Below are 114735 nucleotides of genomic sequence, written 5' to 3' on the forward strand. Positions count from 1 at the left end.
ACGGTCGATCTCTCCGCGATCATGTGGGGTGAGGTGCGCGGTCTCGCGGACCAGGATCGTCGCTCGCCACTCGGTGAGCGCGCCGGACGCCAACGCGACACGCGTGTGCGGCATCTCGCGCATCAACGCACGCGCAAACCCGAGATACCGACCACCAGCAGAGCCGGACGCTTTGCGTGCGAGTGCGACCTCGGCAGCCAACCCACGACCCTGGCGCGCCTTCGGTACGCCGGCGGCGGACTCGGATTCGACGCGGAGTTCCTCCAGTCGCATCGTCTCCACAGCCTGCGCCGCAGCGCATCCCGCCTTGATCGCCTCGAGAAGCGAGATACGTTCGACTGCTTCGGCCTCGGTGGTGGCCCTGCACAGGTCCCGCAACGACGACACCATGCGCTGCAGAGCAGCGACGTCGTTCTCGTCGAGCGCGATCATCAATCCCCCCGGATCTCGAATACATGTTCGAGGCTACCGAACATCTGCCACCATGTCCAGTAAATGGTTGCCATACAACATGTTTGAGTGGACATACGCGATTGCGCACATCACGGTGATGACGAACCGGGCCGTACCGAGCAGCTCAGTAGCCGTGTCCGGACCGCTCCCCGTCATGCTCGACGCGGATGCCGGGTAGGTAACCGAATCGGTATCCGGCGCGAAGTAGCTTGCGGCGCTTCTTGTCCTCGGACCAGCGGCGGCGGGGCCAGCCGGCGGCGAACACCGATCCCCGCCACACGGACGGGTTGCCGGTGAATGTCGCCGCGTGTTCGACGACGCCGTCGATCTGTGCATCGAGGCCGAGCCTCGACGTGTGTACGACTGGCGGCCAGGGAAACAGAGCCCACTTCGGGGCTGCCGCGTGACCGTGGATTGTCGTCCGCGACGATCGAGGGAAGCCCCGATCCGACCGGGTCGAGGACCGCGCGGGCTCGCGTCTCCCACCGTTCTTGCGCCGACTGACGACTCATCCCGGTCGCCCGACCGATGGCCGCCCACGGCGCGCCCTGCACCCGGAGCACCACCGCCGTCTCGATCCCGTCGCAAGTCTCTGTCAAGCATTCCCTGACAGTCAGATGGCGCGTTCGGCGCGCTCCCAGTACGGGTCGCGGAGCTTGCGCTTGTACAGCTTGCCGTTGTCGTCGCGGGGCATCTCGTCGACGTAGTCGATGGAGCGCGGGAGTTTGAACTTCGCCAGGCGTGCGCGGGCGTAGTCCATCAGCTCCTCGCTCAGCGCGTCGCCACCGGCCACGCCGTCGGCCGGCAACACGACGGCCTTGATCTCCTCACCCCAATCGGAGTGCGGGACACCGAAGACCGCGACATCGGCGACCTTCGGGTGCACCACCAGCTCACCCTCGATCTCGGCCGGATAGATGTTGACCCCGCCCGAGATGATCATGTCGTTCTTGCGGTCGAGCAGATAGAGGAAGCCCTCGTCGTCCATGTACCCGATGTCGCCGGTGGTGAACATGTTTCCCACCCTTGCCTTCTGGGTCTTCTCCTTGTCCTTGTAGTACTCGAACGAGGAGCCCTTCATCTCCATGTAGACCTGTCCGCTCTCGCCGCGCGGCACCTCGTTGCCGTCGTCGTCGAGAACCTTGACGATCGAGTACGACCACGCCTTGCCCACCGAACCGGGATGGGTGAGCCACTCGTCGCCGAAGATGGTGGTCCCGCCGCCCTCGGTGGCCGCGTAGTACTCGGTGACCACCGGGCCCCACCACTCGAGCATCTGTTGCTTCACCTCACGCGGACACGGCGCGGCCCCGTGGATCATGTTGCGCAGCGACGAGACATCGTATGTCGCACGTACCTCCTCGGGCAGCGCGAGCAGGCGGCGGAACTGGGTGGGCACCATGTGACTGTGGGTCACGCGGTGCTCCTGGATCAGGCGGAGCATCTCCTCGGGATCCCACTTGTCCATCAGAACGACGGTGTGGCCCAACTGGATCGAGATCATCACGAAGTTGACGACAGCGGTGTGGTAGAGCGGTGATCCACAGATGTGCACGTGGTCGTCGTGGGGCACGAGTCCCATCACGCCGAAGAAGCCGATGCCGCCCATCGCCGCCTGCTCGGGTGCGACACCGGGCAGAGGTCGCCGGACACCCTTCGGTTTGCCGGTGGTGCCCGAGGTGTACAGCATGGGCGCACCGGTGGTCCGGTCGGAGGGTTCGGAGTCGTCGACGTCGGCGACCAACTCGTCGAGACCACGGAACCCGTCGATGGACCCGTTCGCGAAGAGGTCGGCGGCAGCCATGCCGGCCTCCCGGGCCGCGATGACCGCCGACTCGGCGAAGCGCTCGTCGGCGACGAAGATCTTGGCCTCGCTGTCGCCGAGGATGTAGGCGATCTCGGGTCCGGTGAGGTGCCAGTTGACCGGCGCGAGATAGAGCCCGATCTGCAGAGCGGCGAACTGCAGGCACACCGTCTCGATGCAGTTGGGCATCGCGATGACGAGGGTGTCGCCGGTCGACAGTCCGTGCGCACGCATCCCGTTGGCGAGCCGGTTGGCCCGCGAGACGAGCTCGCCGTAGGAGATCTGCGAGCCCGACGGATCGATCAGCGCGACCGCGTCGGGCGTTGCGCGAGCGATGTTCCACAGACCGATCGGAGCTTCGTTGTCCGCCATCTGCGACCTCCAAAATGAGAACGTGTTCTACCTGTCGGGGTCAGAGTAGACCAGAGCACCCAACTCGCGAACAAGGTCGACCGAGCGGGCGGTCACCATGAGCATCGAGACCCCCGCCGATTCCCACCGACCGATCTCCGCGCGCACCTCCTCGGCGGTGCCGACGATCATGGTCTCGCGCACCATCTCGTCGGGGACCGCGGCGACGGCGGCCTCCTTCCGACCGGCCCGGAAATGCGCCCCGATCTCGTCGACGGCGTCGCCGTACCCCATCCGCCGATAGACCTCGGCGTGGAAGTTGAGCTCCTCGGCGCCCATGCCGCCGACGTACAGCGCGGTGCTGGGCTTGTAGCGCGCGATCGCGGCCGGCACGTCGTCGGTGATCTCGACCTGCACCGTTGCGGACACCTCGAACTCGTCGCGGGTGCGTCGCGCCCCCGGGCGTGCCATGCCCTCGGCGAGGCATTCCTCGTAGTGGTCGGCCAGTCGCGGGGTGTAGTAGATCGCGAGCCACCCGTCGGCGATCTCGCCGGTCAGAGCGATGTTCTTCGGGCCCTCGGCCCCCAGCCAGATGGGGATGTCGCTGCGCAACGGGTGCGTGATCGGCTTCAGGGATTTGCCGAGACCCGTCGACCCGGGCGCATCGGCCGGGTACGGCAGCCGGTAGTGCGGGCCGTCGTTGACGACCTTGCCCTCACGTGCCAGGACATCGCGGATGACCTGCACGTATTCGCGCGTGCGGGCCAGCGGCTTCGCGAACGGCTGGCCGTACCACCCCTCCACCACCTGCGGACCGGACACACCCAGACCGAGGATGTGCCGGCCACCGCTGAGGTGGTCGACGGTGAGCGCGTGCATGGCGACCGATGTCGGCGGCCGGGCCGCGATCTGCGCGACGGCGGTCCCGAGCCGCACCCTCGACGTGGCGCTCCCCCACCACGCGAGCGGGGTGAAGGCGTCCGACCCCCACGACTCGGCGGTGAACACCGCGTCGAACCCCGATTCCTCGGCCGCGGCGATGAGCTCGGGGGCGTTGTCGATCGGGCCCGCGCCCCAGTAGCCGAGTTGGAGTCCGAGCTTCATGACCGACCGTCTTTCCGTCGAGGCGAGGGCGCTTCCTTGCGCCCAATTCTAGAACCTGTTCTACTCCCATGGTGACCATCAGTGAGACCACGCCCGGGTACGTCGCCGCGGCGAGAGCAGAGGTGCCCCCACCGGCGACACCGGTGCTCTCCGCGCCGTTGAGGAACAGCTTCGACTACACCCGCTCGCTCGGCCCGGTGTTGACGAGATTCGCCGAGGGACTGCTCGCCGGCGAGATCGTCGGCGGTCGGTCCGCGGACGGCCGCGTGATCGTCCCGCCGAGCGAGTTCGATCCGGCGAGCGGCGCCCCGACGACAGATTTCGTCACCGTCGGCCCCGCCGGGGTGGTCACGACGTGGTCGTGGCAACCCGAACCGCTGCCCGGGCAGCCCCTCTCCGAGCCGTTCGCATGGGCGCTGATCCGCCTCGACGGCGCCGACACCGACGTCCTGCACGCGGTGCGGGTGTCCACACCCGACGAGATCACCTCCGGCGCGCGGGTCGTCCCCGTGTGGTCGGAGCAACGCACCGGACGCATCGACGACATCTCGTGGTTCGTTCCCGGCGACACGGCCACCGACGCCCCGGCGAACGCCGGCGAGGGACCGGCCACACCGGGCATGATCACCACCCCGATCGGCCTCGCGATCGACCACACCGCCACCGTCGAGGAGAGCTGGTACCTCGAGGGCCTCAAGAACGGCAAGTTGTACGGCAACCGCACCGCCGACGGCGTGTACTTCCCTCCGCGACAGGCGAGTCCGGCCACCGGCGAGCCGGCGGGTGAGCGGGTGGAGTTGCCGGACCACGGCATCATCACCACGTTCTGCATCGTCAACGTGCCGTTCCTCGGCCAGCAGATCAAGCCGCCCTACGTCGCCGCGTATGTGCTCCTCGACGGCGCCGACATCGGCTTCCTGCACCTCATCCTCGAGGTCGAGGCGAGCGAGGTGCGGATGGGGATGCGTGTGCAGGCGGTGTGGCGTGACGAATCCGAATGGGACCACACGCTGCGCAACATCAGTCATTTCCGTCCGACCGGGGAACCCGATGCGGACTACGACTCCTACAAGAGCCATCTGTGAGGACGCGACCGTGACCATGCCCCGTATCGCGATCATCGGTTTCGCGCACAGCCCCCACGTCGAGCAGACGTTCGGCACCACCAACGGCGTCGAGATGTTGATGCCCTGCTTCGCGAAGCTCTACGCCGAGCTCGGCATCAGTCGTACCGACATCGACTTCTGGTGCAGCGGATCGTCGGATTATCTGGCGGGGCGGGCGTTCTCGTTCATCTCGGCCATCGACTCGATCGGCGCGGTGCCGCCGATCAACGAATCACACGTCGAGATGGACGCCGCGTGGGCCGCGTACGAGGCCTGGGTGAAGATCGCCACCGGCGAGGTCGACCTCGCCCTGGCCTACGGTTTCGGCAAGACCTCCGCCGGCACCATGGATCTCACCCTCGCGCTGCAGACCGACCCGTACACCGTCGCGCCGCTGTGGCCCGACGCGCGGTCGTTGGCCGCATTGCAGGCCCGCACCGGACTGGAGTCGGGGGCCTGGACCGAGGCCGACATGGCCGCGGTCGCCGCGCGCACCATCGGCGCCTCGGTCGAGGAGCTGCTCGCCGCTCCCCTGGTCGCCGATCCGCTTCGTGCGCACGACCTCTCGCGCTACACCGACGGCGCGGCCGCGGTGATTCTCGCCTCCGAGGACCGTGCACGCGAACTGGTCGCGAACCCGGCGTGGATCACCGGGTGGGACCACCGCATCGACTCGCCCAACTTCGGCGCGCGCGACCTCACCGACTCCCCGTCGACGAGGCTGGCCGCCGACACCGCGCTGGGTGACCACCGTGCGGTCGACGTCGCGGAGATCTACGCGCCGTTCACCCACTCCGAGCTCATCCTGCGCACGGCGATGAAGCTGCCCGACTCGGTGCGGATCAACCCGTCCGGCGGCGCCCTGGCCGCCAACCCGATGTTCGCCGCAGGAGTCGAGCGGGTCGGTTTCGCGGCCTCGTCCATCCTCGCCGGCGAGGCGAACACCGCGGTGGCCCACGCCACCAGCGGTCCACTGCTGCAACAGAACATGGTGGTGGCGCTCTCGAGCGACGCTGCTGCCGGAGATGAGAACTGATGGGGCGCAATCGCGCGGCGGTCATCGGGACCGGCCAGACCAAGTACGTGGCCAAGCGGCACGACGTGACCATGGCCGGGATGTGCCGCGAGGCCATCGACGCCGCGCTCGCCGACTCCGGCTACACGATGGACGACATCGACGCCGTGGTGGTCGGCAAGGCACCCGACCTCTTCGAGGGCGCCATGATGCCGGAGCTCGCGATGGCCGAGCACCTCGGTGCCGTCGGCAAGCGACTCATCCGCGTCCACACCGCGGGGTCGGTGGGTGCGTCGACCGCGGTGGTGGCGTCGTCGCTGATCAGCAGCGGCGTGCACCGCCGGGTGTTGGCGGTGGCGTGGGAGAAGCAGTCGGAGTCGAACGCCATGTGGGCGTTGTCGATCCCCGTCCCGTTCACCATGCCGGTCGGCGCGGGTGCCGGCGGGTTCTTCGCCCCGCACGTGCGCTCCTACATCCGACAGTCCGGTGCGCCCGAGCACATCGGGGCGATGGTGGCGGCGAAGGATCGCCGCAACGGCGCCAAGAACCCCCTCGCACATCTGCACCAGCCCGACATCAGCGTCGAGTCGGTGATGGCCTCGCAGATGCTGTGGGACCCGATCCGCTACGACGAGACCTGTCCCTCGTCGGACGGCGCGTGCGCGGTGATCATCGGCGACGGGAAGGCCGCCGACGACGCCGTGGCGGCGGGGACCCCGGTCGCGTGGATCCACGCCACGGCGATGCGCACCGAACCGTTGTCGTACGCCCACCGCAACCAGGTGAGCCCGCAGGCCGGTCGGGACGCCTCGGCAGCTCTGTGGAAGGCCGCCGGTATCACCGACCCCCTCGAGGAGGTCGATACCGCCGAGATCTACGTCCCCTTCTCGTGGTTCGAGCCGATGTGGTTGGAGAACCTCGGTTTCGCCGCACAGAACGAGGGGTGGAAGCTCACCGAGAAGGGCGAGACCGACTTCGGCGGACGCATGCCGGTCAACACCTCCGGCGGCGTCCTGTCGTCCAACCCCATCGGGGCGTCGGGCATGATCCGCGTCGCCGAGGCGGCGATCCAGGTGCAGGGCAAGGCGGGCGATCACCAGGTCCCCGACGTCCGAAAGGCCTTCGGCCACGCCTACGGTGGTGGGTCGCAGTACTTCTCCATGTGGCTCGTGGGTGCGGAGAAGCCGTGATGATGTTGACGACGGAGTTTCGGAGCAGCCCACGACTCGATGTCACAGCGGGTGCGGAGAAGCCGTGAGCAAGCCTGCCTATCTCGACATCGATCGCGAGAACAACCCGGCCGTGGTGGCGGGCAGGATTTCGCGGGAGATGGTCGCCGTCCGCGACAAGCAGGGGTGGCTGGACAACTTCGCCGACGACGCCGTGGTGGAGGATCCCGTCGGCCCGTCGATGTTCGACGAACACGGGAACGGCCACCGTGGCCGCGACGCCATCTCGGCGTTCTGGGACATGACGATCGCGACCACCGAGCGGCTCGATTTCGAGTTCGACGAGGAGATCATCTGCGGCAACGAGGTCGCCTACATCGGGCGCATCGTCAGCCACATCGGCGGCCATGTCACCACCTCGCGCGGTGTGTTCACCTATCGCGCCGATGCGAGCGGCAAGCTCGTCGCCCTGCGCGCCTTCTGGGAGGTCCAGAAGACGATGGAGTCCCTCCGGCCCGAGTGAGAGCGTTCAGGCGGCGCGCGCGACGAGCGACGCCACCCGGGCGATCACCGCGTCGGCGGCCGTGGCGTCGGGGACGTCGCGGGCGTTGCGGGTCTGCACGACCAGCAGGATGCGTCGGCCGCCGGGTCCGATGAGGAGCCCGGCGTCGTCGGCGCTGCCGTAGTCGCCGGTCCCCGTCTTGTCCGCCGTGGTCCACCCTGCGGGCAGATCGGCCCGGAACCTCTTGTCCGACGTGCGGGTTCCGCGCATCCACCCGACGAGCGTGGTGCGATCCCGCGGGTCGAGACGGGTGCCCACCATGATCGCCCGCAGGCCCGCGGCCCACGCCTGCGGGACGGTGGTGTCGCGGACGTCGCCGGGGAACGCGGTGTTCAGTGCCGTCTCCTGTCGCACCATCAGCGTGGCCGGTTCGCCGGTACTGCGGGCGAACGCGGTCAGCGCACGTGGGCCGCCGATCGCGGCGAACATGAGGTTCGCCGCGGTGTTGTCGCTGAGCTGCAGTGCGGCGACGGCGATCTCGGGATAGGTCATGGTCCCGCCGACGTGCTTCCCGGTCTCCGGCGAGTTGGCGACGATGTCGCTCGCGCGCACCGGCACCGGCCTGGTCAGCGAGAGGCGTCCGTGGCGTGCGGCGTCGAGGACGGCCGCGGCGAGGTACACCTTCGACATCGACAGGACCGGGAACCGCTCACCGGCGTTCACCGCCGCGATCACCCGACCCGTCCGCAGGTCACGAGCCCACACCCCGATGGTCGTTTCGGCCTGTTTCGCCGACGCCACGATCTGCGCGTCGATCGAGATGGGTTGCGGCGCCGCGCTCGCCGACGCGGCGAGCACCCCCGAGGTCACCGACACCGAGACGAGGACGACGGCGAGACGACCGAACATGCGCATGGCGAACAATCTGCCATCGCACCGGCGCGGTGTCGAGGCTCAGGTGTAACGGACCTGCATCTCCTTGATGCCGTTGATCCATCCGTGGCGCAGGTATCGCGGATCGGCGACCTTGGTGATGTCGGGCATGTGGTCGGCGATGGCGTTGAAGATGAGGTTGATCTCCATACGGGCCAGGTTCGCGCCCACGCAGTAGTGGGCGCCGTGGCCGCCGAACCCCACGTGCGGGTTGGGGTCTCGGGTGATGTCGAAGGTGAACGGATCGGTGAACACCGCCTCGTCGTAATTGGCGGAGCCGTAGAACATCCCGACCCGCTCGCCCTTGCGGATCTGCACACCCCCGAGTTCGAGATCGCGGCGCGCGGTGCGTTGGAAGCAGTTGACCGGCGTGGCCCAGCGGACGATCTCGTCGGCGGTCGTCGCGGGCCGCTCGCGCTTGAACAGTTCCCACTGATCGGGGTGGTCGAGGAACGCGTCCATGCCGCGCGAGATCGCGTTGCGGGTCGTCTCGTTGCCGGCGACGGTCAGCATGATGAAGAAGTAGCCGAACTCGATCTCGTCGAGGGCGAGACCGTCCATGTCGGCGTGCACGAGCTCGGTGACGATGTCGTGCATCGGGCAGGCCTTGCGCGCCTCGGCCATCTGATAGGCGTAGCCGAGGATCTCCGCGGCCGCGATCTGACCGTCGTCGGCGAACTCGGGATCGTCGTAGTTCATCATCGCGTTCGACCACGCGAACAACTTCTGCCGATCCTCCTGCGGCACGCCGAGCAGATCGGCGATCGCCTGCAGGGGGAGCTCGACGGCGACGTCGTGGACGAAGTCGCCGACCCCGCCCTTGGCCGCGGCCTCGGTGACGATCTGACGCGCGCGGTCGGCGAGGCCCTCCTCGAGCGCGTGCACCGCCTTGGGCGTGAACGTCTTCGACACCAGCTTGCGCAGACGCGTGTGCTCGGGCGGGTCGTGGTTGATGACCAGCGCCTTGGTGATCTCGAGTTGTTCGGGATCCAGGTCGTCGTCGTAGCGGATGATCACGCCGTTGTCGTTGGCCGACCACAGTTCGTTGTTCTTCGAGATGGCACGGATGTGTTCGTGCTTGGTGACCACCCAGTAGCCGCCGTCGTGGAAGCCGCCGCCCTTGCCGTCGGCCTGGGCGTTCCACCAGATCGGCGCGGTCTGGCGCAGCTGCGCGAAGAGCTCGGCGGGGATGCCCTGCTGCAGCAGGTCGGGATCGGTGAAGTCGAACCCGTCGCCGAACACCGGACAGGAATTCTGTGTGCTGGTCACTGCGACCACCTCTTCAGATCTGGGTGAACGTGTTGCAGTTTCGATTGAAACACTGTTTGCCCAGCTTGACCATGGGTTGGCGGTGCCGAGATGGACTCGAATGGAAACTTGTTCTAGTTTTGTCAGACAACCGAGACAGAGATGATCGAGAAGAGGATTCACGATGGGCGTGCCGGTGATCGTCGAGGCAGTACGGACCCCGATCGGGAAACGGGCCGGGTGGCTGTCGGGGCTGCACGCCGCCGAGATCCTGGGAGCGGCCCAGCGCGGCGTCATCGAGCGTGCGGAGATCGACCCGGCTCTCGTCGAGCAGGTGATCGGCGGGTGCGTCATGCAGGTCGGCGCGCAGGGGAACAACATCACCCGCACGGCCTGGCTGCACGCCGGACTCCCGTGGCAGACCGGCGCCACCACCGTCGACTGCCAGTGCGGATCGGCACAGCAGGCCAACCACCTCGTGGCCGGCCTCATCGCCACCGACACCATCGACGTCGGGATCGCCTGCGGCATCGAGGCGATGTCGCAGGTCCCGTTGGGCGCCAACGTGATGCTCGAGGGCGCAGGGGAACGCCGTCCCGCGTCGTGGGACATCGACATGCCCGACCAGTTCACCGCCGCCGAGCGGATCGCGGCCCGCCGCGGCATCAGCCGCGCCGACACCGACGCCCTCGGCGAGCGCAGCCAACGGCTGGCCAAGCAGGCCTGGGACGAGGGGCGGTTCGACCGCGAGGTCATCGCGATGAAGGCACCCGAACGCGCGAAGTCGGGCGAGCTGACCGGCGAGATGCTCGACGTGACGCGCGATCAGGGCCTGCGCGACACCACCCTGGAATCGCTCGCGAACCTCAAGCCCGTCATCGACGGCGGGATCCACACCGCGGGTACGTCGTCGCAGGTGTCCGACGGTGCCGCGGCGGTGCTGCTGATGGACGAGAGCAAGGCCCGGGCCCTGGGTCTCACACCGCGCGCCCGCCTGCGGGCGCAGGTTCTCGTCGGCGCCGAGCCGTACTACCACCTCGACGGCCCGGTGCAGGCGACCGAGAAGGTGCTCGCGAAGGCGGGGATGTCGATCTCCGACATCGACCGCTTCGAGGTGAACGAGGCGTTCGCCTCGGTGCTCCTGAGCTGGGCGTCGGTGCACAAGCCCGACATGGACCGCGTCAACGTGAACGGCGGGGCGATCGCACTCGGACACCCGGTCGGCAGCACGGGATCGCGGCTGCTCACCACCGCGCTGCACGAACTCGAGCGCAGCGATTCGCAGACCGCACTCATCACCATGTGCGCCGGCGGGGCCCTGTCGACCGGGACCATCTTGGAACGAATCTGAGAGACTGTTCCAATGAGTGCCGACAACCGCAGCAGAGACACCCCCCGCGCGAAGCCCGATGCCCTCGACTCGGCGGCGGTCGGGGCGATCCTCAAATGGGGATCGAGGGCCAACACCGCCCTCTACAAGGCGACCGGCGGTCGGCTCGGCGCGAAGTGGCGCATCGGCGGCGGCTTCCGGAAACCGGTACCGGTGTGCCTGCTGACGACGACCGGCCGCAAGAGCGGCGAGAAGCGCACGGTGCCGCTGCTGTGTCTGCGCGACGGTGACGCGGTGGTGCTGATCGCCTCGCAGGGCGGCCGGAAGAACAACCCGCTCTGGTACCTCAACCTCGTCGCCGACCCGGACGTGACGATCCAGATCAAGAACGACACCCGGCGATACGTCGCACGCACCGCCGACCCAGCCGAACGCGAGCGACTGTGGCCGCGATACGCCGAGATCTACGCCGACGTCGACCAGTACCAGGAGTGGGCCGACCGCACGATCCCGCTGGTGATCTGCGAACCGGCGGGCTGAATCCGACAATGGTTCGTCGTGGCCGAACGTTTCGGTCACACGTTGCGGAAACCACGTCGGGGCCGTCGGGGAACGGCCACAATGGCACGGGTGAACTACATGCCACCGACAGACGCCATGTTCCTGCTGGCCGAATCACGCGAGCACCCGATGCATGTCGGTGGACTGCAGCTGTTCACCCCGCCCGAGGGTGCCGGGCCCGACTACGTGATGAACATGATCAGCGAGATCCGATCACAGACCGAGGTCTCCTCCCGCTTCGCGATGCGTCCGGCCGACCCGGTGAGTTCGGTGGGCAACCTGTGGTGGGCGCAGAACGAGACGATCGATTTCGACTACCACATCCGCCACTCGGCGGTCCCCCGCCCGGGCCGCATCCGTGAGCTGTTCCAGCTGACCTCGCGCTGGCACGGAACCCTTCTCGACCGGCACCGCCCCATGTGGGAGATGCACGTGGTCGAAGGCATCGAGGACGGCCGGTTCGCGGTCTACACCAAGGTGCACCACTCGTTGTTCGACGGCGTCTCGGCGCTGCGCAACATGCAGAACACCCTGACCGAGGACCCGAACGACACCGAGCTGCGCGTGCCGTGGACCCCGAAAGAACGTCGCCCCAAGCCCTCCGGCGGCGGTTCGCGGAACCCGCTCGCGCTCGTCGGCGATGCGTTCTCCCTCGGCACCACCGCCGCCGGTCTCGTACCCGCCGGCCTGAAGATGCTGCGACAGGCCCTCGGCGACCACAACTTCACCACCCCGCTCGACGCCCCGCGCACGATCTTCAACACCCCCATCGGCGGCGCCCGGCGCTTCGTCGCGCAGTCGTGGGAGATCGAACGGGTCAAGGCCGTCGGCGACGCCGTGGGCGCGACCCTCAACGACGTCGTGCTCGCGATGTGCAGCGGCGCGCTCCGCCGCTACCTCACCGAACTCGGTGAGCTGCCGGAGAAGTCGCTCACCTCCATGGTCCCGGTGTCGTTGCGCCCGGGCGAGTCCGCCGACGGCGGCGGCAACGCGGTCGGCGCCGTCATCGCCTCGTTGGCGACCGACGTCGACGACCCGGTCGATCGCCTGATGGCGATCCGCGAGTCGGTGCAGGCCTCGAAGAACCTGATGAAGGAACTGAGCCCCACGCAGATCCTGCTGTTGAGCGCGGTGAACATGTCGGCGCTGGCGCTCTCGCCCGTGCCGGGGTTCGTGAGCCTCACCAAGCCGCCGTTCAACGTCATCATCTCCAACGTGCCCGGTCCGCAGAAACGCATGTACTGGAACGGTTCTCGTCTCGACGGCGTCTACCCGGCGTCGATCGTCCTCGACGGACAGGCCCTGAACATCACGTTGACGAGCAACGACGACCAGCTCGACTTCGGGATCATCGGATGCCGCCAGACGCTACCCAGCCTGCAGCGCCTCATCCATCACATCGAGGACTCGTTGACCGAACTGGAGAAGGCCGTCTCCGCCTGACGCGACACCCCTCGGCGGCCGGCGCGGCTGATCTACGATGACGCCATGACCGATCATGATCGTGCCGCGACCCGTCGCGAGATCACCACTGCCCTGTCGTCCGCATTCGAGCGTCGCCACGAGGTGCTCGACGCCATCGTCGACGCGCCCGACCGCGCCGCGTCGGTGACCGCCATCGCCGCCCTGTTGTCGGTGTCGCCCCTCGGCGCCGAGGCCGTGATGGGAATGTCGTTCGAGCAGTTGACCGTCGAGGCCCGGCGCGCCAACCAGGCGGAGCTCGAGGACCTCGACAGCCGGCTCACCTTCACCCTCGCCGAGCGTCCCGCGGCGACCGGCGACTCGGTCACGCTGCGGCAGTTCGACACCTCGGCCGACGCAGATCTGTTCTCTGCGCGCACCGCCGAGATCGGTGCCGCCGGCGACGGGTCGGGCAAGCCCGCGGCCGGCCTCGACGACGAGATCGCCTCCGCCTCGGATCGCATGTTCGCCGAGGAGGCGGCGTGGTTCGTCGCGCACGAGGGCTCGGAGAAGATCGGCCTGGTGTTCGGTGAGCTGGTCGACGGCGAGGTCAACGTCCGCATCTGGATCCGCCCCGAACATCGCAAGAAGGGTTACGGCACAGCCGCTCTGCGCGCGTCGCGGTCGGAGATGGCGTCGCAGTTCCCCGGCGTCCCGATGGTGGTCCGCGCACCGGGCGCCCAGGCCTGACGTGCCCGTCGCCGCCGCGGTCTTCGCGGCGCTGGCCGCGGTCCTGCACGTCGCCATCTTCGTGATGGAGTCCGTGCTGTGGACGCGACCGGCCGTCTACCGTCGGTTCGGCCTCGCCTCCGCCGACGAAGCCGCGGCCACCCAGTCGATGGCCTACAACCAGGGCTTCTACAACCTCTTCCTCGCCCTGGGCATCGTCATCGGCATCGCGGTGGGCGGCAGCGTCGGCACCGCACTCGTGGTCTTCTGCTGCGCGTGCATCGTCGCGGCGGCGGCAGTACTGCTCACGACAGGACTGTCGTATCTGCGCGCCGCCGCGACGCAGGCGGTGTTCGCCGTCGTCGCACTGGTGCTGTTCGCGGTCCTGTAGACCCGTTCAGCCCTTCACGACGTCGTAGCGGTCGGACATCATCACCTTGTCCCACACCGCGACGAAGTCGTGCACGAAGCGCTCCTGGCCGTCGCTGCCGGCGTAGACCTCGGCGACCGCGCGCAGTTGCGAGTTCGACCCGAACAGCAGGTCGTTGCGTGAGGCCTGGAACCGGGTCTCACCGGTGTCGCGGTCGTCGACGGTGAACGCCGTCGGACCCGACGCACCGTCGGATCCCGCGACCGGGTTCCACACGTAGTCCATGCTCGTCACCGCGTCGAAGAAGTCGGTGCTCAACGTCCCGACGCGGTCGGTGAAGACACCCGTCGACGAGCCGTCGTGGTTGCAGCCGAGCACCCGGAGGCCTCCGGTGAGTGCCACCCACTGCGGCGCCGAGAGGTCCAGGAGGGCGGCCCGGTCGAGGAACATGCGCTCGGGCGCCACCGACGACACCGAGTGGTAGTCGGGCAGCACGTAGTTGCGGAACCCGTCGACGACCGGTGCGAGCCACGCGAATTGCTGGGGATCGGTCTGTTCCTGGGAGGCGTCGACACGACCCGGCGTGAACGGCACCGTGACGGTCACACCCGCGTCGGCGGCAGCCTTCTCCACGGCTACACAGCCCGCGAGCACGATGAGATCGGCCAGACTGACCGACGTACCGCTCGACCCCTTGATCTCCCGGAGCTTCGCGACAACGTCGACGGTGCGGGCGTTGACGGCCCAGTCCTTCTGCGGCGCCAACGCCAGGCGGGCGCCGTTCGCGCCGCCGCGCTTGTCGGAGATGCGGAAGGTGACCGCCGACGAGAACGCCGTGTACGCGAGGTCGGACACCGACAGCCCCGACGCCCCGATGGCCTGCTTGAGGGCGGCGATGTCGGAGTCGCCGAGCGCCGGGCCGTCGGCGGCGGGCAGCGGGTCCTGCCAGGAGAAGTCGTCGGCGGGCACCTCGGGGCCGAGGTAGCGCGCCTTCGGTCCCATGTCGCGGTGGGTCAGCTTGAACCACGCCTTCGAGAACTGCTCGGTGAAGTAGTCGAAATCGGACAGGAACCGTTGGCAGATCTCGCGATACACCGGGTCGACCTTGAGGGCGATGTCGCTCGTCATCATCATGAGCGGTTCACTGCGGCCTTCGATGTGGGCGTCGGGGGTCTTCGGCGCGTCCGGGTCGACCGGCGTCCACTGCAGCGCGCCGGCGGGACTCTGCGTCTTCTCCCACTCGAAGCCGAAGAGGTTCTCCAGGTACGTGTTGTCCCACTGCGTCGGGTTCTGGGTCCACGAGCCCTCGATGCCGTTGGTCATCGTGTTCTCGCCGTTGCCCGCACCGCGCGGGTTGTGCCAGCCGAGGCCCATGGCCTCGATGGGGGCGATGTCCGGCGGCGCGCCGATCTCCTCGGACGGCACCTTCCCGTGGCTCTTGCCGAACGCGTGTCCGCCGGCGATCAGCGCGACCGTCTCCTCGTCGTTCATCGCCATGCGGCCGAAGGTGATCCGGATGTCGACGGCCGAGGCGGCGGGATCACCCTCCTGATTCGGACCCTCGGGGTTCACGTAGATCAGGGCCTGGTGCGACGCGGCGAGCGGCTGCTCGAGCTCGTAGTCGGCATCGCCGGGCTGACCGGTCCAGCGCTTGCTGCGGTCGACCATGGCGTCGTACGACTCGGGACTGGTGTTGTCGATCCACTCCGCACCCCAGTAGGTGGCGTCGTCGGCCTCCCACGCGTCGCGGCGACCGCCGCCGAATCCGTAGGTGGGGAAACCCATGATCTCCAGCGAACAGTTGCCGGCGAGGATCATGAGGTCGGCCCACGACAGCGCGTTGCCGTACTTCTTCTTGATCGGCCACAGCAGGCGACGGGACTTGTCGGTGTTGCCGTTGTCCCACCAGCTGCTGATCGGCGCGAAGCGTTGCAGCGCCTGCCCGGCACCACCGCGACCGTCGGCGATGCGATAGGTGCCCGCGGAGTGCCAGGCCATGCGGATCATCTGCGGGCCGTAGTTGCCGTAGTCCGACGGCCACCACGACACCGAGGTCGTCAGGAATGCCTTGATCTCGGACTTGAGCGCCTCGAGGTCGATGGCGGTGAAGGCGGCCTCGTAATCGAAGTCACGCAACGGGTTCGCGGCCGGGCCGTCGGCGTGGAGCTGCTCGACGCGCAGACGGTCGGGGTACCAGTCCGACAACGTGGGCTTCGAGGTCTCCGCCCCGCCGATCGTGTTGCCACCGAAGGGACACTTCCCCTCGAGGACCTCGGAGTATTCGGAGTAGGTGGTCATGGCGCGAACCTCTCGTGGAGCGATGGAAGTCGGGGGGCTTGCTTCCATTCATACTCATCCGCGCGCGGCTGGGTGAGGAAAGTTGCGACCCTGTGCCCGAGGTATCGGTTCGGACACAGCGCCTAGCGGCGGCGCGGCATCGAGATGCGTGCGGTGATCCGGGTGATCGCGCCGTCGGCGTCGAGATCGAATCGTTCACGCACCCGCGCGGCGAGTCCGAGTGCCACGACCACCTGGAAGTCGGCGTGCACCGCACGATCGCGCTCCGCGATCTCGGCGATCTCGACTCGTTTGATTACCCGATACTTCCGGCTGCGGTCGAGATCGCGGATGATCGCGGGCCCGCTCGATCCGGTGGGTATGCCGTTCTCGACGCGACGACACCCGTCGGCGAGACGGACCGCCGACACATCGTGACTGGCCAGCGCCTCGATGTAGGCGCGCGCCGCATCGACCGCCGGCGTGGTCGAGGGCGGGGTCACCGGGCTCCGTACACCGGGAACGGTGCCGGCGCCTCGGCGAGGATCTCCGCGACCACGGGACCGAGCTCGGCGGGATCCCACCGGGAACCCTTGTCACGCAGCGCACTGCGTTGCCACCCGTCGCTGACCGACACCGTGCCGCCCTCCACCTCGAACACGCGACCGGTGACGTCGCGCGATTCCGGCGAGCCGAGCCACACGACGAGCGGAGAGACGTTGGCCGGGTCCATCGTGTCGAACGAGCCGTCGGTCGGCGGGGCCATCTGGGCGGCCATCGCCTCCCCGGCACTGGTGGTCATACGGGTGCGGGCCGACGGCGCGATCGCGTTGACCGTGATCCCGTAGCCACCGAGTTCGGCGGCGGCCTGAATGGTCATCTGCGCGATCGCGGCCTTCGCCGCGGCGTAGTTGCCCTGTCCCACCGAGCCGTACAGGCCGGCCCCCGACGAGGTGTTGACGATGCGTGCCTCGCGCTGCGCGCCGGCCTTCGACTGTTCGCGCCAGTAGGCCGCGGCGTGACGCAGCATCGCGAAGTGTCCCTTGAGATGGACGCGGATGACGTCGTCGAAGTCGTTCTCGCTCATCGACACCAGCATCTTGTCGCGCAGGAAACCGGCGTTGTTCACGAGGATGTCGAGCGCCCCGAACTCCTCGACCGCCTGGGCCACGAGGTGGGCGGCGCCCTCCCAGCTCGCGACGTCGTCGCCGTTCACCACGGCCTCACCACCGGCCGCGACGATCTCCGCGACGACCTGCTCTGCGGGGGACTCCCCTGTCCTGCTGCCGTCGAGGCCGGCGCCGATGTCGTTGACGACCACCTTCGCGCCGCTCGCGGCGAAGGCGAGTGCGTGCTCGCGGCCGATACCGCGGCCGGCGCCGGTGACGATCGCGACGCGTCCGGAATTGATCGTGCTCATGGTCTGGTCTGTTCCCATCGGTTGTCGGTGGTGGCGGCGTCGAGGAACGCTGGGCGCTCCCCTCCGCCGTGCACGGTGAGGGTCGATCCGGTGATGTAGTCGGCCATGGGTGAGAGCAGGAACGCCACGGCGCGGCCCACGTCGGCGCCGGTCGCCATCCGACCCATGGGGATGGTGGCGCCGACCGCGGCGATGCCGGCCTCGTCGCCGTAGTGCAGCGCGGACTGTTCGGTGCGGACGGGACCGGCGATCACCGAGTTGATCCGCACCCGCGGCGCCCACTCGACGGCCAAGGACCCGGTGAGGCTGTCGAGACCGGCCTTCGCCGCGCCGTAGCCGGCGGTGCCGGGTGACGGTCGGTGGCCGCTCACGCTGGACACGTTGACGATCGACCCGCCGTCGTCCTGGTAGCGCATCACGCTGTAGGCGGCCTGCGCGACCACCAACGGCGCCAACATGTTCAGTTCCACGATCTTGCGGTGGAAGTTCGGCGAGGCGTCGGCGGCCGGGGCGAACGGTGAGCCACCCGCGTTGTTCACGACACCGTCGAGTCGGCCGTGGCGTTCGGTGATGCGGTCGATCATCGCGTCGACCGCGTCGGGGTCACGCACGTCGCACGAGACGAACTCGACCGCGCTGTCCGCATCGTCGGCCGGGCGGCGGGCGCAGGCGATCGGGATCGCCCCCAGCGACGTGAGCACCTCGCAGATCCCGGCGCCCACACCACGGACACCACCGGTCACGACGACCACCTTGCCGGCCAGTCCGATGTCCACGCAGTCTCCGATCGTCGCTCTCACCGCCTGCTACGCTACCAAGCAAGTGTTTGGTTGGTAACCACCGGCCGAGCCACCACTTGCGAGAGAGGACGTGGGAGCGCACATGCCGATCACGACATCGACGATCGAGCCGGGCGTCGTGGCCGTCACGGTCGATTTCCCGCCGGTCAACGCCCTGCCCAGCGCCGCGTGGTTCGAACTCGGCGACGCGATCATCGCCGCGGGCGCCGACCCGACGACCCACGTGGTGATCCTGCGGGCCGAGGGCCGGGGCTTCAACGCCGGCGTGGACATCAAGGAGATGCAGGCCACCGAGGGGTTCGGCGCCCTCATCGGCGCCAACCGCGGGTGCGCGCACGCCTTCGGTGCGGTGTACGACTGCGCGGTGCCGGTGATCGTGGCGGTCAACGGGTTCTGTGTGGGCGGTGGCGTCGGCCTCGTCGGCAACGCCGACGTGGTGATCGCCTCCGACGACGCCGTCTTCGGACTCCCCGAGGTCGACCGCGGCGCACTCGGCGCGGCCACGCATCTCGCACGGTTGGTACCGCAACACCTCATGCGGACGCTGTACTTCACCGCCCAGAACGTGACCGCGCAGCAACTCGAGCACTTCGGGTCGGTGTACCGGGTGGTGCCGCGCGAGGGGCTGCTCGATGCCGCACTCGAGGTCGCCCGGCTCATCGCCGCGAAGGACACCCGGGTGATCCGCGCCGCGAAGGAGGCCATCAACGGCATCGACCCGGTCGACGTGAAGACGAGCTACCGCCTCGAGCAGGGCTACACCTTCGAACTCAACCTCGCCGGTGTCGCAGACGAACATCGCGACGCCTTCGTCACCACCGGAAAGGCCCGCGCATGACAGCGGCCGTGCGGACGCAGACCGACAAGAGTTACTCGCTCGAGGAGGCTGTCGCCGAGATCTCGAGCGGCATGACGATCGGGATCGGTGGATGGGGATCGCGGCGCAAGCCGATGGCCCTGGTGCGGGCGCTGGCCCGGTCGGAGGCCACCGACCTCACCGTGGTCACCTACGGCGGGCCCGATCTCGGGTTGCTGTGCGCCGCAGGCAAGGTCAGCAAGGCCTACTACGGGTTCGTGTCGCTGGACTCGCCGCCCTTCTACGATCCGTGGTTCGCCCATGCGCGCACCACGGGTACCATCGAGGTCCGCGAGATGGACGAGGGCATGGTGAAGTGCGGGCTCGAGGCGGCCGCGTCGCGACTGCCGTTCCTACCGATCCGGGCCGGCCTGGGGTCGTCGGTGCTCGACTTCTGGGGCGGCGAGTTGCGCACGGTCGCCTCGCCCTATCCCGACGCCGACGGTCGCGTGCAGACGCTGATCGCCATGCCCGCTCTCGACCTCGACGTCGCGCTGGTGCATCTCGACATCGCCGACGTGCACGGCAACGCGGCCTACACCGGTGTCGACCCGTATTTCGACGACCTGTTCTGCGGGGCCGCGCGGCGACGCCTCCTCGAGGTCGACCGTGTGGTCGAGACCGCCGAACTCGTCGACGAGGTTCCCCTGCAACGCATGCTGCTCAACCGCATGAACGTCGACCGGGTGATCCACGCGCCGGGCGGCGCGCATTTCACCTTCGCCGGCGACTACGGCCGCGACGAGGCCTTCCAGCGTTTCTACGCCGAATCGGCGGCCGACCCGGCGTCGTGGGAGGCCTTCTCCGACCGTTTCCTGCAGGTCGACGAGGCGACATATCAGGAACGGATCGTCGAATGGGCGGCCCGGCGAGACGCCGAGCAAGCGGGAGGGAAAGCATGAGTGACGTGACCCGCGCGGAGATCTGCGTGATCGCCTGCGCCGAGATCTTCAGCGGCGCAGGGGAGATCATGGCGTCGCCCATGGCGACGACCCCGCTCATCGGTGCACGCCTGGCGCGGCTGACCACCGAACCCGACCTGCTGATCACCGACGGTGAGGCGTTGATCTTCGCCGACACCCCGGCCGTGGGACGTTCGGCGCCCATCGAGGGGTGGATGCCGTTCCGCAAGGTGTTCGACGTCGTCGCGTCGGGCCGGCGTCATGTGGTGATGGGCGCCAACCAGATCGACCGCCACGGCAACCAGAACCTGTCGGCGTTCGGGCCGCTACAACACCCGACCCGCCAGATGTTCGGCGTGCGTGGCGCTCCCGGCAACACCCTCAATCATCCGACGAGTTACTGGGTGGCCAAGCACTCGTCGCGGGTGTTCGGAGGTCAGGTCGACGTGGTGTCCGGGGTGGGGTACGACCAGATCGACCCGAACAACCCGGCTTTCGGCTACCTCGACATCCATCGTGTGGTCACCAACCTCGGTGTGTTCGATTTCGGCGGGCCCGACCACACGATGCGGGCGCGCTCGCTGCATCCGGGGGTCACCGCCGACGAGGTCGCCGCGAACACCGGCTTCGAGATCGCCGATCTCGACTCGGTGGGCGTGACGCGCGAACCCGACGCCACCGAACTGGAACTGATCCGCACGGTGATCGACCCGAAGGGCCTGCGCGAGCGTGAGGTCAAGCCGGTGGAGGTGAGCCGATGACCGGTCGCGCGGCGCCGATGCGGACCGCCTTCACCGATCTGGTCGGGTGCGACTACCCCATCGTGCAGACCGGCATGGGATGGGTGTCGGGGGCGTCGTTGACCTCGGCGACTTCGAACGCGGGTGGCCTGGGGATCCTCGCCTCGGCGACGATGACCTTCGACGAGCTCGAGATGGCCGTGAAGAAGACGAAGTCGTTGACCGACAAGCCCTTCGGGGTGAACATCCGTGCCGACGCCACCGATGCGGGCGAGCGGATCGACCTGCTGATCCGCGAGGAGGTGCGGGTCGCCTCGTTCGCGCTGGCGCCGAAGAAGGAGCTCATCGCGAAGCTGAAAGACCACGGCATCGTGGTGATCCCGTCGATCGGCGCGGCCAAGCACGCCGTCAAGGTCGCCTCCTGGGGAGCCGACGCGGTGATCGTGCAGGGCGGCGAGGGCGGCGGTCACACCGGTCCGGTCGCCACCACGTTGCTGCTGCCGTCCGTGCTCGATGCACTGGGGCCCGACGGGATACCGGTCGTCGCGGCCGGTGGCTTCTTCGACGGCCGCGGTCTCGCGGCAGCACTGTCGTACGGCGCGGCCGGCGTGGCGATGGGCACCCGTTTCCTGCTCACCTCCGACAGCACCGTGCCGGATTCGGTGAAGCAGGAGTACCTGGGCCGCAGCCTCAACGACACCGTCGTGTCGACGAAGGTCGACGGCATGCCACACCGGGTGCTGCGCACCTCGCTGGTGGAGAAGCTCGAGGGCGGCAACCCGGTCAGCGCGCTCGTCGCCGCCGCGCGCAACGCCAACGAGTTCAAGCAGATGACCGGCATGAAGTGGACCACGATGCTCACCGACGGCCGCAGCATGCGGAAGTCCGGGGAGCGCAGCTGGCAGCAGATCATCATGGCCGGCAACACCCCGATGCTCCTCAAGGCGGGTCTGGTCGACGGAAGCACCGACGCCGGCGTCCTCGCCTCCGGGCAGGTGGTCGGCATGATCGACGACCTCCCCAGCTGCGAGGCACTGATCCAGTCGATCGTCGGCGACGCCCGTGACCGGATCGCCGCACTCGCCCGAATCGACTGATCGAGCGCGGCGGCACCCTCTTTCGGCTGGCTACGCTGGACGCCGTGGCCGACTCCGATCCCCTGTACGCACAACGTGATCGCGCGGATTCGTTCGGTGCGGTGGCGCGCGCCTACGACGCCCATCGTCCCCGGTATCCGGATGAGGTGATCGACGACATCGCGGCCGCAGCCGGTGGTGGGCTCGTACTCGACGTCGGGGCGGGCACCGGCATCGCCTCGGCACAGCTCGCCGATCGCGGACTCGAGGTCCTCGCGCTCGAGCCGGATGCGGCGATGGCGGAGGTGGCCGCGGCCAAGGGGATCTCCGTCGAACAGGGCACCTTCGAACGGTGGGATGCCGCGGGACGGACATTTGATCTCATCCTGTTCGCACAGTCGTGGCACTGGGTCGACACCGCCGTCGCCATTCCCACGGCGATGTCGCTGCTGAACCCGGGCGGTCGGCTCGTGTTGTTGTGGCACATGACGAATCCCGAGTCGCCGTCGGCCGAGGAGTTCGACGCGGTCTATCGCCGGTACACGCCCGCCACCGCACCGCGCGGTTCGAGCGACGACGTCTCGCTGGCCGATGCGCTGACCGCGGGCGGCTTCACCGTGACCGAGAAGACGTACCCGGTGCGCGCGGACTACACGACCGACGACTGGCTCGACATGGTGTTCACGTTCTCCGCGCAGATCGTGCTCCCCGAGGCCGACAAGGTCTCGCTGCGCAGCGATCTCGCCGCGCTCGTCGGCCCCGACGGGGTAACCGTCGCCGGCGTCGCCTACGTCGCGACCGCCACCGCACCGACTCGTCCGGTGCACACCGATCGCAGGCTCGCCCTGAGTTTCGGGGCCGAGGCCGACAACTACGAGCGGCATCGACCGGACTTCCCGGCCGAGATGATGGACGCGGTCGCCGAACTGGGGTCGCGGGTGCTCGACGTCGGGACCGGCACCGGTAAGGCCGCGGCCGCACTCGTCGCGCGGGGATGCGAGGTGCTCGGCGTCGAACCCGATCCGCAGATGGCCGCGATCGCCCGCGCGAAAGGTGTTGTGGTCGAGGAGGGGACGTTCGAGCAGTGGGATCCCGACGGTCGGCAGTTCGACCTCGTGGTGTTCGCGCGGTCCTGGCACTGGGTCGATCCCGAGGTGGCGTTGCCACGGCTCGCCACGATCGTGCCGGTGGGCGGCCACGTCGCCCTGCTCGCGCACGAGGCGAGTTGGCGCACGTTCGACGATCCGCGGATCCGTGCGGTGATCGAGCGTGTGGTGCCCCTCGGCGACACCGCCGCACGCCGTGCGACCGACGAGGTGGTGGCGCGGTTCACCGCGGCCGGATTCGACGTGCGTACCGAGGAGTTCCCGATGACGCAGTCGGTGTCGACCCAGGAGTGGCTCGACTCGGTGTTCACCTACTCGCGATTCCTCGTGCTCGACGAGGCCACGAGAACCGATCTGCGCCACGAGCTGATCGACGCGATCGGCACGAGCGAGATCACCGTCTCCGGCACCCCCCGCGCCATGATCGCGCGTCGACGCTGACTCAGTCGACGTCGTCGGCGCGGTGCGCGAGCCCGATGGTGATCTCCTGCAGCACCGGCAGGGCGTCGGCGACCGCGGTCAGTTGCGCGGTGGTGAGGCCGGACAACACCGTGTCGATGAGCGCCGAACTCGCGCGGTCGTAGCGCTCCAACAGATCGCGCGCATGGTCGGTGGGCGCGATCCAGGCCTGGCGCAGGTCGTCGGCGCCCGGCAACCGGGTGACCAGGCGGGCGGTGGTCATCACGCGGAGCACGTTGCTGATCGTGGGGCGGGCCAGGTTGAGGCCGGCCGCGAGCTCCCCCGAGGTCTGCGGTGATCGTTCGGCGAGGGCACGCAGCACCTGGATGTGGGCGTCGGGCAGGTCGGGAAGACCCTCCGCCGACCGTGCGGATCGCAGGATCGCGCGCCGCAGCGGGCCGATGACCCGACCGAGATCGGTCGCGATCTGCGACGTCGAGGGTGCCGATGCGTTGCCGTTCACCGCTGCTCCACTGCCGGACACGTCAGACCTCCCTGGTGAGGAGACAGTAGCCACCGAAAGGGACTATTGCCACAGGTAATGGTTTTGTGACAAAATTACTCGCATGACCACCACTTCCGTTGCGAATCCCATCCCCACCCAGGACCTGTCCGCCATCGTCGGCCACCGGTTCATCTACACCTACGCGAACTCGTGGCAGTACGAGATGTACGTGAAGAACGCGACGACGATCGACTACCGCATCCACACCGGCATAGTCGGCGGTCGCTGGGTGAAGGACCAGGAGGTCGACCTCGTCGCCCTCGACGACGACGTCTTCAAGATCTCCTGGAACGAGCCGACCGGCACCTCGGTCGTCGTCAACGTGCTGCCCGGCAAGCGGCGACTGCACGGCACGATCTTCTTCCCGAAGTGGGTCGAGGACGCCGGTTCCAAGACCGTCGTGTTCCAGAACGACCACCTCGACGAGATGCGGACGTTCCGTGACGCCGGGCCCACCTACCCGATCTACGTCGTCCCCGAATTCGCCTACATCACGCTGTTCGAGTTCGTCGGCGCGGACGACGAATCGGTGATCTCCGTCGGTCCGTCGGAGCTGCCCGAGGGATTCGCCGACCGCACCAACTGATGGTCACCCGCTCCGCACCGCGCCTGGAGTTCGTGGCCCACCTCGCGATCGATGTGGGGCCGGCGATCGACCTCGGCGACCTCCCCGACGGCCATCGGCGCATCGTGCCGATCCTCGGTGGATCCGTCACCGGCCCGCGACTGTGCGGGCGGGTGCTGCCGGTCGGGGCGGATCACCAGTATCTGCGCTCGGAGCGGGTCACCGAACTCGATGCGCGGTATGCCCTCGAGACCGACGACGGCGCACGTATCGCGGTCGAGAACGTCGGTCTCCGGGTGGGCAGTGCGGCCGACGTCGCCGCGCTGCTCCGCGACGAGCCGGTGGATCCGGACCGCATCTATTTCCGCACCCAGCCGCGCCTGTCGAGCGCCCATCCGGAGTACTCCTGGCTCGCGGACACCCTGTTCGTCGCCACGGGGGAACGGACACCGAGCACGGTCGAACTGGACGTGTTCGCCGTCGGATGACCGGTGCTCAGTGCAGGACCTTCAGTCCCACAACACCTCCCACGATGACCGCGAGGAGTACGACCGTCGTCCACGAGGCCGACTCGTCACCCGAGTGCCGTTGTGACTGCCGTCCACGGTGGCAAATCCGGGGTCGGAGCCGGTCTCAGCGATCCAGCCAGTGATCGACGGTCAGATCGGTCCCGGCGGCGAGAGCCTGGGCCTGCGCGCCGAACCCCACGATGTCGGACCCGTCGGCGAGCTCGATCGATCCCAGCAGCATCGGCGCCGGCAGCTCCGCGAGGAAGCCACCCAGCGCGGCCGACGACAGGACCCACTTCTCGCCGCGGATCGCCCGCCCGCCGACATCGTCGCGGACCAATCCGGGTTTCGGCGGCGTCGTGTCGAGTGCGACGAGACGATAGGCCGGTGCGGTGAGCACCTCACCCGCCCACCGGGCACCGCGGTCGACGAGCTGGTGATCGAGCGGTTGCCCCCGCAGGTGTGCGCCGAACACGGCGAGTTCGACCGTGTCGCTGACCTTCTCGGCCCAGCTCGGCCGGGAGTCAACTCCGGCAATACGGCGCGCGAGATCGACGAGCACCGCGTCGCGATGGGATCCCGAGAGCAGCGTGACACCGAACTGCGCGGGCCCGGCCATACCGGCGGGGACGGCGAGAGCGCACATGTCGAACAGGTTGCAGAAGTTCGTGAACGTGCCCATGCGCGAGTTCACGCCGACAGGGTCGGCGGCCACCTCGGCAAGCGTCGGATGCGCCGGGGCGGTCGGGACCACGAGCGCGTCGACACCGTCGAGGAGGGCGAGAGCGGACGCGGCGAGATCGGCGACCCGTCTGCGGTCGGCGAGCAGGTCGGTTGCCGAGAACCGTGACGCCGCACCGATGATGCGCGCCACGGTGGGATCGAGATCCGGCGCCCCCGTCCCCACGAACCCACCGACGGCATCGTGGCGTTCGGCGACCAGCGCGCCGTCGTAGAGCAGCGCGGCCGCGGCCAGGAAGTCGGTCATGTCGATCTCGCGGACCGAACAGCCTGTCGCAGCCGCGGTCTCGACGTAGCGGCTGAACGCCGCCCGCCACTCCGAGTCGAGCATCGACAGGTCGGCGGGAACGGCGATCACCGGGTCCCGGGTCGCGGCGAGCGCCGTGTCGGAGGGGAACGGCCGCGGGCCGGCCGCCGTCGCCATCACACCCATCGCCCGGTCGGCGGTGTCGAGGTCGGCGGCGAACACCGTGACGCAGTCGTAACTGGCACACGCCGGCACGACACCCTCGGTGGAGACGACCCCCACCGTCGGCTTGATCCCGACGATGCCCTGCAGACCCGCGGGCACCCGACCCGAGCCGGCCGTGTCGGTCCCGATCGCGATGTCGGCGAACCCGAGGGCCACGGCCACCGCCGACCCCGAACTCGAGCCTCCGGAGATGTGATCGGGTCGGCGCGAATCCCGGACCGCGCCATAGGGGCTGCGCGTCCCGACCAGGCCGGTCGCGAACTGGTCGAGGTTGGTCTTGCCGATCACGACCGCACCCGCGGCACGCAGTGCGGCCACGGCCGGCGCGTCGGAGTGGGCGATGCGCGCGAACGACGGGCACCCGGCCGTGGTCGGCAGCCCGGCCACGTCGACGTTGTCCTTGACGGCGAGCACCACGCCAGCGAGCGGCCCGGCGGCGGCCACCGATGCGGCCAGCTCGGCCTCGACCTCACGTTCGGGGCGCAGGTGGATGAACACCTCACCGCGCCCGGTGCGTGCGATCTCGGAGTGGATCCCGGCGATGCGGCCGGTCGCGACGGTCGCGGTCACGCAACACGCTCCCGGGCGACGGAGACCTCGCCGCCGTCGGACCAGCGGCGACGTTCGAGCGCGCGTGCGGCCTCCATCGCCGCCCGCGATGCCGTGATGTCCTCGGCGTTCGCGTCGAGGAACGCCTGGTGCTCGGCGATGGAGAACCGCCCCTCGTCGATCCGGATGTGGCCGCGACCGGCGGCGGTGTCGGCGCGCATGTCGAGCAGTTCCTCCGCGCTCACCGGGTACCAGCGGATGCGGTCGAAGAACCGCAGCAGCCAGGGGTTCTCGGGGTCGAAGCCGACGGTGGCCTGCGGGTGACGGTGGTTCCAGACCTGCGTGGTGCGTCCCACGAACTGGTAGCCACCCGGGCCCTCCATCCCGTAGACACACAGGTACGCGCCGCCGATGCCGACGGCGTTCTCCGGCGTCCACGTGCGGGCGGGGTTGTACTTGGTGGTGACCAGCCGGTGTCGCGGATCGGTCGGGACCGCGACCGGCGCACCGAGATACACATCTCCCAGTCCGAGGACGAGGTACTCGGCGTCGAACACCACGCGGTGCACGTCGTCGACCGACGGCAGTCCGTTCATGCGTCGGATGAACTCGATGTTCCACGGGCACCACGGCGCATCGGCGCGGACGCCGTGGATGTAGCGCTCGGTGGCCTCGCGTGTCGCCGGGTCGTCCCACGACAGGGGCAGATGCACGGTGCGGCTCTCGACGACGAGATCGGTGACCGACGGGAGTTCGGCCTCGCACTCACGCAACCACGCGAGCACGGTCTGCTGACCGATGCACGACGGATCGAACTTGACCTGCAGCGAGCGGATGCCGGGTGTGAGATCGACGAGGCCGGCGGGACGGTCGTGCTCGATCCGTTCGGCCAGCGCGTGTACACGTGCCCGTGATGCGAGATCGAGTGCCATGTCGCCGTATTCGACGAGCACGTTGTCGTCACCGCTGCGGCGGTAGGTGACGGTGGATCCGCCGTCGACGGTGTCGGCGGTCGCGAGCACGCCGTGGTCGTCGTCGCCGCCGGTGGAGACCACCGGGATGTACTGCGACCGTCGCGATCCGCCGATCGCCCGCGGATCGGCGGCCTCCGACGCGCGCACGGGGACGAACCGCACGCGGTTGCCCGGAGCGATCTGGCCCAGCTTCCATCGGTCGGCGGTGGTGACGGTCACCGGGCAGACGAAGCCGCCCAGGCTGGGGCCGTCGGGGCCGAGCAGGATCGGGGTGTCGCCGGTGAAGTCGAGGGCGCCCACCGAGTAGGCGGTGTCGTGGATGTTCGACGGGTGCAGGCCTGCCTCTCCCCCGTCGTCGCGCGCCCATCGCGGCTTGGGCCCGATCAGCCGGATGCCGGTGCGGTCGGAGTTGAAGTGCGCCTCGTAGTCGGTCGCGTACAGGGTCGCGATGTCGTCGTCGGTGAAGAACTCCGGTGCACTGTGCGGACCGACGGTGACCGCGAGCTCCCAGCGCGACCCGATGGCGGGTTCCTCCTCGTACTGGATGCGTCGCGCGGCACCCGCCGGGGCGTGATCGGCGACGGTGAGCTGATCGCCGTCGCGCAGAGAACGTCCGTCCTTACCGCCGAAGCGGCCGAGGGTGAACGTCGCTGCGCTGCCGAGGAACTCCTGTGCGGAGACCCCTCCGGCGACGGCGATGTACGCCCGCATGCCGAGGGTGACCGCGCCGACCGCCAGCACCGATCCCGCCGTGACGGCGATGGGGGCGCACTGCGCGACCGGCTCGCCGTCGAGGGTGACCGGCGCCGGGGCCCCGGTCACGGCCACGACGGCGTCGCCGGTGAAACGCAGGGCCGGGCCGATCATGGTGGCCTCCAGGGCCGGCACGCCCTCGGGGTTGCCGACGGCGATGTTGGCGAGCCGGAACGACAGGTCGTCCATCGGCCCCGACGGCGGCACGCCGACGCCCCAGTACCCGATCCGACCCGGCCAGTCCTGCACGGTGGTCATCGGTCCGGCCCGCTCGACGACGATCGTCGACATCAGCCGGCCTCGGGGCGGGTGACGATCACACGCACGGCGGTCGGGTCGAATCCGTTGCAGGGATTGTTGATCTGCGGACAGTTCGAGATCAGGACGAGGGTGTCGACCTCGGCGCGCAGGGCCAGTCGTTTGCCGGGCGCCGAGAGACCGTCGACGATGCCCAGCGCGCCGTCGGGATCGACCGGGACGTTCATGAAGAAGTTCACGTTGCCGACCATGTCGCGCTTGCCCAGGCCGTGCCGTGCGCCCTCGATCAGGAAGTTCTCGACGCACGCGTGCTGATGCTTCGTGTGGTGGCCGTACCGCAACGTGTTCGACTCCTGCGAGCACGCGCCGCCGAGGGTGTCGTGATTGCCGACCTCATCGGCGACGATGGTCATCAGCGGGTTCGACTCCTGGTCGCGGATCACCGAACCGGTCGTCAGGAACACGTTGCCCTGGGCGCTGATCGTCGCCTGCGCCGAGTAGCGGGCCGCGGGATCGACCGTTCCGCCGGCGGTCACGCCGTAGAACAGGGTGTCGACGGCCTGGTTGCCGTACAGATCGACGATCGTGAGGACGTCACCGGCCGCGACGACCTGCGACCACGGGCCGCGGGGGTCGACCTCGGAGTCGGTGATGACGGTGCCTGGGACCAGCGCCTGATCGGCGGCGGTCGCTACAGCGGGGGCAGACATGGTGAGCTCCTCTGGTCAGGACGCGGCGAGGACCGCGTCCTCGGAATTGGCCACGGCGCGTCGGTATTCGGGATCGGCGTCGTCGGCGCGGGCGATCAGGTCGGCGAGGTCGGCGTGGGCACGCCAGGCCAGCACCTCGAGCGGACCGGTGTCGAACTCCGGCGCCGGGTCGACCGGGTGTGCGGTGTTGGCGATCGCGACGATGCACGGCATGTGCAGGACGAGGTCGACGCACTTGTCGAGTCCGGCCGACCCCTTCGAGGTGAGGTTCCCGTCGGATTCGACGACGACCCCGTGGAAGAACGACACCGACGGCGCGACGTCTGCTGGGGTGAGTCCGTGTTTCGCGGCGGCGACGGTGAACAGCTCGCGCCCGGCCGGGCTCTGCGAATGGAGTTGTCCCGAACCGTACTTCGCCGCGTTGCCGGCGAGGGTGGTGGTGCCGCAGAGGGCGTCGTGGTGGCCGGAGTCGTCGGCGACCACGGTCGCGAGCACTCGACCCTGGTCGCTCAGCAGGGGGTGCCCCGCGCCGAGGTAGGCCTGCCACGGCACCTTCACGGTGTCGGCGACGTTGAGTCGCTCCCACGGGGCGTCGGCGCGCCACAACAGGAGGTGCGCGCACGCGCTGCCGGTGACGTCGCGCAGACGCAGTCGGGTCCCACGGGCGAGGACCTTGGTGGCGTAGCGACCGCCGGGAACGGTCTCGGCCCACGTCATGGCGTCGGGCGCGACACCGCTCGGAGGCTGCGGCCAGCGCGACGCCGGCACCACCGGCATCGAGTCGGTGATCGCACCCTCCTGCGCGCGTGCGTGCGCCTTGGCCCCGGCGGTGGAGGCGGTCGGCGCGCTCATCGCGACCGCTTCGCGCCGACGAGGGCGTCGGTCGGGACCGGTGCGCCGGGGAGGTTGCGGACCCGGAGGTAGGCCGCGGCCCCGACGACGAGGGTGAGCGCCACGAAGATGATCGCGAAATAGTGCAGGAACCACGATGTGCCGTCGGGGTCGTACACCTCGGCGCGCGGCCAGGCGATGTTGATCATCAGCAGCGTGCCCATCACGACGGCGATGACGTTGACGAGGATCCCCCATCGACCGAGATCGAAGACCGGGCGACCGAAGCTCAGGCTGGTGCCGCGCAGCCGGTGGATCAGCGCGGGGATCGTGACCATGAGGTAGGCGATGTAGACGATGACCACCGAGACGCTGGTGATGGCGGCGAACACGCCGGCCTGACCAAGGTTGACCAGCAGGACCGCGATCGCCAGTGCGCTCACCACGATGCCGGTGTTGACCGGGGTCCCGGTGCGGGAGTTGACCTTCGCCAGGAACGATCCGAACGGGAGTCGGTTGTCACGGGCCATGGAGAACATGACGCGTGACGCCGAGGCCTGGATGGCGAGGGTGGCCGAGAAGATGGCGATCGCGACGATCGTCAGCAGGGTCTTTCCCATCCAGGTGTCGAGCTGGCTCGTGATCACCCAGGCGATGCCGTCGGCGGACAGCTCCGGGGCACCCAGCGAGGGGGCCGCCATCAGCGCGCCGAGGATCATCAGGCCGCCGCCGATGAACGAGACGAGCAACGCGTTCACGATCGCCTTGGGCGCGGTGCGGCGCGGGTCGCGGGTCTCCTCGGACAGCTCTGCAGCAGAGTCGAATCCGTACATCACGTAGGCGGCCATCAGCATCGAGGCGAGGAACCCCGGCAGGTAGCCCAGACCCGTAGTGTGACCTCCGGTGTCGAGGACGGCCTGCGCGGGCGTGCGCTCGGAGTGGACGAACATGAGCACCACGAGCAGGACCACACCGATGATCTCGATGGTGACGCCGATGATGGTGATGCGGCCCATGAACGACACACCCACGGCGCTGATGACGGTGCACAGCGCAATCGTGATGCTGCCCAGGATGATCGCGTTCGTTGCGCCCGAGACCGACGCGAGCGCGGTGTCGCTGCCGACGAGTTGGAAGCCCGACCAGATCGACGGGAGCACACTCTGCATCGCGATCGCCAGCGCCGAGACGCTCACGATGTAACCGATCAGCATGAACCACCCGGCGAACCAGCCGACCCCGTCGCCGGCCAGGCGCCGCGACCACTGATAGATGGCACCGGCGACCGGGAACTTGCCCGACAGTTCGGCGAACACCAGGCAGACGCAGAACTGGCACACGAACACGATCGGCCAGGTGAAGAAGAAGCTCGGCCCACCGAGCCCGAATCCTAGTGCGAACAGGGCGAACACGGTGGTGAGGATGGACACGAAGGAGAACCCGGAGGCGAAGGCGGCGTATCCGCCGATGCCTCGGTGCAGTTCCTGGGTGTAGCCGAGCTGCGAAAGAGCCTCGGCGTCGGCGGCCGAGGAGTACTGCTGCCCGCCGTCGTCTCGTGCGGCGGCGGTGGTGGGTGGTTCGAGGGCGGTCATGTCAGCACTCCTGTGTCTCGTGCCCGCTGCATCACCGGAGCGGTTTTCTATCGGATGATCGAAATGTAACGACCTCCGGGTTTCCGGCGGTTTCGCGTCTGTGAACACCGTGTCAACGAGTGCTCACCGCCGAGGCGACCGCTGTTCGGCAGTAACCTCGGGCGGGTGAGCATCCGTCAGCCCGCCACGACGGGACCCGGTCGACCGCGCCTGGTGGCGCAGCGCCGCGTCGGCGGCAACCCGCGCGAGGAGATCCTCGACGCGGCCGGGGAACTGTTCACCACACAGGGTTTCGCGGGTACGTCGACCCGCGCGATCGCCGAGGCGGTGGGACTACGCCAGGCGTCGCTCTACCACCACTTCGGGACCAAGGAGGACATCCTCGCGGCACTCCTACAGGAGACCGTCTCCCCCACCATGGACTTCGCGCTCGCGCTGGATCCCGAGGCCGACGCGTGGGACCGGATGACCGACCTGGTCCGCTTCGACGTCGACCAGCTCGTCACGTCGCGATGGAACCTCGGCGCCCTGTACCTGTTGCCCGACGTGCGCGGTGAGCGGTTCGAGGACTTCCGGTCGGCACGCCTCGCCCTGCGCGACGTCTACGCGGCGATCGCCGGCGAGATCGTGGGCCACGACGACCCGCGCACCGCCGTGCCGTTCCGCCTGGTGGAGTCGGTGATCGCCCTGCGGTCCGACGGCGAGCTTGGCGCCAACGAGGCGGCCGGTCGTGCCGCCGTCACCGATCTCGTCGTCGACGCGGTGCTGCGGATCCTGCGCTGAGCCACTCGCGCCCCACGCATCCGCGCGACCGGTACGTTCGAGGCGAAGGTGCGGCGTCCGCCGAGACCTCGAGCGCGAAGGAGCGTTGTCGATGAGCGATCTGCATGTGGTGGCGACCATCCCGGCCAAGCCCGGATTCGAGAAGGAGGTCGGAGACGCACTCGCCGAGCTCGCCGCCGCGACCCGCGACGAGCCTGGCTGCATCTCCTACGACCTCTACGAATCACAGGCCGAGCCGGGCACTTTCGTCACCGTCGAGCTGTGGAAGGCGCAGTCCGATCTCGACGCCCACATGGCCTCGCCGCACCTGACCGCGGCCATGGGCAAGGTCGGCGAGCATCTCGGCGCACTCAAGATCCACCCACTCACCGCGAAGTAGCGGCGCGGCCCGCTGATCGGGCGACCAGTGATCGATCAGCGCGGGACGAGTCCGTGCAGGACGACGCCGAGATACTGATCGGCCACCGTCTGCGCGGGCATCGTCCCGCCCGGCCGGTACCACCGCACGGCCACCCACACGGTGTCGCGGAGAAAGCGGTAGACCAGCTCGACGTCGAGATCGGCGCGAAAAGTGCCGTCGCGCACGCCCTTGGCCAGGATCGTCTCCCACAGTCCGCGGAACTCGCGATTGCGTTCGGCGATGTAGCCGAACCGTTCCAGCGACGACAGGCGCTTGGCCTCGTCCTGATAGATGGCCACCGCGTGGTGGTCGCGATCGATCGACTCGAACGACGCGACCACCAACTGGGTCAGGGCATCGTCGGCGGGCGGATCGGCGTCCACGATCTCGTGATAGCGCGCGAACAGGTCGTCGAGGAACTGCCGCAGGATCTCGTCGACCATCGACTCCTTGGAGTCGAAGTGGTGATACAGACTGCCCGACAGGATGCCCGCCGCGTCGGCGATGTCGCGGACGGTGGTGGTGCGCAGACCCTGCTCGGCGAACATGCGCCCGGCGAGGGCGAGCAGCTCGTCGCGTCGTGACGAGGCCACGGGCGGCCACCTTCCCGATCGAGGGTCGATCGCATCGACCCTAGCAAGCGCTCGGTTTGGTGACCTGCCCGTCGGCGGTCAGCGGTTCTTGCGCGTCGCCCGTCGCGTGATCCACTTCCACATCGACAGCTGCAGATTCGTCGAACGGCTGTCCATGGAGGTGAACGGCGCCGACATCAACTGCCCGAAGCTGATCGGCATCCGCGAGTGGGTGACCGCGCGGGCGTGCGAGAACGTCGCGAAGCCGAATTTCCCGTGATAGCTGCCCATTCCGCTGCCGCCGACACCGCCGAACGGGAGTTCGGCGCTGAGCAGGTTGAGCGCGAAGTCGTTGCCGTTCACCGATCCCGAGCGCGTGGACCGCTGCAGCGCCTCGTACCGCTCGTTGTCGGGGCCGAACCAGTAGATGGTCAGCGGGTGTCCGTGGCCGTTGATGTGGTCGACGGCCTCGGAGAGGTCACGGTAGGGATAGAGCGTCAGCACGGGGCCGAAGACCTCGTCCTCCTCGATCTTCATCCCCGCCTTCACACCGGTCAGCACTGTCGGCGGGATCTTGCGCGCGTCGGCGTCGGGCAGCTTCTCACCCGGCGGGACCACCTGCCGCTTGGTGGCGCCGAGGCTGACGGCGTCGTCGATGAGATCGACGATGCGCGTGTAGTTCTTCTCGTTGACCGTCGAGGTGAACTGCTCGTTGTGCAGGATCGAGGGGTAGTTCTGTCGCCACCGCGCGACGATGAGATCGGTGAAGCGCTGCAGGTGGGCCTCGGGCACGAAGGCGTAGTCGGGGCAGAGGCAGACCTGGCCGCTGTTGACCATACGGGCGTCGGCGAGACGCTTGGCCGCGTCGGCGATATCGGCGGCGACGTCGATCACGACCGGGTTCTTGCCACCGAGCTCGAGGGTGACCGGCACCAGGTTGCGGCCGGCCTCGGTGGCGACCGAGGCGCCCACCCCGGGCGAACCGGTGAAGAACATGTGGTCGACCTTGAGCTTCGCGAAGTCCGAGCCCGAACCGTGTGCGCCGGTGAGGACCGCGAACTCCTCCAGCGAGAAGTAGTCAGGCGCGTGCTTCGCCAGCACCGCGGTGGTGCGGGCGGTCACCGACGAGGGCCGCATCATCACCCGGTTGCCGGCCGCGAACGCCGAGCCGGCCGGGACCACGGTCAGCTGCAACGGGAAGTTCCAGGGGCCCATGATGCCGACGACGCCGAGCGGGTCGTGCCGGATGCGCTGCGAGAACCCGGCGACGGCCATCGACTTCGCGACCTTCTCGGTGCGCATCCACTGTGCGACGTGCTTGCGCTGATGGGCGAGGTCGATCATGCAGCCGGCCACGTCGGTGGCGATCGAGAGGTCGCGCGGTCGGGTGCCGAAGTCGGCGTCGAGCGCCTCGGCGATCTCCTCGGCGTTGTCGAGCAACAGGGCCGACAGTCGGTTGATCCGGTCGATACGGGTGGCCGCGTCGGGGATGCCGTCGCGCAGGAAGGCCGCGCGCTGCAGTTCGAGGAGCTCGTCGAGCGACCGCTCGTCGGCCGACCGGAAATGCGCGGCCGGGGCCTTCTGCGTGCTGGGTGTGCTCATGCGGGTCGATCTCCTTCGATCCTTCAATGAAACAAACTCATCGATGTGTTGCTTTGCAGTATGCGCCACATCACACCTCCCGCGCCACCGGGTGGGCTCGGACCGTAGAGTTCGGCCTCATGAGAGACCTGCTCCCGGTGATCGGTCTGTGGTCGCTCGCGGTCGGCGCGCTGTCCGGTTTCGCGATGGTGCTCGTCGTCGACAAACCGCAGTACCTGCACAAGGTCGGCATCAAGCACCACCGTCGCGTGTTCCAGACGCACCTCGACTGGATCCTCATGGGCCTGCTGCTGATCGCCGTCGGACTCGTCGCGACCGACACCCCCGCATGGGTCCTGGTGCTCGTCACCATCGGCGCGATCGTCAACCCGCTGCTGTTCGTGCCGCTCGCCTTCGAGGAGAAGATCCAGGAGACGCTCGCCTACCGCACCGCGTCAGGACTCTCGTTCGTGTCGCTGTCGGCGGGCCTCGTCGCCGTCGCCATCGCGCAGACCATCGCCTACTGATCGACGAATGGCTGACTGTGTGGAAACGGCCGTCGAGAGCGTGACCCGCGGTTGCTGACTGCGTGGAAACGGCCGTCGAGAGCGTGACCCGCGGTTGCTGACTGTGTGGAAACGGTCGTCGAGTGCGTGACCCGCGGTTTGCTGACTGTGTGGAAACGGTCGTCGAGTGTGCTGGCAGCGTGACGCGCGCCGACGACGAGACAACGCACACTCGGCGGCCGGCTTCCGCACCGTCAGCGGCAGTAGAACGCAACCACCCACCCGAAATACACTCACGCCCAACACTATTCACTGAAATCAATCACCCACACCTCGAGCATGCGTGCTAGAATAGACGTACAGTCACACCTGGGGAGGGGGCAGTCCGTGAGCGATCTCGTGGCGAAATACGCTGCCCTACAGGCCCTTGTCGACGAGATCGCCAAGGAGACCTCGGACGCCTGCGACGACGAAACCGTCGCACAACTGGCGATCACCCACCAGACCGTTGTCCGCCAATTCGAATCCATCGGTAACCAGCGGATCCTCGAGGTCTCCGACCGCGACGCCCACCGCACCGTCGGATGCGTGACCATCACCGAATTCCTCCAGACGAAACTCCGCATCACTTACCCCAAGAAGCGGTTACAGACGGTGCAGGCGTTGGAACCGCTACTTACGATGACCGGGGAGAAGCTGCCGCCGGTGTGCCCGAACACGGCTCGCGAGTTGGCCGCCGGAACGATCGGGCCCGATCACGTGCATGCGGTTCTCGACGTGATGAAGAAGATCCCGTCAGCGGTCGATGCCGAGCGTCGTGCGTTCGCCGAACAGACTCTCGCCGAGTTCGCGACGACGTTGACGCCGAAAGAGATCACCGCGGCCGGTGTGCGGATCCTCGCGCATCTCGATCCCGACGGGCAACTGACCGACGACCGCGACCGGGCACGCAACCGGAACCTGAACCTCGGTTGCCAGGACTCGCAGCTGATGTCGAAACTCACCGCCACGCTCGATCCGATCACGCGTGCTCTCTTCGATGTGGTGTTGGCGAAGTGGGCGGCGCCCGGTATGAACAACCCCGACGACGACCGGTCCCCTATCGGTGACGGCAGTGACATCGATCCCGACCTGCTCCGCGAGGCCGCTGATCGGGATTGCCGTTCGCAGAGTCAGCGGAACCATGACGCGTTGAAGGCCCTGCTGGATGCCGCGGTGAACGGTGGACTCCTCGGTGGGTCGCATCGGGGGTTGCCGCCGCAGATCATCGTCTCCATCACCGACGCACAATTACGCGAACACGCCGGTGTGGCGCGCACCGCCACAGGCAGCGACCTCCCCATTAGCGATGTCGTGAAGCTGGCCGCCGACGCCCAACCGCATCTCGCGGTGTTCGACAACGTCACCAATGAGCCGTTGTACTTCGGCCGCGGCCGGCGCCTCGCGTCGCAGGCGCAACGGTTGATGGCCTTCGCCGAGTACAAGGGTTGTAGCAAAGACGACTGTCGTGTCCCGTTCGCCCACACCGAAATGCACCACGCGGAGACCGATTGGGCCGACGGCGGACTCACCGATGCCACCCACATGGCACCCGCCTGCGGACGCCACAACCGGGCCGTCGGACCTGAACCCCACCAGTGGACGACCGAAAAGATCACCGCCGGCCCCGACCGGGGACGGTATGGCTGGCGACGCAACACCGACCCACCGGAGATGCTCCGCGCCAACCGCCTATACCGTATCGACGAACTGCTACAACAGCATTCGACGAGTAATGACCCGTGGGCCGAACCTCCAGACGTCGACGAACCATCGCCACCGATCCCCGATGTCGAACACCCGCGAGTGTCACGCTTCGACATCGTCTGGCCCCGGGCTCCGCTCTACCCCACTGCCTCGTAGCTCGTTGCGTTCTACCGCCGCTGACTGTGCGGAAAGTCGTCGTCGAGTGTGCGCTGTCCGGCTGTCGACTCACGCAATGCGGTGAGCACACTCGACTGAACTTTCCACACACTCAGCCCCACCACCCGACTCCAAGTGCGACACAGTCCGCCGGGTCGCTCGAGCCATGCCCGGGGCGGTGTTCCGACTGCTACCCCTGTGGCGATACATCCTCGTGTGGCACAAACCGAGATAGTCAGTTGCCCAACTGCGGTCGTTACCTGCCCAACTGCGGGCGTTACGTGCCCAACTGGCGTCAGAGTCTCTCGATGATGGTGACGTTCGCGGTCCCGCCGCCCTCACACATCGTCTGGAGGCCGTAGCGGCCGCCGGTGCGCTCGAGTTCGTTCAGCAGGGTCGAGAAGAGTTTCGCGCCGGTGGCACCGAGGGGGTGGCCCAGGGCGATGCCGCCGCCGTTCGGGTTGACCCGGGCGGGATCGGCGCCGGTCTCCTTCAGCCAGGCCAGCACGACCGGAGCGAACGCCTCGTTGATCTCGACGACATCGATGTCGTCGATCGACAATCCGGTCTTCTCCAGCGCCCACTTCGTCGCGGGGATCGGAGCCGAGAGCATCATCACCGGGTCGTCACCGCGCACCGACAGGTGGTGGATCCGGGCGCGCGGGGTGAGGCCGTGCTGCTTCAGAGCCGCCTCAGACACGACCAGCGTGGCCGCGGCGCCGTCGCAGATCTGTGACGCGACAGCCGCGGTCAGCGACGATCCCTCGGCCAAGACCTTGAGCCCGGCCATCGTCGAGAGCGAGGTCTCGCGGGGACACTCGTCGACGACGCACTCCCCCATCGCCACGGTCTCCTTCTCGAAACGACCCTCGGCGATGGCGGCCAGCGCACGCTGATGCGACTGCAGCGCCCACCCCTCCATGTCCCCGCGGCTGATCTCCCACCGCTTGGCCATCATGTCCGCACCGGTGAACTGTGAGATGTCGGCGTCGCCGAACCGTTCGGCCCAGCCGTTCGATCCGCTGAACGGGGTGTCGAACCCGTACTCGCGCCCGGCGAGCATCGCCGACGAGATCGGGATGGCGCTCATGTTCTGGATGCCGCCGGCGAGCACCACGTCCTGGGTTCCGCTCATCACCGCCTGGGCGGCGAAATGGATTGCCTGCTGTGATGATCCGCACTGACGGTCGACGGTGGTGCCGGGAACGCCCAACGGCTGACCGGCCGCGAGCCACGCCGAACGGGCGATGTTGCCGGCCTGCGGTCCGATGGTGTCGACGCACCCGAAGATGACGTCGTCGACGACATTCGGATCGATGCCGGTGCGCTCGAGGACGGCGTTGATGACGTGGGCACCCATGTCGGCGGGGTGCGTCTTCGCCAGCGACCCGTTGCGTTTGCCGACCGGGGTCCGGATGGAGTCGACGATGTAGGCCTGCGGTTGTGACATCGAGAATTCCTTTTCGCTCAGGCGCGTTGGCTGGAGATCGAGACGATCTCGCCGGTCAGGTAGGTGGTGTAGTCGCTGGCGAGCATCGCGATGGTGGCGGCGATCTCCCACACCTCCGCGGCCCGGCCGTACGCCTCCCGGGAGGCCAGTTCGTCGAGCAGTTCGTCGCTGGTCACCTTGGCCAGGAACGGGTGCTTCGCGATCGACGGCGCCACGGCGTTGATGCGCACGCCGTACTCGGCCGCCTCGATCGCCGAGCACCGGGTCAAAGCCATCACACCGGCTTTCGCTGCGGCGTAATGGGATTGACCCTTCTGCGCCCGCCAGCCGAGCACCGAGGCGTTGTTGACGATGACACCACCGTGGGGCACCGAGGCGAAATACCGCAGCGCCGCGCGGGTGGCGCGGAAGGTGCTGTTCAGCGTGATGTCGAGGACGCGGTCCCACGCCTCGTCGGTCATCTCGACGATCGGCGTCTCACCACCGAGGCCGGCGTTGTTGACCAGGACGTCGATCCGGCCGAGTTCGCGGGCTGCGGCAGCGATGAGCTCGTCGACCTGGCTGGTCTCGGAGACGTCGCAGACCGCCTGGGCCACGGTCTGATCCGGGAACTCGCCCACGAGTTTCTCGACGGTCTCACCGAGCCGGCGCTCATGGAAGTCGCTGACGAGGACGTCGGCGCCCTCGAGCAGCGCACGACGTGCGGTGGCGAAACCGATGCCGGTCCCCGCCGCTGCGGTCACCACGACCTTGCGGCCCGCGAGCAGTCCGTGCCCGGGGATCTCCGCGGGCGGCTGCGACAGATCCACGGGCGACAGATCAGAAGTCATGGTCGCGCCTCTCGCGGCAGGCCGAGCACCCGTTCGGCGATGATGGTGCGCTGGATCTCGTTCGAGCCACCGTAGATGGTGTCGGCGCGGGTGAAGAGGAACAACCGTTGCCAGGGCCCAAGTTCGACACGTTCGGGGGTGGTGATGTCGTTCGCGACGCCCTCGCTGGTGTGGTCGGGGGCGATGAGCGCCGAAGCCCCCGAGATGGCCATCGCGAGTTCGCCGAGGTCGCGGTGCCAGTTGGCCCACAGCAACTTCGACACCGACGCCTGGCCGCCGGCGCCTCCGGTGTCGACTGTGGCGAGGGTGCGCAGGGCGTGGGCGCGCATCACCTGCAGGCCCACGTGCGCGGACACCAGTCGCCCGCGGATGTCGGGATCGGACGCGGCGCCGGTGGCCTTCGCCAGGTCGATCAGTCGGTCGAGTTCCCGGGCGAAGCCGACCTGCTGGCCGAGGGTCGAGACGCCGCGCTCGAACTCGAGGAGTCCCATCGCGACCTTCCACCCGTCGCCCGGCGCACCGACGATGAGGTCGGCGTCGGTGACGGCATCGTCGAAGAAGACCTCGTTGAACTCCGATGTGCCGGTGAGCTGTTGGATGGGCCGCACGGTGATGCCGGGCTGGTCGAGCGGCACCAGCAGGAAGCCGAGGCCGTGGTGGCGCGTCGACCCGCGCTCGACACGGCACAGCACGAACACCCACTGCGCGACGTGGGCGAGTGAGGTCCAGATCTTCTGGCCGTTGATGACCCAGCGACCGTCTTCGAGCCGTGCGGTGGTGGACACGTTCGCGAGATCGGATCCGGCGCCGGGTTCGGAGTACCCCTGGGCCCACAGCTCGGAGACGTCGGCGATCGGTGGGAGGAACCGTTCCTTCTGGGCGTCGGTGCCGAAGGCGATGAGCGTGGGACCCAGCAGTTCCTCACCGAGGTGGTTGACCCGTGCCGGGGCGTCGGCGCGGGCGTACTCGGTGTGGAACGCGATGCGCTGGGCGAGAGTGGCGTTGCGGCCGCCGTGTTCGGTCGGCCAACCGAGGCAGGTCCAGCCCGCGCGGGCCAGGTGCCGGTCCCAGTCGAGGCGTCGGTGAAAGAACTCGTGTTCGCTTCCCGGTCCGCCACGTCCGACGAGGGACGCGAACTCCCCGGTCAGGTTCTCGCGGAGCCAGGTGCCGACCGACGACGCGAAGTCGTCCACCGATCCCGGATGTCGACCCAGGTCGACACCTCGGTCGGCAAGATTGGTCGCAGTCATGAGCCCTAGCGTAACCTACCAAGCACTTGCTTGTTTTTGCTGTCTCGTGACCCGAAGGAGAGCCGCGTGACGAATCACCAGACCAGCGTGGCCGCACTGCGCGCGGTCGCCGCCGAGCACCCCGACGGTGTCGCGATCGTCGACGACCAGTGGGGCGAGGACGTCACGCTGACCTGGTCGCAGTTGCTGGCGGCGGTCCGCACGTTCGCCGGAGCGCTCGTCGAGAACGGCGTCGCGGCGGGCGATCGGGTCGCGATCTGGTCGCCCAACAGCGCGCACTGGCCGGTCGCGGCACTCGGGGCGCACTACGCGGGCGCGACACTGGTCCCGTTGAACACCCGCTACACCGCCACCGAGGTCGTCGACGTGCTCGTGCGCACCCATGCGCGCGCCCTGGTGGTGGCCGGGACGTTCCTCGGCACCGATCGGCTCGCCGCGGTGACCGAACAGGTCGACCTCGGCGCCGACACCGACGTGCGGGTCGCGGTCCGGATCCGACTCGACGACCAGCCACACGCCACGGTCGACCACAGCCGAGGCGCGGGGATCGACTGGGACGACTTCCTGGCCGGCGCGACCGACGGGTCGCGTGCGCAGGCCGACACCCGCGCCGACGCGGTCGCGCCGGAGGACCTGTCGGACATCCTGTTCACGTCGGGCACCACCGGGCGCAGCAAGGGCGTGTTGGCCGAGCACCGGCAGTCGATGGCCGGTGCGTACGCGTGGGGCGCGAACGGGCGACTCTCCCCCGACGACCGCTACCTGATGGTCAATCCCTACTTCCACACGTTCGGCTACAAGGCCGGCATCCTCGCGTGCACGCTGTTCGCGACCACGATGGTGCCGCTCGCGGTCTACAGCGCCCCGGCGGCGATGACCGCCGTGGAACGACACCGGGCGACGGTGTTCCCGGGAGCGCCGACCATCTTCCAGACCATCCTCGACGACCCGGGCCGGTCGGCCGCGGATCTGTCGTCGCTGCGACTGGTCGTCACCGGCGCGGCGATCGTGCCGGTGGTGCTCGTCGAACGCATCCAGCGCGACCTCGGGGTCGACACCGTCATCACCGCCTACGGGCTGAGCGAGGCGAGTGGGTTCGTGTCGACGTGCACTCCCTCCGACGACGACCTGACCGTCGCCACGACGTGCGGGCGGGCGTTCGAGGGCATGGAGATAACACTGTCGGATGCCGGTGAGGTGCTCACCCGCGGCGCGATGGTGATGCGGGGTTACCTCGACGACCCCGTCGCGACGGCCGAGGCCATCGACGTCGACGGATGGCTGCACACCGGTGACATCGGCACCCTCGACGACCGGGGAAATCTGTCGATCACCGACCGACTCAAGGACATGTACATCTGCGGCGGTTTCAACGTCTACCCCGCCGAGGTCGAACAGACCTTGACACGCATCGCCGACGTGACCGAGGCCGCGGTCGTGGGAGTACCCGACGAACGACTCGGAGAAGTCGGGCGGGCATTTCTCACGGTGCGATCAGGTGCGACCATCGACGTCGACTACGTGATCGAACACTGCCGTTCCACTTTGGCGAATTTCAAGATCCCACGCAGCGTGGTGGTGATCGATGAATTCCCGCGTAACGCGGCCGGAAAGATTCTGAAACGCGAACTTCTCGGCAGGACAGCGAATTCCGGGGCGAAATAGTCCGGTCGAAAGAGGCGGTCAGTGCGCCGCGTTGTAGAGCTCGACGATGTCGCCCGACACCCGGCCCCGCGCCGACACACCGTGTCCGTTACGACGTGCCCACTCGCGGATCGCGGCGCTCTGGCCTGCGTCGACACCGGTCGATGCGGACGAGCGGCCTCGACGCTTCCCGCCGACCCGGCGCGCGTGCTCGACCCACGTGTCGATCTCGGCGCGCAGGCGTGCCGCGTTCTCGGCGGAGAGATCGATCTCGTAGCTGATCCCGTCGATGCCGAATTCCACGGTCTCGTCGGCCGATGCGCTCTCGTCGACGTCATCCACCAGGGTGACCGTCACCTTTTTCGCCATCTCGCTGCCCCCACCATGAATTGTTCGATTCGTTATTGCCGCGGGCGGGCAGGGAGAACACTGGTGAGTGCCCCCGGTTACAGCCCCCCGGCCGAAACCCACTGTAACCACATATCGGGGGTACGACAATTGTCATCGGGTGATGACTGCGGCATTCATTCGTTCGGCTTCACGAACGGAAACAGGATTGTCTCCCGGATTCCCAATCCCGTCAGCGCCATGAGAAGTCGGTCGATACCCATTCCCGTGCCGGTGGTCGGCGGCATTCCGTGTTCCATCGCGGTGAGGAATTCCTCGTCGAGGACCATCGCCTCGTCGTCCCCGGCCGACGCGAGTCGCGCCTGATCGACGAATCGCTCCCGCTGGATCACGGGGTCGATCAGCTCCGAGTAGCCCGTGGCCAGTTCGAATCCACGGACATAGAGGTCCCACTTCTCGACCACGCCGGGGATCGAGCGGTGATCGCGGGTGAGCGGCGAGGTCTCGACCGGGAAATCGCGGACGAAGAACGGGCGGTCGATGTGCCTGCCCACCTGGTCCTCCCACAATTCCTCGACGAGCTTGCCGTGCCCGTATCCCTTGTCGCGCGGAACGGCCAGGCCGACCTTCTCGGCCAGTGCCAACAGGGTCGGCACCGAAGTCTCCGGGGTGATCTCGGTACCGACCGCCTCCGACAGCGACGGGTACATCGAGATCGTCAGCCACTCACCGGACAGGTCGTAGACCGTGCCGTCGGCGAGCGTGGGGGTCAGGGTGCCCAGCGCCCGCTGCGCCACGTCCTGCACCAGTTCACGGGTCATCACCGCCGAATCGTCGTAGGTGCCGTAGGCCTGATAGGTCTCCAGCATCGCGAACTCGGGCGAATGCGTGGAGTCGATGCCCTCGTTGCGGAAGTTGCGGTTGATCTCGAAGACGCGCTCGAGTCCGCCCACCACGCAGCGCTTGAGGAACAACTCCGGCGCGATCCGCAGGTACATGTCGATGTCGAGGGCGTTGGAGTGGGTGACGAACGGGCGGGCCGCGGCGCCGCCGTGTTGGGCCTGCAGCATCGGCGTCTCGACCTCGATGAAGTCTCGCTCGGCGAGAGCCGCACGGAGCTCGCGGATCACCGCGACACGGGTGCGGGCCGTCTCGCGGGCGGACGGACGGACGATGAGGTCGACGTACCGCTGGCGGACGCGCGCCTCCTCGCTGAGTTCCTTGTGCGCGACGGGCAACGGCCGCAACGCCTTCGAGGCGATCTGCCAGGCATCGGCCATCACGCTGAGCTCGCCGGTGCGCGAGCTGATCACCTCGCCGTGGACGTAGACGAAGTCACCGAGATCGACATCGCTCTTCCATGCGGCGAGCGCCTCCTCGCCGACACCGTTGTAGCTGATCATCACCTGCAGCTGGGTCCCGTCGCCCTCCTGCAGGGTGCCGAAACACAGCTTTCCCTTGTTGCGCACGAACATCACGCGTCCGACGACGCCCACCTGTGTGCCGGTGGCGTGGTCGACGGGCAGGTCGGGGTGCTCGGCACGCACCTGCGCGAGTGAGTGCGTGCGCGGGATCGACACGGGGTACGCCTGGCCGCCGTCGGCGAGGATCCGGGCGCGCTTCTCACGTCGGATGCGCAGCTGCTCGGGCAGGTGGTCGATGTTGTCGGGCGAAGTGTCGGTCACCCGCACGACCCTATCGGCACCCGATCAGTGGGCCGAGATCACCGCGAGGTCGCGGCGCTGCGATGCGCTCAGCGGTCGATGACCGAGGTCACGGGTGCTCCGCAGGGCGCGGTGGCCGCCGAGCAGGAACCGGGCACCCGGTACCCCACGGGCGTGCAGGTGCCAGGTGAGCCACTCGGCGTCGTGCCCGTCGGCGCCGACGAGCACCCAGCGGGTGTCGGCGGTGATGCCGCGCAGCGATTCGGCGGTGTCGGGGACGAGGCGGTCGACGACGATCGCGGCGTCGATCGCCAGCGCGCCGGCGATCACGCCGTGGGTGTCACGCTCACGCTGATCGCGGATGTCGACGACGCGGTGACCTGCGGCGACGGCCGGGGAGAACTCGTCGACGCGGAGCGACAGGACGCCGATACGACGCGTGGTGACGGGATGGGAGATGTGCGCACGGGGTGCCAGGACAGGCATGTGGGATACCTCGAGGTGAGATGTGGGGACAGCAGGAGTCGATGAGGGCTTTCTCAGCCCCGACAACACTCCGCGCCACGACACGTCATCACGGGGCAGAGTCTGCCACAGGTCCCCGCTTGCGCGCACGCGCCAGGTCGTTCTGCCGCTCGAACACCAGCCGCAGTCCCTCGAGGGTGAGGTGGCCGTGGTGGACGTCGAGGGTGCGGCACTCGTCGAAGACGAGCGGTGCGAGGTAGCCCGTCGCGACCACGGTCACCTCGTCGGTGTCGGCGAAGCCGGGGATCTCGCGACGCACCCGCGTCACCAGCCCGTCGACCTGCCCCGCGAAGCCGTAGAGGATGCCCGACTGCAGCGCCTCGACGGTGTTCTTGCCGACCACGCTGCGCGGCGGCAGCAGTTCGACGGTGCGCAGGGTGACGGTGCGGGCCGCGAGCGCGTCGACGGCGAGGTCGATGCCGGGGGCGATGGCCCCACCGAGGAACTCCCCCTTCGCCGACACCACGTCGACGAGGGTGGTGGTGCCGAAATCGACGACGATGCAGGCCGTCCCGTACGTGGCGTGCGCGGCGAGCGCGTTGGCGACGCGATCGGTCCCGACCTCCTTGGGATTGTCGACGAGCAGTGCGACACCGGTGCGCAGCCCCGGTTCGAGCAGGACGTGCGGACCTGACCCGAAGTACTTGCCCACCACCACACGCATCTCGCGCAGCAGCGACGGGACCGTGGATAGGCCCACCACCGACACGACGCGATCGACGTCGTCGCCGAGCAGACCCCGCAGGGTGAGGGCGAGTTCGTCGGCGGTCATCCGTGGTTCGGTGCGGATCCGCCAGTCGCGCACCAGGTGTGCGTGATCGCCGCGGCCGGCGAACACGCCGAGGTGGATGTTGGTGTTGCCGACGTCGAGGGCGAGGAGCATCTGACGCTATCCGACGAGTTCGCGGGGATCGAGCAGACCCGACCCGGCCGGCGCGTGGGCCGGGTCGGCGCCGGAGGAGACGATGCGGTTGTCCTCGTCGACGAACACCACGTGGGGACGGTAGGTGGTCAGTTCCTCCGGGCTCAACACGCCGTAGGCGATGATGATGACGAGGTCGCCGGGATGGACGAGATGGGCTGCGGCCCCGTTGATCCCGATCACGCCGCTGCCCCGGGGACCGGCGATGGCGTAGGTCTCGAGGCGGGCGCCGTTGTCGATGTCGACGATGGTGACCTGCTCGCCCTCGAGGATGTCGGCGGCGGTGAGCAGATCGGCGTCGATCGTCACCGAACCGACGTAGTGGAGATCGGCCTGCGTGACCCGTGCGCGGTGGATCTTGGAGGTCATCATGGTGCGGAACATGGTGTCTCAGTGCCCTTCCGGGTGATCGGCCGACACGGTGTCGGGGTCGCCGCTGCCGCGGTTGAGGAATCCGGTGCCGACCGCGACACCGACGTTGTCGAGGAGTCGGGTGGTCCCGACGCGGGCGGCCACGAGCAGTCGGCCGTCGCCGTGCTCGGGTGGCGGACCGAGGTCGACGCCGCGGACCTCGAGGTAGTCGACGTCGATATCGGGACGCTCGGCGAGCACGCCGCGGGCGGTGGACAGGATGGCCTCGACCCCACCGGCGGCCGCGTAGGCCCCGGCGACCAGGGCCGCCGACAGCGCCGTCGCCGATTCTCGTTGTGCGGGGGTGAGATAGCGGTTGCGGCTCGACATGGCCAGCCCGTCGGGTTCGCGCACCGTGGGCACCCCGACGATCGCGATGTCGAGGTTGAGGTCGGTGACCATCTGCCGCACCAGGACGAGCTGCTGGTAGTCCTTCTCGCCGAAGTAGGCGGCGTGCGGCGCGGCGATGGCGAGCAGTTTCGCGACGACGGTGAGCATGCCCGCGAAATGCGTGGGCCGGGAGGCGGCCTCGAGGTCGGCACCTGCCGGTCCGGGGTGCACGGTGGTGCGGGGGCCGTTGGGGTACATGTCGGCCGCGGTGGGCGCGAACAGCAGTTCCACACCCATCTCCTCGCAGATCGCGCGGTCGGCGTCGAAGGTGCGCGGGTAGGCGTCGAGATCCTCACCGACCCCGAACTGCAGGGGGTTGACGAAGATCGACACGATCACCACGGTCGGCCCCTGTGCCTTCGCCGCGCGGATGAGCTCGCGGTGGCCGGCGTGCAGGGCGCCCATGGTCGGCACCAGTACCACCCGTTTGCCGGTCGACCGCAGCGCCCGGCTGATCTGGGTGAGCGTCGCCGGGTCGCGGTGCACGGTGAGCGATCCCGCGACGTAGGGACGTCCGGGCGTCGTGGGGGCGGGTGGAGCGGGGTCGGGCGGGGTCACAGGTCACCTCGAGGTGGGGTCGAACCGGTCAGGACGTCGATCAACGCCGACGGGGCATCGGTGCGGGCGGCGTCGCGCAGCGACATGGCGCGGTAGGTCTCGGCGAGATCGGGATCGGCCGCGCCCAGGGCGGCGAGGTGCGCGGCGACGGCGGCGGCGTCCCCCCGGGCGACCGGTCCGGTGAGCGCCGACGGGCCGAGTTCGAGCACGTTGGCCAGCGCCGCCGACACCAGCGGACCGAGGATGCGCTCCGGCACGCCTGACGCGAGCGGATCGGAATCGATGGCGGAGAACCCCTCGCCGGCCGACTGCTCCAGGGCGATCCGCAGCGCGGCGACGGCGTCGGACACCAGCGCGACAACATGATTCGCGCCGTGGGCCAGCGCTGCGTGGTACAGCGGGCGGGCCTTCTCGGCGACGGCGACGGGTTCGCCGCCCATCTCCAGCACCAGGGAGGTCCCGACGGCGTGGCCGATCTCGTCGGCGGCGGTCACACCGAAGCAGGCCGAGCGGAGTCGGGTGATGTCGTCGTCGCTGTCGACGAAGGTCATCGCCGGGTGCAGGGCGAGCGGTGTGGCGCCGAGCGCGGTCAGGGGTTCGAGGATCGCGACGCCGCGCGCGCCGGCGGTGTGGGCGACGATCGTGCCCGGGCGGACCGCGCCCGATCGTGCGAGGTCGGCGATCACGGTCGGCAGGGCGGCGTCGGGCACGCTGACGATCAGCAGTTCACTGCGGGCCGCGACGGCGGCGAGGTCGAGGATCTGCGATTCGGGCAGGCGGCGGGCGGCGCGCGATCGCGACTGCGGTGACCGTGCGACCACCGCGCCGACCACGTGGTCGGCGCGTTCGAGGGCTGCACCGAGGGCGGTGCCCACCCGACCGGCCGACACGATCCCGACGGTGAGTCGGGCCGGCGCGGGCCAGTTGGCGATACCCGGTGAGGTCACCGATGTCCTCCGATGCTCGTTCCGGTCCCAGCCATCGGGTACCGGACGTTCCTGGGCGAGGATAGGTCGCCGATCACCTCAGCAGCCAACGCGTGTGATCGGGGTCACCGATGCGGCGGTGTCGTTCAGTCGCGACGACGGCGGCGGCCACCGGGGGTGGGCGCGCGGAACTGCTCGATGAGCTCCGACACCGACCGGCCGTTGGCGTGCGCGCCCGGCTCGGTCTCCGGTGCGCGGTGTCGGTCGCGACCGCGGGTCGACGCGGAGGTGTCCCACGCGGCGGTGGTGTCGGCGACGGCCTCGGGTTCGGGCTCCGCTTCCGTCTCGGGAGCGACGATCGGCTGGGGTTCGGGTTCCGGTGCGGACTCGGGGACCGATGCGGCGCCCGCGCCCGATCGACCGTGGCGGCCGCTGCTCGCGGCGGGGGTCTCGACCGGCGGGGTGGAGACCGGCGGCTCGGGATCGCGCGGCTCGGGTCGGCGCGGGGTCGCGACCGGCGAAGGCTCCGGAGCGGCGGCCGGCTCGGGTGTCACCGGCGCCGACGGGGCGGGGACCGACGGCGCGGGGGTGGCCCACTCGTCGGTCGGCGTCTCGTCGGTGAACACGGGAGCCTCGGTGAACGCAGGGGCCTCGGGTGATCGGGACGCGGGCGCCTCGGTGGGCGCGGTGCCCGCGAAGTCCCGCTCGGCCACGACGCTGTCGTCGAGGAGCGCGGTCGGTGGCCGGGGTCCGCGGGTGCGCTCGAGTTCGGGGTAGCGCTCCGTCGACAGCGCGACCCGCTGTTCGGGCAGTTCGCCGACCAGCAGCTCGAGGCTCGACCGCAACGCCGCGACCTGGGCCTGGAGCTCGTGGAGTTCCTCGTTGGTCTCGGCGCGCACCTCTTTGCGGATCTGGGCCTCGACGCCGAGTTCGTACTGCCGACGCGCGGTGATCTCGCGTTCGAGCTGCAACTCGTAGACCAGTCGCAGGTCGCGGGTCTTCGCCTCGGCCGAGTCGGCCTGGCGGCGGAACTTGGTCACCAGGATCGCCCCGATCACCGCTGCCCACAGCGCCGCGATGACCGCGAGGCTCGCGACGATGCTGCGGGTCGGGCTGAAGATCATCGCGACGCTCGCGCCGATGGCGAGGGCGAGCAGCAGACCGAGCAGGTACTGGGCCGGACCACGGCGCTGACGGCGTGCGTCGGCCTTGCGGCCACCGGAGGTCGTCATGGGCGTCAACATACCTGCGTTCGCGTGACGGTTGTGCGAGGTCGATCGGTGGTTCCCCGACCGAAGTTCACGAGGGGTCGTACCGGAGGGTCAGACCGCGGGTCCCGAGACGCCGGCGTCGGTGGGATCGTCGGGTGTCCGGCAGCAGTATTCGAGCCACAGGGCCGCCGCGCCGAGCGCCACGGCACCGATCAACCCGACGACCGCCGACGGGGTGTCGTGGTCGGCGGCCGAGGAATCGTTCTGCGCCAGCAGATATGCCAGCAGGCCGACCCACACGCCCAGCGCGAGTGCGGCCAGCAGCGCCGACGATTTGGCCAGCGCGAGCACGCGGGCGGCGGTGATCGGGTGCAGTTGTTCGCGGCTCGAGCCGACCTGTGCCCTCGCCACGCGGGATCGGACGACGAACGCGATCACCACCTCGAGGGCGGCGAGGACGTACAGGATCAGCCCGGCGAGCAGCGGCAGCGGAGGCAACTCGCCGTAGCTGACGCGGACCAGCAGCCACACGACGACCGCGACGACGGCGGCGACACCGAGCAGATCGCGGACGCGGGTCGGCTTGAGTCCGGGTTCGTCGGGGTCGTCACCGCGACGGTTGCCGCGCGGTCCGGGACCGCGGGTGGTCACGAGACACCCCGCACCGTCGTCGACCACGCCTCGACCTCACGGCGACGGACACCGTCGCGGTCGGCGGGATCGAGGGCGGCGACGAGGTCGCTCACCGCGCGTACACCGTCGGCGGTCCACAGTGTGGCGTCGGGATCGGCATCGAGCCACGGGACGAGCACGAACGCCCGCAGGTGTGCGCGCGGATGCGGGAGGGTCAACACGGGGTCGTCGCTGACGACGACGTCCCCGTCGACGCTCGCGGTGATGACGTCGACGTCGAGTGTGCGCGGCCCCCAACGCCTCTCGCGGGTGCGCTGGGCGGCGCGCTCCAGCGCGAACCCGGTCTCGAGCCAGTCGGCCGGTGAACGGTCCGGATCGTCCACCACGAGGACGGCGTTGTCGAAGTCGTCCTGGGCCACCGGACCCCACGGTGGGGTCGAGAACACCGCCGAGACCGCCAGGAGGTGATCGGCCACGTCGTCGCGGACCGACGTCAGCAGCTCGAGGCGGTCACCCATGTTCGAGCCGATCGACAGAACCGCCCGACTCATCGGTCCCCTCGCGGTGAGCGCGAACGCCGCGCGACGACGGCGACGTCGGCGAAGGTGAGCGGGATCGGCGCCGACGGCTTGTGCAGCGTGACCTCGCAGGCCGCCACCCGGTCGTCACGCATGATGTCCTCGGCGATCTCGGCGCTCACCGTCTCGATGAGGTCGCGCGGTTCGCCCGCGACGATGTCGTGGGCGCGCTGGGCGAGACCGCCGTAGTCGACGGTGTCGGCGAGGTCGTCGCTCGCGGCGGCCGGGCGCAGGTCGAGCCACAGCACGATGTCGACGACGAAATCCTGTCCGTCGCGACGCTCGTGGGCGAACACGCCGTGGTGACCGCGAACGGCCAACCCGCGCAATTCGATCCGGTCAGCCATCCACTCGCCCTCGCCGTCCACCGTCGTTCCATGCCGTCGCGACGGCGATGGCGTCGCGACTCGAGACCACATCGTGCACACGCACGCCCCACGCCCCGTTCATGGCGGCCAGTGCACTGATCGCCGCGGTGGCGACCTCACGACCGGCCGGCGGGCGGGGATCGGCGTCGCCGCCGAGCAGCGCACCGAGGAAACGCTTGCGCGATGCCCCGACGAGCACCGGGAACCCCAGACCGACCAGCGTCGGCAGGGCGTGCAGCAGGGCCCAGTTGTGTTCGGTGGCCTTGGCGAATCCGAGCCCGGGGTCGAGGATCACCGATCCCGGGTCGACGCCCGCCGACACCGCGGCGTCGACCTGGGAGAGCAGTTCGCCGCTGACCTCGGCGACCACGTCGCGGTAGCCGCCGACGTCGTCGACCCGGTGGGCGAAGCGTTGCTCACCGGTGCGGTCGCGCGCCGGTCGCCAGTGCATGAGGATCCACGGCACGCCCGCGTCGGCGACGACGCGCGCCATGTCGGGGTCGGCGCGGCCGCCGGACACGTCGTTGACGATCTGGGCGCCCGCCGCGACGGCCGCCTCGGCGACCGGGGCGTGCATCGTGTCGACGGAGACGACGATCCCGTCGGCCGACAACGCGCGGACCACGGGGACGACTCGGGCGATCTCGGTCTCGGGATCGATGCGGACGGCGCCCGGGCGGGTCGATTCCCCGCCGACGTCGACGAGGTCGGCACCCTCGTGGGTGAGGCGACGTCCGTGGGCGACGGCGGCGTCGATGTCGAGGTAGCGGCCGCCGTCGGAGAAGGAGTCCGCGGTGACGTTCAGGACACCGATCACCCGGGTCCGACCGCCGGTGGTGGCGATGGACGCACGACGTGCGGGCTCCGGTGACACCCGGTCAGCGTAGGCGAGGGACACCGTCGTGCGGCTCGGTGGGACCGGGGAGCTAGCGCACCGCGGAGCGGCGTGCGATCAGGTCGAGTGCCTCGCCGCGGCTCACCGCGCTCGTCTTGAAGATCCCGCGGACCGCGGAGGTGGTCGTCGAGGCGCCGGGCTTGCGGATGCCGCGCATCGCCATGCAGAGGTGCTCGGCCTCGATGACGACGATCACCCCGCGCGGATCGAGTTTGCGGACGAGGGCGTCGGCGATCTGGGTGGTGAGGCGTTCCTGCACCTGCGGGCGCTTGGCGTAGAGGTCGACCACGCGCGCGAGTTTCGACAGGCCGGTGACCTGTCCGTCCTTGCCGGGGATGTACCCGACGTGCGCGACACCGTGGAACGACACGAGGTGGTGTTCGCAGGTCGAGTACATCGGGATGTCCTTGACGAGGACCAGCTCGTCGTGACCGACGTCGAAGGTGGTCGCGAGCACCTCGTCGGGTTCGACGTGCAGACCGCCGAACATCTCCTGGTACGCCCGCGCGACCCGCGCCGGCGTCTCCTTCAGACCGTCCCGGTCGGGATCCTCACCGATGGCGACGAGCAGTTCACGCACCGCCGCCTCGGCGCGGGGCTGGTCGAAAGGTGCGATGGCAGCACGGTTCTCTTCGGTTCTGGTCATCAGGAGCTCGCTCTTCTGTGAGTGCCCGGGGTGAGAGTGTTCGGGTGAGGGGTGGATGTGCGATGCGTCGCCGGCCACGGTGGGCCGACGACGCATGACGGTCATCGCGGCGGCTGGGATCCGTTGCCGTCGCGCGGGGGCCAGCCGGGAGCCGACCAACCGTCCGGGGCGCCGTAGTCGGGACGCGTCCCGCCATTGGGGTGGTCCGGGCGAGTTCCGCCGTTCGGGCCGGTGTCCGGCGCGGGGTAACCCGGGTTCTGCTGGCGCGGAACGGGTTGCGGCTCGGGCTGGTGACCGGGATTGCCGTATCCGGGTCCCTGGTAGCCGGGGGCGGGATAGCCCTGCGGGTACCCGGGGTAGGCCTGACCCTGCCCGTGGGGCTGGGGCTGACCGTTCGGCTGTGGCTGGCCGTATCCGTTCGGGCCGTAGCCGTTCGGAGCGTTCTGCCCGTAGCCGTTCGGCGCGTGACCGCCACCGTTGTGGCCATTGCCGTTCTGTCCGTTGCCGTTGTGCCCGTTGCCGTTGTAGCCGTTCGGCGCGTAGCCGGCGGCGACCGGCTCCTTGCGGAGATCGGGGGCGGGCTCGGGCGGCCACGGCTCGCCGCGTTCGATGGCGAGTTCGCCCGGCGTCTTCACCGGCGGCTTGTCGCTGGGCGTGCGGTCGCCGAACTCGTTGAACGTGGTGATGCGCGGACGCTTCTCGACGTTCGAGAAGATGACCTCGAGGTCCTTGCGGGTCAGCGTCTCGCGCTCGAGGAGCTGGGTCGCCAGCTCGTCGAGGGTGTCGCGGTACTCGTTGAGGATCGCCCACGCCTCGGTGTGTGCGGCCTCGATGAGACGGCGGACCTCGTCGTCGATCTCGGCGGCGACCTCCGAGGAGTAGTCGCTCTGCGCGCCCATCGAGCGGCCGAGGAACGGGTCGCCCTGCTCCTGGCCGTAGCGGACGGCACCGAGCTTCGCGCTCATGCCGTACTCGGTGACCATCGCACGGGCGATCTTCGTCGCCTGGTCGATGTCGGACGAGGCGCCGGTGGCCGGCTCGTGGAACACGAGTTCCTCGGCGGCACGGCCACCCATCGCCATCACGAGGCGCGCGATCATCTCCGAGCGCGTCATGAGGTCCTTGTCCTGCTCGGGCACGGCCAGCGCGTGACCGCCGGTGCGTCCGCGGGCGAGGATGGTGACCTTGTAGATCGGGTCGAGATCGGGCATCGCCCACGCGGCGAGGGTGTGCCCGCCCTCGTGGTAGGCCACGATCTTCTTCTCCTGCTCGCTGATGATGCGGCTCTTGCGACGCGGTCCGCCGACGACGCGATCGACCGACTCCTCGAGCAGCTCGGCGGTGATCGTGGTGCGGTTCTCGCGAGCGGCGAGCAGGGCCGACTCGTTGATGACGTTGGCCAGGTCGGCACCGGACATGCCCGGGGTCCGCTTGGCGAGGCCGTCGAGATCGGCGTCGGGGTCGATCGGCTTGCCCGCGGCGTGCACCTTGAGGATCGCCTTGCGGCCGGCGATGTCGGGGTTGCCGACGGGGATCTGTCGGTCGAAGCGACCGGGACGCAGCAGGGCCGGGTCAAGGATGTCGGGGCGGTTGGTCGCGGCGATGAGGATGACGCCGGAGCGCTCCCCGAAGCCGTCCATCTCGACGAGCAACTGGTTGAGGGTCTGCTCGCGCTCGTCGTGTCCACCGCCGAGGCCGGCGCCGCGCTGGCGGCCGACGGCGTCGATCTCGTCGACGAAGATGATGCAGGGGCTGTTGTTCTTGGCCTGTTCGAACAGGTCACGGACGCGCGATGCACCGACGCCGACGAACATCTCGACGAAGTCCGAGCCGGAGATCGTGAAGAAGGGGACGCCCGCCTCGCCGGCGACGGCGCGCGCGAGAAGCGTCTTGCCGGTACCGGGAGGGCCGTAGAGCAGCACGCCGCGCGGGATCTTCGCGCCGAGGGCCTGGTAGCGCGCGGGGTTCTGCAGGAAGTCCTTGATCTCGTAGAGCTCCTCGACCGCCTCGTCGGAACCGGCGACGTCGGCGAACGTGGTCTTCGGGTGGTCCTTCGAGAGCTGCTTGGCCTTGGACTTGCCGAAGCCCATGACCCCGCCCTTGCCGCCCCCTTGCATGCGGCTCATCACGAAGAAGAAGAGGCCGAACAGGATCAGCATCGGGAGGATGAAGATCAGGATCTGCCAGAGGGCCGATTCCTGGGTGACGTTGGTCTGGTACTTCGCACCGGACTCGCGGACGGAGTCGAAGACGAACTCGCTCCCCCGTGCCGGGTACTTGGCGCTGATCTTGGTGGTGCCGTCGACCGGGTCGCGGAGTTCGAGACGGAGCTGCTGCTCACGGTCGTCGATCTCGACGTTCGACACGTTCTTCGTGTTCAGCTGGGTGAGGGCGACAGACGTGTCCACGCTCTTGTACTCGCGATCACCGTCGCGCAGGAAGGTCCACCCCCAGATCGCGAGCACGATGACGGCGACGATGGCCAAATTGCGGAATACAGTCTTACGGTTCATCACGTCCCAGCCGGCGCCGGCGCGTCCCTTCGATGTAGGTACACCTGAACTGTCAGGCTACCTGTCAACGTCGCGGCACGACGCAGCGTTCCCGGACGACGGTACGACCTTCCGGCGAAGCGGACTCGCAGGTCAGCGGTCGACCGCGGCACCCACAGAGCCCATCGGGCCGACCGGAGGAGACCCACCACCCATGACCGGACGCCGCATCGACGTGGTGACGATCCCCGGCGACGGCATCGGCCCCGACCTCCTCGCCGGCGCCGTCGCGGTGATGCGCGCGGCGGCCGGACAGGTGGGCGTCGCCCTCGACATCGAGACCATCGACGCAGGTGCGAAGGTGTTTTCGGCGACCGGCTCGGCTTTCCCCGCCGATCGTCTCGATCGGCTGCGCGCCGCCGACGGCGTGCTGAAGGGGCCGGTCGGGCTGCCCGAGGTGCGCCACCCCGACGGCACCGAGGCGGGCGTGCTCGGCGGGATCCTGCGCACCGGACTCGACACCTACGCCAACGTGCGGCCGGTGCGGCTGCTGCCCGGGATCGCGGGCGCGACCCGGCATGCACCCGGTGAGATCGATTACGTCATCGTGCGCGAGAACACCGAGGGGCTCTACCTCTCGCGCGGCAACGGCGCCGCCACCGCCGAGGCCGCCGTCGACCAGTTGATGGTGACCCGGGTCGGGGTCGAACGCGTCGCGCGGTTCGCGTTCGAGCTCGCCCGCACCCGCGCCGGTGCACCCTCCGACGGCGTGCGCCGGGTGACCTGTGTCGACAAGAGCAACGTGCTGCGCAGCTACGCGCTGTTCCGGTCGGTGTTCGACGAGGTGGCCGAGCAGTACCCCGACATCGCCGCCGAGCACCTCTACGCCGACGCCGCCGCCCACGACCTCGTGGTGCGCCCCGGGCGGTTCGACGTCCTGGTGATGGAGAACTTCCTCGGCGACATCCTCAGCGATCTCGGCGCGGGAACGGTCGGCGGTCTGGGGATGTGCGCATCGGGCAACATCGGCGAGCACGCCGCCTACTTCGAACCGATCCACGGCAGCGCCCCCGACATCGCCGGCACCGACCGCGCCAACCCGATCTCGCAGATCCTCAGCGCCGCACTGCTGTTCGACCACGCCGGCGTCGGTGACGCCGGCGATCTGATCCGGACCGCCGTCGTCGGGGCGCTGGGCGAGGCGACGCTGCGGATCGGTTCCGACGGATGCCCGGTGGGCGGGACCGCCGCGGCGGTCGCCGAGATCGTGCGCCGCATCGACGCGGCGAGGGTCGCGCCGGCCGCTACCGTGGTGTCGTGGCCAGAAACATAGCGACCAACGACCGCGTCGAGCTCGACGAACTGCTCGACTTCGTCCGCACCCGACACAACCTGATCCTCACGACGACCCGCTCGGACGGCACCCCGCAGATGTCGCCGGTGACCGGCGGTGTCGACGCCGAGGGACGCATCGTCATCTCGACCTATCCGGGCCGGGCGAAGACCCGCAACGCCGAGAAGCACCCGGAGGTGTCGGTGCTCGTCCTCTCGGCCGAGTTCAACGACGCCTGGGTACAGGTCGACGGGACCGCCGAGGTGCTGCACCAGCCCGAGTCGCTCGAAGGACTCGTGGAGTACTTCCGGTCGATCTCCGGGGAACACCCCGACTGGGACGAGTACCGGGCGGCGATGGCGACGCAGAACAAGTCGCTCATCCGGGTCACCCCCACCCGCTGGGGCCCCATCGCGACCGGCGGCTTCCCCCAGGAGGTCGCCGACAAGCTGGACGCCCAGGACTCCTGACCCCGCCCGAGCCGCGTCTGGGTGCCCGATCGACGGGGTTCACCGCCCGGTCGGCGGGGTGGGCCAGCGGTCGGTGAAGAGGAGGTCGTCGAGGGGGCGTTCGGTCGCCCATCCGGTCTCGACGAGCATCGGGCGTTCGTAGAATTCCTCGACCGGTCCCAGACACAGGATCGCGACGGGCTCGGCACCCTCGGGGAACCCGAGGAGATCGCCGAGTGCGGCCGGGTCGAACAGCGACACCCAGCCCATCCCGTACCCCTCGGCGCGCGCGGCGAGCCACAGGTTCTGGATCGCACACGACACCGACGCGAGATCCATCTGCGGCATCGTGCGGCGACCGAACACGTGCCGTTCGCGGTGGTCACCGAGCGCGACGACGAGCACCTCGGCGGCCTCGGATATGCCCTCCACCTTCAGCGCCATGAAATCGTCGGACCGTTCCCCCAGCGCGTCGGCGGTGCGGATCCGCTCGTCCTCCACCAGGTCGCGGATCGACGCGCGGACCTGCGCGTCGGCGATGCGCACGAATCGCCACGGCTGCATCAGCCCGACGCTGGGCGCGTGGTGCGCGGCCGCCAGCAACCTCCCCAACACGTCGTCGGGCACGACACCACCCGCGAAATGCCGGATGTCACGGCGCTTCTCGATCACCCGGTAGACCGCGTCGCGGTCGGCGGGCGGGAACCGATCGCACGGTCCGGGAGCGGTCACAGCCCGTCGAAGCCGGGTGCGATACGGGGCCACGGTCGGGCCTGTTCGATCTGCGCGGCGAGTCCCAGCAGGGTCGCCTCGCTGCCCGGTCGGCCGAAGACCTGCACGGCCATCGGTGTCTTCGACGCCGGGTGCACACCGAACGGCACCGACATCGCCGGCCACCCCAGCAGGTTGATCAGTCCGGCGAACGGCGCGTAGCCGATGTTGGCGTACATGTTCGCGAGCCAGCCGCGCTCACTCCACCGCGCGGCGTCGATCGGCGGCCGCGCGAGCATGGGGGTCATCGCCACGTCGGCGCCGGCGGTGTCGAGGTAGCGCTCCACGCGGGCCACGGTCGCGGACTTCTGCTGCTCGGTGACGAGTCCGCGCCGGTTCACGACGCGCCCCAACGCCGTGTGCCGGCGGCTGCGCTTCTGCAACTTGCGCAGATCACCACCGTGCCCGGCGATGTCGTCGGCATCGGCGGCCGCGCCGCCCACCCACCGCAGCATCAGCGGAGCGGGGTTCGTCGGATAGGGCAGATCGGCGGCGCTGATGTGGTGGCCGATCTCTGCGGCGACCTGCGACGCCGCGGTCAGTGTGGCGGCCCAGTGCGGGTCGGTCGATCCGATCGCGAGGGGGAAGTTGTCGGCCACCACGATGCGCAGCGCGGAGGCGTTCGACCCGGTCGCGGCGGTGGCCAGGGACATGTCGTCGGCCATCACCGCGAGCATCAGTCCGGCATCGGCGACGGTGGTGGCGAGCGGGCCGTTCTCGGCCATGCCGTACCAACCGTTGCCGCCGCCCTGAGGCGGGACGACGCCCGAGCCGGGTTTGATGCCGAACAGTCCGCAATCGGCGGCGGGGATGCGGATCGACCCGAGACCGTCGTTGCCGTGCGCCAGCAGCACCTGCCCGCTGGCGACCGCGGCGGCCGAGCCGCCCGACGATCCGCCCGCGGTGAGGTTGCGGTTCCACGGGTTGCGGGTGATCCGATCGGGGCTGTCGGTCGCGCCGAACAGACACAGTTCGGGCACCGCGGTGATCCCGACGACCACCGCACCGGCGGCGGTCAGCCTCGACACGATCGCGTGGTCGGCCGGTTGCGGATCGTGCACGGTGGCGCGGGATCCGATGGTCATCGGCTCACCGGCGACGGCGACGTTGTCCTTGATCGCGATCGGTACGCCGGCCAGCGGCAGCGACCCGAGGTCGGTACGTCGGGAGAGTGCGGCGGCCTCGGCGCGGGCGGCGTCGGCGCGCACCCGGACGAAGGCGCCGACGTCGGAGTCGCGGGCCGAGATCCGCGCCAGCGCGTCGTCGACGGCCTGCTCCGGACGGACCCGACCGGCGGCGACGTCGGCGGCGAGATCGATCGCGGTCGTCATGGCCGTGACCACTCAGCCCTGGTAGACGTTCGGGTTCAACCGGCCGATGTAGGGCAGGTCGCGGTAGCGCTCGGCGCAATCGAGTCCGTAGCCGACGACGAACTCGTTCGGGATGTCGAAACCGACCTCGGCGATCTCGACGTCGCGGCGCACGGCGTCGGGCTTGCGGAGGAGCGTGCACACGGCGATCGACTTCGGGTGCCGTGCGCTGAGGTTCTTCAGCAACCACGAGAGGGTGAGGCCCGAATCGATGATGTCCTCGACGATGAGGACGTCGCGGCCGGCGATGTCGCGGTCGAGGTCCTTGAGGATCCGCACCACACCCGACGACGACGTCGCCGAGCCGTACGAGCTGACGGCCATGAACTCCATCTGCGACGGGATCGGGAGTGCACGTGCGAAATCGGTCATGAACATGATGGCGCCCTTGAGGACCCCGATGAGGACCAGGTCGTCGTCGATGTCGGGGTACCGGGCGGCGATCGCCTGCGCCAGCTCGTGGGTGCGTTCGGCGATCTGCGCCTCGCTGATCACCACGGCCTCGATGTCGTCGCCGTAGGGATCAATCCCGTAGCGGTCACGGTTCTCGGTCACCCGTCAGCCCTCTCGCCCTCGGCGCGCTTCTCGCCGTCTGCGCGTTCGACAGACAGCTTGTCACGTCGTGCCGTGAGAGCTGCAGACGAGGCCGGATAGTGGATAAGCTGCCCATCACGAGATGATCACGAGCAAAATTCGGGTTGGTACAACAACGTGAATTTGCTGGCGCTAATATCGAATTTCTCCGACACCCCGGACGAACGCACGAGAACGCCGCTTTCGCGAGATACCTCAACGGAGAGAACGAGAGATCGACACCGGAACACGTGTCGACCGAACGCTCGACAAGTGAACGGATGCACGGCCATGAAGATCAGAACCGCACTCGTCTCCGCAGCGGTGACCGTCGCCTCGGTGGCCGCGCTCACCACCGGTGCGCAGGCGTCGGCAGCCCCCGCGGCCGCGCCCACCGTGAATGTCGCGATCGCCAAGCAGTCGGTGTCGCTCACCGCGGTCAACGGATCGTTCCGTTCCAGCGACAAGAACCTCGAGGTCCTCGATGGACAGGGTCGCGTCGCGCGGACGCTCCCGCTGAACCTGGTCCTCGACAACGTGTCGACCCCCGTGAAGACGTCCATCACGGGTCGCACCGCCACCCTCACGCCGCAGATCGGGCGGATCGAGGCGAACACCTACTTCACCGATCCCCCTCGCACCCGCAAGCAGCGAGACGATCAGGCACTACAGACGCTCGGTGACAACCTCGGGGTCGCGACCGGTGTCGGCGCACTGGTCGGCACGATCATCGGGGCGGGCCTGGGTTGCGTGATCCTGATTGCGACCGGTTGCCTTCCCGGCCTCGTCACCGGCGCCGGTATCGGTGGCACCATCGGCACCATCAGCGCCGGCGGCCCGGTCCTGATCGGCAACATCAACGAGTACTTCAAGACGATCCGTTCCCCGTTCGTCCCGCCGAAGCCGGCCCCGAAGCCTGCTCCGGCGCGCTGACCGGGCACTCCCGCTGAGCGGACTCCTCAGCGGGGCGTTGTCGTCACGGTCAGCTCGACACCGTCGGCGACGACGTTGAGTCGATGCCCGCTGTCGCCGCCGATGGCGACCGCGGCGTGCGGGCGAGGGTCGAAGACGAGGTCGTCCACGGCCAGGATCAGTCGTTCCGTCGGTTCGGTCGCACCGACCGAGATCATCCATCGGCGCACCACCCTGCGCCGTATCGCCGCCGGTAGCGCCGCCAACACCGTGCGGTCGAGGCCGTTCGTGCCGCCACCTGCGTCGACGTCGTCGGCGAGGGCGTCGAGCACCTCGGCGTCCTCGCGGAGGCGGCGTGCGGTGCGTGCCAACGCGGGCGCCACACCCCCACCGAGGATGTCCTCGAGCACCGGGATCACCTCGGCGCGTAGCCGCGCACGGGCGAAGCGGGGGTCGGTGTTGTGGGGGTCGTGCCAGGGTTCGAGGCCGAGTTCGTCGCAGGCGGCGTGGGTGACCGACCGGCGAAGGGCGAGGAGCGGTCGACCCCAGGGCGGCGCCCACGCGACCATGCCCGCGATCGAGCGGGGCCCCGAACCGCGGCCGAGGCCCAGCAGCACCGTCTCGGCCTGATCGTCGAGGGTGTGCGCCAGCAGTACCGGCGCGCCGTCACGGGCGTCGGCGAGGGCGCCGTGGCGCGCGCGGCGGGCCGCACCCTCCGGGCCGCCCCTGGTCGACACCGACACCCCGATCACCTGCGCCCGGGCACCGAGCCCGCGCGCCTGATCGGCGGCACGCTCGGCCACTGCGCGTGAATCACGCTGCAGCCCATGGTCGATGACGAGGGCGGTCACGGCCAATCCCGCCGCGACCGCACCGGCGGTCAGCGCCAACGAGTCGGCGCCACCGGAGAGACCGACGCAGACCTCGTCGCCGATCGGGTGGCTGTCCGCGAGATCGACGACAGCGCCGGCGATCTCGCGGAGCGGGCTCACAGGACCCGGTCGATCCATCGTCTCGGCTCGTCGATCTCCTCGGGGAGCGGCATGGTGTCCGGTCCGGTCCAGATCGCGTTGAAGCGCTCCATACCGACGGTCGTGACGACCTCGTCGGTGAACGCCTTGCCCCGGATGTACTGCGCGAGTTTGGCGTCCATGCCGATGAGTGACCGCAGCAGCTTCTGCAGCGGGTTCTGGGGACGTTTGCGGCGCTGGTCGAACGCCGCGCGGATGCGTTCCACGGTGGGCACGTGGCCCGGTCCGACGGCGTCCATCACGTGGTCGGCGTGCCCCTCGAGAAGGGTTCCCAGCATCATCAGCCGGGTGAAGGCGTCGTACTGCTCGGGCGTCTGCAGCAGCTGCATCGCACCGAGAACGCCCTTCTCCCGGGGCTTCTCGGACTTCAATGCCGCCGAGATGCGCGCGACCATCTCGCCGCCCGACTCCCCGTTGTCGGCGCTGATGAGCGCGATGTTGTCGAGCATGTAACCGCGCAACCAGGGGTTGGCCGAGAACTGGACCCGGTGGGTGACCTCGTGCAGGCACACCCACAGCCGGAAGTCCGACGGCACCACCTTCAGCGAGCGTTCGACGGCGATGATGTTGGGCGTCACCAACATCAGCACGCCGTCGTCGCCGGTGCGCGGGTCCGGGGAGAAGGGGTCGTACTGGCCGAGTATCGCCCCCGACAGCAGCGCGAGCAGGCCACCCGCCTGCACCCCGCCGAGACGGCCCGCGATGTTCAGACCGCCTGGCGATCCGGGCTGACCACCCCCGAGCATCGACGACATCGACCTGGCGGCGGCGTCGATCCACTGCCCGCGATCGAGCACCGACGCCGTCGGGACGGGCAGGCCGTCGGCGAGACCGGTCACCTCACGCACCGGGGCCTCGGCGGCGACGGCGGCCGAGGCGAGCTCCGACCGCGCCGCCTCGAGGGTGTAGCGCGTGGTCAGCGGGCCCGGGCGGGCGATGCGGCGACCGATCCCCGCGGCCACGCCCCAGTCGATCTGCGCGCCGGGCGGCCGGGCATCGGGCGACTCGGCGCCGGACGTGCCGGGGGTGCTCACCGGCAGCCGCAGTCGCGCAGGCGGGTCACGACGGCGTCGAGGGCCGGGCGGGCCCGGTTCGCGTCGGTCCCGTTGGACAGCAGGGCGAAGGTGAGCACGCGGTTCTCCCGGGTCTGGACGATGCCGGCGAGGGTGTTCACGTCGGTGAGGCTGCCGGTCTTGGCCTTGATCCATCCGGCACCCGACCGGGCGCCGTTGCCGAAGCGGTCGGCGAGCGTGCCGGTGGCGCCGGAGATGGGCAGCATCTCGACCAGCGGTCGCAGTTTCGCGTTGCCGGTGCCCGCGGCCGCACGCAGGATGCCGTCGAGCACCGCGGCCGAGAGGCGGTCACGGACCGACAGTCCGTTGGTGTCGCTCAGCGAGACCCCGGCGGTGTCGAGTCCGGCCGAGGCCAGGGTCGACTGCACGGCGGCGACACCGCCGTCGAGGCTCGAGGGTCCGCCGGTGGCCTGGGCGACCTCGATGGCGATGGTCTCGGCGAGCACGTCGTCGGAGTCGACGAGCATGTCGCGCAGTCGCGTCTCGAGCGGCGCCGAGCGCACCGAGGCGATCTGTCGGGCACCGGTCGGGGCGGTCGCCTCGGTGACCGCGCTGCTGGACACACCGAGGTCGGCGGCGAGCGCCTTGCCCGCGGCGACGGCCGGGGTCGCGCTGCGCGGGGAGTAGAGCTCGGTCGGGTCGATGCGTCCCGAATCGGCCATCACCGACTGGATCGGCGCGATGCTGCCGCCGGCGATGTCGGCGGTCTCCCACGACGGCGCGAACGACGTCCCGGTGTAGAGGCCGGTGTCGACGGCGACCGAGGTGACCCGGACGCCTGATCTCTGGATCTGCGCGGCGAGGTCGGAGATGCGGGCGGCGTCGGTGAAGAAGCTCGCGGTGCCGTCGGGCTGCACCGACAGCGTCGGATCACCACCGCCGACGAGCACCACCTGACCACCCGACCCCACCACGACCGACGTGGTGATCTGCTTGTCGAGCGGAAGGGTCAGCAGCGCGGCGGCCGCGGTGAGGACCTTCGTGGTGGAGGCGGGGATGAACGACCGCTGCGGTGACGCCGACCAGAGCACCTGACCGGTGAGTGCGTCGGAGATCTGACCGCCGAGGTCCCCGAGTGCCGGGTCGGCCGCGGCCGACGCGATCTGGGCGGTGATGCCGGTGCCGGTGGGTTCGGGCGCGTTGGCCGCGACCGGCTGCACCACGGGCGAGACCGTGACCAGCGCGGGACGGGTGGGGACGTCGGCCGAGGACGTGGTGCTGCCGGAGTCGACCGACAGCGCGACCACGACGACCACCGCTGCGACGACGACCACGGCCAGCAGAGGGATCACCGTCCACCAGACGTTGCCGCGCCTGCCCGCTCGTGCGTTCACACAACTCCTCATCGCGTCTCGCGGGCGACACCGCTCCCCACGGCCGATCCCGCCCTCGCCACACCTGCGACCAACAGTATCGTTGTCGACGTTTGCAGACGCCGGTCGACAGTGGGCCGGGTCCGCGCGCAGCGCAATCCGCCGGAACCGACCGGCGATCCCCACCGGAGAGGACACCAGTCGTGGAGTTCGACGTCACCATCGAGATCCCCAAGGGCGCACGCAACAAGTACGAGGTCGATCACGAGACCGGCAAGGTCTATCTCGATCGCTACCTGTACACCGCGTTCGGCTACCCCGCGGATTACGGCTACATCGACAACACCCTGGGCGAGGACGGCGACCCGCTCGACGCGCTCGTGCTGCTGCCCGAGTCGGTCTACCCCGGCGTGATCGTGCGCGCGCGCATCGTCGGGATGTACCGCATGTCCGACGAGGCCGGCGGCGACGACAAGCTGCTCGCCGTCCCCGCCAAGGACGTCCGCTGGGATCACATCCAGGACATCGGCGACGTCTCGAAGTACGAGCTCGACGCGATCGCGCACTTCTTCGAGCACTACAAGGACCTCGAGCCCGGCAAAGAAGTCACCCCGGGTGGCTGGACCGGCCGCGCCGACGCCGAGAAGATCGCCGAGGAGGCCATCGCGCGCCTGGCCGAGCAGCCCGATCACGCGAACGACCCCTCGCGCGGCTGACACCGTCCCCATCCACGACTCGACCCCGACACTCGCGTGAGTGTCGGGGACGAGTCGTCTGTGCGAAGCGGGGCCGGTCAGGCCTCGTGCCGACCGGAGTGGTCGGTCCCGCCCAGCGGCGGCACGTTGTCGGCGCCGGGCGCGCGTCCCACCTCGTGGCGGCCCGGTCCGGCCGCGTCGGCCTCGTGGCGACCGTGGTCGGCGGCCGGTACCGCGGCGACCACCGATTCCGCCGGTGAGACCTCCACCGGCGCGGACTCGGCGTCGAGCGCCTTGGCGTCGGCGAGATCCTGTGCGGCGGCCTGCGATCCGGAACCCGACCGCAGCGGCACCTCTTTCCAGGTGAACACCGCGATGAGCGCGATGATCGACATCAACGACACCGACAGGAACACCAGGTCCATCGAGTCGGCGAAGCCGTCCTTGATGGGCGCTGCGATCGCGCCCGGCAGCTTGGCGATGATCGAGGTGTCGTTGAGGACCCCACCCGAGGCGCCGGCGTTGCCCGACGCGAGGCCCTGACCGAACTGCGCGACCGACGGGTCGGAGCTGGCGGCGGCCTGGGCGATGCCCTGACGGAACTCGGCCGACGGCGCCGCCTTCTCGATCTGATCCTTGATGTTCGGGCCCATCGCCGAGAACAACACGGAGAAGAACACCGCCACACCGAGCGTGCCGCCGATCTGACGGAAGAACGTCGCCGACGACGTCGAGATACCCATGTCCTTGGCGGGCAACACGTTCTGCATCGCCAGGGTCAGCGGCTGCATCAGGTTGCCGAGACCGAAGCCGAGGAAGAACGCCATCAGCATCACGAGCCACAGCGGCGTGGCGACGCTGACGTAGTGCATCAGGAACGTGACCACCGTGATCAACACGACGCCGATCATCGGGAAGATCTTGTAGCGGCCGGTCCGCGAGATCGTCTGGCCCGAGAGGATGGACGCGCTCATCAGGCCGACCACCATCGGCAGCAGCTGCAGCCCGGCGACGGTCGGGCTCGACCCGCGGATCACCTGGAAGTACTGCGGCAGAATCGAGATGGCGCCGAACATGACCGCACCGATGACCACCGAGATGACGATGCCCTGACTGAAGATGCGGTTCTTGAACACCCGGAGCGGGATGATCGCGGCCTCGCCCATGGCCTTCTCGACCGAGATGAACGCGGCGATGCCGACGACGCCGATGATGTAGCAGACGACGGTCTTGTAGTCGCCCCAACCCCATTCGCGTCCCTGCTCGGCGGCGATCAGTAGCGGCACCACGCCGATGGCGAGAGCCAGTGCGCCCCACCAGTCCAACCGGCGACGCTCACCCTTGATCTGGTTGTAGTCGAGGACCTTGAACACCACGACGAGCGCGATGAGACCGATCGGCACGTTGACGAGGAACACCCAGCGCCAGCCGGTGATGAACAGGATGCTGTCCTGGCCGGCGAACAGGCCGCCGAGCACCGGGCCGAGCACGCTGGAGGTGCCGAACACGGCGAGGAAGTAGCCCTGGTACTTCGCGCGTTCCCGCGGGGGCACGATGTCGCCGATGATGGTCAGCGCCAACGAGAACAGACCACCGGCACCGAGACCCTGCAGGGCGCGGTATCCGGCGAGCTCGTACATCGACGTCGCCGTGGAACACAGAAGCGAACCGATGATGAACAGCGTGATCGCGGTCATGAAGAACGGCTTGCGGCCGTACATGTCGGAGAGCTTGCCGTAGAGCGGGGTGACGATCGTCGAGGTGATCAGGTAAGCGGTGGTGACCCACGCCTGCAGTGAATACCCCTGGAGGTCGTCGGCGATCGTGCGGATCGCGGTCGAGACGATCGTCTGGTCGAGCGCGGCGAGGAACATGCCGATCATCAGTCCACCCATGATGGTGAGGATCTGACGATGGCTCAGCCCACCGGGTTCGGTGGCGTCGGCTGCGCCCGCCTTCGGCTTGGTGCCGGAGATGGCTGCGTCGTGACTCATCGTGATGCCTTTGCGTGTCGTGACCGTGCAGCGAGATCGTCTGTCGTGTCGTGAATGTCGGAATCTGTGGTGGTCGGGGTCGGGTCGTCGGCGTGTGCGCCAACAGAGATGATGCGTTCATCATCGACCTGACCGGCCGGCGAATTGTTCGGCTGCATCGACGAAACGCGTCATGAGGGTCGCGAGATTCCCGATGTCCCCGTCGGAGAACTCGCCGAGCATGGAGTCCATGCCGCGCATCCGGTGTTCCCGAACCGCCTCGACCTGTCGACGCCCCGAGTCGGTGAGGACCAGGATCGTGGCGCGGCCGTCGCGAGGGTCGGCCTCACGCCGGACGTATCCGAGCCCGACCAGCGAGGCGATGTGCCTGCTGACCGTGGAGGGATCGGCGAAGAGCCGCTCGGCCAGTTCACCGGAGCGCAGTGGGCCGACGGCGAGTTCGAACAGGCACTGGAACGCCGCGGTCTCCACCGTGCCGTCGGCTGTCCTGAGCTTGGTGACGACGAGACGCTCGCGGATGCGGGCCCACCGACCCAACACCGCGATCAGCTCGTCCACATTCTCGGGACGGGACATACTTCTCACCTCAAAAGAGTTTCATGCCGCAACTACTTGAACGATACAAGTATGCCAACGTGCGGCGGACTGCGCAAACGAGCTGCCGACGCCGTCCGGGTCGGGAAGTAATCTTGGCGCTCGTGACCGACTCCACACCCCCTGCCGCGTTCACCGCGATGCCCGATCTCGCCCTGCGCAGCCTCGGCGGCGCCGTGATCACCAGCACCGACGCCCTGTTCGCCGAGGCGGAGAACCTGATCGTCCCGGCGTCGTCGGAGTACCGGCCCGCGACCTTCGGGCACACGGGTCAGATCTACGACGGTTGGGAGACGCGACGACGTCGACCGGGCGGCTTCACGCCCGACGACCCCTCCGCGGTCGACCGCGCCATCGTGCGACTCGGTGTGCCCGGTGTGATCCACGGTGTCGTGGTGGACACCTCGTGGTTCGTGGGCAACTTCCCGCCGACGGTGTCGGTGGAGGCCGCCGTCGTCACCGGCTTACCGCCCGCACACGAGGTCGTCGACGCGGACTGGCAGACCATCGTCGAGCGGCAGCCGGTCGCCGGCGACACGGCCAACCCGATCGAGGTCACCTCCCGCGACCGGTTCACCCACGTGCGGCTGTCGATCTACCCCGACGGCGGCGTCGCCCGACTGCGCGTCCACGGACGCGGTGTCCCCGATCCGCAGTTCCTCGACCACGGACCGTTCGACCTCGCTGCACTCGAGAACGGCGCCCGGATCAGCGCATGCTCGAACATGTTCTACGGCTCACCGAACAACCTGCTGATGCCCGGTGGGGCCCGCTCGATGGGCGAGGGATGGGAGACCTCCCGGCGTCGCGACGACGGCAACGACTGGGTCGAGATCGACCTCGCGTCCCAGGGCGTGGTCTCGCTCGTCGAACTCGACACCAGCTGGTTCCTCGGCAACGCCCCCGGGGAGGCCAGGGTGCGCGGGCGCGACGGGGCCGACGGCGAGTGGTTCGAGATCCTCCCCCGCACCCCGCTGCAACCCGACACCCGACACCGCTTCACCGTCGTCGTCGATCGCCCGATGACGCAGGCGCGCATGGACATCCACCCCGACGGGGGCATGGCGCGGTGTCGGCTGTACGGCACCGCCACCGACGGCGGCCGCGCCGACCTGCAGCGCCGATGGGACCACGGGGAGAGCTGATCGCGACCTTCTGTCCGCATGCCGGCGGATCGTTCGCACGCTTCGGTGTCGTTCGCACCCTTCGCACGTGGTGCGAACAGCGCGAGAGCGTGCGAACGGTCAGATACGGTGCGAGCGGTAGGCGGCCTGGACGGTCTGTTCGAACAGGACCGCGATGGTCACCGGACCCACGCCGCCGGGCACCGGGGTGAGCAGGCGCGCGCGGCGAGCCGCCGAGGTCTCGTCGACGTCGCCGACATTGCCGGGGTTGTAGCCCGCATCGACGACCACGGCACCGGGTTTGACCCACTCGCCACGGATCAGCCGTGGCGAGCCCGCAGCAGCCACCACGATGTCAGCACATGCGACGTGCTCGGCGAGATCGCTGGTCCTCGAATGGCATACGGCGACGGTCGCATCGTGACCGAGGAGCATCATCGCCGCCGGCCGCCCGAGGATCGGGCTGCGACCAACCACCACGGCATGACCCCCGGCAACATCGACGTCGTACGCCTCGAGCAGTCGCATGATCGCCCCCGGCGCACGAGGCGAACCCGCTGCACCCCAGCGCCATTGCGCCGAACGATCCTGTGGTCACGCCATCGACGTCCTTGGCGGGCACGATGGCATCGAACACCTGCCGCTCATCGATGTGGGCAGGCACCGGGTGTTGCACCAGGATCCCGTCGACACCCGGGTCGCGCGACAGGCGATCGACCAGCGCCACCGCGGACTGCGTGGTCGTCGCCTCGGGCACCACGTGTGACACCGAATCGAGGCCACACTCAGCGGCGCGCGCGGCCTTCATGCGGACATAGGTGTGCGACGCGGGATCGTCACCCACCAGAACTGTTGCCAAGACGGGCTTTCTGCCGTGCTCTCGGGCGAACCAGTGGGCCGCCTCGGCGACCGACGCCATTACCTGCGACGCGACTCCGACACCGTTCATCTGGTCTGCGACCACGCGCTCTCCTCTCGAAAGAGGGCACCCAGGCGGACGATGCTCCGTGTGTTGCGCTTCCTGGTGGTATCCCACCTTCGCCAGTCGCGGTGATCCCAGGTTAGCGAAGCCACGCCCGCATGCTCGGCGATCCGTCGCATGCTCGCTGCCCCATCGCATGCTGCCGGGGGCCTGCGAACCGTGCGTGAGCATGCGAGGGGTCAGATCAGATGCGAGCGGTGCACGAGCACGCGAACGGTCAGGTTATGTGCGAGAGACCAGGTCGGCGAGTGCGGCGGTGAGACGGTCGATGTCGTCGGACCCGGTGCCGACACCGAAGCTGACCCGTACCGCCCCTTCGGGATGGCCCAGGTGGTGGAGCAGCGGGTGGGCGCAGAAGCGGCCGTCGCGGACACCGATGCCGTGGGTGTCGTTGAGGTGTTCGGCCACCGCGCGCGGTGAGTGACCGGCGACGGTGAACGCGGCGATACCGACGCGGTCGCGGCTGTCGGACCAGATCGAGAGTCGCCTCACGCCGTCGATCCCGTCGAGCGCGTCGTCGAAACGGGTGCGCAGCCGATGCTCGTGCAGCCCGATCCGCTCGAAACCGAGATCGTCGATCGCGACGCAGGCCGCGGCGATCGCGATGGCGCCCAACACGTTCGGGGTCCCGCCCTCGTGGCGTGCGGGTCCGCTGCGCCAGGCCACCTCGAGAGCGTCATCGGTCGGGGGCACGTCGGCCGTCGCGCCGCCGCCGGCGAGGTAGGGCTCGGCGGCGTCGAGCCAGTCGCCGCGGCCGACGAGGACGCCACATCCGAAGGGCGCGTACAGCTTGTGGCCCGAGAACACGAGGTAGTCGATGCCGTGTCCGGCGACGGTGATCGCGCGATGCGGGGCGAGCTGGGCGGCATCGACGAGGACGCGGGCACCCGCGTCGTGGGCGATGTCGGCGAGCTTCGCCAGGGGCAGCACCTCACCGGTCACTTTCGATGCGCCGGTGACGGCGAGCAGCGCCGCGGGAGCGCGGTGGAGTTCGGCGGCCAACCCGTCGAGCGTTGCTGCGACGGTGGGGCGACAGGTCACCACGCGGCACTTGCGGTCGAGCTCCGGCTTCGCCTTCGTGTCCGCCCCGGAACGCTGCCACGGCAACAGGTTCGCGTGGTGCTCGACATCGAGGACCACGGTGTCGCCGGGGACGGCGCGGGCCAGGAGGTTGATGCCGTCGGTGGTGTTGCGGGTGAAGATCACGTGGTCGTCGGCGCGGGCGCGTACAAAGCCGGCCACGACCGCCCGGGCGTTCTCGTAGCGGGCCGTCGCGAGCTGCGACAGGTGCCCGGCACCGCGGTGCACGCTGGCGTACTGCGGCAACGCCTGGGCGATCTCGGTGGCGACGGCGGTGAGGGCGGGCGCGCTGGCGGCGTAGTCGCCGTTGACGTAGCGCACGCGACCTGCGGCGCAGTCGACGGTCTCGTGCGCACCCACGACGTCGGCGATCGGGTACACCGGCGCGAGGTCGGCGGGGGCAGGTGTGATGTCGGTGACAGACAGGATGGTCCTCGTTCTCGTCAGAGGACTCCGTGCGAGGAGTCCGCGCTTGCTCACGTCCACCTCGGACGCGGCCTGGTCGTCACCCGGAGCACCCCACCGCGGTTGGAGGGTTGCCGGTCAGCAAGCCGGGGCTGTGCGCTGACACTCATGACCTGGCAATGAGACTGACCGCCGACCGCACCCGGTGTCAATCGCGATGTGGCGCGCGACACACCGCGGTGACCTCACGACGACATCGTGGTGGGCGGATTTGCGGTCACGGTGATCGCAAGGCCCGCGGGTAGCGTTGATCGCGTGTCCTTCCATTTGTCCCGCCCGCACGGTTGCGTGCACGCGGGCACCCCGGTGGCGCGGTTCGCCGACGCCGCCGACGCCGTCGACGCGATCGCCCGGGGACGCCGCGACGGCACCCCGGTCGCCGTGGTCGGGGCCATCGCGTTCGACGAGGCCGCACCGGACGCGCTGATGGCCGTCGGCGCCCTCGAGCACCGCGAGCCCGATACCGGCTCGGCCCCGGCGCATGCCGTACCGGTCACCCTCACCGCGACGATCCCGGCACCGGAGGTCCACGTCGCCCGCGTGGCCGCGGTGATCGACCGGATCGCCGCGGGCGCGGCCGACAAGGTGGTGCTCGCCCGAGCCATCGAGTTGGTCGCCGCCGAGCCCCTCGACATCGACGCGGTGGTCGCCGCGCTGGCGGCGGGCAACCACGAACACAACGCCTTTCGGGTCGACCTCTCGGCCGCCGGCGGCGACTTCGTCGGACGCACACTGGTGGGGGCGAGCCCGGAGTCGTTGGTGCACAAGACCGGCGACCGCGTGACGTGCCGCCCGTACGCCGGGTCGGCGCCGCGATCGAGTGACCCGGCGATCGACGCCGCCCGGGCGGCCGCGCTGCTCGACTCGGCGAAGGATCGGCACGAGCACCGGATCGTCGTCGACTATCTGACGTCGGTGTTGGGACCGCTGTGCACGACATTGACGGTGCCCGAGGAGCCGATCCTGCTGAGCACCGGCGAGATGTGGCACCTCGCCACCCCGATCGAGGGTGTACTCCGCGACCCCACGATGACGTCGCTGGATCTCGCGCTGGTCCTGCACCCGACCCCGGCCATCTGCGGCACGCCGAACGCGGCGGCCCGGGATCTGATCCTCGCCACCGAGGAGCCCCGCGACTTCTACGCGGGGGCCGTCGGCTGGTCCGACACCGCCGGCGACGGCGAGTGGATGGTGAGCATCCGCTGCGCCGAGATCGCCGCCGACCGTCGGACTATCCGCGCGTGGTCGGGTGGCGGGGTTGTCGCGCAATCCGATCCCGATGCCGAACTCGCCGAGACCACCGCCAAGTTCGGCACCGTCCTGCGCGCCCTGGGCTGTACCGACCTCCTGGCCTGACCCTCGCGGAGATCACCGGCGACGCGGGCCGACGTTCCTCCGTGGGTGAGCGGTCAGCCGGGTTCGGTGTCGGCGAGGCGGCGATCACGGTGACGGTTGCGCCACCAGGCGATGCCGACGTACACCAGGGCCGCGCCACCGACGACGAGCCCGCCGTAGAGCAGGAGTCGCGCACCGACCGCCGCTCCCACGAGATACCCGATCATGCCGACCGCGATGACCCAGATCAGTCCACCGATGACGTTGGCGGTCAGATACAGCTTCACCGCCATGCGGCTCATCCCGGCGACGAACGGTGTCAGCGTGCGGACGTAGCCCACCCAGCGGGCGGCGATCACCGCGGGGATGCCGCGGTGCTGCACCGCGTGGGCCACCTTGTCCCACCGTTCGGCGCCGATGCGCCGCCCCAGTCTCGACTCGAGCATCCGCGGTCCGAAATGTCGCCCGAGCGTGAAACCTGTTGCGTCACCGGCGATCGCGGCCACACATGCGCCCGCGATCAGCACACCGATGCTGGTGTCGCCGACCGCGGCGGCCACCCCTCCGGTGAGCAGGGCGGTCTCGCCGGGGAGCACGAGACCCACCAGGGCGGCGGACTCGAGAAACACGAGCGCCCACACCAGCAGGTACACGACCCAGGGCGGTGTCGTGGTGATGATCTCGACGATCCAGTCGATGACCGCCTGCATGAGGTGCGTCCCGCGGCGGCGGGTTTAGAGCGCCCGGTCGAGGTCGGCGAGCAGGTCGTCGACGCCCTCGAGGCCCACCGACAGGCGAACGACCCCGTCGGACAGGCCGATCGCCGCCCTGCCCTCGGGCCCCATCGCCCGGTGGGTGGTGGTCGCCGGGTGGGTGATGAGCGACTTCGCGTCACCCAGGTTGTTCGAGATGTCGATGATCTGCAGCCCGTCGAGGACCTCGAACGCGCGCGCCTTGCCGCCGATCCCGGCCGGGTCACTGAGCTCGAAGGTGACCACGGTGCCACCGCCGGTCATCTGCGACGTCGCCAGCTCGTACTGCGGATGTGACTGCAGGAACGGGTATTTGACCCACTTGACGCGCGGATCGTCTTCGAGGAACTGCGCGATGCGCAACGCCGAGCCGACCGCCGCGTCCACACGCAGACGGAGGGTCTCCATGCCCTTGAGCAGGGTCCACGCGTTGAAGGGACTCATCGCGGGTCCGGTGTGCCGCATCAGCGTCTGCACGGGACCGTCGATGTACTCCTTGGAGCCCAACACCGCACCGCCCATCACCCGGCCCTGGCCGTCGATGTGTTTGGTGCCGGAGTACACGACGACGTCGGCGCCGAGATCGTGACCACGCTGCAGGAGCGGCGTGGCGAAGACGTTGTCCAACACCACCTGCGCGCCGGCGGCGTGCGCCATCTCCGACACGCGCGCCACGTCGACGAGGGACTGCATCGGGTTCGACGGTGTCTCGAAGAACACCGCGGTGGTCGGCACCGACAGCGCCTCTTTCCACTGGTCGAGGTCCTCGCCGTCGACGAAGACGGTCTCGACACCCCAGCGGGGCAGGATCTCGTTGCACACCACGAAGCACGATCCGAAGAGACTGCGCCCGGCCACGAGGCGGTCACCGGCCTTCAGCAGTGCACCCAGGGAGACGAACACCGCGGCCATACCGCTGGCGGTGGCGAAGCACGCCTCCGACCCCTCGAGCAGGCGCAGTCGTTCCTGGAACATGGCGACCGTGGGGTTGCCGTAGCGGGAGTAGACGAAGCGTTCGTCCTCACCGGTGAACGCGCGTTCGGCGGCGGCGGCCGAGGAGTACACGTAGCCGGAGTTGAGGAACATCGCCTCGGAGGTCTCGTCGAACTGCGAGCGCATCAGCCCGCCGCGCACCCCGATGGTCTCCGGCGAGACCCCTTCGGGCAGTGGCGATCCCCCGCCGATCACCGTCGTGCGCCCGTCACGACCGACGTCCCGTCACGACTGGCGCCAGGGCAGGCCCTGGGCTTTCCAGCCCACGACGCCGCGTTGGCCGTCGGGACCCAGGCCGCCCTCGAAGCCCTCGGAGATGTTGTAGGCCTGCGCGATCCCGTCGGCGGTCGCGGCCTCGGCGGCACCCACCGAGCGCTGACCCGACCGGCAGAGGAACAGGACCTGCTGGTCGTCGGTCACACCGGCGTCGCGGAGCTGGGAGACGAAGTGCGGGTTGCGCTGCCCGTCGGGGAAGCCGACCCACTCGATCAGCACGACCTGCTTGCCGATCTCGGACAGCTCGGGAATGCCCACGTAGGACCACTCGGCGCGGGTTCGCACGTCGACGAGCACCGCGTCGGCGTCGGAACGGAGGATGTCCCAGGCCTGCTGGGGGGTCAGATCACCTGCGTAGCTCACCTGAGAAGCGTTGCACACACCGCACCCGCCGCGCATCCGGGCACCGCCCCTCTCCCGGGCCGGACGGATCACGGCCCCTTCGCGCCGCAGACCTTCCAGTCCTCGCTGGCCTTCACCAGCGTGATCGGCAGCACCTCGTCCTTCGGGTTCTTGGTGTAGCGCCAGTGCATGTTGGCCGTCGCCGAGGAACCGGTGACCGCGGTCTCGGTGATGTCGGTGATGGTGATGTTCCCGTGCTCGGCGCGGGAGGCCTGGCCGCTCTTCTCGAAGGCCTCGTCGGTCGGGAACGAGGGTTGCAGCAGGTCGGCGGGGCAGCTCAGGGTGCGGAACTGGTCGTAGTTCACCGCGTTCTTGGCCGTGTAGTAGTCGTTGATCGCCCTGGTGACCTTGGCGCTCTCGGTGAGACGTTCGGAACCGGGCTTGATCACGTGGAACAGCGCGATGGTCCCCACCGCGAGAACCACGATCACGACGGCCACGAGGAACGGCCACGCCGCCTTCCACCCGGGGTCGTCGGACGCGCCGGGATCGAGGGAGGGCGAGGGGGTGTCGGTCGAGGCCATGGCAGCGATCCTATCGACGCGGGGGCAAGGGCGGATTTGCCCGGATCGGCTCGCCTCTGCCAATGTGGAGGTGAGGCTATCCTTAGGAGAATCGATGCACCGCCGCGTACTCACCCCGCTCGTCGCCACTGTCACCGCCGTCGGTCTGGCTCTGACCGTGGGGGCCTGCTCGGCCCCCGACGACTCCGCCGCCTCGAGCAGCTCGGTCGCGGCCGAGCCGAGCGCGCTGCCGGTGACGATCGATCACCGCTACGGCACCACCACCATCGACGCCACCGCTGCCCGCATCGCGACGCTGGGACCCGGAGACGGCGACACCCTGCTGGCCCTGGGCATCACCCCGACCACGATGGTCCCGTTCTCCGACCCCACCGAGAAGACCGTGATCGCGCCCTGGAACGAGAAGGCGCTCGAGGGCAAGGAGCCCGTCGTGCTCGGACAGGGGTCCCAGGACCTCTCCTCGGTCATCCCGAAGGCCCTGGCCACCAACCCCGATCTGATCCTTGCCGTGAACAACGCGGTGACCCGGTCGCAGTACGACAACCTCGCGAAGGTCGCCCCGACCGTCGTGCGCCCCGAGCAGTACCAGGACTGGACGGTGCCGTGGACGGCGTCGACCACCGAGATCGGTCGGGCGGTGGGCAAGCCCGCCGAGACCGCGAAGCTCATCAGCGCGACGGAGAAGGAATTCACCGACGCGAAGGCCGCGAACCCGCAGCTGGTCGGTCGCACCGGTGCGGTCGTGATCGGATCGGCCGGCGGGGGCCTGAGCATCTACAGCCCCGGCGACGGTCGCGGCCAGATGCTCACCAACCTGGGCCTCGAGTTCCCGGCGTCGCTGCAGCCGAGCATCACCAACGGGTTCTACGGCTCGATCTCCGACGAGAACCTCGGCCTGCTCGGCGGACTCGACAAACTCGTCGTCGTCGACTGGCAGGGCTCCACCGACGCCCTGCGCGCCAACCCCGCGTTCATGAACCTCGACGTCGTCAAGCGTGGTGACGTGGTGTTCCTCGACCAGGTGACCGGCAGCGCGATGTCGGTGCCGACCGTGCTGACGATCCCGTGGGTGCTGCAGAAGCTGGTGCCGCAGCTCGCGAGCTGACCGGCGAACACCCCAGGTGATCGGCACCATAGGCGATTAGCGCCGGACGTGGGCCGACGCCTACCGTGGTGGGAGATTTTGTTTCGCTGCATGGCCCCGAAAGAATGCGGCCCCAGAAGAACGAACAGAAGGTAAGTCCGAATCATGAGCGCAGACACACGTCCGTTGCGAGTCGCCATCGTCGGCGCGGGACCCGCCGGGATCTATGCGGCCGACGCGCTGATGAAATCCGACACCGCTTCTGAGCGGGGTGTGTCGATCGATCTGTTCGAGCGGATGCCGGCCCCGTTCGGCCTGATCCGCTACGGGGTGGCTCCGGATCATCCGCGGATCAAGGGCATCATCACCGCCCTGCACAAGGTCCTCGACAAGCCGCAGGTCCGGTTGCTGGGCAATGTAGATTACGGCACCGACATCACCCTCGACGACCTGCGCAACTTCTATGACGCGGTGATCTTCTCCACCGGCGCCACCGACGACCGCGGCATGCAGATCCCCGGCATCGACCTCGACGGCTCCTACGGTGCCGCGCAGTTCGTCGCCTGGTACGACGGACACCCCGACTTCTCCCGCACCTGGCCGCTGGAGGCGGAAAAGGTCGCCGTCATCGGCGTCGGCAACGTCGCACTCGACGTCGCACGAGTCCTCGCGAAAACCGGTGACGAGCTGCTGCCCACGGAGATCCCGCCGAACGTCTACGACGGACTCAAGGCCAACAAGGCCGTCGAGGTCCATGTGTTCGGCCGCCGCGGACCCGCCCAGGCCAAGTTCACCCCGCTCGAACTCAAAGAACTCGACCACTCTCCGAACATCGAGGTCATCGTCGACCCCGAGGACATCGACTACGACGAGGGCTCCGCCGTCGCCCGGCGCGGGTCGAAGATCACCGACCAGGTCGCCACGATCATCGAGAACTACGCCATCCGCGAGCCCGGTGACCGCCCCCACAAACTGTTCCTGCACTTCTTCGAGAGCCCCGTGGAGATCCTGGGTGAGGACGGCAAGGTCGTCGGGTTGCGGACCGAACGGACCCAGCTCGACGGGACCGGCAATGTGAAGCCGACCGGCAAGACCACCGACTGGGAGATCGGCGCGGTCTATCGCGCCGTCGGGTACCTGTCGGACAACCTGCCCGCGATCCCGTTCGACGAGCAGGCCGGGGTCATCCCCAACGAGTCGGGCCGGATCTTCGACGAGGGCGAGCATCTGACCGGGTTGTACACCACCGGGTGGGTCAAACGTGGACCGATCGGCCTGATCGGGCACACCAAGGGTGATGCGAACGAGACCGTCGACTGCATCCTCGACGACATGAAGGCCGGCGCCCTCAACACCCCGGCCAGCCCCACCGAGGCCTCGGTCGTCGAGCTCCTCGAATCCCGCAACGTGCCGTTCACCACGTGGGACGGCTGGTACCGACTCGACGAACACGAACGCAAACTCGGCGAAGCCGAAGGCCGCGAACGCATCAAGGTCGTCGAACGCGAAGACATGCTCGCCGCCGCCGAACCCGACAAGGTCTGACGCGGCTCCGCCCCCACCCCGCCGGTTGGGCACGTAACGACCGCAGTTGGGCACGTAAACGCCGCAGTTGGGCACGTAACGACCGCAGTTGGGCACGTAACGACCGCGGTTGGGCACGTAACGACCGCAGTTGGGCATCGGGTGGCGTTCGGGCGACGAAATTCGCTGTCGTCCGGCATCGGTCGGGCGCTAGCGTCTCCCGTCATGCGCTCCACACTTCGACAGGATCTTCGCGCTGCACTGAGGGCCGGTGACCGCACCGCCGTTGCCGCACTGCGTTCGGCCATCGCCGCCATCGACAACGCGCAGGCTCCGTTTGTCGACGACGCCGACCGATCGGGCCCTGCTCGACCGGGCGGTGTCGGTGTGGGCTCCACCGAGATCGACCGTCTCGAGCTCGACGAGAACGAACTCCGGTCGGTGCTGCGAGCGGAGAGGGACGAGAGCCTCACGGCCGCAGCGCAGTTCGATGCCCTGGGCCGACCCGACGCCGCCGCCGCGATGCGGGCCCGCGCCGAGGTGGTCGCGCGCTACCTCGACTGAGTCACCGCCCCAGCTGCCCAACTGCGGGCGTTACCTGCCCAACTGCGGTCGTTACGTGCCCAACTGGCGGACGAGAACGGCGGTGACCCCCGAGGGGATCACCGCCGTCACGTCGGTCGCGGTCGGGACTCAGTTCGTCCAGTAGCCGAAGTTGTCGAACACGTTCTCGCGGATGTCGGAGATCGTGTACCCGGAGATCGACGACGGGAAGCACCCGCGCTGCTTGGTGGTGATGTTCAGGGTCTCACCGGGCTTGAGAGCCGGAGAGAAGCGACGCTGGCCGTTGATCTCCTGCAGCGTCGTGTTGCGCATGGTCACGCCACCGACGTTGCGGGCGGTCATCGAACGGACCAGGGTCGGGACGAACTCGGTGCGGTCGCAGTACACCGCACCGGTGATGCGCAGCTCCGGCGGTGCGACGGCGTTCGCGGGTCCGGCCGCGATCATGCCCGCGGTGCCGATGGCGGCAGCCGCCAGAACCGTGGCCGCCGCGCGTTGTGTCGTCTTGCGTGCGTTCTTCATCGAATCCCACTCTCTCGGCTGGCCCGCTCGTCGTCGAGAGCAGGCGATGTGGACGGCCGGCTCGTCTCCTCGACCGGTCGCTGCTGACAGTTCACTGCCAGGCTGCTGTGTTCCGCCACATCGTCCGTTTCGGTTACCAAATGTTGCGCTTTGGTTATCGAACCCTCCCGGTGGCCGCCGGGACGATCGCCGGCCTACTTAGGCTATCCTTGCCATACTGATGGTCGATATCGAGGAGGGTTCGGCGGCGGTGGTGTCCCCACGCGCGAGGCGCGGTCGCGATCTGACCGTACTGCTGGCCTTCGTGGGACTCCTCGCACTTCTGGCCATCGCGTCGATCGCGATCGGCTCGCGGGCGCTCTCCCCCGGCACGGTCGCCGAGGCCCTGTTCTCCCCGTCGTCGGCCCCCGCCGACGTCGTGGGCATCGTGCGCGACCTCCGCATCCCGCGCACCGTCCTGGGCGTCCTCGTGGGGCTGGCCATCGGTGCGGCCGGTGCGCTGGCCCAGGCCCACACGCGCAACCCCCTCGCCGACCCCGGTCTCCTCGGCGTCAACGCGGGTGCGGCGTGCGCCGTCGTCGCCGGCGTCTACCTGCTGGGGATCACCGCCCCCATCGAGTACATGGGCTTCGGACTGCTCGGGGCGATGATCGCCGCGGGTCTGGTGTTCGGGACCTCGGCACTCACCCGCGGCGCCTCACCGCTGACCCTGGTGCTCGCGGGCACCGGACTGTCGGCGATGTTGCTGGCCATCACCTCCGCGATCGTCCTCACCGACACCGCCTCGCTCGACGCCTGGCGCTTCTGGAACGTCGGATCGGTGGTGGGGCGCGGCTCCGACGTCATCTGGGCCGCGACACCGTTCATCGCCGCCGGCCTCGTACTCGCGATCGGCAGCGGGTTCTTCCTCAACGTGCTGAGCCTCGGCGACGACATGTCGCGGTCGCTGGGGTCGCGCATCGTGACCGTGCGCGTCGTCGGCATCGCGGCCATCACCCTGCTCGCCGGCGCCGCGACCGCCGCGTGCGGCCCGATCGTCTTCCTCGGCCTCGTGGTGCCGCACCTCGCGCGCGCCGTGGTGGGCCCCGACTATCGATGGATCGTGCCGTATTCGGCTGTGCTGGGGGCGATCCTGCTCATCGCCTCCGACGTCATCGGACGTGTCATCGCGCGACCGGCCGAGATCCAGGTGGGCATCGTCCTCGCCGTCGTCGGCGCACCGATGCTCATCAAGCTCGTCCGTTCACGACGTCTGGTGGCCGTATGACCGAGACCCGCAACCGGCCCGCATCGACGCCCGCGTCGGCCTCCGTCACGACGACGGCGACCGTCCGCCGACGCGGTGTGGTGCGCCTCGGGTCGTTGTCGTTCCTGGTGGCGCCGCGGACTGTCATCGTCGGTGTCGTGGTCACCGCGCTGGCGTTGGTGCTGTTCGCCGCGGGCATCGGTGTCGGCGACTACCCGCTCTCGGCGGTCGACGTCGGCCGGATCCTGCTCGGTGGCGGCACCCGCGTGGAGAACGTCATCGTCTTCGACGTCGGCCTGCCCCGCGCGCTGGTGGCGTTGCTCGTCGGTGTCGGGCTCGGGCTGTCGGGCGCGCTCACCCAGACCATCGCCCGTAACCCGCTGGCCACCCCCGATGTCCTGGGCATCACCGCCGGGGCCAGTGCCGCAGCGGTGTTCGGCATCGCGTTCGGGTCGGGCTGGGGCTCGTGGTTCGCCGACGTCGGCACCCCGATCTCCGCGCTCGTCGGTGCGGGCATCGGCGCGCTGCTCATGTACCTGCTCGCCTGGCGCGGCGGCATCGACGCATTCCGGCTCGTCCTCGTCGGTGTCGCCCTCACCTGGGTGTTCCAGGCGCTCGTCGCCTTCGGGCTCACCCGCGCGCGCATCAACGACGTCGGGCGCGCTCAACGGTGGCTCATCGGATCGGTCTCCGACGCCACCTGGGCCTCGGTCACCACGCTCAGCGTCACGCTCGTCGCCGCGGTCATCGCGGTGACGGCCGTCCGACGCGGCAGCGGGGTGCTCGGGCTCGGCGAGGATCTCGCCCGCGGCCTGGGGGTGCGCACCTCGGGTGTCACCGCCGTCGCACTGGTCGTGGCCGTCGTGGTCGCGGCCATCACCGTGTCCGCCGCCGGACCCATCGCCTTCGTCGCGCTGCTCGCACCGCAGATCGCGCTGCGACTCTGTGCCACGCCGGCACCGCCACCGATCATCTCCGGCATCGTCGGCGGCGTCCTCGTGGTCGGCTCGGACCTGCTGTGCCGCAGCCTGTTACCCGCCGGTCTGTCGGTGGGTGTCGTGACCGCGGGCATCGGCGGCCCGTTCCTGATCTATCTGATGATCGCCGTCTCGCGAAAGGCGTCCGCATGACACCCGCTGCCACCACCGACGCCGGGCTCACCTCGGCACGCCTGTCCGCGACCGGCCTCACCGTCGGATACGACGCCGAGCCCGTCATCTCCGGTCTCGACGTCGCCATCCCCGACGGGCAGGTCACCACCGTCGTCGGGCCGAACGGTTGCGGCAAATCGACCCTGCTGCGATCGCTCGCCCGGTTGCTGCGTCCACGGTCGGGGACGGTGCTGCTCGACGGCACCGACATCGCCGGTCAGAAACCGCGCGACGTCGCCCGCACACTCGGTCTGCTCCCGCAGAACCCCATCGCGCCCGAGGGCCTGACGGTGGTCGATCTCGTTGCGCGCGGGCGTCATCCGCATCAGAGCTGGTATCGGCAGTGGTCGGCCGGCGACGAGGAGGCCGTCGCGACGGCGATGGCGATGACCGGCACCGACACCCTCGCCGACCGACCGGTCTCGGCGCTGTCGGGAGGGCAGCGACAGCGGGTGTGGATCGCGCTCACCCTCGCCCAGGAGACCGATCTGCTGCTGCTCGACGAACCGACGACGTTCCTCGATCTGGCACACGCCGTCGACGTGCTCGACCTCGTGCACACACTGTGCGCCGAGCACGGCAAGACGATCGTGATGGTGCTGCACGATCTCAATCTCGCCGCCCGCTACAGCGACCGGTTGATCGTGATGCGCGACGGCAACGTCCTCACCGAGGGATCGCCCACCGACGTGGTGACCCCCGAACTGCTCGAGGCCGCGTTCGGACTGCGGTCGATGGTGCTCACCGACCCGGTGTCGGGCGGTCCGCTCATCGTGCCACTGGGTCGCCCGCACGCCGCCTGACGCAGTCACTGCCCAACCGGCCAGCGTTACGTGCCCAACCAACCGATGTAAACGACGGCCCGACTCGCGGCTAGAGGGCGATGGCGCCCGTGAGCCAGGTGCCGGCCGCGAACAGCGATGCGGTGAGCTCGATCCCGATCGCGACGACCGCGGCGCGGGCCGCGGCGATCGCGCCACGACGTCCGGCGGTGACGCTGCGCGCCGGGGCCCACTCGGCGCCGAACGCGCCGGCGAGGAAGCCGATGGGCAGGCCGATCACCGGGATGACGAAGAACCCGACGATGCCGACGAGACCGCCGATCATGATGGTGCGGTTCGAGATCCCCGACTTCTTCATCGACGAGCCCGCGACGAGGTACTTGAGCACCGCGGCGGCCACGATGAGCGCGACCGCGACCCCGGCGACAGCCCAGGCCCATCCGCCGGCGAAAGCTGCCCACACCACGATCGCCAGTCCCACGAGCGAGGGCCCGGGCAGCATCGGGATCACCGTGCCCACGAGGCCGATGGCAATCACGAGCGCGACGATCAGCTCACCGGCGACCGGCATCTACGTGTCCGCCGGTGTGTTGCGGCCCGACGATGCCGGTTCGCGTGCCTCGGACGCGGTGTCGAACAGGGCGGTCGTCGCCGAGTCGGCGTCGGGCCGATCCTGCTCCCTGTCATCGGATCTCGGTGCCGGCACGTCGTTCTCGTCGACATCGGGTCGCGCCAGCGGGCTGCGCTCGGTGTCGACGCCCACCGACGACACCCCCGGGACGTCGGGCGCCGGGGTCGCCGGTATCCGATCGGTGGTCGGTCCGACGGGCGGACCGTCGAGGACGGATGGGGCGGGAGGCGGTGGGACCGAGACGAATGGGGTGGCCGCGGTGCTGACCGGACGCACCAGTGCTGCAGCGTCGTTCGCGCGACGACGTGCGCCGGCGATGTCGTCGGCCGTGGCCACCACGACCCCCATCCGCCGGCGGGTGTAACTCTCGGGCTTGCCGAACAGGCGTATGTCGGTCTCGGGGATCGTCAGTGCCGCGGCGACGTTCTCGAATCCGATGGCCGCCTCGTCGCGCCCGCCGTAGATGACCGCCGACGCACCCGGGCTGGCCAGGGTGACGTCGACAGGCAGTCCGAGGATGGCGCGGGCGTGCATCTCGAACTCCGAGAGACGCTGGGTCGCCAGTGTCACCAGGCCGGTGTCGTGCGGGCGGGGGCTCACCTCGGAGAAGTAGACGTCATCGCCCTTGACGAACATCTCGACGCCGAAGATGCCTCGGCCGCCCAGCTTTCCGTCGCCCAGCGCGGTGACGATGCGCGCTGCGATCGACATCGCCGCGCCGTGCGCCACCGGGCTCATCGGTTGCGGCTGCCAGCTCTCCACGTAGTCGCCGCGTTCCTGGCGGTGACCGATCGGCGCACAGAAATGGGTGGTGAGGGTGCCGGTCGCGGGATCGACCGCGCGCACGGTGAGCAGGGTGATCTCGTAGTCGAAATCGACGAATCCCTCGACGATCACGCGGCCACCGGCCACGCGTGCACCCGACGCCGCCGTCTCCCACGCCGCGGCGAGATCCTCGGGACCCCGCAGCATCGACTGGCCCTTACCCGACGACGACATCGTCGGTTTCACCAGACACGGGTACCCGACGCGGTCGGCGGCGGCGGTGAGCTGTTCGAGCGAATCGGCGAAGGCATACGCCGACGTCGGCAGGCCCAGCTCGGAGTCGGCGAGGCGACGGATGCCCTCGCGGTTCATGGTCAGCGAGGTGGCGCGGGCGGTGGGGATCACCTCGGTGATGCCGCGACGCTCGGCCTCCTCGAGCGCGGTGGTGGCGATGGCCTCGATCTCGGGCACCACGTAGTCGGGGCGCTGATCCTCGATGAGTCCGAGCAACGCGTCGTGGTCGGTCATGTCCATCACGAAGCCGTGGTGGGCGACCTGATGACCGGGAGCATTGTGATAGCGGTCGACGGCGATCACCTCGACGCCCAGACGCTGGAACGCGATCACGACCTCTTTGCCGAGCTCGCCGGCACCGAGGAGCATCACGCGCGTCGCCGAGGGTGACAGCGGCGTCCCGATCCGCGGCGAGCCGGCGGGCACGGGCCCGATGGCCGCAGGTGGGATCGGCGGGGGCGGGGTGCCGGGCCGCGGCGGAACCGGGCCACGGCCGGTGGGCGGACGCGACACCGGCGGACGAGGAGGCGCACCGGGGACGGGCGCACCGGGGCGCGGGTTGGGTCGCGGGCCGGGGGAGGTCATGGTTCTCTCGTTTCTCGGGCCGGCTCTAGCCGAGCTCGGCGTGCACGTAGCACCAGCGCCATGTCTCGCCCGGCTCGGCCGAGCGCATCACGGGATGCTGCGAGCTCGCGTGGTGGGCGGTCGCGTGCTTACGGGGGCTCGAATCGCAGCACCCGATGTATCCGCAGGTCAGGCACCGACGCAGATGAGCCCAGTGCTCGACGCCCTCGGCCTCGCAGCCCTCGCATTGATCGGGTCGGCCACGCACGGGGTCGCCGGTGGGGTCGGCCGAGGTCGCGAGCAGGTCCGCGCACGCCTCGGGTTCGGGCGTGCCGGAGGCCACATCTGACGGGCCGATCAGTCGGTGCATCACCGATCGTCGTATGGATCGCACCTGCACAGTGTCCCGTATCCGACGGGCATCCGGCCACCTGGTCACCGAACCGGGATCCGCGCGAGGAGTTCTCGTCGAGCGGATCCCGCCAGCCGGGATAGTGTCAGCCCCCATGGACGCCTCGATCCTCGTGGTGGTGGTCGCCGCGCTGGCCGTCGCGGCACTGGCCCGCCGCTACCAGCTCGCCTCACCACTCATCCTGGTGCTCGTCGGTCTGGGCATCAGTTGGATCCCCGGGCTGCCGATCGTGGGCCTCGACCCCGATGTCGTGCTGTTCATCGTCCTGCCGCCGCTGCTCTACTCCGCGGCCCAGGACAGCTCGTATGTGGCGTTGCGCCGCAACATCCGCGCCATCGGCCTGCTGGCCGTGGCACTGCCTCTCGTCACCACCGTGGTCGTCGGGTTCGTCGCGTACTGGTCGCTGCCGCAGCTGCCGTTGGTCGCCGCACTGGTTCTCGGGGCGGTCGTCGCGCCACCCGACGCCGTGTCGGCCACCGCGATCGGCCGTCGGCTCGGACTGCCCCGCAAGGTCACCACGCTGCTCGGCGGCGAGAGCCTGCTCAACGACGCGACCGCACTGACCGCCTACCGGCTCGCACTCGGTGCGGCGGTCGGCGCGACGACGAGCGTATGGGGCGGCATCGCCCTGTTCGCCGAGGCCGCCATCGGTGGTGTCGTGGTGGGACTCGTCCTCGGGGTGGTGGTGTCGAAGATCCGACAGTGGCTCACCGACCCGCCCATGGAGACCGCGCTCGGCATCGTCATCCCCTTCGCCACCTACTTCGTGGCCGAGGAGGTGCACGCCTCGGGTGTGATCGCGGTCGTGGTCGTCGGGCTCTACCTCGGCCAGCGCTCGGCCCGCGAGGGGTTCGCCACCCGTCTGCAGGACAGCGCGGTGTGGCGGTCGATCGACGTGATGCTCGAGTCGTTCGTGTTCCTGCTCATCGGCCTGCAGCTCCCCGAGGTCATCCGCGGTCTGCGCGGGCACTCCGTCGGCGCCATCATCTGGGCGGCCGTCGCCGTTCTCGCCACGGTGATCGTGGTCCGCATGATCTGGATGTTCCCGGCCACCTACCTCCCGCGGATGTTCTCCGCGAAACTGCGCGAACGGGAGAGTGCCCCGCCGGCGGGCGCGGTGTTCGTCGTCGCGTGGTCCGGTATGCGCGGGGTGGTGAGTCTGGCCGCGGCGTTCGCGATCCCGCTGACCACCGAGGACGGCTCGGCGTTCCCCGCCCGCGACGAGATCATCTTCCTCACCTTCGTGGTCACCGTCGGCACACTGCTGCTCCAGGGCACCACCCTGCCGTGGCTCATCCGACGCCTGGGTGTGCAGAGCAACGAGCGACGCTCGGACCTCCTGGCGTTGGCCGCCGCCCAGGATCGGGCCGGCCGGGCCGCCGGTGCCCGGTTGAACGAGTTGGCCGAGGAGATCGACGAGAACGACGCCATGCACGAGCAGGTCGAGATCCTGCGTCGCTGGTTGCGGTCGCGCAAGAACCTGGCGTGGGAGGAGCTCGGTCGTGGTGAGGACGAGCTGGGCGAGAGTCCGACGGTCGCGGTGAACCGCATCCGCACCGAACTGCTGCAGATCCAACGCGAGGTGTTCATCGCCGAACGCGACGCCGGACGCATCGACGACGAGGTGATGCGCCGCGTGCTCAGTCAGCTCGACCTCGCCGAGGGACTCTCCGACCGCCGGTCGCGATCGGGCGAGTGATCTAGCCGAGCAGCGTCTTTCGGTCGGTGTGGAAGAACGTCACCAGCGTCGCCGCGCCACACAGCGCGGCCGCCCCGAAGAGCAGGTAGCCGCTGTCGATGATGGTTCCGACGATGCCGCCGAACACCGCGCCGACGATGAACCCGGCGTAGAGGAGCGCATACCCGAGCCAGTCGTAGACCGTGCCGCCACCGCGGAAGTGACGTTCCATCCCCTGTCCCAGTTTCACCAGTGTCCCGGTGACATAGCTCAGCGGGATCGACACCTCGCCGTTCTTCACGAACGCGGCGTTGAGGGCCCCGACGGAGAACGCGACGATGATGATCGGCCAGTAGGTGACGTTGTTCTCCTTGAACCCGCTGAGCACCAGATCGGTCATCCCGGCGACGAACAGACCGATGGTGGTGAGCACCGTGGTGCCGTGCGGGTGGTTGCTCCAGAAGCGGCGCCGGCAGTACATCGCGACGAACACCCCGGCGACGAACGCGACGATGATGAAGCCCGCGTTCAGGGCGGTGGGGCCGATCACACCCCGCGCGCGGGTCGTCTCGAACCCCTGGAGCGCCATGCGCTCGGTGTTGCCGGTCATGAACGTGACGAAGTAGCCGTCGGAATCGAGAAACGCTGCCGCCCCGATCATCCCGGCCACGGCGGCGAGGACCCACGACAATCGGGCATCGGGTCCGATGGCGTCTTCTCTGCTGATCATGAATACCGAATCTAGGTCACTTCGAGCCTCCCGGCACCACGACCGGGCAGCGTCACAAAGTCAGACCGACGCGGCTGTGGAGGAGTCGACGTCCCCGTCGGTCCTGTCACCCGCGGACTCGGCGTCGCCGGCCGGGGTGGCGGGCGGTGTCGCGGCGAAGACGATCGTCTCCTCGGTGCGGCCCCGCAGGCTCACCGATTCCTGTTCCTCCCAGTGCCCCGACTCGGCGTCGGCCGCACGCACCGCGCGTTCGGACGCGAGCGGTCGGGTCGGGTCGCGCTTGGCGAGTTCGCTCAGGCGGGCCGACTCGTTCACGGCGTCGCCGATGACGGTGTACTCGAAACGCTGGATGGCGCCGACGTTCCCGGCGACCACCGGGCCGTAGCTGACACCGATGCCCGCGCTCAGCTCCGGGACCTCCTGCGCCAGGCGCTGCGAGATCGCTCGGCTCGCCGCGAGCGCCGCGCCCGCGCAGTCGTCGAGGTCGATGGGCGCTCCGAAGACCGCGAGGACGGCGTCGCCCTCGAACTTGTTGACCAGCCCGCTGCGCTCCTCGACCTCCTGCACGATCACCGCGAAGAACCGGTTGAGGATCGAGACGACCTCCGACGGCGAGCGTTCCGAGGCCAGTGTGGTGGAGCCGATGACGTCGACGAAGACCACGGCGACGGTGCGTTCGGTGCCACCGAGTTCGGGGTCGCTGGTGAGTGCCGCCTCGGCGACGTCGCGTCCGACGTGGCGACCGAACAGGTCCTGCAGGCGCTCCCGTTCCCGCAGACCGGTCACCATCGAGTTGAACCCGGCCTGCAGCTCACCCAGCTCGGTGCCGTCGAAGATCACGACCTCGACGTCGGTGTGGCCGTCGCTGACCTTCTTCATGCCCGCGCGCACACTGCGGATCGGGGCGACCACGTGCGTGGTGTTGAGGATGGTGAGCAGCAGCCCGGTGAACAGGGCCGTCGCCACCAGCACGGTGACGCCGGTGAAGATGTCGACCTTGTCGGTCTCGGAGCGGAACAGCGAGAATCCGGTGACGAGGAAGATGCCGACGATGGGGATGCCCGACCCGACCGACCACGAGATCAGCGCGCGGGTCCGCAGGGCGCTGCGCTTGCGGCGCAGTTTCACGTCGGCGTTGATGACCTGCGCCGCGATGGGGCGCAGGGAGAACTCGCTGAGCAGGTACGAGATGGCGCACACCACCGTGCCGGACAGACCCACGACGAAGAAGATCTTCGGGATCAGCGCGGGGTCGAGCACCCCGTAACAGATGGTGAACATGATGATCGCGCCGATCCAGAACGACGCCTGCAGAGCGGTCAGCTTCCAGGGGGTGCGGCGCGCACGGCGCGCCTCCTTGCGGGTGGGTTCGCGGTCTTTGATCGCCCAGCGGAGCTGACGCACGATCAACGTGGTCCCGATGATGACGCCGAAGACCAGCGCGGCGAGAACGTAGATCGGCAGGGCGATGAAGTTGACCCACCAGAACTTCGACTCGAACACCGACGGTTCGGGGATGCCGACGCTGGCCAGCACCACGGCCATGATCGCGCCGATGGTGTTGGAGATGACGATCGACCCGGTCAGCAGGATCTGGATGCGGATGCGCTGTTTGCGCGGGCTGTCGTCGACCGAGCCCAGGATGACCGACCCGAAATCGGCGTTCCGGCGGTTGCGTCCCATGGCTCCCTGTTCCGACGTCCACCGCAGGCATCCGCCGGGGTGGCTTGGGAGCAATCTACCCCGGCGAGGCGCTACTCCCGGCGGATATCGGTGCGGTGCAGGACGCGACCACTGGTGTCGCAGAGGTCGACGGTCATGGTGGTGCCGAACCCGTCGATGCGGACCTCACCGAAATGCTGGAACTCCGTGGTGATCGGCGAGACGTTCGCGGTCGTCGGTGCATGGACGAACACCTGGTCGACGCCGAAGGTGCCGTCGAGCTTCCCGGCCGGGAACGCACCCGCGTGCAGCGGTCCCGACACGAACTCCCAGAAGGGGTGGAAGTCGGTGTAGGCCGCGCGCGACGGGTCGTAGCGGTTGGCCGCGGTGTAGTGCACGTCGGCGGTCAGCCACACCACGTTGCGCACGTTCCTGGTGCGCGAGAGGATCTGCGCCAGTTCGGTTTCGCGACCCAGCGGCTTCCCGTTGTCACCCTGGGCGACGGCCTCGATGCCGTCCTTGTCGCCGTAGGCGGTGTCGGGGACGACGATGCCGAGCGGCAGGTCGTTGGCCACGATCTTCCACACCGCACGCGACGAGTTCAGCCCGTCGGTGAGCCACTTCGCCTGGCGCGCACCGAGGATGTGGCCGGAGGCGTTGCGGGCGTGGGAGTTCGAGTCCTTGTAGCTGCGCATGTCGAGGATGAAGATGTCGAGCAGCGGACCGTAGGACACCTTGCGGTAGACGCGGCCGTCGACGGCATCGACCGGGGTGACCGGCTGCCACTCGTGGAACGCCTGGAGCGCGCGACGCGAGAGGACGTCGGCGCGGCGCTCCCGCGTGTAGGCCGGGTTCGCGACGATCTCGCCGGGGAACCAGTTGTTGAACGTCTCGTGGTCGTCCCACTGCACCAGCTGCGTGGTCGAGGCGGCGAACCGGCGGTAGTTGGTGTCGGACATGTTGTAGCTGTGGTTGCCGCGGAACTCGTCGAGGGTCTGTGCGACATCGGATTTGGCCTCGGTGACCACGTTGCGCCACACGCGGCCGTCGTCGAGGGTGACCGTCTCCTTCAGGGGGCCGTCGGCGTAGACGGTGTCGCCGGAGTGGATGAACAGGTCGGCGTTGCGGTCGGCGAGGGTGGAGAACCCGTGCAGGCCGCCGATGGCCTCGTTGATGCCCCAGCCCTGACCGACGACGTCGCCGGACCAGTTGATCGTGATCGCCCCGGGCAGGACGGGCGCGGTGCGGAAGGTGCCGGTGAGCGGCTGCGACCGGGTGCCGCGGTCGGATTCGAGGATGACGCGGTAGTGGATGGTCGCGCCGGCGGGGTGACCGGTGACGCGAACGCGTCCGGTGCCGTCGGTGGCGGGAGTGACCATCGGGCCCACGAAGCGGCGCGCGAAGGTGAAGTTCTCGAACAGCGACGTCTCGACGATCATCCGCGCCGGGATGTCCGACCGCGCCCAGATCAGGGCACCGTCGGGTCGCGGGTCGCCCGAGGCGATGCCGTGGGTGAGCGTCGGACGGGCGCGGATCAGGGCCGGGCTCGCGACCGCCTGGGGTGCGAGGAGTCCGGCGGCGGGGATCAGCAGGCCCGCGGCGGCGGAGGAGCGCAGGAACGTACGACGGGATACGGACACGCCCGAATCCTTCCCCGGTGACACGAACACGGGGTTACGTCACGGCAACCACGAGGGTGCGCGTTCGCGGATCGGATCGGTGAACGCGGGCGCTCCGCACGCCGCGTTCGCGGGATGGGCCCGCGTCGCCGAGCGCACTCAGCACGTGCAGAACGGTCTGCGTCTAGAGGATCTCGCGGCGCACGATGGTCTGATCGCGTCCCGGGCCGACGCCGATGCACGAGATGTGGGCGCCGGCAAGCTCTTCGAGGCGCAACACGTAGTCCTGCGCGGTCTTCGGCAGGTCCTCGAACGTGCGGCAGCCGGAGATGTCCTCCCACCAGCCGGGCATCTCCTCGTAGATCGGCTTCGCGTGGTGGAAACCGGTCTGCGTCATGGGCATGTCGTCGACACGCTCGCCGTCGACGTCGTAGGCGACGCAGATCGGGATGGTGTCGAGGCTGGAGAGCACATCGAGCTTGGTGAGGAAGTAGTCGGTGATGCCGTTGACACGCGTTGCGTAACGGGCGATCACGGCGTCGAACCAGCCGCAGCGACGCGCTCGGCCGGTGGTGACACCCACCTCGCCGCCGGTCTTGGCGAGGTACTCGCCCCACTCGTCGAACAACTCGGTCGGGAACGGGCCCGACCCGACGCGGGTGGTGTAGGCCTTGAGGATCCCCAGCACCGTGGTGATGCGGGTGGGTCCGATACCGGAACCGACCGAGGCGCCACCCGACGTCGGGTTCGACGACGTGACGTACGGGTAGGTGCCGTGGTCGACATCGAGCAGGGTGCCCTGCGAGCCCTCGAGCAGCACGGTCTCGCCGCGTTCGAGAGCCTGGTTGAGCAGCAGTCGGGCGTCGGCGATGCGATGGGTGAAGCCCTCGGCCTGGCCGAGCACCTCCTCGACCACCTGTTGCGGGTCGAGTGCGCGCCGGTTGTAGATCTTGGTGAGGATCTGGTTCTTGATCTCGAGAGCCGCCTCGACCTTCTGGGTGAGGATCTTCTCGTCGAGCACGTCGGCGACGCGGACACCCACGCGGGCGATCTTGTCCTGATAGCAGGGACCGATACCGCGGCCGGTGGTGCCGATCTTGTTGTTGCCCAGGAATCGCTCGGTGACCTTGTCGATGGCCACATGATACGGCATCAGCAGGTGCGCGTCGGCGGAGAGGATGAGGCCCGAGGTGTCGACGTCGCGGTCCTCGAGGCCCCCGAGCTCGGTGAGCAGGACCCCCGGATCGACCACGACACCGTTGCCGATCACGTTCTTCACACCGGGCGTCAGGATGCCCGACGGGATCAGGTGTAGGGCGAACTTGTCGCCGTTGGGGAGGACGACGGTGTGGCCGGCATTGTTGCCGCCCTGGTAACGGACCACCCACTGCAGCTTCTCGCCGAGCAGGTCGGTGGCCTTGCCCTTACCTTCATCGCCCCACTGTGCACCGATCAGTACGATCGCAGGCATCTCCACGCGCTCCTTCCGGAACGGGCATACCCGAACCGTGGGACAACCCTACTGGCTTTGTACGACAGATACCGCTTCGCTGCCCGCGCGTCGGCCCACGCCGACCACGGCGCGACGGTGTGGGTCGCAGGCCGACGAAGGTGACGGACCACCCCATGACCATCAGCGTGATGTGCGCGAACGATGCCGTTCTCCCCGATGACCTGGCCCACCTCACGGTCACCCGGGCAGGCCTCGACCGCGACTCCCTGCGCGCCGGCGTCGCCAAGGCCATGGCGCCGCTCGACGTCGACCGCGTGATCGTGGTGGGCGGCGCCGAACTCCCCGACGCGTTCTGCGGCGGCGTGGTGTCGCGGCTGATGATCGCCGAACGGCTCGACGTCGAGATCGCCTACGTCGCGCCCGCCGCGACCCCGGGCACCGCGGCGTGGGGCCTCCCCCACGGCACGGCCGCGGTCGACCTCGCGCTCACCGGCACCGCCGTCACCGTCCCGCTGATCCGCGACGACGCCGCGGTCGTCATCATCGGCGGCGCCCGCCACCTCGGCGAGAACGGTGCGCCTTTCACCGGCGAATCGATCGTCGACAGCGAGCGACTGGCCCTGGGCGAGATCACGACCGTGCTGATCCGCCCCACGAGGGCGGAGCCCGGTGTCGAGGGCGCTCTGCAGAAGCGGTTCCGGCAGAAGTGGATCGCCGGGCGCGCGGTGCAGACCGGTGGCATCGACATCGTCGTGGAACGCGACGGCGTGCGCGCCGACCGACCGGTCAAGCGCTCCACCATCTACCGCCATCACGAGGACTGGAAGCTGGTCTCCCCCACGAACAGGATCACCACATGAGCACGGCGACCCAGATCGCGCGGGCGGTCCGACCCGGGCCGGTGTTCGTCGGCGTGGTCGCCGCGACCGTCGCCGGTGGCGTCGTGCTGGCGAGTTCGGAACCGGGCCGCAACGCCACGTCGATCATCGGCGCGCTGCTGCTGGTCGTCGGCGGCTGGGTGATCTCGTTGTGCCTGCACGAGTTCGGACACGCGGTGACCGCCTTCGCGTTCGGCGACGCGGGCGCCGAGAACCGTGGCTACCTCACCCTCGATCCGCGAAAATACGCCCATCCCGGGCTGTCGATCGCGTTCCCGCTCGTGCTCATCCTGTTGGGCGGCATCGGTTTCCCCGGCGGTGCGGTCTACGTCAACCAGGCCGGGTTCACCCGGGCGCAGCGCACGATCGTGTCGTTGGCCGGGCCGTTCGCGAACATCGTCGTGGCCATCGCCCTGCTGGCCTACATCCGATCGCAGGTGGCGACCATCGATCAGTCGAGCATCAACCTCTACTCCGCGCTCGGGATGCTGGCGTTCCTGCAGATCACGGCCGCGGTGCTCAACCTGATCCCGATCCCCGGCCTCGACGGCTACGGCGCCATCGAGCCGTACCTCTCGATGCAGACGCGGCGATCGATCGCACCCATCGGGCAGTACGGCTTCCTGGTCGTGTTCCTCATCCTCCTGCTGCCCCCGGTCAACCGGGCATTCTTCGACCTCGTCTACTGGCTCTTCGAGTTGTCGGGGGTCAGTTCGGCACTGGCCTCCATCGGCTACGACCTGGTCGTGTTCTGGCGCTGATCCACGATCTGGGTGCGCCCCCTGGCCACGGCGAGCGATGCGTCGGCACCGTGGTGCCGGCGCCGCCCAGTGTCCAATTGTCCGGGATCGGAGCGAAATTGGCGTCGCGCACCGGACACGACCTCGTCGTGATGCGGGGGTGAGCTGCTCTATCGTGGAGTGATGACGACCGACGGCATGGAGCTCGCCGTTCGGCTCGTCGGCGAGGTCGCCGTCACGCACCGCGACCGGGTCGTGCACCCCCGCGTGGTGGGCGGGCGACGGTGCGACATCGTGCTCGGCTACCTCGCGGTCAATCGCCACCGCGAGGTCACCCTCGAGGAACTGGCCGACGTGCTGTGGCCGGCGCTACGACCCCAGTCGTGGAACTCGGCGGTGCGCGGAGTCCTGTCCCGCGTGCGCGACGCGCTCGAGATGGCCGGCATGCCCCCGACACCGTGCGCTCGCGCGCCGGGAACGTCCGACTGACCCTGCCCGACGGCTCGGTCACCGACCTCGAGTTCGCCCGCGGGTGTTGCGATCCAAGTCCCGACGACACCGTGACCGTGCAGGACGCGCGCACGGCGCTCCGGCTCCTCGACGGCCCGGTGTTGCGCGACGTCGAGGGCGGTTGGGCCGACGAACTGCGCGCGGAGGCCGACGCTCTGCGTGTCCGCGCCCACGAGGTGAACGCGGAGGGGTCGCTGCGTCTCGCCGAGTACGAGGCCGCGATCTCCTCTGCGGAGCGGCTCATCGCGATCGACCCCCTGCGCGAGAGCGCCTACCGGACGGCCATCCGTGGACACATGGGGCTCGGGGAGCGGGGACGCGCACTCCAGGTGGCCGCGAACTGTCGACAGGTTCTCTCCCACGAACTGGGGGTGGCGCCGTCGGCGGCGACCGAGGAGCTCTTCCTCGCCGTCCTGCGCGGCGACACCCCGTCGGGCCCGCCCCGATCGGCGGGGGTGATCGGCCGTGCCACGGAGCTGACGGCGATCTCCGATGCCGTCGCTCGCGCCTCCCGCGGCGTCGGGCAGGTCGTGATCATCTCCGGGGAGGCCGGCTCGGGGAAGAGCACCGTCGCCCACGCCGCGATGGACCAGGCACGGGCGGCCGGCGCGGATGTCCTGTTCGGTCGGTGCTCCGAGGAGGCGGTCGTACCCTTCGAGCCACTGGTCGAGGCGATCGGCGACGACCTCGACGCCGCCGGCGCAGACGTGGCCCGGGAGAGACTGCGCGACACCGGTGCCGGGATCTTCCACCTCATCCCCAAGGCCGCCCACCGCTTCCCCGACGTCACACCCGAACCACCGCTGCACGACGACCGGGCGACGATCACGACAGCGGTCCTCGAGTGGCTCACCACCTCCACCCGCCGGGGGCCCACCGTGCTGGTGATCGAGGATCTGCACTGGGCGTCGCCGGCGACGTCGGCGGTGATCCGCTACCTGATCCACGCCTCGAGCCGCAGCCGCCTGTGCGTCATCGCCACGGTGCGTGACGAGTTCCTCGATGACACCGAGGTGCGTTCGACCCTCGCCGGCGCGGAGCGTTCGACAGGACTGCGTCGAATCAGACTCGCCGGACTCAGCGTCGCGGAGGTCGGTGCGATCATCGAGGCGTCGGGTGCCGCCCTCGACCCGGTGACCCTCGTCGAGCGCACCCGCGGTCTCCCGCTGTTCGTGGAGTCGCTGATCGCCTCCCATCTCTCGGGATCCGGCGAGTCGCTCCCGTCATCGATCGCGGAATCGGTCGCCCAGCGAGAGCGGCTGCTGACCGGTGACGCGCGCGAGGTGTTGCAGTTGTGTTCGGTGGTGGGCATGGTCGCGCCGCGGATCGTGCTGCGAACGGTCACCGCCGCACTCACCGACCACGCTTTCGCCGAGGCCCTCGACGATCTGGTCCGCCAGCGGCTGATCATCGACTCGGCCGAGGGCACCACCGTGGTCCTGCGACATCCACTGGTGCAGGAGGCGGTGTACGCCGAGATCGCCGGCACGCGGAGGGCCGAGCTGCACTCGCGTGTCGCCCGCGCCCTGACCGACCTGGGTGAGGTCGGGGTGCCCGAGGAGTACGCACGCCTCGCCCACCACCTCAGCCGCGGGCGCGACGCCGACCGGGCGCGCGCGGTGTCGTACTGGTGGCGCGCGGGTACCTCCGCCATGACGCTGGGGGCGTACGAGGACTCGGTCGCGTTCTACCGCAGCGCCGAACGACGTCTCATCCCCCGCGGCGACTCCGCCGACCGGTGCCGCCTGTGGGTCGATCTCGGTCGGGCTCAACGGAAAGCCCGCGATCCCGGGTTCCGGGCGACGCTTCTCGGGGCGACCGACATGGCACGGCGACTCGGTGACGTCGACCTGCAGGTCACCGCGACACTCGCCAACGATCTGCAAGGGATCCTGTACGTCCACCTCCACTCCGACAGTGAGCGCATCGCCGATCTGTACGACGCCCTCGACGCGCTCGAGAAGGTGGGCCGCGAGAACTCGGGCGACGCCGCCCGTCTGTTGTCGCAGTTGGCCATCGAGCTGATCTGGGTCTCCGACCACACCACACGGCAGACCCTGTTGGTGCGCGCCATCGACGCCGCACGCTCGGCGGGCGATCGTCGCGCACTCGTGACCGCACTGTCGGCTGTGGTGGTGGCACTGCGCGTTCCGCAGTGCGCGGCGTTCCGACGTCAGTCCTACGACGAATTGATGGAGTTGCTCGCCGGTTCCCCCGACCGCCGTATCGATCCTCTGGTCGCGGTGTGGATCGCCCGACAGCAGATCGAGTACGGCGACCTGCAGGCCGCGAACAGGACCGCGGCCGTGCTCACCGACGCCCAGGTGTCGCGCGATCCGGAATTGACCTGGCTCGCTAGCTATCTCAGGTTCGCCATCGATCTGGCCGCCGGCCGTCTCGACCGCTGCGACGGCCGGCTCGCGGACATGCTCGACATCCCGTCGCCGCCGCTGGAGAGCTACACCTTCGGCCGTCTCCTCGGGCCGGTCGTCGCCCTGCGCACACTGCGGGGTGACATGAGCGAGGTGGCCGACGCCCGCGCGGCCCTCACCGAGCGATTCGATATCGTCGACACCTATCGCGCCTGTCTCGCAACGGCTCTCGTCGACGTCGGCGACGCTGACGCCGCGGCCGATCTCGTCGCGTGGTACGACCGTCCGCGGATCGAGAAGATCCCGGTCAACAACATCTGGCTGGCGACGATCGCGACCATCGGCCGTGTCGCCGCCCAGGTCGGCAACACCGAGGTCTGCGATGTCGCCTACGAGATCCTCTCGGCCCACCCCGACGAGAACACGATCTCCTGGGCGTCGGTGTACGGGACGGTGCACCACCACCTCGGCGAACTGTCGATCGCTCTCGACGAATTCGACCGCGCTGCCGACCATCTCGACGACGCCCGTGTCGCGCACCGCGAGCGCGGTTTCGACGGCTGGTACGCCGAGACGCTGTATCTCGTCGCGCTCCTCGAGCAACGCCGCGATGGTCGCGCCTCGGAGAAGTCGCTCGACCGCGCCCGCCGCGCCGCCGACGAGGTCGGCGCCACCGCGGTGCGACGCCGGATCGACGCGCTCACAGGGTGATGCGCCGGTCGTCGCCCTGGTGACCGGTCAGCCCCGCACACAATCGTCACCGGCAGGGACCGGCGGGGACCATGCGCACACACCGACGCGGTGCGGTGATGGTCGTGTACGCGATCGCCTGAACTGCCCCGCGATCGGCTCATCGGTCACCCCGACACGAGGCTCCGAACCGAGGTCGGCGGCTCGTCTCCCGTTGCGGTGATCGGTCGGTCATAGGTGATTCGGGCAGGCACCACACCTGTCCACTGCGAGGCATCCTCGGGCTCGCCGGGCGGACCGCTGCGCGCCTTGGTGATCCACTGGCCGTCCAGGATCGGCAAGGCCAGGACGGCGGTGGCGGCCATCTCCTTACCGGTGTGCGTACGCACCTCGTCGGGACGACCGGGGATCAGCTTGTCCGACAGCACGTCCAACGCGTGCGAGGGATCGACGTCGACCTCGTCGAGAGTCCCCCGCACGACCGCCGAGCGGTAGTTCGCCGAATGGTCGAACAGCGTGTCGGCGACGACGAGGCCATCGAGGACGAAGGCCGTGAGCGTGACCGGCGCGCCGGCGGCGACGTGTCGCAGAGCTCCTGCGCCGGTGGAACCGTGGATCAGGATCCGGTCACCGTCGCGGGCGAACAACATCGGCACCGACCACGGCAGCCCCTCGATCACCGTCGACAGGGTGCCGACCTTGACCTCGTCGAGGATCTCGTCGAGCAGCGCGCGGTCACCCGCGCGATCGGGCTTGCGGTGCAGTCGCGTCAGCGCGTCGGTGCTCATGGCGACCATCTTCGTGGCCCGCGGTCACGACCGCCACCGAGTTACCGCGGCCGCCCCCGATCACCAGGTGAGGTCGCGATGGCACCGCTTCTGGATCTCGATGGGGTCGACCTGCACGGTGGCGTGGTCGAGACCGTGGCGTTCGAGGACCTCGCGCGCCGCGATGAGGACCTCGCCGTTGGGGTGGTCGCTGCCGAGGTGCACGGTCGTGACGTCCATCCCTGTGGTCAGCGTCCAGATGTGGAGGTCGTGCACGTCGTGCACCTGCGGCAGCGCCTCGAGTTCGGATCGCACGGCCTCGACGTCGACGTGCGCGGGGGCACGCTGCGACAGGATCCGCAGCGCGTCGAGCGCCAGGCGAATGGCCCGCGGCGCGACCCACAGCGCGATCAGGACGGCGACCACGATGTCGGCGTAGCCCCATCCGGTGGTGAGCGCGATGATGCCGGCGACGAGCACGCCGACGCTGCCGACCGCGTCGGCGAGCACCTCCATGTACGCGCCGCGCACGGCGATGCTGTCCTGCGAGTCACTGCGGAGCAGTTGCATGACAACGAGATTCGCGGCCAGGCCCGCCAGCGCCACGATGATGAGCGTCAGCCCGGGGACCTGTGGGTCGGAGCCGAGTCGCTCGAACGCCTCGTAGAGCACGAAGACGGCGACACCGATCAGCAGCACGGCGTTGGCGACGGCGGTGAACACCTCGGCGCGATGCCAGCCGAACGTCTTCTCACCGTCGGACTTCCCGTGGCGGGCCAGCAGCAGCGCCACGAGTCCCATCGCCATCGCGACGACGTCGGTGAGCATGTGACCCGCGTCGGCGAGGAGCGCCAACGAGTTCGCCCACACGCCGGCGATGACCTCGACGACGAAGAACGTCGCGATGATCCCCATCCCGGCCACCATCGGCCAGAGACGACGGGTCGAACCGTCGGCTGCGGTCGGCGCATGGGAGTGCGAGTGGCCGTGTGTGTGCCCCATGCCGATCAATATATGCGCACTCACGCATGTATGACAACACCCGGCGGTCAGCGCAGGGTGGCGATCGCCGATTCGCGCTTGAGGCCGGCGACCATCAGCAGGTCGACCAGGATCGACCGCAACTGACCGAGGATCACCGTCTCCGACAGGCCGCTGTCGGCGACGAGTTCGGGCTTCGCCTTGCGCGCGATGGTGCGCAACACCCGTGCGGCGTCGGCGCCGTCGGGCGAGTCCCCCGGGTCGGCCAGCAACATCTGCCGTACGACGTCGAGCGCACCCACCACCTCGGCGAGCACGTCGATGACGTCGTCGTGCATGGTCTCGCCGTGCTGGATCCCCGAGAGCGCGCGTCGCGCCATCACCCGGATGTTGCGCACGGCGTTGTCGATGGGGTCGGCCGTTGCCTCCAACCGCGACAACCGGTCTCGTGAGTTCCAGTACAGCGGCGAGATGTGGCTGATCTCGCGACCGCCGCTCATGTCCGAGCGCATCGTGTCGATCGCGCCCTGCGTACCGCGGGCGCGGGCCAGCGCCTCGGAGATCAGCTGGTCGTCGGAGGCACGCAGACCGTCGACGACGCCCTGGACGACGAGACCCATCGTCGCCAGGACCGACGCGGCGTCACGACGGGCGCGCAACACCGGATGGGTGGGTATCAGCGCGACGATGACCAGACCGACCAGTCCACCTATGAGCGCGTCGATCATGCGGTTCACCCCCGCCGGCCCTCCCGGCGGCAGCAGGGTGGCGACGAGCACCGCCGAACTGGCGGCCTGGATGGGCACCAGCGGACCGCGATCGAGGGAGACCGCGACGGTCATCGCGAGGGCGACGACCACCGTGATCTGCCAGGCGCCGGTGCCGATGACGCTGATGATGAGATCGCCGACACCGATGCCGACGGTGACACCGCCGACCATCTCCACCGCCCGCCGCCAGCGCTGACCCAGCGACAACCCGAGCGACAGCACCGCCGCGATGGGTGCGAAGAAGGGCCGCGAGTGGCCGACGAGGTCGAAGGCGATGAACCAGGCGACACCCGCGGCGATCGAGCACTGGGCTATCGGCAGCAGCGAGTACCAGACCCGCCGCGTGCGGGTACGGATCGCGGGCGGCAGCCGGTTGTGACGGGTGCGCAGCGATGCCGCGACAGCGTCTCGACTCGCCGCACCGGAGGCGCCGTGATCGGCGCGACCGGGGTCAGGCGAGGCCGAGTTCCGCTGCCGCCGCCGGGTCACTGTCGTTGAGCAGGTCGAGGCAGCGCAGGTACTCGTCTTCTTCGCCGATGGTCTGCGCAGCGCGCGCGAGGACGGCCACGCAGCGCAGGAAGCCGCGGTTGGGCTCGTGGCTCCACGGCACGGCCCCGAAGCCCTTCCACCCGTGGCGACGGAGCTGATCGAGGCCGCGGTGATAGCCGGTGCGCGCGTAGGCGTAGGCGGTGATCGTCTCGCCCGAGTCGATGGCCGCCTCGGCGAGGTGGGCCCACGCGATGGAGGCGGTGGGGTGTACGGCGGCGACCGACTTGGGGTCGGTGCCCGCGAGCAGGTCCGATTCGGCGTCGTCGTCACCGGTGAGCAGGGTGGGCTGGGGGCCGAGGAGATCTCCGAAGGACGTCACCGCCCCATTGTGCACACGACGTGGCTGGTCGGGGTACGCCGGCACCTCACGATCGCCGCGTCCTTCGATAGGGTGAGCGACGCGGTCGACACCTCCCGGCGCGCGGTGCGTCAGGAGAGGCGACCCGACACGCGAGCGTGATGACGAAGGCGAGGCAGCACCATGTCGCATCCCGATGACACCGGTTCCACAGGAGTCGGCAAGGCCCTCTCCGCTCTGCGACGTCTGCGCCGCACCCCGTCCGAACCCCCTGCCTCCCAGCCGACCATCCCCACCCCGAAGACCGAGCAGGGTGTCCCGGCGACGCCTCGCGCCGAGGTCGAGGACGCGTCCGGTGTCGAGCCGGAACCCTCGGACGTCGACCGCGCCCCGCGGGCCGATCACGAGGACGCCACCGGAACCGACTCCGACGACGAGGACTCCGACCCCGACGCAGCGGATCCGGTCGCGGAGGATCCCGACGAGCCCGAGGGGCCTGCGGGCGCCGTCGACACATCCGAGGCCGGGTCCACGACCGACGACGACGCGGTGACCGACGAGCCGGACGCCGCGGCTGCGCCCGAGCCCGAGTCGGAGTCTGAGTCGGTCGCCGAGACCGCGCCGGACGCCGACGGCGAGTCGGAACCCGAGACCGAGCCGGAACCCGAGACCGCGCCGGAGGCCGACCCGACACCCGTCGACGAGCCGGCCACGGAGCCGGAGGCGACCCTCGACACGGAGCCGGAGGCGACCCTCGAGAAGGAGCCGGAGGCGACCGCCGACGAGCCGGTGGCGACCGTGGAACCGGAGCCGACCCCTGAGCACGAGAGCGACGCAGAATCGAAGCCGGAGCCGGAACCCGAGCCCGAGACGCAGGCAGTGCCGACACCCGCGCCCGTCGATGAGCCGGAGGCCGACACCCATCCGGAGCCCGTACGTCCCGACGACGGACCGTGGCGATCGGACACCGTTGCGCCGCAGTACATCCCGCCGGCGACGACGCCGAGGCCCGAGAGCACCGGACGGTCGCGGCGGACGTTGCTGTGGGTGTCGTCGATCGCGGTGATCGTGATCGCGGTCGCGGCGGTGGTCATCGCGGTGTTCGCGACGCGGGGCGAGCCGAGTGAGCCGCAGGCCGATCGTGCCGCGTCGTCGGCGATGAAGTACGCCACGGCGCTGGGCGACGGCGATCTCGCCACGCTGCGGTCGGTCACGTGCGGTGAGCGCAAGCAGTTCTATGACGGTGTCGCCGACGACGCGTTCCGCCAGCAGTTCGAGACGCAGAAGGCGAACAACGAGCTCGTCGTGGTCCGGAAGGTGCAGGCGTCGAAGATCGTCGATCCGAACACCGCGATCGTCGAGCTCCTCGCCGCGAGCGCGCGCACCCCGAACACGACCACGCCGGTCTCGGTGCGGCTGCGCAACGAGAACGGCGACTGGAAGGTCTGCACCACAGGCTGATCCCCGTCTTCGACGGCGACAGTCCGAACGACGGCGGCCCCCGATCGGATCGATCGGGGGCCGCGTCGTGTCCTGCGGGAGATCAGGCGCTGATGGACTTCCCGGCCGACTTGAGGTCGTTGCAGGCCTCGATGACGCGCTCGGTCATCCCGGCCTCGGCCTTCTTGAGGTAGCTGCGCGGGTCGTAGACCTTCTTGTTGCCCACGTCGCCGTCGACCTTGAGGACACCGTCGTAGTTGGCGAACATGTGCCCGGCGAGCGGACGGGTGAACGCGTACTGGGTGTCGGTGTCGACGTTCATCTTGATGACGCCGTAGCTCAGCGCCTCCTCGATCTCGCTCTTCAGCGAGCCCGAGCCGCCGTGGAAGACGAAGTCGAACGGCTTGTCGCCGGCGCCGGAGCCCAGCTTCTTCACCGCGACCTCCTGGCCGGTCTTGAGGACCTCGGGCTTGAGCTTCACGTTGCCCGGCTTGTAGACGCCGTGGACGTTGCCGAAGGTGGCGGCCAGCAGGTAGCGGCTGCCCGCGTCGCCCGCGCCGAGCGCGTCGACGGTCTTCTCGAAGTCCTCGGCGGTGGTGAACAGCTTGTCGTTGATCTCGTTCTCGACACCGTCCTCCTCGCCGCCGACCACACCGATCTCGATCTCGAGGATGATCTTCGCCGCGGCCGACTTCGCGAGCAGGTCCTTGGCGATCTCGAGGTTCTCCTCGAGCGGCACGGCGCTGCCGTCCCACATGTGCGACTGGAACAGCGGGTTCTGTCCGGCGTCGACGCGCTCCTGGCTGATCGCGATCAGGGGGCGGACGTAGGTGTCGAGCTTGTCCTTGGGGCAGTGGTCGGTGTGCAGCGCGACGGTGACGTCGTACTTCTCGGCCACCACGTGGGCGAACTCCGCGAGCGCCACCGCGCCGGTGACCATGTCCTTCACACCGAGACCCGAACCGAACTCCGCGCCACCGGTCGAGAACTGGATGATGCCGTCGCTGCCCGCGTCGGCGAAGCCCTTGAGGGCCGCGTTGATCGACTCGGATGAGGTGCAGTTGATCGCGGGGAACGCGTAGCCGCCCTTCTTGGCGCTGTCCAGCATCTTCGCGTACTGCTCGGGGGTGGCGATGGGCATCGGGGTCGTCCTCCAACCGGTAGGTCTTCGTGGTGCTCGCGTAGGTCTCGCGTCCGCAGACAGTATGGCAAGTCACCTGCGGTGCGGTGCAGGTCCGGTGGACACCGGCACCGCACGCACAGCGTTTCCTCAGGCCCGACCGGCTATCGTCAGGGCCGTGAATTCCACCGCGCTCGCCGATGCCGCGAGCACCACGACCGTGAACACCGCCCTCCTCCCGGGCTTCCTCGACCCGATCACCCTCCTCGGGTACTTCGGGACCTGGGCGTTGGTGGGGTTGCTGGTGGTGATCCTCGTCGAGTCGGGCGTGCTGTTCCCGGTCCTCCCGGGCGATTCGCTGCTGTTCGTCGCCGGCCTGGTCGCCGCGGGTGAGTCGGCGGAGGTCGCCAAGTTCGCGTCGCTGTGGCAGCTGCTGCTGTTCATCCCGATCGCGGCGATCATCGGTGGGCAGATCGGTTACTGGATCGGCCGGTACGCCGGCACCGCGATGTTCGCCGAGGGCAACCGCTTCCTCAAGAAGCGCTACATCGACGAGGCGCATGCGTTCTTCGAGAAGCGCGGACCGGTCACCATCTTCCTGGCGCGCTTCGTGCCGATCGTGCGCACCCTGGCACCCATCGTCGCCGGTGCCGCCCGCATGAACGCGGCCCTGTTCACCGCCTACAACGTGCTGGGCGCCATCATCTGGGGCTGCGGCATCACGCTGCTGGGGTACTGGCTCGGCCAGTTCGAGATCATCCAGAAGCTCATCGAGCCCATCTTCATCCTCATCGTGCTGGTGTCGATCGTCCCGATCATCTGGGAGTACTACAAGCGCCGCAAGGCCTCCGGTCCCCCGCCGCCCGTCGAGGCCGACGCCCCCTGAGTCGTCGACCCGCCGCAATCCCACGAACCCGCCGCCCACTCGCGGCGGGTTTGTCATCTCGGGGCGGATTCATGCTGCGATCAGCTGCAGTCGCTGCAGCCAGTCCCGGACGAGCGGAACGACGCGTCCGTGCTCGAGATCGTCCCAGGTCCACCTGATCACCATGATCCCGAGCTTGCGCAGCGCGTCCTCGCGCACCTTTTCGCGGCGCATCGCATCGAACGGCGTCTCCCCGCGGCGCAGATACTTCTGGTACTTCGTCATCCCATCGAACTCACCGACGAGGAGACCGTCCCAGTCGTAGTCGGTACGGGCGACGAGCGTACCATCCCCGTGGTGGAACTCGTGCTGCAGACGCGCGATCGGCAGGCCCGCGTCGATCATCTGAGCTCGTCCCCACGATTCACCCGGATTCTCCGACTCGCGGTCCGCGTGGCGTAAAGCCCTGCGAGCCTGACCGATTCCGCGTCGAGTCGACTGCAGCATCGAATCCATCACCTCGCGATCCGCACCGGCGCGCAGCGCGGCATCGAACACCGCCAACGCTCCCGCGAAACCCATCGTCGTCGTGCACGCGACGTCGACGGCGGTGCGCTCGAGCGTGGTGACCGCGACGCCGTCGATGACGGTGACCTCCTCGGGCGTCACGGCCGCCTCGTGCTCGTGGCGAGCGGATCTGCGGTGCGCGCCGGCGCCGACCGCCACGATGGTGTGGACCCGACCCAGCTGCGGCTTCAGCATCGCCAGCCTGTGGATCGCCGCCGCCGACTGGTGGCTGATGACCATCGACGTGCTCTGGCCTGCGACAGCGATCGCGACCAGCCGATGATGGGCTTCCGGCGAGCGTGTTGCGCCATCGACGAACACGCCACGGATCACACGGACCAGGTCGCCGTTGCGAACGGCTCGCGCGAGCTCGGCGTCGGTGAAGCCCGCGGCCATGGCGGTCGCGCGATGGATGAGGCCGTGGCGATCGGTGGGGAACCGGGTCATGAGTGAACAGACGTCGCTCGCGCCACGGCGGTTCCGCAGGCCGTGAACCCGCCACCACCTCACAGACCCGCTGCGTGCACGAGGCGGGTTCGTCAGCTGGTGGCGGGTTCGGCTACAGGCCGCGACCGGGGTAGCTCACCATGCACCGTCGAGATCGGCGTGCGCGCGGATCCAGCCGTGCATGGCGATACCCGCGGCGACACCGGCGTTGATGCTGCGGGTCGACCCGAACTGCGCGATGGAGACCGTCAGGTCGGCGCCTGCGTGCGCCTCCGCGCTGACGCCGGGGCCCTCCTGGCCGAACAGCAGCACGCAGTCGCGCGGGAGGTCGGTCGTCTCCAGCGGGATCGAGCCCGGGGTGTTGTCGACGGCGACCACCCGCAGTCCCGCGTCGTGCGCCCAGGCGATCAGCGATGCGACATCGGGGTGGTGCGAGATGTGTTGGTAGCGATCGGTGACCATGGCGCCGCGACGGTTCCAGCGCTTCCGACCCACGATGTGCACCGCCGCCGCACCGAAGGCGTTGGCGGTCCGCACGACGGTGCCGATGTTGGCGTCGTGGGCGAAGTTCTCGATGGCCACGTGGAACGGGTGGCGTCGGGTGTCGAGATCGGCGACGATCGCCTCGCGCCGCCAGTAGCGATAGCGGTCGACCACGTTGCGTCGATCACCCTCGGCGAGCAGCTCGGGATCGAAGTGCTCCTCGGTCGGGAGCGGCCCGTCGCGCTCCACCGACCACGGCCCGAGCCCGACCGCCTCATCGGCCGCGGTGGCCCATTCGGTCGGTCCCTGCTCGTCGGTGCGACGCTGCTCAGGCGAGTCCGATGTCATCCAGGCCCAGTAGCGACCGGTACTCGACACCCTCGGCCTCGATGACGGCGGCGGCGCCGGTATCGCGGTCGACCACCGTGGCGACACCGACGACCTGCGCGCCGAGGTCACGCGCCGCGGCGACCGCGGTCAGCGGCGAATTGCCGGTCGTGGTGGTGTCCTCGACGATGAGGACGCGCTTGCCGACGATGTCGGGTCCCTCGATCTGTCGTTGCATCCCATGGGCTTTCGCGGCCTTGCGCACCACGAACGCGTCGATGTCCCGCCCGGGGGCGTGCATGATCGCCGTCGCGACGGGGTCGGCGCCGAGGGTGAGACCACCGACGGCCGCGAAATCCCAGTCGGCGGTGAGCTCACGCATCAGCACACCGATGAGCCGAGATGCCTCGTGGTGCAACGTCGCCCGTCGGAGATCGACGTAGTAGTCGGCCTCCTTGCCCGAGGACAGCGTCACCCGACCGTGGACCACGGCGAGTTCGGCGACCAGTTCAGCCAGTCGCTGCTTGCTCACTCGCGTCACTCCGATCGGTCGTCGCGAGAGAAGCCCTCGCGGGGGATGTCGCGATCGGGATCGACGCGACGACGCACGGGCATCGGCTGCACACCGCGACGCGGGGCATCGGACGACGGTGCCACCGACCGCGGCCGATCCGACTCAGCCGCCCGCGGCCGATCCGACTCAGCCGACCGCGGCTGGGGCCGGGGCGGGAGCGTCCGCGGCGGGCCACCGGCGACGTCGACCGGCGAGACCGGCCGCGGCGCCGGCGCGTCGGCACGCGCGTTCTCGGCCCGCACACGGTCACCACGGGGACCCTCCGGTCGAGGGCTGTCGACGCGCGGGCCATCGGGACGGGGAGCAGCGGCGCGCGCACCCGCGGTGGCCTGGAGCTGTTCGCGCGCAATGGCTTCGGTCTTCGGCTCGGCCAGTCCTCGACGGGCTCGTCCGGTGGGGCTCGAGGGATCGCGCGGGTCGGGACGCGGCGCCGGATCGGTCGAGGGCGGCAGCACGCGGAGCAGATCGGTGAAGCGACGCACCGTCTCCAGCGCGGTGTCGAGTCGGTCGGGATCATTGGTCAGGGGCATCGACGCGACCGACCAGTTGCCCTCGTTCCAGATGATCTCGATGTAATCGGGGGCGTTGGTCGCCAGCGCGATCATGCGGCGGTCGCAGACGCGGCGGGCGATGTCGAGGTGCGTGGAGAACATGACGCGTCGACCCATGGCGCCGAGCAACTCGACGTCGTCCTCGGCGGGGGCGAGCACCTTCTCCTGCCGGACGTCGATGACGACCGACGACGCGACCGACCGACGCACGGCCACGATGGTGCCGATGTCGACGAGATCGAAGAGCACCGCCTCGTCACCGAAGTAGCGGCCGTGGGTGATGTCGACGATCTCGACGTGGTCCTCGATGTCCATCGCGGCGCGGTGCAGCTCCGAACGGATGTCGCGCACCTCCTCGGGTGCCGCGCGCTCGGTGGCGACGAAGCGGAACCCGTGTCCGTCACCCCATACCGCGCGCTCACGGCGGACCACCGCGGCACGACGGCGGTCGAGCCACAGGAGTACGGCCGCACCGGCGAGGGCGATAGCGGCGATCACGAAGTAGACGGCGGTCATCGCGCTACAGCCTAGTCACTGGTGACCGCGGAGGTCAGTTTCCCGGACGCGACGCGGTGACGCGTCCGTCCACCACGAGATCGGCGACCATCCGCTCGCCGTCGATCAGCACGTGGACGACCACCAGATCGCCGAGCTTCAACGGCGAGGCGGCAGCCTTGTCGGCGGTCTCGTAGTGGGTCGAGTCGGTCAGCGCGATGCGGTGTCGCCGACCGTCGCTCATGTGGATGCCCATCTCCGACGTCGACAGACTGTCGACCGTCCCGAGCAGCATCTTCGAGCGGCTGATGGCCGTCGGGGTCACACCGCCGGCCGCGCTGCCCGAGGCGGGTGGCTCGACGGGCGCGGGGCCCACCGTGTCCGGGACCGCCGGGGTGGAGGTGGGTGGGGTGATGAACTTCATCGCCGCGGCGGAGGTCGACTCGGCCTCGGATTCCTCGCCGCGGTCGGCACCGAGATGCACGCAGTACGCCAGGCCGATGCCGGCGACCATGAGGCCGGCCACGCACAGCAGGGTGGTGCGGGTACCGCTGTTCGGTTTCCAGGTCAGTCGCAGTCGTCGCTTCATGACGCGCTGACCTCCTTCTCATGTGCCCACCGGGATACCGCCCCGAGGCTAGGAGCCGACCCTGAGATACGTCTGTGAATACGCCTCGATCACGGCGCGTCGGCGTGCCCGGCGGTCAGCGCACGTACCCGCGCTCCTTGTCGACCGGGTGGTCGGGAGCCTGCCCGGCCGCGTAGTGGCGCAGATGAGCGAGAAACTGGTCGGCGAGTTCATCACGCCAGCCGACGACGTCGCCGCTCATGTGGGCCGAGATCGCCACCTGGTCGAGGTCCCAGAGCGGGCTGTCGGCCGGTAGCGGTTCGGTCTCCACGACGTCGAGCGACGCCGCCGCGATGGTCCCGTCCCGAAGGGCCTCGATCAGATCAGCCTCGACCACCAACTGCCCGCGTCCGACGTTGATCAGGTGCGCCGAGGGCTTCATCGCGGCCAACACTCGCGCGTCGACCAGTCCGGCGGTCTGCTCGGTGAGCGGTGCGATCGCGACGACGTTGTCGAAGGCACCGACATGCTCGGCGAGATCGTCGGTGGCGATCACGGTGCCGAAGTCGGGGTCGTCGGTGCGCGCGGTGCGACCCGCACCCGTCACCTGCAGGCCCGCGGCGCGCAGCAGTCTCGCGACCGCACGACCGATGGCGCCGGTACCGATCACCAGTGCGCTCGAGCCGGTGGTGCGCCGCGTCTCGCGCCACACCCACCGGTGCTCGCGCTGCAGTGCGCGGGACTCGTGCAGGGATTTGTCGCGGGCCAGGATCGACGCGAGGACGAACTCGGCGATCGGGCCGTCGAACACGCCGCGGGCGTTGGTCATGACGACGTCGGAGGTGCGCAGCTCGTCGAAGAGCATCGCGTCGACGCCGGCGGCGCACACGTGGATCCACCGCAGCGCCTCGGCGTGCGGCCATGCCTCCCGGAGGGCCGCGGAGAAGTAGTCCCACAGCATCAGCACGTCGGCTCCGGCGACGGCGTCGGCGAGGTCGTCGGCGGTACACAACCGCACCTGCGCCAGCTCGGCGATCGCGTCGAGGTTGTGCGGGTCGGCGAGCCCGTCGCGGGTCAGCACGGCGACGCGGATGGGGCGGTCCGCCGGGGTCGGATCTGCGGTCACGCCGCCCACCGTAGACAACGCCCCGGCCCCACCCCGAACCGGATAGTCCAATTGTTGACAATCCGACCACCCACCGGTCACCGTGTACCCATGACCTCCACCCTGGGCACCGTCGCGCACACCTCGAGCGGCGACAACACGACCAAGATCCACCGTGCTCGCGCCACCCTCAGTCCGGCGCTCAAGCAGGCCACGCCGGTCGTGGTCGACCACGCGACGGGCTCGTGGATCCACGGCACCGACGGGCGTTCCTACCTCGACTTCACCACCGGTATCGGCGTCACCAGCACCGGTCACTGCCACCCCCGCGTGGTCGCCGCCGCCCAGGAACAGTGCGGCAAGATCATCCACGCCCAGTACACGACCGTGATGCACCAGCCGTTGCTCGAACTGACCGACGCCCTCGGCGAGGTGCTCCCCGACGGCATCGACTCGGTCTTCTACGCCAACTCGGGCTCCGAGGCGGTCGAGGCGTCGATCCGGTTGGCGCGCATGGCCACCGGCCGCCCCAACATCGTCGTGTTCCAGGGCGGGTTCCACGGCCGCACCGTCGCCGCGGCCAGTCTCACCACCGCGGGCACCCGCTTCTCGGCCGGTTTCTCCCCGCTGATGAGCGGCGTGCACATGGCGCCCTTCCCCTACGCCTACCGCTACGGGATGGACACCGACACCGCCGTCGATTTCGCACTGCGCGAGCTCGACTACCTCTTCGCCTCGCGGGTCGCCCCCAACGACACCGCCGCCATGCTCATCGAGCCGGTCCTCGGCGACGGCGGCTATCTGCCGACACCTCCGGCCTTCCTCGCCGGCCTCCGTGAGCGCGCCGACCGCCACGGCATCGTGCTCATCGTCGACGAGGTGCAGTCCGGCGTCGGACGCACCGGCAGGTTCTGGGGCCACGAGTTCTGCGACGGCCTCGTCCCCGACATCCTCATCACCGCCAAGGGGATCGCCTCGGGCTTCCCGATCTCGGCGATCGCCGCACCCACCGAGCTGATGGCCAAGGCGTGGCCGGGTTCGCAGGGTGGCACCTACGGCGGCAACGCCGTCGCGGCTGCCGCCGGAGTCGCGACACTGGCCGTCATCGCCGAGGAGAACCTCGTCGACAACGCCCGCGAACGCGGTGATCAGCTGCTCGCCGGTCTGGCGACCCTGGCCGAGCGGGTCCCCGCCATCGGCGACGTCCGCGGACAGGGCCTGATGGCGGGTATCGAGTTCATCGACCCCGACGCCTCGGGCTCGGTGCCGACCGCGAACGCGGCCGCTGCGGCCAAGGTGCAGCAGGCGTGCATCGATCAGGACCTGCTGACCCTGACCTGTGGGCCACTCGGCAACGTCGTGCGACTCATCCCCGCGCTGGTCGTCACCGCCGACGAGATCGACTCCGGGCTGGCCCGATTCGGCGCGGCGGTCGACGCCGTGCTGGGCTGAACCCCGCGGTGACCCTCACCCCGCACCGCGAGACCACCGGGGACGCCTCCCACGCCGCACCCGCGCTGAGGGCGCTCGGTCTCGACGCCGACGACTCGTCGCGCCGTCGCACCGAATACTCCTACGACGCCTCGAACTACCGGCTGTCCCCGCTGTGTGTCGTGTTCCCGCGCAGCGACATCGACGTCGCGACGGCCGCTCGCTGGTGTCACGAGCACGGTGTGCCGATCATCGCCCGCGGCGGCGGGACGGGTATGGGCGGCAACGCCATCGGTGAGGGCGTCGTGATCGACTTCTCGCGCCACATGGATGCCGTCACGTCCGTCGACGTCGAGGGGCGCACCGCCGTCGCCCAGTCGGGTGTCGTGCTCACCGCCCTGCAGAAGCGGGTGCGCGAGATCAGCGACGGGACACTGACGTTCGCGCCCGACCCGTCGAGCCAGTCACGGGCCACCGTCGGCGGCGCGATCGGCAACGACGCCTGCGGCAACCACTCGGTGCGCTACGGCCGCACCACCGACCACGTCGTGGCGATCTCGCTGGTGACCGCCGACGGGGTGCGCCTCACCGCCACCCGAACGGGCTTGACGGCCACCGATCCCGCTGACAGCGCCGCGGTCCGCCGCGCCGAGGATCTCACCGACGCCCTGCGTGATCTCGTCGGCGACAACCTCGCCCCGCTGCGCACCGAACTCGAACGCATCCCACGGCAGGTGTCGGGCTACCATCTCGCGCACCTGTTGCCCGAGCGCGGTTTCGACGTGGCACGGGCGCTCGTCGGCAGCGAGGGCACGTGCGCGATCGTGGTGTCGGCGACGGTGTCGCTGGTGCCCGTCGCGGCGCACCCGCAGCTGCTGTGCCTGGGGTACCGCGACGTCGTCGACGCCGCCCGCGACGTCCCCACCATGCTGAGCTTCTCCCCCTCGGCGATCGAGGGCATCGACGAACGCATCGTCGCCACCATGCGGGCCCGGCGCGGTCGGTCGTCAGTGGAGGGCCTGCCGGACGGAAAAGCCTGGATCTACGTCGAACTCGACGAGTTCAGTGCCGGCGATGTCCCCGCGGCGATCTCGGATCTGCTCGAGAAGCTGCGCGCGGAGGGACGTCTCGTCGACGCGCGCACCGTGAGCGATCCAGCGGCGCGCTCGATGCTGTGGCGTGTGCGAGAGGACGGTGCTGGTTTATCGTCGCGTCTGGTCGATCTCGACGACCCGGATGCGGGCAGCGGATACGAATCCTGGCCGGGTTGGGAGGATTCCGCCGTCGCGCCGGAGAACCTGCCCGAGTACCTCGAGGGTTTCCAGGACCTGCTCGCCCACCACGGGCTCACCGGCGTGATGTACGGCCACTTCGGCGCCGGTTGCATGCACGTGCGCATCACCTTCGACCAGCGCACCGCATCGGGTCGGGAGACCATGCTCGCGTTCTGTCGCGACGCCGCGCACCTCGTGGTGGCCCACGGCGGATCGCTGTCGGGCGAACACGGCGACGGCCGCGCCCGGTCGGAGCTGCTTCCGATCATGTACTCGCCCAGCATGATGTCGATGTTCGCCGCGTTCAAGGACATCTGGGATCCGGCGCGCGTGCTCAATCCGGGCAGCATCGTCGACCCCGACGCCATCGGCGACCATCTCGCCCTCGACGGCATCCCCGCGCGCACCTGGACCACCGCGTTCGATCTCGGCATCCCCGGGCCCGGGGACAACGGTCGCGCCGATCACCCGCTCGAGGCCCCCGGACTCGACCCGTTCGTCCATGCGACACAGGCCTGTATCGGCGTCGGTCGGTGTCGCTCACACTCCGGCGGGGTGATGTGCCCCAGCTACCGGGCGACGCGCGATGAGAAGGACTCGACCCGCGCCCGCGCCCGCGTGCTGCAGGAGATGACGCGCACCGCTCCCGACATCGAGACCGGGTGGCGCTCGAAGGACGTCCGCGAGTCCCTGGACCTGTGCCTGTCGTGCAAGGCGTGCTCGACCGACTGCCCCACCGGTGTCGACATGGCGACCTACCGGTCGGAGTTCTTCTCGCACTTCTACCGCCACCGCCTACGGCCGATGTCGCACTACGCGCTGGGGTGGATGCCGGCCTGGCTGCGACCCGCCACCGCGATGGCCCCGATGATCAATGCCGTTCTGGGGAGCCGGTTGTCGGGACCCGCCGCGCGTGTCGCCGGCCTCGATGCGCGGCGCTCGATGCCGCGTTTCGCCCGCCGGAAGTCGGTGCGGGCGGCTCTGGCACCCCTGGTCCGCCGCACCGACGCACCGGTGGTGTTGTTCCTCGACTCGTTCACCAAGGCCTTCCGTCCCGACGTCGCCACGGCCGCCGCCCGCGTCCTCGGCGGCGGTGACACCGAACAGGTGAGCTGCGAGAAGGACAACTGCTGCGCACTGACCTGGATCTCGACCGGCCAGCTCGATCACGCGAAGAAGGTCCTGAACCGCACGGTTACTGCTCTCGACGACGGCACCGACCGACCGATCGTGGTGCCCGAGCCGAGTTGCGCTGCGGCACTGCGCAAAGATCTGCCCGAGCTGGTCCACACCGACGCCGCGAAACGCGTCGCGGCACGCGTCAGCAGTTTCGCCGCGCACGTCGGCGAGATGCTCGACGACGGCTACACCCCGCCGCCGATGCCCGAGTCGGTGACGGTGCAGACCCACTGCCACGAGTACGCGGTGTTCGGTCCCGCGACGCAGGTGTCGGTGCTCCGGCGACTCGGCGTCTCCGAGGTGACCTCGGCCGACGGATGCTGCGGCGTGGCAGGCAACTTCGGCTTCGAACGCGGACACTACGAGGTGAGCATGGCCGTCGGCGAGCAGGCGTTGGCCCCGGCGCTTCGGGCACGCTCCGACGGCGCCCCCGTGCTCACCGACGGTTTCAGCTGCGCCATGGCCGTCGACCACCTCTCGGGCGTCGACAGCGCGATCACCTCGGTCACCGGAGCCCATCTCGCCGAGCTCCTCGATCCCCGCACCGATACCCTGCGTCCCGCACCCTCACGAAAGGATCCGACGTGACCGACCCCCGTGCCGCCGAACTGATCGGCAAACTGAACACCGGACTGTTCATCGGCGGCAGCTGGAGCGCCGCCGAATCGGGCGCCACCTTCGCCGTGGAGAACCCTGCGACCGGCGAGCAGATCGCGACCGTCGCCGACGGTGGGGCCGCCGACGCGCAGCGCGCCATCGAGACCGCCGCGGCCACCCAGAAGAGCTGGGCGGCAACATCTCCCCGGTCGCGCAGCGAGATCCTGTACCGGGCACACCGGCTGATCCTCGACCGTGCCGACGATCTCGCCCTGATCATGACCACCGAGATGGGCAAGCCGCTCGCCGAGGCCAAAGGTGAGGTCGCCTACGGTGCGGAGTTCTTCCGGTGGTTCGCCGAGGAGGCGGTCCGCATCGGGGGCGACCACACCACCACCGGCGACGGCGCCAACCGCATCGTGGTCACCAAGGAACCGGTCGGCCCCTGTGTGCTGATCACGCCGTGGAACTTCCCCCTCGCGATGGGCACCCGCAAGATCGGGCCGGCCGTCGCCGCCGGGTGCACGATGGTGTTCAAACCCGCCGAGCTGACCCCGCTGACCGCGCTCGCGCTGGCCGACATCCTCACCGAGGCGGGGCTTCCCGAGGGCGTGCTCAACATCGTGACCACCAACACCCCGGGGCCGGTGGTGACCACCTGGATGGACTCGGGACTGGCCCGCAAGCTCAGCTTCACCGGATCGACCCAGGTCGGCAAGCTACTGCTCGAGCAGGCGTCGCACACCGTGATGCGGACGTCGATGGAGCTCGGCGGGAAC

At 69.3% G+C, this 114735-nt stretch carries 109 protein-coding genes, 2 pseudogenes and 2 riboswitches (1 of these 113 only partly in view); of the genes and pseudogenes, 43 read left to right on the forward strand and 68 right to left on the reverse strand.

Annotated features, from left to right (window positions below; genetic code table 11):
* The 3 genes and pseudogenes from TU34_RS18395 to TU34_RS18405 form a co-directional block, all read right to left on the reverse strand.
* Window positions 1–432 (reverse strand): annotated as a pseudogene (locus tag TU34_RS18395) (HNH endonuclease); the annotation flags it as partial.
* A 634-nt stretch (window positions 433–1066) separates the two neighbouring features.
* On the reverse strand, window positions 1067–2629 hold the full coding sequence (locus TU34_RS18400) for an acyl-CoA synthetase (protein WP_045824373.1): 1563 nt from the start codon (window positions 2627–2629) through the stop codon (window positions 1067–1069).
* Between the two features lie 27 nt (window positions 2630–2656).
* The gene (locus TU34_RS18405; protein ID WP_045824374.1) at window positions 2657–3712 is read right to left on the reverse strand and encodes an LLM class F420-dependent oxidoreductase; all 1056 of its coding nucleotides are present in this window, start codon (window positions 3710–3712) and stop codon (window positions 2657–2659) included.
* Window positions 3713–3780: 68 nt separating this feature from the next.
* Between TU34_RS18405 and TU34_RS18410 the strand changes: the two genes are divergently transcribed.
* The 4 genes from TU34_RS18410 to TU34_RS18425 all read left to right on the forward strand — a co-directional run bounded on the left by TU34_RS18410 (window position 3781) and on the right by TU34_RS18425 (window position 7525).
* Complete coding sequence (locus TU34_RS18410; protein ID WP_150116601.1) at window positions 3781–4797, forward strand: Zn-ribbon domain-containing OB-fold protein; 1017 nt, start codon at window positions 3781–3783, stop codon at window positions 4795–4797.
* 10 nt (window positions 4798–4807) lie between these two features.
* Window positions 4808–5854, forward strand: coding sequence for a thiolase domain-containing protein (locus TU34_RS18415; protein WP_045824375.1), 1047 nt, complete (start codon window positions 4808–4810; stop codon window positions 5852–5854).
* Window positions 5854–7023, forward strand: a complete 1170-nt coding sequence (locus TU34_RS18420; RefSeq protein WP_045824376.1) for a thiolase domain-containing protein — start codon at window positions 5854–5856, stop codon at window positions 7021–7023. The genes TU34_RS18415 and TU34_RS18420 overlap by 1 nt, the downstream gene beginning before the upstream one ends.
* Before the next feature lie 64 nt (window positions 7024–7087).
* Window positions 7088–7525 (forward strand): nuclear transport factor 2 family protein, encoded by a 438-nt coding sequence (locus tag TU34_RS18425; RefSeq protein WP_045824377.1) that lies wholly within the window; start codon window positions 7088–7090, stop codon window positions 7523–7525.
* Between the two features lie 6 nt (window positions 7526–7531).
* Here TU34_RS18425 and bla read toward each other — a convergent pair whose 3' ends face one another.
* Both bla and TU34_RS18435 read right to left on the reverse strand, forming a co-directional pair.
* On the reverse strand, window positions 7532–8419 hold the full coding sequence (gene bla / locus TU34_RS18430; protein ID WP_045824378.1) for a class A beta-lactamase: 888 nt from the start codon (window positions 8417–8419) through the stop codon (window positions 7532–7534).
* 39 nt (window positions 8420–8458) lie between these two features.
* Window positions 8459–9706, reverse strand: coding sequence for a cytochrome P450 (locus TU34_RS18435; RefSeq protein WP_238981376.1), 1248 nt, complete (start codon window positions 9704–9706; stop codon window positions 8459–8461).
* Between the two features lie 163 nt (window positions 9707–9869).
* Here TU34_RS18435 and TU34_RS18440 point away from each other — a divergent pair, with 163 nt between their 5' ends.
* The 5 genes from TU34_RS18440 to TU34_RS18460 all read left to right on the forward strand — a co-directional run bounded on the left by TU34_RS18440 (window position 9870) and on the right by TU34_RS18460 (window position 14097).
* Window positions 9870–11036, forward strand: coding sequence for a steroid 3-ketoacyl-CoA thiolase (locus TU34_RS18440; protein WP_045824380.1), 1167 nt, complete (start codon window positions 9870–9872; stop codon window positions 11034–11036).
* Window positions 11037–11048: 12 nt separating this feature from the next.
* Window positions 11049–11555 (forward strand): nitroreductase family deazaflavin-dependent oxidoreductase, encoded by a 507-nt coding sequence (locus TU34_RS18445; RefSeq protein ID WP_045824381.1) that lies wholly within the window; start codon window positions 11049–11051, stop codon window positions 11553–11555.
* Between the two features lie 99 nt (window positions 11556–11654).
* Window positions 11655–13019, forward strand: a complete 1365-nt coding sequence (locus TU34_RS18450) for a WS/DGAT/MGAT family O-acyltransferase (RefSeq protein ID WP_045824504.1) — start codon at window positions 11655–11657, stop codon at window positions 13017–13019.
* 45 nt (window positions 13020–13064) lie between these two features.
* Window positions 13065–13727: a GNAT family N-acetyltransferase gene (locus TU34_RS18455; RefSeq protein WP_045824382.1), complete on the forward strand. Its 663-nt coding sequence runs from the start codon at window positions 13065–13067 to the stop codon at window positions 13725–13727.
* A 1-nt stretch (window position 13728) separates the two neighbouring features.
* The gene (locus TU34_RS18460) at window positions 13729–14097 is read left to right on the forward strand and encodes a DUF1304 domain-containing protein (protein ID WP_045824383.1); all 369 of its coding nucleotides are present in this window, start codon (window positions 13729–13731) and stop codon (window positions 14095–14097) included.
* A gap of 6 nt (window positions 14098–14103) precedes the next feature.
* Here the strand turns inward: TU34_RS18460 and katG are convergent, their stop codons facing one another.
* The 4 genes from katG to TU34_RS18480 form a co-directional block, all read right to left on the reverse strand.
* Complete coding sequence (gene katG / locus TU34_RS18465) at window positions 14104–16374, reverse strand: catalase/peroxidase HPI (RefSeq protein WP_045824384.1); 2271 nt, start codon at window positions 16372–16374, stop codon at window positions 14104–14106.
* A 122-nt stretch (window positions 16375–16496) separates the two neighbouring features.
* Window positions 16497–16856, reverse strand: a complete 360-nt coding sequence (locus tag TU34_RS18470) for a DUF8021 domain-containing protein (RefSeq protein WP_045824385.1) — start codon at window positions 16854–16856, stop codon at window positions 16497–16499.
* Window positions 16853–17773 (reverse strand): SDR family oxidoreductase, encoded by a 921-nt coding sequence (locus tag TU34_RS18475; protein ID WP_045824386.1) that lies wholly within the window; start codon window positions 17771–17773, stop codon window positions 16853–16855. Before TU34_RS18475 ends, TU34_RS18470 begins: the two co-directional genes overlap by 4 nt.
* The gene (locus TU34_RS18480; RefSeq protein ID WP_082080425.1) at window positions 17770–18549 is read right to left on the reverse strand and encodes an SDR family oxidoreductase; all 780 of its coding nucleotides are present in this window, start codon (window positions 18547–18549) and stop codon (window positions 17770–17772) included. Before TU34_RS18480 ends, TU34_RS18475 begins: the two co-directional genes overlap by 4 nt.
* A 106-nt stretch (window positions 18550–18655) precedes the next feature.
* Here TU34_RS18480 and echA20 point away from each other — a divergent pair, with 106 nt between their 5' ends.
* From echA20 to TU34_RS23160, 5 genes are read left to right on the forward strand one after another with little or no spacing between them, the layout of a single operon-like run.
* Complete coding sequence (gene echA20 / locus TU34_RS18485; protein WP_045824387.1) at window positions 18656–19411, forward strand: (7aS)-7a-methyl-1,5-dioxo-2,3,5,6,7,7a-hexahydro-1H-indene-carboxyl-CoA hydrolase; 756 nt, start codon at window positions 18656–18658, stop codon at window positions 19409–19411.
* Window positions 19408–20331, forward strand: coding sequence for a CoA transferase subunit A (locus TU34_RS18490; protein WP_045824388.1), 924 nt, complete (start codon window positions 19408–19410; stop codon window positions 20329–20331). Before echA20 ends, TU34_RS18490 begins: the two co-directional genes overlap by 4 nt.
* Window positions 20328–21092, forward strand: a complete 765-nt coding sequence (locus tag TU34_RS18495) for a CoA-transferase subunit beta (RefSeq protein ID WP_150116602.1) — start codon at window positions 20328–20330, stop codon at window positions 21090–21092. The genes TU34_RS18490 and TU34_RS18495 overlap by 4 nt, the downstream gene beginning before the upstream one ends.
* Window positions 21089–22168, forward strand: a complete 1080-nt coding sequence (locus TU34_RS18500; protein WP_045824390.1) for an NAD(P)H-dependent flavin oxidoreductase — start codon at window positions 21089–21091, stop codon at window positions 22166–22168. Before TU34_RS18495 ends, TU34_RS18500 begins: the two co-directional genes overlap by 4 nt.
* Before the next feature lie 44 nt (window positions 22169–22212).
* Window positions 22213–23694: a methyltransferase domain-containing protein gene (locus TU34_RS23160; RefSeq protein WP_052689046.1), complete on the forward strand. Its 1482-nt coding sequence runs from the start codon at window positions 22213–22215 to the stop codon at window positions 23692–23694.
* 1 nt (window position 23695) lies between these two features.
* Here TU34_RS23160 and TU34_RS18515 read toward each other — a convergent pair whose 3' ends face one another.
* Window positions 23696–24175: a MarR family winged helix-turn-helix transcriptional regulator gene (locus tag TU34_RS18515; protein ID WP_203225492.1), complete on the reverse strand. Its 480-nt coding sequence runs from the start codon at window positions 24173–24175 to the stop codon at window positions 23696–23698.
* Between the two features lie 103 nt (window positions 24176–24278).
* Here TU34_RS18515 and TU34_RS18520 point away from each other — a divergent pair, with 103 nt between their 5' ends.
* Together TU34_RS18520 and TU34_RS18525 are read left to right on the forward strand one after the other, a co-directional pair.
* A complete protein-coding gene (locus tag TU34_RS18520) occupies window positions 24279–24803 on the forward strand; it encodes a phenolic acid decarboxylase (RefSeq protein WP_045824391.1) in 525 nt (174 codons plus the stop codon).
* Entirely contained in the window at window positions 24803–25270 is a 468-nt protein-coding gene (locus TU34_RS18525; protein ID WP_045824392.1) for a DUF3237 domain-containing protein, read from the forward strand. Before TU34_RS18520 ends, TU34_RS18525 begins: the two co-directional genes overlap by 1 nt.
* A 145-nt stretch (window positions 25271–25415) precedes the next feature.
* On the opposite strand, the gene atzF is transcribed toward TU34_RS18525, so the two are convergent.
* From atzF to TU34_RS18550, 5 genes are read right to left on the reverse strand one after another with little or no spacing between them, the layout of a single operon-like run.
* Window positions 25416–27074 carry an allophanate hydrolase gene (atzF, locus tag TU34_RS18530; protein ID WP_082080426.1) on the reverse strand — a complete coding sequence of 553 codons (1659 nt, stop codon included), beginning with the start codon at window positions 27072–27074 and terminating at the stop codon, window positions 25416–25418.
* A complete protein-coding gene (locus tag TU34_RS18535; protein WP_045824393.1) occupies window positions 27071–29071 on the reverse strand; it encodes a 5-oxoprolinase/urea amidolyase family protein in 2001 nt (666 codons plus the stop codon). Before TU34_RS18535 ends, atzF begins: the two co-directional genes overlap by 4 nt.
* On the reverse strand, window positions 29071–29748 hold the full coding sequence (locus TU34_RS18540; protein WP_045824394.1) for an urea amidolyase associated protein UAAP2: 678 nt from the start codon (window positions 29746–29748) through the stop codon (window positions 29071–29073). The genes TU34_RS18535 and TU34_RS18540 overlap by 1 nt, the downstream gene beginning before the upstream one ends.
* A gap of 15 nt (window positions 29749–29763) precedes the next feature.
* The gene (locus tag TU34_RS18545; RefSeq protein ID WP_045824395.1) at window positions 29764–30600 is read right to left on the reverse strand and encodes an urea amidolyase associated protein UAAP1; all 837 of its coding nucleotides are present in this window, start codon (window positions 30598–30600) and stop codon (window positions 29764–29766) included.
* Complete coding sequence (locus TU34_RS18550) at window positions 30597–32171, reverse strand: amino acid permease (RefSeq protein ID WP_045824396.1); 1575 nt, start codon at window positions 32169–32171, stop codon at window positions 30597–30599. Before TU34_RS18550 ends, TU34_RS18545 begins: the two co-directional genes overlap by 4 nt.
* A 165-nt stretch (window positions 32172–32336) precedes the next feature.
* Between TU34_RS18550 and TU34_RS18555 the strand changes: the two genes are divergently transcribed.
* Window positions 32337–32954: a TetR/AcrR family transcriptional regulator gene (locus tag TU34_RS18555; RefSeq protein WP_052689047.1), complete on the forward strand. Its 618-nt coding sequence runs from the start codon at window positions 32337–32339 to the stop codon at window positions 32952–32954.
* 91 nt (window positions 32955–33045) lie between these two features.
* Entirely contained in the window at window positions 33046–33333 is a 288-nt protein-coding gene (locus tag TU34_RS18560) for a putative quinol monooxygenase (RefSeq protein ID WP_045824397.1), read from the forward strand.
* Window positions 33334–33368: 35 nt separating this feature from the next.
* Here the strand turns inward: TU34_RS18560 and TU34_RS18565 are convergent, their stop codons facing one another.
* Entirely contained in the window at window positions 33369–33977 is a 609-nt protein-coding gene (locus TU34_RS18565) for a TetR/AcrR family transcriptional regulator (protein ID WP_045824398.1), read from the reverse strand.
* 48 nt (window positions 33978–34025) lie between these two features.
* Window positions 34026–35528, reverse strand: coding sequence for an aldehyde dehydrogenase family protein (locus tag TU34_RS18570; protein ID WP_045824399.1), 1503 nt, complete (start codon window positions 35526–35528; stop codon window positions 34026–34028).
* Between the two features lie 119 nt (window positions 35529–35647).
* On the opposite strand from TU34_RS18570, the gene TU34_RS18575 reads away from it, so the two are divergent.
* A complete protein-coding gene (locus TU34_RS18575) occupies window positions 35648–36034 on the forward strand; it encodes a hypothetical protein (RefSeq protein ID WP_045824400.1) in 387 nt (128 codons plus the stop codon).
* 366 nt (window positions 36035–36400) lie between these two features.
* A complete protein-coding gene (locus TU34_RS18580; RefSeq protein ID WP_052689048.1) occupies window positions 36401–37915 on the forward strand; it encodes an HNH endonuclease signature motif containing protein in 1515 nt (504 codons plus the stop codon).
* Between the two features lie 295 nt (window positions 37916–38210).
* Here TU34_RS18580 and TU34_RS18585 read toward each other — a convergent pair whose 3' ends face one another.
* Genes TU34_RS18585 through TU34_RS18595 form a run of 3 tightly spaced genes read right to left on the reverse strand, consistent with a single transcriptional unit; the run spans window position 38211 to window position 41445 of the window.
* Complete coding sequence (locus tag TU34_RS18585) at window positions 38211–39365, reverse strand: acetyl-CoA C-acetyltransferase (protein ID WP_045824401.1); 1155 nt, start codon at window positions 39363–39365, stop codon at window positions 38211–38213.
* Between the two features lie 17 nt (window positions 39366–39382).
* On the reverse strand, window positions 39383–40195 hold the full coding sequence (locus tag TU34_RS18590; RefSeq protein WP_045824402.1) for an SDR family oxidoreductase: 813 nt from the start codon (window positions 40193–40195) through the stop codon (window positions 39383–39385).
* Complete coding sequence (locus tag TU34_RS18595) at window positions 40192–41445, reverse strand: acyl-CoA dehydrogenase family protein (protein ID WP_045824403.1); 1254 nt, start codon at window positions 41443–41445, stop codon at window positions 40192–40194. Before TU34_RS18595 ends, TU34_RS18590 begins: the two co-directional genes overlap by 4 nt.
* A 66-nt stretch (window positions 41446–41511) precedes the next feature.
* Here TU34_RS18595 and TU34_RS18600 point away from each other — a divergent pair, with 66 nt between their 5' ends.
* Entirely contained in the window at window positions 41512–43110 is a 1599-nt protein-coding gene (locus TU34_RS18600; protein ID WP_045824404.1) for a FadD3 family acyl-CoA ligase, read from the forward strand.
* Between the two features lie 18 nt (window positions 43111–43128).
* On the opposite strand, the gene TU34_RS18605 is transcribed toward TU34_RS18600, so the two are convergent.
* The 14 genes from TU34_RS18605 to ftsH form a co-directional block, all read right to left on the reverse strand.
* Entirely contained in the window at window positions 43129–43458 is a 330-nt protein-coding gene (locus tag TU34_RS18605; protein ID WP_045824405.1) for a histone-like nucleoid-structuring protein Lsr2, read from the reverse strand.
* Between the two features lie 155 nt (window positions 43459–43613).
* Entirely contained in the window at window positions 43614–45122 is a 1509-nt protein-coding gene (gene lysS / locus TU34_RS18610) for a lysine--tRNA ligase (RefSeq protein ID WP_045824406.1), read from the reverse strand.
* A 24-nt stretch (window positions 45123–45146) separates the two neighbouring features.
* Window positions 45147–45587 (reverse strand): rhodanese-like domain-containing protein, encoded by a 441-nt coding sequence (locus tag TU34_RS18615; protein ID WP_150116603.1) that lies wholly within the window; start codon window positions 45585–45587, stop codon window positions 45147–45149.
* Window positions 45588–45675: 88 nt separating this feature from the next.
* Entirely contained in the window at window positions 45676–46509 is an 834-nt protein-coding gene (locus TU34_RS18620) for a type III pantothenate kinase (protein ID WP_045824407.1), read from the reverse strand.
* Window positions 46510–46515: 6 nt separating this feature from the next.
* Window positions 46516–46932: an aspartate 1-decarboxylase gene (gene panD / locus TU34_RS18625; RefSeq protein ID WP_045824408.1), complete on the reverse strand. Its 417-nt coding sequence runs from the start codon at window positions 46930–46932 to the stop codon at window positions 46516–46518.
* 6 nt (window positions 46933–46938) lie between these two features.
* Window positions 46939–47907: a pantoate--beta-alanine ligase gene (panC, locus tag TU34_RS18630; protein ID WP_045824409.1), complete on the reverse strand. Its 969-nt coding sequence runs from the start codon at window positions 47905–47907 to the stop codon at window positions 46939–46941.
* The gene (locus TU34_RS18635) at window positions 47904–48854 is read right to left on the reverse strand and encodes a Rossmann-like and DUF2520 domain-containing protein (protein WP_052689049.1); all 951 of its coding nucleotides are present in this window, start codon (window positions 48852–48854) and stop codon (window positions 47904–47906) included. Before TU34_RS18635 ends, panC begins: the two co-directional genes overlap by 4 nt.
* Window positions 48855–48979: 125 nt before the next feature.
* Window positions 48980–50065 carry a DUF6779 domain-containing protein gene (locus tag TU34_RS18640; protein WP_045824513.1) on the reverse strand — a complete coding sequence of 362 codons (1086 nt, stop codon included), beginning with the start codon at window positions 50063–50065 and terminating at the stop codon, window positions 48980–48982.
* A gap of 90 nt (window positions 50066–50155) precedes the next feature.
* Complete coding sequence (locus TU34_RS18645) at window positions 50156–50722, reverse strand: DUF3180 domain-containing protein (RefSeq protein ID WP_420835197.1); 567 nt, start codon at window positions 50720–50722, stop codon at window positions 50156–50158.
* Window positions 50692–51228 carry a 2-amino-4-hydroxy-6-hydroxymethyldihydropteridine diphosphokinase gene (folK, locus tag TU34_RS18650; protein ID WP_045824411.1) on the reverse strand — a complete coding sequence of 179 codons (537 nt, stop codon included), beginning with the start codon at window positions 51226–51228 and terminating at the stop codon, window positions 50692–50694. Before folK ends, TU34_RS18645 begins: the two co-directional genes overlap by 31 nt.
* Entirely contained in the window at window positions 51225–51602 is a 378-nt protein-coding gene (gene folB, locus TU34_RS18655) for a dihydroneopterin aldolase (protein WP_045824515.1), read from the reverse strand. The genes folK and folB overlap by 4 nt, the downstream gene beginning before the upstream one ends.
* Window positions 51595–52497 (reverse strand): dihydropteroate synthase, encoded by a 903-nt coding sequence (gene folP, locus TU34_RS18660; protein ID WP_420835198.1) that lies wholly within the window; start codon window positions 52495–52497, stop codon window positions 51595–51597. The genes folB and folP overlap by 8 nt, the downstream gene beginning before the upstream one ends.
* A gap of 52 nt (window positions 52498–52549) precedes the next feature.
* Entirely contained in the window at window positions 52550–53164 is a 615-nt protein-coding gene (folE, locus tag TU34_RS18665) for a GTP cyclohydrolase I FolE (RefSeq protein WP_045824517.1), read from the reverse strand.
* A 101-nt stretch (window positions 53165–53265) separates the two neighbouring features.
* Window positions 53266–55677, reverse strand: a complete 2412-nt coding sequence (gene ftsH, locus TU34_RS18670; RefSeq protein ID WP_045824412.1) for an ATP-dependent zinc metalloprotease FtsH — start codon at window positions 55675–55677, stop codon at window positions 53266–53268.
* A 193-nt stretch (window positions 55678–55870) separates the two neighbouring features.
* Between ftsH and TU34_RS18675 the strand changes: the two genes are divergently transcribed.
* Complete coding sequence (locus TU34_RS18675; protein WP_045824413.1) at window positions 55871–56989, forward strand: isocitrate/isopropylmalate dehydrogenase family protein; 1119 nt, start codon at window positions 55871–55873, stop codon at window positions 56987–56989.
* Window positions 56974–57459 carry a PPOX class F420-dependent oxidoreductase gene (locus tag TU34_RS18680; RefSeq protein ID WP_045824414.1) on the forward strand — a complete coding sequence of 162 codons (486 nt, stop codon included), beginning with the start codon at window positions 56974–56976 and terminating at the stop codon, window positions 57457–57459. Before TU34_RS18675 ends, TU34_RS18680 begins: the two co-directional genes overlap by 16 nt.
* 39 nt (window positions 57460–57498) lie before the next feature.
* On the opposite strand, the gene bluB is transcribed toward TU34_RS18680, so the two are convergent.
* Genes bluB through hpt form a run of 3 tightly spaced genes read right to left on the reverse strand, consistent with a single transcriptional unit; the run spans window position 57499 to window position 60134 of the window.
* On the reverse strand, window positions 57499–58170 hold the full coding sequence (bluB, locus tag TU34_RS18685) for a 5,6-dimethylbenzimidazole synthase (protein WP_045824415.1): 672 nt from the start codon (window positions 58168–58170) through the stop codon (window positions 57499–57501).
* A complete protein-coding gene (locus TU34_RS18690) occupies window positions 58167–59540 on the reverse strand; it encodes an amidase (RefSeq protein ID WP_045824518.1) in 1374 nt (457 codons plus the stop codon). Before TU34_RS18690 ends, bluB begins: the two co-directional genes overlap by 4 nt.
* A 12-nt stretch (window positions 59541–59552) precedes the next feature.
* Window positions 59553–60134, reverse strand: coding sequence for a hypoxanthine phosphoribosyltransferase (gene hpt / locus TU34_RS18695; protein ID WP_203225493.1), 582 nt, complete (start codon window positions 60132–60134; stop codon window positions 59553–59555).
* Window positions 60135–60443: 309 nt separating this feature from the next.
* Here hpt and TU34_RS22470 point away from each other — a divergent pair, with 309 nt between their 5' ends.
* Window positions 60444–61085 (forward strand): DUF8020 domain-containing protein, encoded by a 642-nt coding sequence (locus TU34_RS22470; RefSeq protein WP_150116604.1) that lies wholly within the window; start codon window positions 60444–60446, stop codon window positions 61083–61085.
* Window positions 61086–61111: 26 nt separating this feature from the next.
* On the opposite strand, the gene tilS is transcribed toward TU34_RS22470, so the two are convergent.
* From tilS to dacB, 3 genes are read right to left on the reverse strand one after another with little or no spacing between them, the layout of a single operon-like run.
* Entirely contained in the window at window positions 61112–62074 is a 963-nt protein-coding gene (tilS, locus tag TU34_RS18705) for a tRNA lysidine(34) synthetase TilS (protein WP_045824416.1), read from the reverse strand.
* Window positions 62053–63129 carry a zinc-dependent metalloprotease gene (locus TU34_RS18710; protein WP_238981377.1) on the reverse strand — a complete coding sequence of 359 codons (1077 nt, stop codon included), beginning with the start codon at window positions 63127–63129 and terminating at the stop codon, window positions 62053–62055. The genes tilS and TU34_RS18710 overlap by 22 nt, the downstream gene beginning before the upstream one ends.
* A complete protein-coding gene (dacB, locus tag TU34_RS24375; RefSeq protein ID WP_160298553.1) occupies window positions 63126–64502 on the reverse strand; it encodes a D-alanyl-D-alanine carboxypeptidase/D-alanyl-D-alanine endopeptidase in 1377 nt (458 codons plus the stop codon). Before dacB ends, TU34_RS18710 begins: the two co-directional genes overlap by 4 nt.
* Before the next feature lie 182 nt (window positions 64503–64684).
* Between dacB and TU34_RS18720 the strand changes: the two genes are divergently transcribed.
* Window positions 64685–65197: an inorganic diphosphatase gene (locus tag TU34_RS18720; RefSeq protein WP_045824417.1), complete on the forward strand. Its 513-nt coding sequence runs from the start codon at window positions 64685–64687 to the stop codon at window positions 65195–65197.
* 77 nt (window positions 65198–65274) lie between these two features.
* Here the strand turns inward: TU34_RS18720 and TU34_RS18725 are convergent, their stop codons facing one another.
* A complete protein-coding gene (locus TU34_RS18725) occupies window positions 65275–67170 on the reverse strand; it encodes an MDR family MFS transporter (protein WP_082080429.1) in 1896 nt (631 codons plus the stop codon).
* Window positions 67171–67290: 120 nt separating this feature from the next.
* Window positions 67291–67746 carry a MarR family winged helix-turn-helix transcriptional regulator gene (locus TU34_RS18730; RefSeq protein ID WP_045824418.1) on the reverse strand — a complete coding sequence of 152 codons (456 nt, stop codon included), beginning with the start codon at window positions 67744–67746 and terminating at the stop codon, window positions 67291–67293.
* Window positions 67747–67904: 158 nt separating this feature from the next.
* Here TU34_RS18730 and alc point away from each other — a divergent pair, with 158 nt between their 5' ends.
* The gene (gene alc, locus TU34_RS18735; RefSeq protein ID WP_045824524.1) at window positions 67905–68909 is read left to right on the forward strand and encodes an allantoicase; all 1005 of its coding nucleotides are present in this window, start codon (window positions 67905–67907) and stop codon (window positions 68907–68909) included.
* Window positions 68910–69008: 99 nt separating this feature from the next.
* On the opposite strand, the gene TU34_RS24585 is transcribed toward alc, so the two are convergent.
* The 3 genes and pseudogenes from TU34_RS24585 to TU34_RS18745 form a co-directional block, all read right to left on the reverse strand.
* On the reverse strand, window positions 69009–69416 hold the full coding sequence (locus tag TU34_RS24585; protein ID WP_338063013.1) for a hypothetical protein: 408 nt from the start codon (window positions 69414–69416) through the stop codon (window positions 69009–69011).
* Between the two features lie 133 nt (window positions 69417–69549).
* A pseudogene (locus tag TU34_RS24695) lies at window positions 69550–69837 on the reverse strand (tetrahydrofolate dehydrogenase/cyclohydrolase catalytic domain-containing protein); the annotation flags it as partial.
* Between the two features lie 31 nt (window positions 69838–69868).
* Window positions 69869–69947: riboswitch (ZMP/ZTP riboswitch) on the reverse strand.
* 145 nt (window positions 69948–70092) lie between these two features.
* Complete coding sequence (locus TU34_RS18745) at window positions 70093–71430, reverse strand: aminotransferase class V-fold PLP-dependent enzyme (RefSeq protein ID WP_420835199.1); 1338 nt, start codon at window positions 71428–71430, stop codon at window positions 70093–70095.
* Window positions 71414–71529, reverse strand: a riboswitch (SAM riboswitch). It overlaps the preceding gene by 17 nt.
* A gap of 141 nt (window positions 71530–71670) precedes the next feature.
* Between TU34_RS18745 and TU34_RS18750 the strand changes: the two genes are divergently transcribed.
* A complete protein-coding gene (locus tag TU34_RS18750) occupies window positions 71671–72771 on the forward strand; it encodes an isochorismate synthase (protein WP_082080431.1) in 1101 nt (366 codons plus the stop codon).
* Between the two features lie 53 nt (window positions 72772–72824).
* On the opposite strand, the gene TU34_RS18755 is transcribed toward TU34_RS18750, so the two are convergent.
* The 4 genes from TU34_RS18755 to TU34_RS18770 form a co-directional block, all read right to left on the reverse strand.
* Complete coding sequence (locus tag TU34_RS18755) at window positions 72825–73460, reverse strand: DedA family protein (protein WP_045824419.1); 636 nt, start codon at window positions 73458–73460, stop codon at window positions 72825–72827.
* A 24-nt stretch (window positions 73461–73484) separates the two neighbouring features.
* Window positions 73485–74690, reverse strand: coding sequence for an O-succinylhomoserine sulfhydrylase (locus tag TU34_RS18760; protein ID WP_045824420.1), 1206 nt, complete (start codon window positions 74688–74690; stop codon window positions 73485–73487).
* A gap of 30 nt (window positions 74691–74720) precedes the next feature.
* Window positions 74721–75134 (reverse strand): rhodanese-like domain-containing protein, encoded by a 414-nt coding sequence (locus tag TU34_RS18765; RefSeq protein WP_045824421.1) that lies wholly within the window; start codon window positions 75132–75134, stop codon window positions 74721–74723.
* A gap of 68 nt (window positions 75135–75202) precedes the next feature.
* Window positions 75203–75697: an Rv0361 family membrane protein gene (locus TU34_RS18770; protein WP_045824422.1), complete on the reverse strand. Its 495-nt coding sequence runs from the start codon at window positions 75695–75697 to the stop codon at window positions 75203–75205.
* Window positions 75698–75791: 94 nt separating this feature from the next.
* On the opposite strand from TU34_RS18770, the gene TU34_RS18775 reads away from it, so the two are divergent.
* From TU34_RS18775 to TU34_RS18785, 3 genes are all read left to right on the forward strand, one after another.
* On the forward strand, window positions 75792–76802 hold the full coding sequence (locus TU34_RS18775; RefSeq protein WP_045824423.1) for an ABC transporter substrate-binding protein: 1011 nt from the start codon (window positions 75792–75794) through the stop codon (window positions 76800–76802).
* A gap of 144 nt (window positions 76803–76946) precedes the next feature.
* Entirely contained in the window at window positions 76947–78326 is a 1380-nt protein-coding gene (locus tag TU34_RS18780; protein ID WP_045824424.1) for an FAD-dependent oxidoreductase, read from the forward strand.
* Between the two features lie 204 nt (window positions 78327–78530).
* Window positions 78531–78869, forward strand: a complete 339-nt coding sequence (locus tag TU34_RS18785; protein WP_045824425.1) for a GatB/YqeY domain-containing protein — start codon at window positions 78531–78533, stop codon at window positions 78867–78869.
* A gap of 129 nt (window positions 78870–78998) precedes the next feature.
* Here the strand turns inward: TU34_RS18785 and TU34_RS18790 are convergent, their stop codons facing one another.
* Window positions 78999–79391, reverse strand: a complete 393-nt coding sequence (locus tag TU34_RS18790; RefSeq protein WP_045824426.1) for a hypothetical protein — start codon at window positions 79389–79391, stop codon at window positions 78999–79001.
* A gap of 220 nt (window positions 79392–79611) precedes the next feature.
* Here TU34_RS18790 and TU34_RS18795 point away from each other — a divergent pair, with 220 nt between their 5' ends.
* The 3 genes from TU34_RS18795 to TU34_RS18805 are packed head-to-tail and all read left to right on the forward strand — an operon-like array spanning window position 79612 to window position 82591.
* Window positions 79612–80658 (forward strand): FecCD family ABC transporter permease, encoded by a 1047-nt coding sequence (locus TU34_RS18795; protein ID WP_082080433.1) that lies wholly within the window; start codon window positions 79612–79614, stop codon window positions 80656–80658.
* The gene (locus TU34_RS18800; protein WP_045824427.1) at window positions 80655–81767 is read left to right on the forward strand and encodes a FecCD family ABC transporter permease; all 1113 of its coding nucleotides are present in this window, start codon (window positions 80655–80657) and stop codon (window positions 81765–81767) included. Before TU34_RS18795 ends, TU34_RS18800 begins: the two co-directional genes overlap by 4 nt.
* Entirely contained in the window at window positions 81764–82591 is an 828-nt protein-coding gene (locus TU34_RS18805; RefSeq protein WP_045824428.1) for an ABC transporter ATP-binding protein, read from the forward strand. Before TU34_RS18800 ends, TU34_RS18805 begins: the two co-directional genes overlap by 4 nt.
* A 70-nt stretch (window positions 82592–82661) precedes the next feature.
* Here the strand turns inward: TU34_RS18805 and TU34_RS18810 are convergent, their stop codons facing one another.
* From TU34_RS18810 to TU34_RS18820, 3 genes are read right to left on the reverse strand one after another with little or no spacing between them, the layout of a single operon-like run.
* Window positions 82662–83141, reverse strand: a complete 480-nt coding sequence (locus TU34_RS18810; protein WP_045824429.1) for a DUF456 domain-containing protein — start codon at window positions 83139–83141, stop codon at window positions 82662–82664.
* Complete coding sequence (gene purT, locus TU34_RS18815; RefSeq protein WP_082080434.1) at window positions 83142–84845, reverse strand: formate-dependent phosphoribosylglycinamide formyltransferase; 1704 nt, start codon at window positions 84843–84845, stop codon at window positions 83142–83144. It lies immediately after the preceding gene.
* Between the two features lie 25 nt (window positions 84846–84870).
* Window positions 84871–85194, reverse strand: a complete 324-nt coding sequence (locus TU34_RS18820) for a UBP-type zinc finger domain-containing protein (RefSeq protein WP_045824529.1) — start codon at window positions 85192–85194, stop codon at window positions 84871–84873.
* A gap of 136 nt (window positions 85195–85330) precedes the next feature.
* Between TU34_RS18820 and TU34_RS18825 the strand changes: the two genes are divergently transcribed.
* Complete coding sequence (locus tag TU34_RS18825; RefSeq protein WP_045824430.1) at window positions 85331–86935, forward strand: Na+/H+ antiporter; 1605 nt, start codon at window positions 85331–85333, stop codon at window positions 86933–86935.
* 1 nt (window position 86936) lies between these two features.
* Here TU34_RS18825 and TU34_RS18830 read toward each other — a convergent pair whose 3' ends face one another.
* From TU34_RS18830 to TU34_RS18845, 4 genes are all read right to left on the reverse strand, one after another.
* Window positions 86937–87644 carry a YoaK family protein gene (locus TU34_RS18830; protein WP_045824431.1) on the reverse strand — a complete coding sequence of 236 codons (708 nt, stop codon included), beginning with the start codon at window positions 87642–87644 and terminating at the stop codon, window positions 86937–86939.
* Between the two features lie 60 nt (window positions 87645–87704).
* Window positions 87705–89327, reverse strand: a complete 1623-nt coding sequence (locus TU34_RS18835) for an adenylate/guanylate cyclase domain-containing protein (RefSeq protein WP_045824432.1) — start codon at window positions 89325–89327, stop codon at window positions 87705–87707.
* A gap of 71 nt (window positions 89328–89398) precedes the next feature.
* Window positions 89399–90946, reverse strand: a complete 1548-nt coding sequence (locus TU34_RS18840) for an alkaline phosphatase D family protein (RefSeq protein WP_045824530.1) — start codon at window positions 90944–90946, stop codon at window positions 89399–89401.
* Window positions 90947–91109: 163 nt separating this feature from the next.
* A complete protein-coding gene (locus tag TU34_RS18845) occupies window positions 91110–92396 on the reverse strand; it encodes an adenylosuccinate synthase (RefSeq protein ID WP_045824531.1) in 1287 nt (428 codons plus the stop codon).
* 170 nt (window positions 92397–92566) lie between these two features.
* On the opposite strand from TU34_RS18845, the gene TU34_RS18850 reads away from it, so the two are divergent.
* From TU34_RS18850 to TU34_RS18865, 4 genes are all read left to right on the forward strand, one after another.
* The gene (locus tag TU34_RS18850) at window positions 92567–93238 is read left to right on the forward strand and encodes a hypothetical protein (protein ID WP_045824532.1); all 672 of its coding nucleotides are present in this window, start codon (window positions 92567–92569) and stop codon (window positions 93236–93238) included.
* On the forward strand, window positions 93235–94017 hold the full coding sequence (locus TU34_RS18855) for a site-2 protease family protein (RefSeq protein ID WP_045824433.1): 783 nt from the start codon (window positions 93235–93237) through the stop codon (window positions 94015–94017). Before TU34_RS18850 ends, TU34_RS18855 begins: the two co-directional genes overlap by 4 nt.
* Before the next feature lie 162 nt (window positions 94018–94179).
* The gene (locus TU34_RS23955; protein ID WP_045824434.1) at window positions 94180–94485 is read left to right on the forward strand and encodes an AfsR/SARP family transcriptional regulator; all 306 of its coding nucleotides are present in this window, start codon (window positions 94180–94182) and stop codon (window positions 94483–94485) included.
* Window positions 94455–97589, forward strand: a complete 3135-nt coding sequence (locus TU34_RS18865) for an ATP-binding protein (protein WP_045824435.1) — start codon at window positions 94455–94457, stop codon at window positions 97587–97589. Before TU34_RS23955 ends, TU34_RS18865 begins: the two co-directional genes overlap by 31 nt.
* 146 nt (window positions 97590–97735) lie before the next feature.
* Here the strand turns inward: TU34_RS18865 and TU34_RS18870 are convergent, their stop codons facing one another.
* The 4 genes from TU34_RS18870 to TU34_RS18885 all read right to left on the reverse strand — a co-directional run bounded on the left by TU34_RS18870 (window position 97736) and on the right by TU34_RS18885 (window position 100954).
* Window positions 97736–98356: a pyridoxamine 5'-phosphate oxidase family protein gene (locus TU34_RS18870; RefSeq protein WP_150116605.1), complete on the reverse strand. Its 621-nt coding sequence runs from the start codon at window positions 98354–98356 to the stop codon at window positions 97736–97738.
* Window positions 98357–98416: 60 nt separating this feature from the next.
* The gene (locus TU34_RS18875; RefSeq protein ID WP_045824437.1) at window positions 98417–99337 is read right to left on the reverse strand and encodes a cation diffusion facilitator family transporter; all 921 of its coding nucleotides are present in this window, start codon (window positions 99335–99337) and stop codon (window positions 98417–98419) included.
* A 47-nt stretch (window positions 99338–99384) separates the two neighbouring features.
* On the reverse strand, window positions 99385–100476 hold the full coding sequence (locus TU34_RS18880) for an FUSC family protein (RefSeq protein ID WP_045824533.1): 1092 nt from the start codon (window positions 100474–100476) through the stop codon (window positions 99385–99387).
* A gap of 61 nt (window positions 100477–100537) precedes the next feature.
* Entirely contained in the window at window positions 100538–100954 is a 417-nt protein-coding gene (locus tag TU34_RS18885; protein WP_045824534.1) for a DUF3151 domain-containing protein, read from the reverse strand.
* A 162-nt stretch (window positions 100955–101116) separates the two neighbouring features.
* On the opposite strand from TU34_RS18885, the gene TU34_RS22475 reads away from it, so the two are divergent.
* A complete protein-coding gene (locus TU34_RS22475) occupies window positions 101117–102394 on the forward strand; it encodes an Rv0361 family membrane protein (protein WP_052689052.1) in 1278 nt (425 codons plus the stop codon).
* 82 nt (window positions 102395–102476) lie between these two features.
* Here the strand turns inward: TU34_RS22475 and fbaA are convergent, their stop codons facing one another.
* Window positions 102477–103514: a class II fructose-bisphosphate aldolase gene (gene fbaA, locus TU34_RS18895; RefSeq protein WP_045824438.1), complete on the reverse strand. Its 1038-nt coding sequence runs from the start codon at window positions 103512–103514 to the stop codon at window positions 102477–102479.
* A 157-nt stretch (window positions 103515–103671) separates the two neighbouring features.
* Here fbaA and TU34_RS18900 point away from each other — a divergent pair, with 157 nt between their 5' ends.
* A complete protein-coding gene (locus tag TU34_RS18900) occupies window positions 103672–104379 on the forward strand; it encodes a DedA family protein (protein WP_045824439.1) in 708 nt (235 codons plus the stop codon).
* A gap of 69 nt (window positions 104380–104448) precedes the next feature.
* On the opposite strand, the gene TU34_RS18905 is transcribed toward TU34_RS18900, so the two are convergent.
* From TU34_RS18905 to TU34_RS18930, 6 genes are all read right to left on the reverse strand, one after another.
* A complete protein-coding gene (locus tag TU34_RS18905; protein ID WP_045824440.1) occupies window positions 104449–105372 on the reverse strand; it encodes a type IV toxin-antitoxin system AbiEi family antitoxin domain-containing protein in 924 nt (307 codons plus the stop codon).
* A gap of 135 nt (window positions 105373–105507) precedes the next feature.
* Window positions 105508–106203: a TrmH family RNA methyltransferase gene (locus TU34_RS18910; protein WP_045824441.1), complete on the reverse strand. Its 696-nt coding sequence runs from the start codon at window positions 106201–106203 to the stop codon at window positions 105508–105510.
* On the reverse strand, window positions 106184–106714 hold the full coding sequence (gene pyrE, locus TU34_RS18915; RefSeq protein WP_238981379.1) for an orotate phosphoribosyltransferase: 531 nt from the start codon (window positions 106712–106714) through the stop codon (window positions 106184–106186). Before pyrE ends, TU34_RS18910 begins: the two co-directional genes overlap by 20 nt.
* 5 nt (window positions 106715–106719) lie before the next feature.
* Window positions 106720–107823 (reverse strand): type III secretion system chaperone family protein, encoded by a 1104-nt coding sequence (locus TU34_RS18920; protein WP_045824443.1) that lies wholly within the window; start codon window positions 107821–107823, stop codon window positions 106720–106722.
* Between the two features lie 34 nt (window positions 107824–107857).
* On the reverse strand, window positions 107858–108391 hold the full coding sequence (locus TU34_RS18925; RefSeq protein WP_045824444.1) for a hypothetical protein: 534 nt from the start codon (window positions 108389–108391) through the stop codon (window positions 107858–107860).
* Window positions 108392–108506: 115 nt separating this feature from the next.
* Window positions 108507–109496 carry a D-2-hydroxyacid dehydrogenase gene (locus tag TU34_RS18930; RefSeq protein WP_203225494.1) on the reverse strand — a complete coding sequence of 330 codons (990 nt, stop codon included), beginning with the start codon at window positions 109494–109496 and terminating at the stop codon, window positions 108507–108509.
* A 90-nt stretch (window positions 109497–109586) separates the two neighbouring features.
* Between TU34_RS18930 and TU34_RS18935 the strand changes: the two genes are divergently transcribed.
* The 3 genes in view from TU34_RS18935 to TU34_RS18945 are tightly spaced (at most 8 nt apart) and all read left to right on the forward strand, a layout consistent with a single transcriptional unit that may run on beyond the window.
* On the forward strand, window positions 109587–110927 hold the full coding sequence (locus TU34_RS18935) for an aspartate aminotransferase family protein (RefSeq protein ID WP_045824445.1): 1341 nt from the start codon (window positions 109587–109589) through the stop codon (window positions 110925–110927).
* An 8-nt stretch (window positions 110928–110935) separates the two neighbouring features.
* Window positions 110936–113947 (forward strand): FAD-binding and (Fe-S)-binding domain-containing protein, encoded by a 3012-nt coding sequence (locus tag TU34_RS18940; RefSeq protein ID WP_420835200.1) that lies wholly within the window; start codon window positions 110936–110938, stop codon window positions 113945–113947.
* Window positions 113944–114735, forward strand: the 5' portion of a protein-coding gene (locus TU34_RS18945) for an NAD-dependent succinate-semialdehyde dehydrogenase (RefSeq protein ID WP_045824446.1). It continues 693 nt past the right edge of the window; only the first 792 of its 1485 coding nucleotides appear in the window; it begins with the start codon at window positions 113944–113946; the stop codon falls past the right edge of the window. Before TU34_RS18940 ends, TU34_RS18945 begins: the two co-directional genes overlap by 4 nt.

This window comes from Williamsia herbipolensis, from assembly GCF_000964005.1.
Lineage (GTDB): Bacteria > Actinomycetota > Actinomycetes > Mycobacteriales > Mycobacteriaceae > Williamsia_A > Williamsia_A herbipolensis.

What these genes read in the sequence shown, in the direction of transcription:
- TU34_RS18400 (WP_045824373.1), bottom strand. Translation starts at nt 2,629, where the DNA reads ATGGCGGACAACGAAGCTCCGATCGGTCTGTGGAACATCGCTCGCGCA.
- TU34_RS18405 (WP_045824374.1), bottom strand. Translation starts at nt 3,712, where the DNA reads ATGAAGCTCGGACTCCAACTCGGCTACTGGGGCGCGGGCCCGATCGAC.
- TU34_RS18410 (WP_150116601.1), top strand. Translation starts at nt 3,781, where the DNA reads ATGGTGACCATCAGTGAGACCACGCCCGGGTACGTCGCCGCGGCGAGA.
- TU34_RS18420 (WP_045824376.1), top strand. Translation starts at nt 5,854, where the DNA reads ATGGGGCGCAATCGCGCGGCGGTCATCGGGACCGGCCAGACCAAGTAC.
- bla (WP_045824378.1), bottom strand. Translation starts at nt 8,419, where the DNA reads ATGCGCATGTTCGGTCGTCTCGCCGTCGTCCTCGTCTCGGTGTCGGTG.
- TU34_RS18440 (WP_045824380.1), top strand. Translation starts at nt 9,870, where the DNA reads ATGGGCGTGCCGGTGATCGTCGAGGCAGTACGGACCCCGATCGGGAAA.
- TU34_RS18445 (WP_045824381.1), top strand. Translation starts at nt 11,049, where the DNA reads ATGAGTGCCGACAACCGCAGCAGAGACACCCCCCGCGCGAAGCCCGAT.
- TU34_RS18450 (WP_045824504.1), top strand. Translation starts at nt 11,655, where the DNA reads ATGCCACCGACAGACGCCATGTTCCTGCTGGCCGAATCACGCGAGCAC.
- TU34_RS18455 (WP_045824382.1), top strand. Translation starts at nt 13,065, where the DNA reads ATGACCGATCATGATCGTGCCGCGACCCGTCGCGAGATCACCACTGCC.
- katG (WP_045824384.1), bottom strand. Translation starts at nt 16,374, where the DNA reads ATGACCACCTACTCCGAATACTCCGAGGTCCTCGAGGGGAAGTGTCCC.
- TU34_RS18475 (WP_045824386.1), bottom strand. Translation starts at nt 17,773, where the DNA reads ATGAGCACGATCAATTCCGGACGCGTCGCGATCGTCACCGGCGCCGGC.
- echA20 (WP_045824387.1), top strand. Translation starts at nt 18,656, where the DNA reads ATGCCGATCACGACATCGACGATCGAGCCGGGCGTCGTGGCCGTCACG.
- TU34_RS18490 (WP_045824388.1), top strand. Translation starts at nt 19,408, where the DNA reads ATGACAGCGGCCGTGCGGACGCAGACCGACAAGAGTTACTCGCTCGAG.
- TU34_RS18495 (WP_150116602.1), top strand. Translation starts at nt 20,328, where the DNA reads ATGAGTGACGTGACCCGCGCGGAGATCTGCGTGATCGCCTGCGCCGAG.
- TU34_RS18500 (WP_045824390.1), top strand. Translation starts at nt 21,089, where the DNA reads ATGACCGGTCGCGCGGCGCCGATGCGGACCGCCTTCACCGATCTGGTC.
- TU34_RS18520 (WP_045824391.1), top strand. Translation starts at nt 24,279, where the DNA reads ATGACCACCACTTCCGTTGCGAATCCCATCCCCACCCAGGACCTGTCC.
- TU34_RS18525 (WP_045824392.1), top strand. Translation starts at nt 24,803, where the DNA reads ATGGTCACCCGCTCCGCACCGCGCCTGGAGTTCGTGGCCCACCTCGCG.
- TU34_RS18535 (WP_045824393.1), bottom strand. Translation starts at nt 29,071, where the DNA reads ATGTCGACGATCGTCGTCGAGCGGGCCGGACCGATGACCACCGTGCAG.
- TU34_RS18540 (WP_045824394.1), bottom strand. Translation starts at nt 29,748, where the DNA reads ATGTCTGCCCCCGCTGTAGCGACCGCCGCCGATCAGGCGCTGGTCCCA.
- TU34_RS18545 (WP_045824395.1), bottom strand. Translation starts at nt 30,600, where the DNA reads ATGAGCGCGCCGACCGCCTCCACCGCCGGGGCCAAGGCGCACGCACGC.
- TU34_RS18550 (WP_045824396.1), bottom strand. Translation starts at nt 32,171, where the DNA reads ATGACCGCCCTCGAACCACCCACCACCGCCGCCGCACGAGACGACGGC.
- TU34_RS18560 (WP_045824397.1), top strand. Translation starts at nt 33,046, where the DNA reads ATGAGCGATCTGCATGTGGTGGCGACCATCCCGGCCAAGCCCGGATTC.
- TU34_RS18570 (WP_045824399.1), bottom strand. Translation starts at nt 35,528, where the DNA reads ATGAGCACACCCAGCACGCAGAAGGCCCCGGCCGCGCATTTCCGGTCG.
- TU34_RS18575 (WP_045824400.1), top strand. Translation starts at nt 35,648, where the DNA reads ATGAGAGACCTGCTCCCGGTGATCGGTCTGTGGTCGCTCGCGGTCGGC.
- TU34_RS18585 (WP_045824401.1), bottom strand. Translation starts at nt 39,365, where the DNA reads ATGTCACAACCGCAGGCCTACATCGTCGACTCCATCCGGACCCCGGTC.
- TU34_RS18590 (WP_045824402.1), bottom strand. Translation starts at nt 40,195, where the DNA reads ATGACTTCTGATCTGTCGCCCGTGGATCTGTCGCAGCCGCCCGCGGAG.
- TU34_RS18595 (WP_045824403.1), bottom strand. Translation starts at nt 41,445, where the DNA reads ATGACTGCGACCAATCTTGCCGACCGAGGTGTCGACCTGGGTCGACAT.
- TU34_RS18605 (WP_045824405.1), bottom strand. Translation starts at nt 43,458, where the DNA reads ATGGCGAAAAAGGTGACGGTCACCCTGGTGGATGACGTCGACGAGAGC.
- TU34_RS18615 (WP_150116603.1), bottom strand. Translation starts at nt 45,587, where the DNA reads ATGCCTGTCCTGGCACCCCGTGCGCACATCTCCCATCCCGTCACCACG.
- TU34_RS18620 (WP_045824407.1), bottom strand. Translation starts at nt 46,509, where the DNA reads ATGCTCCTCGCCCTCGACGTCGGCAACACCAACATCCACCTCGGCGTG.
- panD (WP_045824408.1), bottom strand. Translation starts at nt 46,932, where the DNA reads ATGTTCCGCACCATGATGACCTCCAAGATCCACCGCGCACGGGTCACG.
- TU34_RS18640 (WP_045824513.1), bottom strand. Translation starts at nt 50,065, where the DNA reads ATGACGACCTCCGGTGGCCGCAAGGCCGACGCACGCCGTCAGCGCCGT.
- folK (WP_045824411.1), bottom strand. Translation starts at nt 51,228, where the DNA reads ATGAGTCGGGCGGTTCTGTCGATCGGCTCGAACATGGGTGACCGCCTC.
- folB (WP_045824515.1), bottom strand. Translation starts at nt 51,602, where the DNA reads ATGGCTGACCGGATCGAATTGCGCGGGTTGGCCGTTCGCGGTCACCAC.
- folE (WP_045824517.1), bottom strand. Translation starts at nt 53,164, where the DNA reads ATGACCAGAACCGAAGAGAACCGTGCTGCCATCGCACCTTTCGACCAG.
- ftsH (WP_045824412.1), bottom strand. Translation starts at nt 55,677, where the DNA reads ATGAACCGTAAGACTGTATTCCGCAATTTGGCCATCGTCGCCGTCATC.
- TU34_RS18675 (WP_045824413.1), top strand. Translation starts at nt 55,871, where the DNA reads ATGACCGGACGCCGCATCGACGTGGTGACGATCCCCGGCGACGGCATC.
- TU34_RS18690 (WP_045824518.1), bottom strand. Translation starts at nt 59,540, where the DNA reads ATGACGACCGCGATCGATCTCGCCGCCGACGTCGCCGCCGGTCGGGTC.
- TU34_RS22470 (WP_150116604.1), top strand. Translation starts at nt 60,444, where the DNA reads ATGAAGATCAGAACCGCACTCGTCTCCGCAGCGGTGACCGTCGCCTCG.
- tilS (WP_045824416.1), bottom strand. Translation starts at nt 62,074, where the DNA reads ATGGATCGACCGGGTCCTGTGAGCCCGCTCCGCGAGATCGCCGGCGCT.
- TU34_RS18725 (WP_082080429.1), bottom strand. Translation starts at nt 67,170, where the DNA reads ATGAGTCACGACGCAGCCATCTCCGGCACCAAGCCGAAGGCGGGCGCA.
- TU34_RS18730 (WP_045824418.1), bottom strand. Translation starts at nt 67,746, where the DNA reads ATGTCCCGTCCCGAGAATGTGGACGAGCTGATCGCGGTGTTGGGTCGG.
- alc (WP_045824524.1), top strand. Translation starts at nt 67,905, where the DNA reads ATGCCCGATCTCGCCCTGCGCAGCCTCGGCGGCGCCGTGATCACCAGC.
- TU34_RS24585 (WP_338063013.1), bottom strand. Translation starts at nt 69,416, where the DNA reads ATGCGACTGCTCGAGGCGTACGACGTCGATGTTGCCGGGGGTCATGCC.
- TU34_RS18755 (WP_045824419.1), bottom strand. Translation starts at nt 73,460, where the DNA reads ATGCAGGCGGTCATCGACTGGATCGTCGAGATCATCACCACGACACCG.
- TU34_RS18770 (WP_045824422.1), bottom strand. Translation starts at nt 75,697, where the DNA reads ATGGCCTCGACCGACACCCCCTCGCCCTCCCTCGATCCCGGCGCGTCC.
- TU34_RS18775 (WP_045824423.1), top strand. Translation starts at nt 75,792, where the DNA reads ATGCACCGCCGCGTACTCACCCCGCTCGTCGCCACTGTCACCGCCGTC.
- TU34_RS18780 (WP_045824424.1), top strand. Translation starts at nt 76,947, where the DNA reads ATGAGCGCAGACACACGTCCGTTGCGAGTCGCCATCGTCGGCGCGGGA.
- TU34_RS18785 (WP_045824425.1), top strand. Translation starts at nt 78,531, where the DNA reads ATGCGCTCCACACTTCGACAGGATCTTCGCGCTGCACTGAGGGCCGGT.
- TU34_RS18790 (WP_045824426.1), bottom strand. Translation starts at nt 79,391, where the DNA reads ATGAAGAACGCACGCAAGACGACACAACGCGCGGCGGCCACGGTTCTG.
- TU34_RS18795 (WP_082080433.1), top strand. Translation starts at nt 79,612, where the DNA reads ATGGTCGATATCGAGGAGGGTTCGGCGGCGGTGGTGTCCCCACGCGCG.
- TU34_RS18800 (WP_045824427.1), top strand. Translation starts at nt 80,655, where the DNA reads ATGACCGAGACCCGCAACCGGCCCGCATCGACGCCCGCGTCGGCCTCC.
- TU34_RS18805 (WP_045824428.1), top strand. Translation starts at nt 81,764, where the DNA reads ATGACACCCGCTGCCACCACCGACGCCGGGCTCACCTCGGCACGCCTG.
- TU34_RS18810 (WP_045824429.1), bottom strand. Translation starts at nt 83,141, where the DNA reads ATGCCGGTCGCCGGTGAGCTGATCGTCGCGCTCGTGATTGCCATCGGC.
- purT (WP_082080434.1), bottom strand. Translation starts at nt 84,845, where the DNA reads ATGACCTCCCCCGGCCCGCGACCCAACCCGCGCCCCGGTGCGCCCGTC.
- TU34_RS18820 (WP_045824529.1), bottom strand. Translation starts at nt 85,194, where the DNA reads ATGCACCGACTGATCGGCCCGTCAGATGTGGCCTCCGGCACGCCCGAA.
- TU34_RS18825 (WP_045824430.1), top strand. Translation starts at nt 85,331, where the DNA reads ATGGACGCCTCGATCCTCGTGGTGGTGGTCGCCGCGCTGGCCGTCGCG.
- TU34_RS18830 (WP_045824431.1), bottom strand. Translation starts at nt 87,644, where the DNA reads ATGATCAGCAGAGAAGACGCCATCGGACCCGATGCCCGATTGTCGTGG.
- TU34_RS18835 (WP_045824432.1), bottom strand. Translation starts at nt 89,327, where the DNA reads ATGGGACGCAACCGCCGGAACGCCGATTTCGGGTCGGTCATCCTGGGC.
- TU34_RS18845 (WP_045824531.1), bottom strand. Translation starts at nt 92,396, where the DNA reads ATGCCTGCGATCGTACTGATCGGTGCACAGTGGGGCGATGAAGGTAAG.
- TU34_RS18850 (WP_045824532.1), top strand. Translation starts at nt 92,567, where the DNA reads ATGTGCGCGAACGATGCCGTTCTCCCCGATGACCTGGCCCACCTCACG.
- TU34_RS18855 (WP_045824433.1), top strand. Translation starts at nt 93,235, where the DNA reads ATGAGCACGGCGACCCAGATCGCGCGGGCGGTCCGACCCGGGCCGGTG.
- TU34_RS23955 (WP_045824434.1), top strand. Translation starts at nt 94,180, where the DNA reads ATGACGACCGACGGCATGGAGCTCGCCGTTCGGCTCGTCGGCGAGGTC.
- TU34_RS18870 (WP_150116605.1), bottom strand. Translation starts at nt 98,356, where the DNA reads ATGAGCACCGACGCGCTGACGCGACTGCACCGCAAGCCCGATCGCGCG.
- TU34_RS18875 (WP_045824437.1), bottom strand. Translation starts at nt 99,337, where the DNA reads ATGGGGCACACACACGGCCACTCGCACTCCCATGCGCCGACCGCAGCC.
- TU34_RS22475 (WP_052689052.1), top strand. Translation starts at nt 101,117, where the DNA reads ATGTCGCATCCCGATGACACCGGTTCCACAGGAGTCGGCAAGGCCCTC.
- fbaA (WP_045824438.1), bottom strand. Translation starts at nt 103,514, where the DNA reads ATGCCCATCGCCACCCCCGAGCAGTACGCGAAGATGCTGGACAGCGCC.
- TU34_RS18905 (WP_045824440.1), bottom strand. Translation starts at nt 105,372, where the DNA reads ATGACCCGGTTCCCCACCGATCGCCACGGCCTCATCCATCGCGCGACC.
- TU34_RS18910 (WP_045824441.1), bottom strand. Translation starts at nt 106,203, where the DNA reads ATGACATCGGACTCGCCTGAGCAGCGTCGCACCGACGAGCAGGGACCG.
- TU34_RS18920 (WP_045824443.1), bottom strand. Translation starts at nt 107,823, where the DNA reads ATGACCGCCGTCTACTTCGTGATCGCCGCTATCGCCCTCGCCGGTGCG.
- TU34_RS18925 (WP_045824444.1), bottom strand. Translation starts at nt 108,391, where the DNA reads ATGAAGCGACGACTGCGACTGACCTGGAAACCGAACAGCGGTACCCGC.
- TU34_RS18935 (WP_045824445.1), top strand. Translation starts at nt 109,587, where the DNA reads ATGACCTCCACCCTGGGCACCGTCGCGCACACCTCGAGCGGCGACAAC.